The organism is Nocardia sp. NBC_01499 (genome assembly GCF_045040275.1).
Taxonomy (GTDB): Bacteria; Actinomycetota; Actinomycetes; order Mycobacteriales; family Mycobacteriaceae; genus Nocardia.
The window spans coordinates 8,329,803-8,445,145 of sequence record NZ_CP109426.1 but is presented as its reverse complement, the minus strand read 5'-3'; the positions used below and the strand labels follow the sequence as shown (position 1 = coordinate 8,445,145).

Sequence of the window (115,343 nt, the reverse complement as noted above, 5' to 3'; positions counted from 1 at the left end):
GACCGACGCACACCAGCGGACCGTTTCCGGTCGCCGGCATGGGAGAAAGAGGTCAGGCGGGCGCGACCGGCGAGCTGAGAGCTCGTGCGGCCGCGGCAGCGATTCGTGAATTGACCTTCATGGCTGCACGGTAGCAACCAGGCCGTGCGGAGCACGACCGATTATCGGCCGGTGGAGTGATCCGGCATCCGCTTCACCGGACTGGTCTCGGCCGGGCACGGCCGACTTCAGGTTCCTGGCTTATCCGCGCTATGCCGCGACCCGCGCGGTCCGAAGCGGCCAGCGCGGGCCTGGTGACAGCGTTGACCGGCAGAGGCGAGCGATCATGCGTCGTAGGCGCGCTGCGCCTGCTCGATCTCGTCGCTGTGTGCCAGCGTCCACTCGTAGAGCTGCGTGAACGGCACACGAAATGACTGTCCCAGTGGCGTCAGCGAATACTCCACGCCGATCGGTGAGGTCTCCAACACTCGCCGCGCCACCATGCCGTTGCGTTCCAGACGCCGCAGCGTTTGCGTCAGCACTCGCTGTGTCACGCCCTCGAGTTGGCGCTTGATCTCGTTGAACCGGGTGGGTTGCTCGAGGACCGTCAGCGCCATCATCGACCACTTGTCCGCGACCTGATCGAGGATCGGCCGAGTCGGGCAGTCGACGTGAAAACGTGGCTCCGGAGGGCTGTCAGTCGTAGGCATGGTGGTGTCCTCGAGGATCCTTAGTGCGCGCAAAGTGCGTTCTTGACGGTAGTCGGCGAGTGCACGACGGTAAGTATTCATCGCAAACCTACATGCCTATCGACAACCAAAAGGAATGGATACGATGAATCTTCCCGGCTACACCACCCTCCGCGTCAGCATCAGCGCCGGCGTCGCACAGGTCGTACTCGACAACCCGCCGGTGAACGCGCTCAGCGCGACGATGATGGTCGAGCTGCATGATCTGCTGGGGTTGCTGCGGGAGGAGACCTCGGTGCGGGTCATCGTCTTCTCCAGCGCCAACGACGAGTTCTTCCTCGCCCACGTCGACATGCACATTTTCGAGCACATGGATCAGTTGCAGGAGGTCGCGGCGAAGTTCCCGGACGTCAACGTGCATCAGGGGATCGGGGAGTTGCTTCGCCACCAGCCTCAGGTGAGCATCGTCAAGCTCGCTGGCCTGGCCCGCGCGGGTGGTGCGGAGTTCGTGATCGCGGCGGATATGGCTTTCGCGGCGAAGGAGACATCCGGGATCGGTCAGACCGAGGCGCTGCTGGGAATCATCCCCGGTGGTGGCGGCACCCAGTACTTGGGTGAGCGCGTCGGGCGCAACCGCGCGCTCGAACTGGTCCTTTCCGGCGACCTGCTCGACGCCGATACAGCCGCCGCGTACGGCTGGATCAACCGCGCTGTCCCTGCCGCTGACCTCGACACCTTCGTCGACACTCTCGCCGCGAACATCGCGGCCGTTGGCCCTGAGATCATCGCGCAAGCAAAGCGCGTTCTCCCGCCGTCGGACCTGATTGCCGGACTACGCGAAGAGCATGACGCCTGGTCCGCCCTGGTCAGCGGTGAGTCATCGGCAAAACTCATGGCGAGCGCACTCGCGAACGGGATACAGACCCCGCAAGCAGAACGCGACGTAGAAAGCTTCCTGCGCAACGTCGCCGCCACTCTGTAGACCAAGCGCAACCAACCCAGTCGTAACCACAGCGCCGATCCCCCGACGCCCACCATTGGCTCAGAGCCGCGTTCCGACCGGTTCGGCCTGAACCCCTGGCCACACTCAACGCAAGATCTGTAGCCGGGAGCGCCCGCTGCTCCCAGTGTCTCCGAACCCCTTTCGGCGGCGGCATGTCATGTCGCGGGCCGGGACTCCCCCGCCGCGCCTGACCCGCCGGGGCCGGTCCTCCGGCTTGACTTGGAGTGCACTCCAAGTCCTAGTGTCGGAGGCGTTCGTCAGCCCTTCGAGGTACCGCCCGGTCCGCCGGGCATGAGGAGTATCCGCGCATGATCACTCGAACCACGCTCGGCTCGCCCGGTCTCACCGTCAGCGCGATGGGCCTGGGGTGCATGGGGATGAGCGAAAGCTACGGCGCCGCCGACTGGGACGGCGGCCTGGCCACCATCGGCCGGGCCCTTGAGCTGGGCATCACGTTCCTGGACACCGCCGACGCCTACGGCACCGGGCACAACGAGGTGCTGGTTGGCCGGGCCATCCACGGCCGCCGGGACCAGGTGCAGCTCGCCACCAAGTTCGGCATCGATCGCAGCGCCGGAGACCGGGCACGCCGCATCCGCGGTGCCCGGGACTACGTGCTGCGCGCCTGCGACGCCTCGCTGCTGCGGCTGGGTGTCGAGGTGATCGACCTGTACTACGCCCACCGCCCGCCCCAGGACGTGGAGATCGAGGAGACCGTCGGGGCGATGGCCGAGCTGGTCGAGGCGGGCAAGGTCCGTCATCTCGGCCTGTCCGAGGTCGACGGCGAGCTGCTGCGCCGGGCGCACGCGGTGCACCCGATCACCGCGGTGCAGAGCGAGTACTCGCTGTGGACCCGCGACGTCGAGGCGGTCACCCCGGTAATGGCCGAGCTGGGGGTCGGGTTGGTGCCGTACTCGCCGCTGGGGCGGGGGTTCCTGACCGGCACCCTGGACCGATCCACGCTGGGCGAGAAGGACTTCCGGAGCACCAACCCCCGCTTCGCCGGCGCGGCGGGCGAAGCCAACGAGAAGATCGCGCAGACCGTGCGCGAGGTGGCCGACCGGCTGGGTGCCACCCCGGCCCAGGTGGCGCTGGCCTGGGTGTACGCCCAGGCCGAGCGGCTCGGGGTGGCGGTGGCGACCATTCCGGGCACCCGCAACCCGGCCCGGCTGGAGCAGAACGCGGCCGCGCTGGAGCTCACCCTGGACGCCGAGGCGCTGGCCGTGCTGGACCCGCTGAGCCACCAGGTGATGGGCGAGCGTTACACCCCCGCGCACACCGCTGAGGTCGCTCGGGGTTAGCCGATGGGCTCGAGCGCACGACGTCCAGCTCGATGACGTCGCGCCCACCGGTGCGGATCGAGATCCCGGCACGATCGCCCGCCACCTCACCGGACACGAAGAGCTGGGGGAAGCCGAACGTCACGCCCTGCGCCGCGGCCGCGAAGTCCGCCGCGGCCAGGGCTATAGCCTGTAGGTCACCGCGCTGTCCGGCGCGAGGCATCGAAAGATCAATCTGTTCCGGTCTTACGGTTCGATACTCGGCGATTCACGTATCGAGACATCCTGTATGGCAAGGCATCTCGGGCACAGCGAATATCGCACGTTCAAATACTGCGCGTCAGCCACTCGAGCGCGAACAACAACACCGATGATCACGTGCCGAGGATCGGCGACTGCCTTATAGCCGCTGGGCGCGCGGTTAGCGTTTGAGATCGACTGCGGCACAGAACATCCGCGATTGCCGCATGGCGCGATGGTGGCGAGCGCCGTAACTGTCACTAAGGCGTTGCCGGACAGGAGTTTCCGGTGGACGGGGCATTGTTTCTCTCAGGGATCGGCAGCTTGGTTGTCATCGATCTCGGCGTTCGAAGTGCGATCAGTGATCGCGTCCGCGGAACGTGGCGCGGTAGGCACTGGGTGAGACGCCCAGTTCGGTGTGCAGGTGCAACCGCATCGAGGCAGTGGAGCCGAACCCGGCGGCAGTGGCGACTTCGTCGACGGGCAAGCTGCTTCGCTCGAGCAGGGTGCAGGCCCGTTCAACGCGCTGGCGGGTGAGCCATTGACCCGGTGAGATGCCGATCTCCTCGCGGAAGCGGCGGGTGAACGTGCGCGTGCTTGTCGATTCTTGGGCTGCCCGAGGTCGCCTTCCCTTGGATCCCGGACGACGCAGAACGCACGGAGGAGTAGTCCGTTGCGTCATTCATGCGGACAAGCATCCGGTAACCAGCCGCATACCGCGCATTGGCCACCCGTCCAAACTGGTTGGCTGACAGCACTTCCCAACGCGCGCGCATGCCGATTATGTGATGGTCCTGCGTCACGCGAAACGCCAGGCGCGTGTTGGGCGACTCGGCCGCTACCGCGCGGCTGGGGGTAGGAGCCGGCCGCTGAGGACGGGACGATTGTTGAGGTCATCCAGTGGCAGCCCGACACCGAGGTTCTCTGCCAGCCTGTAGAACATTCCGAGGACCCCCAAGGGGCCGTCTCCCAAGGGGTCGTATTCGTCTTCTTCGAGTCGGGCGCCGAGCGCCTGCATCTCGGTGTCGAAGCGGTGCGGGTCACTGCCGGTCCGGTTTGCTGAGGCGAGGCCGGTGGTGGTGTAGAGGCCAGTGATGAGGCGGCCGTCCTCGGCGTACCAGAACACCTCACCCGGTTTCTCGTTGGCGTGCAGCACCAACGCCGCGGTTCCGATCGAGGCGCGCAGCACCAGGCCGCGGTCTTCGACGCATTTCCAGCTACCGTGCTCCCACGCCCAAGCCCAGCTTCCGTAATGCCCTGCGCTGACCACATATCCACCGTCTGAGTCGAGAAGGTCGCCCAGCTCGTCGTGGAAGTCATCCGGCCCGCGCACCGCCACCGTGCTTTGGTCGACGCCCATCCGCTCCAATAGCTCCCGGGCGCTGATCTGACGAGCGAAGGTGAGGCAGAGCAGCGGCAGATTCCTGTCGTACATCCACCCAAGGCCACCGGTCATGGTGTTCACGACGCCCCCGATTCGTTGATCGCGATCAAGGTCGGGAAACACAGTCCATGATCATGAAACCAGGCGTCGTCATCAGCTGAAGCAATCACAACGGCTGACACTGCCATGAGCCACCGACACCCATGGCCGGGCAGACAAGCCGATTCCACATGCCGAGCTGTTGCGGGACTCGATGGAAGTCCAACGTCCGGAAATCAGCGTCAAACCTTGTGTATCGCACTCATCCATGCTGATTTCAGTCAGGACGAGTGAGCGATAATGCCGGTGGGCGCGCGTTGGTCATCCATCCAAATCGGTTGCTAGACAAGGGCTTTCCAACGCACGCACATGCCGACGAGCGAGTGATCCGGACCTATGGCAACTGGATGCTGATCGGTTGAACTGAGCTGCGGCGATAAGAGTGCGGAGGCAGCGTGGATAGGGTGGTGCCGGAACGAGAAGTGATCGAACCCGGATATGTAAGCGGCGAAAGGTGGCGGTCATGACGTGGGAGCTGCCGGAATCGGTGGAGGTCGACGGGGGCGCGGTGCGCTGGGCCAAGCTCGGAAACGGCGAGCGGGCGATAGTGCTGGTCCACGGCACGCCCTACTCCTCATTCCTGTGGCGGGAGATCGCTCCCGCCTTGGCCGAGCGGTACACCGTCTACGTGTTCGACCAGCTCGGCTACGGCTATTCCGAGCAGGCCGAGGGCCAGGACCTGACACTGGCCGCGCAGGCCCGCCGGTTCGCCGGGTTGCTGCGCTACTGGGAACTCGACACCGCCGAGTCGGCCCCGGCCGTGGTGGCCAACGATATCGGCGGTGCGGTGGTGTTGCGTGCGCTGCTGCTAGAGGGCGCCCGCTTCCGCGATCTGACCCTGTTCGACTGTGTCAGCGGCGGCCCTTGGGAGCGGGGGTTGTTCGCGCTGATGCGTAACCACCACGAGGTGTTCGAGCAGCTGCCCGGATACGCCCATGAGGCCCTGGTTTCCGCGCATCTGCGCAACGCGACCCACGCCGGGTTCCGGCCCGGGGTACTGGAGACCTTCCTGCAACCCTGGCTCGGTCCATCGGGGCAGGCCGCCTACTACCGCCAATACCGACAGCTGGCCCAAGCCGACACCGAACCGTTCGAGGCGCTGCTCTCGGGAATCGACATTCCGGTCCAGTTGCTGTGGGGTCGGCAAGACAAGATCCTGCCCCCGGAGTACGGCCACTGGCTGCACGAGCACCTCCCGCAGGCACCGCTGTATTGGATCGAGGATGCCGGACACCTGCTACAAGAAGACGCTCCCGCCCGTCTGCTCGCCCACCTTCTCCCCTGACCTGTGCACCCGCGGCCTGCCTCCACGTGCTGACCGTTCCCGTGCACGTTCTCGGTCACACCCTGGATACTGTTCCCCGAACATGCTCATGGCTGCTGTCCGGGCTCGCCTTTCCCGTCGTTGCTGGTCGGTGAGCATGCGTGTGTAAACAACGCTCGACAGGCGCCGTTTGAGCGCCCGCATCGCTTCCATCGAGGTCTTGCCCTCGGCTTTGCGCCGGTCGTAGTAGGTGCGCCCGGCGCTGGGATTGCGCAGTGAGTGATGGCCATGGTGTGTAAGACGCGGTTGATTTTCCGGTTTCCGGAGCGGGAGAGCCGATGTCGTTGCTGTTGACCGGAGGAAGCGTCTAGGGGTGCGGTGCCGTTCCAGGATGCGAACCGGTTGCGGTCTCGGAATCGGTGCAGGTCACCGACATCGGCGAGCAGGCGGGCCGCGCCGGCGGGTCCGATCCCGTTCAGATCGGTCAGAGTGGAACCACGCTCGGTGACGAGCTCACGCAGTTCTTTGTTCGCGGCCTTGATCTTGCGGTCGATGGTTTCCAGTTCGCCGATTAACTCCACGGTCAGACGGCGCCGGACGTTGCCCGCGGGATCGCGGGGTTTGACGGTGGCGACCAGCTTGCGTGCTTGGGTTGCCGAGAGGAACTTCTTGGCCCTACCAGGCAGCAATTCCAGCAGCAACCGGTGCAGCCGGTTGACGGTGTCGGTGCGGGCGCGCCCGAGTTCATCGCGGCGATCAGCCAGCATGCCCAACGCGATCAACTGCGAATCAGCGTGCACCTGGCGCAGATTCGGTGACCGAAGCGCAGCCAACGCCACCGAATGCGCATCGACGGGGTCGGTTTTGCGGCCGTTGCCGGTCGCGAAGACTCGAATCTGCGCCGAGAGTTTCGCCGGCACGTCGATAACGGTCTCGCCGTCGTGGACCAGGCGGTGCGCGATATGTCGGCCGATGCCGTTGCAGCCCTCGATCGCCCACACTCGGTCTGGGTATCGCTGTGCAGTGGTGAGCATTTCGCTGTATCCGGCGTTGTCGGTGCCGTATCAGCCCGTGGCCAACACCGTGCCGGTGGGGTCGATGATTTCGATCGTGGCTGAGCGTTTGTGCGGGTCCATTCCGATGATGTCCTTCACCAGTGGCGTCCTTCCCAATCCGCGGATGGTGTCCGTGCGGGAAGGCACCGCTACTTCGAGCTGTGGGCAAACCCCTACTTAGCCATTCCCGGCACGGTGACCGGTGAGACGCAAGCCATGTGAGAGCCACACCAATGACGCAGGTGGGCAGCCGATTTGGGAGCTTCTCACCGGGCACCTGGACTCGATCCTGGCCGGGATCAAGTCCTACCACCAGTGTTAAGTAGCCGAAGTGCGTGCGTTGTAGCGCGCCCCATCCATGGTCGGCCTGGTTCCGAATAGGCTTTTGGACCGGTCCTGGTCTTTCGGTGTGACCGGTCCACTTCGGTTTCGTCGCTATCACAGGAGGCTGGAATGGGTGATCGTATGGTGGGGATCGGCTTGGCGTTGGTGGTGACTGCGGCGGTGCTGAGCGCCGGGATGAGCTGGGCGATCACCAGCCCCACACGTGCACGACTCTGTTGGTAAAGCATGTCGCCGCGCGCCTGGTTCACTGTCCGCCGGGCTATCATCCCAACCCGCACAACCCCAAGCAGTGCATACCGCCGACCCCACCGGATCCAATCCTCGTCAAAGATTCCAACTACGAAGGGATGCAAAATTGACCTTTCCTAAAGCAATATGCAGCGCGACAATTGGCGCGTTCGCATTAATTGCACTCATGCCAGCGACCGCTCACGCTGCAGATAAACCATTCACAAAGATAGATAAAGTGACATTCTCATCGAAAGACACGATAAGTGTCGATGTTACATATATGCGCGCCCCTCCAGAGGAGGGTCAGGAGCGCACCGTAGACGCTGACGTCCGTCAACGTTCGAAGGAGGCAGGCGGAGTCACTGCAAAGTCCGCGACCTGCGACAACAAAGAGAAAAAGATCACGCTCACGGTAAAGAGCGCAAGTAATAGCTTCGAAAAAGGCGGCAAAGTCGAAGTTAACACCGGGATTTACACATCAGTGGACGGTGAACCCTTTACCAACCCCGACCGCGGCACCGCCTCTAAGGGCGAGTACAAAACTTAGCCAGACTTCTCGAAATGGTGCCGCGCGGTTTCGGGTGGCGGGTTCAAAGTGAATCGTCGACCGCATAGCAACGGACGACAGTCGGCCGCTGACCATCGAACCGTCCCCGAGCAAGACCTTGAGGTATTGGCCCTGACCGAGCGTGTCAGGTTCGCGTGCGGCCTCGTTTACACAGTCAGGCAAGGTCGACACACCTGTCAATGATCTGCTGATCGTGTACACAACTGGCTGCCGCGGTCGGCACAGCTGAGTGCCGACCGCGAGTCAAGGACATCCGCTCTATGCTGCGGAGCGCGCGTTGGTCGGTCGCCTAGATCCGTTGGTAGACAAGGGTTCCCAACGCACGCAAATAGCCGATGTGCGCACGTTCGATCGACCCTGATCAAGCGGTCGGCCGAACGCTCAGTGAACGTCCGGATCTGCCGATGTGCGAGCGTTCGGCCGACCGTGTCGATTACCTCGGAGGTAACGACATTCGCTGCGCAACCAGCTTGACCGGCTGCGCCAGGCGACGTTGAGCCCGGGGTCAGTGGGAATCGGCGGTGGCGACCACTCCGCGCACCGTCTGCAAGTAGTCGGCGATCGAGTCCCGGTTGCGGGTCAGGCAGTCGATGCGCTGGGTCAGGTTTTTGTGCTCGCGTTCCAGGACGGAGAGCATCTCAGGAGTCGGATCGTCGAAGTAGATGCTGCGGGGCTTATCCAGGCAGGGCAGGATCTGGCCGATGATCCGGGTCGGCAGCCCAGCGTCGAGTAGTCCCTTGATCTGCAGCACGCGGTCGACATGACCTTCCTCGTACTCACGGTAGCCATTGAAGGAACGCCCGGGCGTGATCAGCTGCTGTTCCTCGTAGTAGCGAAGCAGCCGCCGGGAGATGCCGGTGCGCGCTGCCAGCTCTCCGATTCTCATGCGATCGAGCCTACGACGCCGACTCTGGCCAGCCCGTTTGACCTTCACATTGATGTGAAGGTCGCAGACTCGCAACGCGGTTGAGACACAGCCGCTGTGCACCTGCGAATGAGGAGGACCTGCCATGGTTCCGTTCGATGTCCCGGCCTTCTACCAGGAATGGGCGACCCACAGCGGCGGCGTCTTCGACGCGGCAGCCGGGGTAGGATCCGACACCCTGGCCGACATCCGGCTCGCTTACCGAAAGTTCTTCCAGGACAACTTTCCAGCACCGGGCGGGGTGGACTTCGTCGCTGTCAACGCCGGCGGAGTGGCCGCCGAGTATGCGACCCCCACGGACGCGATCACCGGTCGCCACCTGATCTACCTGCACGGTGGCGCCTACCTCGTGGGAGATCCGCAGAGTTACCGCGGCCTGGTCGGCAATCTCGCTGTGCGCCTGCGTGCCCACGTTCTGGTCCCGGACTACCGGCTCGCGCCCGAAGCAGTCTTCCCCGCCGCCGTCGATGGCGTGGTCACGGCCTACCGCTGGCTACTGGAGCAGGGTACTGCGCCGCAGAACGTGGTATTCGCCGGCGACTCCGCTGGTGGCGCCATGGCGGTCAGTGCCCTGGTCGCGGCCCGTGACCAGGGGCTTGCCATGCCCGCCGCGTCGATCGCCATTTCCCCCTGGGCGAATCTCGAACACACCGGGGCCACGATGCGCACACTCGACGGCATAGACCCATCCGTCAACCGCGCGGGGCTGCGCCGCGCTGCGGACCTCGTCCTGGGCAGCGCACCACAGAACACCCCGCTGGCTTCACCGGTCTACGCCGACACACGCGGACTACCTCCGGTCCTGATCCAGATCGGTGGTCACGAGGTCATGCTCAGCGATGCCATCCGGTTGGCCACCAAACTGGCCGAAGACGCCGTACCGACCCGCCTCGACATCGCGCCCGAGATGGGGCACGTATGGCATCTGCTCGCCGGGCTTCTTCCCGCTGCGGACAAAGCGGTCGCCGACGCTGTCGCCTTCGCCGAACAACACCTTGCCCCGGCATGAGCCGGCAGAAACGCAGCTGCCGCGCGAGTGACTGCGACCCGCATGGACACGAACGTCCGGATCTGCCGCTTGGCGCGCGTTGGTCAGCCGTCCAAATCGGTTGGCTGACAGCACTGCCCAACGCGCGCACATGCCGAGGAGCGTGCGTGCATGGCGTCCGCCGTCGAGTGTGCAGCATGTCGGTACCGGCAGACAGAATGCAGGACATGGAAAACGGTGATGACAAGGACGCGGCCAAGCCCTCCCCGGCTGTGAACAGCTGGAAGGTAGGTCTGACCTGCGTCGTGATCGTCGTGACCGGCTACCTGATCGCGTGGCTGGTGCACGAGCCGGAACCGTCGGAGCCCACGGCTCGGGCCAAAAGCTCCTATGTCACTCCGCCGGTCGCGTTTCCGGTGCAGATCCCGGGTTGTGATGTCGTGGAACCTCCGCGGGAACGGCAAACGTTCGGGATGGCTTACTCCGTCACATACGAATACGATAATCCGTCCTATCCGTGGTTCTCCGGTCCCAAGGCGGGCGCGATGACGCAGGCGCTGCAGGATGGGCTGCCCGGTGATGTCGAGATCGCCTTCGCCCCGGTAACGCGCTCGCTGGTGTTCCAGCCGATCCTCGGCGATGCCACGCAGAACAAGGGATTCGGCGGTTGGACCAGGGCGAACGCCACGCTGCTTCGCGGTGACCGAGAGGGCGCGCTGTCGGTGACCGTGCACCAAGCCACCAAGCCGATTCCACCGTGCGTCGCCGGCGAACTCGACGAACGGCGCCACCTTCCCGATGGCACGATCGTCGATACCGATGACACCTGGTATGAGATCGAGGGGGTTCGCACCCTTACCCGCAACGCCACCGCTTATCGGCCCGACGGATCCGTCGCCCATGCGAACGCCACCGATCAAGCCGCTGAGGGCAGCGGCCGTCCCCGAGCCGTCCCCTTGGCCGTCGATGAACTCGTCGCGCTCGTGACCGATCCCGAACTACGCATCAGCGCGCCGGTTCCGCCCGCAACGTCGAGCCCGCCCGAGGTCTGCCTGCCCTTCTCGAAACCCGGCGCGGTGATCGATCAGGCCCAGGCTCGTCGATGGGATGCGGTGCTGGCGCAGATCCCGCTCGACGGTGTGCCCCTGAACCGGCCATTGGGGGCGCTGCGGCAGGGAGAGTGGGGCAGCGGCGTGTGCCAGACGGTTCGAGTAACCACGCCCGGCCGGCAATCGCGGTTGGCCATCGTGATCAGCACCGCGCAACCCCTGCCGCAGGAGCCCGATACTTCCGCTTACGGCAGCACGAGGCGGCGGCTGCCGGACGGGACTGTGGTCGAGACCCACGAAGAGCGAAGTGCGGCGCTGGCGTCCACCCCGCGAACTGACCGTACGGTCACCGTCACCCGCCCGTCCGGGACACAGATCAAAATCTCCTTCGCCGACGCACCCGCCGAGCTTCTGCCGTTAGCGCTGCTCGAGGAGATCGCCCTGAATCCGGGACTCGACGTGTCGTGATGAGAACGATCCGTGCTGACTTCAGTAAGCGCGAGTGACCGATCATGCCGCGAGCCGGGCGTGGGTCGGCCGTCCAAATTTGTTGGCCGACACAGCTTTCCAACGCGCGCGAATGTCGAGTCAGGGTATTTGCGGGCCATGTAGCAGGACCGAGAATCCTCGATCTCGCACGCAGCACGCGTATCCCACGCAAAGGTCCACGGCCGGAGGCTCGTCCGGGATCGACGTCGACTCGATGCCGGCGGCAGCGCGGTTGGACCATCCCGGCGTGCGATGTCGGCGGGCGTCGGCGATGCTGTGGGCGTGGAGTACGTGTCCAGAGTGCCGCGACCGCCGCTGGACGAGCTGATCGACGACCTTTACTACCTGGAGGGTGCGCCGCCGTACAACCGGCTGACGCTGCCGCCGATGCCGTCGGCGCTGCTCATCGTCAACCTCGGGGCGCCGTTCCGCATCCGCGCCGGCACCGACATCGAGACTGCCGAGTACGCCGACGGCTGCGTGGTTACCATGCCCACCCGCGCGTTGGAGTTCGGCTACCCACTCCGGACCCGGTCTGTCGGCGTGCACTTCAAGCCGTGGGGGCTGGCGCCGTTGCTGTCGATGCCCGCGGCCGAACTGTGTGACTGTCCGGTGACGGTAGAGCAGGTTTGGGGCAGGCCCGCCGTTGCTGAGCTGCGAGACCGGCTGGCCACGGCGGACGGACCGCGCGAGATGCTGACGCTGCTCGAGGATGAGCTCATGCGACGGTTGTGCGAGACTGCCGGCCTGGGGCTGGTCAGCCATACGAGCAGCGTCATCGCGGCGACCAGCGGGGCGGTGGCGATCGGCGACCTGAGCGTGGCAGCCGGTGTCAGCAGCACGCATCTGGCTCAGCGGTTCAAGGAGCTCATCGGCGTCACGCCGAAGCGGCTGGCCCGCACCTACCGCTTCGCCGCCACCGTGTTCTCGATCAACCCCGCCGGACCGGTCGACTGGGCCGACCTCGCCGGTGGCGCAGGCTATTTCGACCAGGCCCACTTCGGCCACGAGTTCCGGGCGTTCACCGGGCTCACGCCGACCCGGTATCTCGAAGTCCGGCGGCGGTTCCTGCGCGAACATCCCGGCCACGTGCTGGACAGCTGGCCGCTGCCGGCCGATTGATTTCTTACAAGAGCGCCAGCTCACGACACGCTAATTTGGGGGCACCCGAAAGCAAAGGAGAGCCCCGTGGGCAAGGTGGTCATGTACGCCTCGGTGTCGGTGGACGGCTTCGTCGCGGACGAGAACGACCAGCCCGGACCGCTGTTCGACTGGTTGTCCAGTGGTGACGTCCCGTTGGACGAGAGCGGCGAGGTGAAGGTGTCACAGACGTCCTACGACTACACCCGGCCGTACTGGGACCAGATCGGAGTCACGATCGTCGGCCGGCACGTCTTCGACATGACGGACGGCTGGGACGGGAAGCCTCCGGGCGGGATCGACCACGTGGTCGTCGTGACGCACCGACCGAAGCCCGAGGGCTGGGACTCCGAGGCGCCGTTTCACTTCGTCGACGGCGTCGAGGCAGCCGTGGCCAAGGCGCAGGAGCTTGCGGGTGACCGCATGGTCGAGGTCGCCGCTGGCGACGTCGGTGGCCAGGTGCTTGCCGCGGGCCTGATCGACGAGGTGCGCATGGACGTCGTACCCGTCGTGTTCGGGTCCGGCAAGCGCTACTTCGGGTCGGTCCACGCGCAGCACCTGTTGGCGGAACCTGACGTGGTGATTCAGGGCAACCGGGTGCTGCACCTGCGCTATCGCGTGCGCCGCTGACCGATCTGAGCGGTCGGCGAGAGCGCCGGAATATGAACTGGCCGTGGCTATCCGAGACCTGTCGCCACTCCCCCTCGCTGGCACCGCTTTCATGCGAACGCACGGCTAGGAGGTCGGCCTCGTCACCTGCGGCCGAGGCGAGCACCCGGACCTTGATGTCTTCACTCTCGGAGCGGGCCGCCCGGCACACCTCGATGCTGCTGCCGTCAGGCAGGTAGGTATCGATGAGATCGTGGGCCAGGTCCTCGGGCCGGTCTGCTACCAACGTCTCTGAACGTCTGGATCTGCCGATTACCCGACGTTCGCGCGGGGTGGTCGTATGGTCTGCGGAACCCGTGCCCAGATCCGGTTACCCGACGAGTCGATTCACCTTCGGCGCCTTCGTCGTCGTTGCGGAAGAACGAGATTCGGGGATTGATAGTCGCAGACGTCCAGAAATATCTCTCGGATGTCGGTTGCCCGCACTCAGCGAAACGAATTCTGGATGTTTCGATATCAGCCAGGCATGCGGTAGATGAAACGATTTCGGGTCAGATCAGGCCCGTATCACTCACACGGATTGCGTTTGTAACACCCGGCGCAATTCTCCGATGTGATCTGCATCACCAAACGGTCGATCTTGGCCGGAGAAGAAAAGAGCAAGACCATGAAAACCCTTTCGCGCACACTCAGGACCAGCGGCATATGCCTGGCGGCGATCTGCATACCGCTCGGCATGACAGCACCGGCGCACGCCGCCGAGCAGGTCTACGTCTGCGGCTACACCCTCGACGAGCACGTGGCGAACTTCTCCGGCGAAGAGAACACCGTTACGGGCACCATCACCTATACGTCGTGCGTATCAGTTACCCAACCGACCATCACGCATGGGACCGCCACCATCGAAGGGTCCGCGACCGGCTCGCCTGGTCTGGCAACGATCAACGAACACGACGAGGTGACATGGTTCGACGCCAGCAATCACGTGGTTGGCACCAGTGTCATCAACCGTGAGCGCACCTTCGCGGGATTGCCCGCGCTCATGGTCGAATCCGATCCGTCCGCGTCGCTCGTGTCCGGGCTGTTCTCGCCTAACCAAGTCTCCATCAATGCGGGAACTGCAACCCGCACATGCGCGTCCGGCGACGTCGCCCCGTGCACATATCACAATGAATCCGACGAGGCATGAGGCAGTAGTCCTGCAGTAAAACCATTCAGCCGCCTAGACATTCATCTGGGCGGCTGATTTGGCAGCTACACGCGACGAGCATTTCTCTGGTTGACCCACGCCCGTTTCCGAAAATGGCGTCGGCCCCCGGCGCCGGTTCAGTGTATGTGGTCTGCGGATAAGTTGTAGGCCCCCGCGACATTCGCTCATGACGAATACCGTGCACCCGATCGGGCACGAAACGAGGGCCATCCCTGCCCAGGATTACCTGTCTCTACGCGGCAGTCAGTCGCAGGATCGTCACCAGCTCAGGTTTTCCGTACGCCTTCCGCACCGCTGCGACAGCCTTCTCCTCCGCAACCGCCGCCTTATCGGCAATCGTCTTGTCCATGGGGTCGTCCTCAGCATCTACGGCAGCCGTCATTGCGGCAATGACGGCGTCCTGGACATAGTCGTCCCTGTCGATGTCCTCGGCGCCTTTGGCGGCAACGGCGGCCCACTCGGCGGCCTCCTCGGCGGTGGTGGCCTCCGCTGCTTCGGCAGCCGCATCACAACGCCGATACGGCATTCACAAGTGCGAGCAGCGGGCGTAGCCGATGCGGATGTCGCCGGTCGGGGTGTCGGCGGGGCTCGGTGCCGGGGAGCCGTCATTCTGCTTGGTATGAAAATTAGGTGGACAGGGATGTCCGGGGTGTTCGTGGGGCTGGTGGCCAGTGCGATGGTGATGTCCCCGTCGGCCGGGTACGCGCCCGCCCAATTCGACTACGACAAGTACAAGTCCGTGGTGCTGTCGCGAATCGACCGGTCAGACAGCGCCAAGGAGATCGTCGCGAGAGGCCTGGACCAGTGCAAGGATCAGTATCCCGACCTCGAAGGGCACGCCTTCTGGCACTGTGCGGGCGAGGTGATCAACAACAAATGCTTCTCCTCGGACGAGTGCTGGGACCGGAACGCGATCATGCAGGTGTACGGGGCGAACGAAGAGAAATGCAAGACAATGGTCACGGACAACACGGACAAACTCGAGATGATCGCCTGTGCCCTGGGCAGGCCCCAAGCTACAACGCCGTGACCATTTGATGACCGCTTTGGGCGCCCCTAGTCAAGCACCGGGTGGGGTTGTCGCGGGCCCGGCATTGATCAGCGACCCCAACGTCGACGTGCCGCCGGATCACTGTCGGCCTGAAACCGGCGAAGCCCTCTCGTCGGAGACCCGCGCGTACGGGGTAGCGCCGAGGAGTTGGTGGGCGTTGCGGGTGGTTTGTTGACGCCAGGTGGGGTCGGTTTCGGTCCAGGTGGTGTCGAGTGTGGTGAGGGCGTGGAGGACTTGGGGGTGGCGGGTCCAGACGTAGTCGCTGCCGTAGAGCAGGTGCTCGGGTGTGGTGATGGTGGACAGGGCGGTGATCTGGGATTGGGTGGGGGTGCCTGCTAGGTCGTAGTAGAAGCGGTGCAGCAGTTCGGAAACCGAAGGGCCGTCAGTGTCCTCACTCAGGGTGCGGAACAGTTCCAGTCGATCGGCCAGCAGGGGCAGCACGCCGCCGGCGTGGGGGACGATCAGGCGCAGGCGGGGGTAGCGGTGCGCGGCGCCGCTGAGGATGAAGTCGATGACGGTGCGGGCGGTGTCGAACAGGAACTCGACCATGGGACGTGGACGGCCGAGGGCGAGGGCCTCGTGTCCGGCGCAGCTGGTGGGGTGCACAAACACGACGGCGCCGCGGCGGTCGAGTTCGGCGAGGACCGGGGCAAGCTGGGGGTCACCGAGGTAGTGCCCGGCGGTGTTGGTCATCCAGATCACTCCGTCGGCGCCGTGGGTGAAGGCGTGGCCGATCTCGTCGAGTGCGCCGTCGATGTCGGGTAGTGGCAGGGAGGCGAAGTAGCCGAACCGGTCCGGGTGGTTTCGTTTGATCTGGGCGGCGGCCTGATTCACCTCGCGTGCCAGTCGCCGGGCGGCGGCGGGGTCGCCGAAGTACACCCCGGGTGAGGAGATCGACAGGAATGCGCGGTCGATTCCGGCGTCGGTCATCAGGGCGAGGTGATCCTCGATGGTCCAGTGCGGCCAGTAGCTTTCCGGCATGCCGTCGGCTTCCCGGTGTCCGGCCGCGGTGGCGGCGCGGATGTAGTCCTCGGTGGTGAAATGCGCGTGCACGTCGATCAATCCGTCGGTCATGCCCGGGCCTCCGTCGGGGTGAGCTCGAGGGTCGCGCCACGACCGTCGACAACCTCGGCGTCCGGTGGGCGGGGACCGCCCACGGCGGTGATGACACCGTCGGCGACCTGCACATCCACCGTCCCGAGAAGCTTCTCGCCGTCGAACACTCGCGCGTCGGAGATGACGAACTTGGTCATGGGAACTCCCGTCCTGACTCGCTATCTACCAACTAGTATATACAAGTTGGTACCCATGGGGGCCTGGATTCATGGACGCGGAGATGATCGAGATAGCGGCGCTCGGCCCAACCGCACTCTCATGGCGCTGGGCGCGCGTCGGTCAACGGTCCACAATCGTTGGCAGAAGGCGCTTCTCAATGCGCGCCCGAGTAGCCGAATCGAGCGTGTTCGGCTGGCCCGTCACCCTGGGGGTCTCGAAACGTCCGTTCGGCGGTGGCCAACTTTACGGCGGGATCGTTGACGCGCGCACATGGCTTCCCATTAGGCACTGACCGACTCGCGTTGACCTGGCACCCGGGCGGATTTCAGGGTGTTTCAACGACGATGTCTGTCCGAAACCGTTGCCGGGAGCGGAGGATTGCTGCTCGATCCGGATAAAGCGAGTGCCTGAAGTCTTCTACTGTTCCTGCGAAATCGGTTGCGCAGGAGGCGAATATGGACAGTAATGACGGTTCGCGGTCGGTGGTGATCGTGGGTGCGGGCGTTGCCGGGCTGACCGCCGCCACCGCGTTGGCACGCTCGGGTTGGCGGGTGGAGGTCGCCGAGGCCGATCCGGACCGGTCGACCGCGGGATGGGGCTTGTGTCTGACCGGTCCGTCGCTGCGGGCGCTCGAGAAACTGGACTTGGTCGACGCGTGTCTGTCCAAAGGCTATGGGATGAGCGCGATTACCCATGTCGACGTCGAGGGCATGCCTGCTGACCGGGTGGAGCTGCCGCGGCTGATCGGCGGGCAACGACCGGCGATGGTCGGCATCGCCCGTGCTGAACTGCACCGCATTCTGTATGCGGAGGCCGAACGGTGCGGGGCGGTGATACATCACGGCATGACCGTGACGGCGGTGCAGCAGGCGGCTGACCGGGTCGAGGTGCGGATGTCGGACGGCACGGACCGCCGGGTCGCGCTACTGGTTGGTGCGGACGGGATTCGCTCGTCGGTGCGCGACCTGCTCGGTCTCCGGACCTCGATCGACTACCTCGGCCAGATGGTGTGGCGGGCACTGGTACCGCGCCCGGTGTGGGCCACCGGTATTCACCAGTTCGCCGGGCAGGTCGATACCGCTGGGCTCGTGCCCATCTCGGACAGCCTGGCGTATGTGTTCCTGACCGAGAACGGGGTGCCGCCGAGCGTCCTGCCCGATACCGAACTCGCCCAGCGACTGACCGAGCTGCTTGCGATCTTTCCGGGGCGGGTCGCGCAGCTCCGACCTCTGGTGGCCGCGTCCGACTCGGTCGTGCGCCGCCCGGTCCAGACGGCCGTGCTGACCGGCGCGTGGCACCGCGGAAACGGTGTCGTCATCGGCGACGCCGCACATGCACCGGCCCCGCAAATGGCCAGCGGCGCAGCGCTTGCCATCGAGGACGGCTTGGTGCTTGCCAAGGAGGTGGCACGTCATGCGACGGTCGGCGCCGGGCTAGTGGCCTTTGTCGACCGGCGTGCGCCACGGTGCCGTGCGCTTGTCCAAACCTCGGTGACGATATCCGGCTTGGAGCAGCGGCAGCGCCACCACGAGGCATATCCACTGATCGAGGCCGGTCACCGGCAGCTCGCCGAATCCGCGTAAGCCAACCCGCATGAGGAGACATTGATGACCGCCGCAACAACCCGAACCCTGCCGGACGCGCAGCAGTGGCTGCGTGAACATCTCGCGCGGCGAAAGAACCCCTTCAACGCCATCGATCACGATGCCGCCGCGCGGCACATCGAAACGCTCCCCGGTATCGATCCCGAATCCTGGGCAGGGCACTGGCTGGCGGGGGCGACGGATTTCGCGGCGCGGGCGCGCACCGCCGAGGAGCACGGGGATCGCGAGCAGGCACTGGAGAACTGGTGGCAGGCATACCAATTCGCGTTCCTCGGCCGTTATCCGTCCCCGCTGCACCCGGCCAAACTGCACGCCTACGACCGGGCCGTGGAGTACTTCGGGCGGGTGTCCGCGCTCGAGCACACCCCGGTCCAGCACGTCGAGGCGCCCTTCGACGGACGCGCCGGTGAGGGCGACGTGGTGCGGTTCTTCGTGGCCCGCCCGCCCAGCGCGGCGGTGCGCCCGCCGGTGATCCTGATGTGGGGCGGGATCGATGTGTGGAAGGAGGAAACCTATGCGCGCGGCCGGATGCTGCGCGAGCGCGGGTTCGCGACCCTGCACATCGACAAACCCGGCGTGGGGCAGTCGCCGGTGCACGCGAGCCGCGACGCCGAGCGGCAGTGGGACCCCGTCTTCGCGTGGCTGCGCGAGCAGGACGACCTGGACTCTGAACGGGTAGCGGCACTCGGTTTTTCGTTCGGCGGCTACTGGGCGACGAAGCTCGCTCACACGCACCGCGAGCACCTGGTAGCCGCGGTCAACTGGGGTGGCGGCATTCACCTGACGTTTCAGCCCGAATGGCAGGAGCGCAGCCGCGACGCCTCGTCCTACCTGATGGATCTCATGCCGGCCAGGGCGCGCATATTCGGCGGCGCCACTTTTGCCGACTACGTCGCCCGGTGCCCGGAGCTGTCGTTGCTCGATCAGGGCGTCCTCGACCGCCCGTCGTGCCCGCTGCTGCTGGTCAATGGCAAGGACGATCTCCAAAATGCTTCGGCGGACCTGTATTTGGCGCTCGAGCACGGAGCGCCTAAGACGGCCCGGATGTTTCCCGGCGGTCATATGGGCGAGGGCCCGGTATTTCGCACGGTCGTCGACTGGCTGACCGAGCGACTCGACTGACCACCACACCGCGAGGAGTGCACGATGAACAACCTGATCACCCATCTACGGCACGTCGATATCGCCATGCCGAACTTTGCCGAGCAGCGGCAGTTCTACACCGAGACATGGGGTTTGACGGAAATCGCCAACGACTCCGGCGTCGCGTTCCTGGCGGCCGAAGGCTCCCCGGAACAGTATGTGGTGCGGCTACGCGAGGATATCGGCAAACGCACCGACCTCCTTGCCTTCGGCGCCGCCACCGCCGCCGACGTCGACGTCCTGGCCGCTCGGCTGATCACCCTTGGCGTTCGGCTGGTGCATGAACCGAAGCCGCTGGACACGCCCGGAGGCGGCTATGCGGTCCGATTCTTCGACAACGAGGGTCGGGTGGTGGAGGTCTCCGCCGAGGTGACCCCGCGGCGGCACCGCAAAATCGAGGCTCGCGAGCCGGTCCCCGTTCGGCTTTCGCACGTCTTGATGAACTCGCCAACGCCCGAGGCCACGGTGGCCTGGTACATCCAGCATCTCGGCTTCCGCCTCTCGGACACCATGTGCCTGGGCGCCGACCGCGAAATCATGTGGTTCTTGCGGTGCAATACCTTTCACCACAGCTTCGGCATCGTGCGTGGACCGCACGCGGCGTTCCATCACGCCTCTTTCGAAATGCGCGGCATCGACGAGTACATGCGCGGAACCGGCCGGATGCGGCGGCTTGGTATCGAGCGCCTGTGGGGCCCTGGCCGACACCGCGCCGGTGACAACTCCTTCAGCTACTACCTCGACCGGGCAGGCAACACCGTGGAGTACACCACGGAGCTGGAGATGCTGGACGAGGACGCCTGGCACCCGCACATTTACGATCTGCGTGACCCCGTCAATGCGGACCAGTGGGGCACGGCGAACGAGATGGACGAGTTCATTGCGGCCAAGTCCCACAACGATATCGACCGCGGGCTGTTCGTCGCACCGCCGCTGTGATCGCGACCGCGTGGCAGGTGTTGGCATACTGATCATCGGAGTTGGCCGCACCAGAGACAGCGCGGCGGCCGTCCCGAGGAGGTGAAGGCCATGACCGCGCCGCTGCGCGATTTCCTCATCACCAAGTCGCGGAACCCGGTCGATCTGCTCAATGCGGCCACCCGGCTGTTCGGCGGCTCGATCATCACCTCGCCCCTGGCCGACCTGCCCGAGGGTGAGCACGAGTTGCGCGGTGTCAGCGCGCCCGATTTCGCGGCCGGTTACTTCGCCTCGCCGCTCGACGTGCGCGTCGACACGGCGGTCGGGCGCCGGTCCTACTTCGTCAATCTCGGTGTCTCCGGCGCGATCTCGGCGTCGCGCGGGAGCCTGCGTACGGTCCTCGACTCGTCCACGGCGGGAGTGGTCAATCCCGGCGACACCCAGGAGCTGCGGCCGCTGGGATTCGCGACGCGGTTTCTGGGCCTGCGGATCGACGCCGCACTGGTCGACCAGGAATTCACCGCGCTGACCGGACACCCGCCGCTGTCGACGGTGCGGTTCGACTTCGCTCTCGATCTGGGCGAGCCCAAGGGCCGGGCGGTGCGGTTGCTCGTGCGTTCCCTGCTGGAGCAGTTGGACTCGGGTGATCCGCTGTTCCAGCGCGTGGAACTGCAACGCAGCCAGCTACGGAGCATCGTCACCGCACTGCTGCTGGCCCAACCGCATTCGCACACCGGCGAATTGCTGGACGGTCCGCAGCCCGGATACCCCCGTTCGGTGCGTTCGGCGCTGGCATTCATCGAAGCGAACCTCACCGAGCAGCTCAGCCTCCGCGCGATCGCCGCGGCCGCCGACTGCAGCCCGCGGACCCTGACCGCCGCCTTTCGTGACCGGACCGGCGTGACACCCATGTCTTACATCCGCAACCTTCGGCTCGAACGGATCCGCGCGGACATCCTCGGGTCTACCGACCAGGTCGGTACGATCGCCTACCGGTGGGGTGTCGCTCATCTCGGCCGGTTCTCCGCCGACTACCGTGACCGCTTCGGCGAACTGCCCTCCGATACCGCGGCCCGTCGGTAAGCAATCCGGCTATGCCTCAGTGAGATCATGCGCAGCGTGCCCAGTTCACCAGCCGCCGCGCTCCGGGCAGTGTCCCAGGCCCGGCCCAGCGCGGGCGGCGCGGACTCCGCCAAAGCCGCACCGGCCGTGGTCAATACGACGCTACGCGTGCTGCGGACCAGCAGGGCCGCACCTAGTTCCGCCTCCAATCGGCGCATCCGGGCGCTGAGTGCGGGCTGTGCGATACCACCTCCCGCTGTGGCTGGCCACCGACTCCCCCGCGCTCCTCGAAACGACCTCCATCCCGATGCTGCGCACCCAGCGAGGTCGGGCCTGCATCGCTATCGGCTCCTGGAGCGTCCGGCCGAGCGGGGTCAGGCGGATTGGCATTCTCCGCCAGTCGGCGAATAGACCGCGCGACAGGGTATGACGCAGCCCACACTCGCTCCTCGCGCTCTGCGATACCAACCCTCGTAGTATCGACCATTAGTTCAGTAACTAAGGGACGCTCGCCGACCCGAACAAACTATTTGAAGCGTTGACGCCGGAGGAGGAGATGGGGCAGGCGGTCAAGGGGACCGCACCGTACGCGAACTGGTTGCCGCTATAAGCCGCATTGTTTATACGGCAACGATAGGCCCTCTCCTTGGCTGATGAGCACCAGCCGCCAGGGGGTGGGCATTGCGTCTATTTCGTAGTGTGAGAAGATCTTCTGTGTGACTTGGGGAGTGTCGTTGTCTAAGGTTCGTATCATTGGCGCTGTAGGCGTCGTCGTTCTGATTCTCCTGGCAGGCTCGCTTTACTTCGGCTTGCGCAATAAGCCTGATGAATCTCCGGCGAATCAGAAAGCGATCTCGGTGGCGGTCGACGTGACCAACCTGCCGCAACGCGTGATTCAGGTGAAACAGACGATCCCCGTTCAGCAGGGCGAGGTAGATTTACTTTTTCCGCAGTGGCTGCCCGGCAGCCATTCTCCGTCCGGTCCGATCGACAAGATCGCGGGCATCACCTTCACCAGCGCCGGGAACAAGCTGGAGTGGAAGCGTGACCCGCTGAACGTGTATGCGTTCAAGGTAACTGTGCCCGACGGCGTGGAATCAATTGACGCGAGCTTCCAGTACCTCACCCCCACCGATTCCACTCAGGGGCGCGTTGTGATGACGCCGAATATGCTGAATTTGCAGTGGAATGCCGTGCTCCTCTATCCAGCCGGTGCTCCCGTCAGTGAGATTCCGTTCAACGCGAGCGTTACCTATCCGCCAGGATTCGAGGCCGGAACCGCGCTGGAGGTCGCTGGCAAGGACGGCGACACCGTGAATTACAAACAAGTTCCGTTGGACATCCTCATCGACTCGCCCGTGTACGCGGGGCGCTATCACAGGGAGTTCGACCTGGCTCCCGGCGCGAAAACCCCGGTGCGGCTGCAAGCATTCGCAGACGCACCGGAGCAGCTCGAAGCCAAGCCCGAGCACATTGAGCTGCACAAGGCTCTGGTGCGACAGGCTGTGGAACTGTACGGCGCACAGCACTATGACCACTACGACTTCCTGCTGTCGTTGTCGGATCAGCTCAGCTCCAACGGATTAGAACACCAACGGTCCAGCGAGGACGGCCAACCCACGGACTATTTCACCGGGTGGAACCCCACGGTTGGCAGCGACGATCTGCTCGGGCACGAGTACACCCATTCCTGGAATGGCAAGTTTCGACGCCCGGCAGACCTGTGGACACCCAACTACAACGTCCCGATGCAAGGCAGCTTGCTGTGGGTCTACGAGGGACAGACGCAGTATTGGGGCAACGTGCTCACCGGCCGGTCCGGCCTGCGACCTGCGGACGTCTCCCGTGATGCGTTGGCTTCGGTAGTCGCCGCATACACCGAAAACCGGCCCGGACTCACCTGGCGCGGTCTGCAGGACACCACCAACGATCCCATCATCGCTCAGCGGCGCACGAAGCCGTATCGGTCGTGGCAGCTCAGCGAGGATTACTACCAGGGCGGGCAACTGGTATGGCTTGGGGTGGACGCGCGTATCCGCGAACTGTCGGAGAACACAAAGTCACTCGATGATTTCGCTCGCGCGTTCTTCGGTGTCGACGACAGTAAGTGGACGTCACAGAACACCTACGACTTCGACGACGTCGTCTCGACGCTGAATGGCGTGGTCGCCGACGATTGGGCGAAGTACCTGCGCGATCGCCTCGACGGAAAGGAACCGTTCGCCGCAAGTGTCGAGAAGACGGGGTGGAAGTTGGTCTACGACAACAACCCGGGTGCCCTCCTCACGGCTCAGCGGAAAGAGGCTGACGGCGCCGTCAACTACACCTACTCGATCGGTCTCAACGTGTCCGGTGCGGGCAAGGTCACCGACGTGCGATGGGACGGACCCGCATTCAAGGCAAAAGTCGGCTCCGGGATGACGGTGGTTTCGGTCAACGACGCCCCCTATTCCCAAGCCACGATGGAAGCCGCAATCGAGGCGGCCAAGACAGACCCCGCACCGATCCGATTGCAGGTGAAAGACTTCGATCAGACACGGACCGTTGAACTGAACTATCACGACGGCCTCCGTTACCCGCATCTGCAACGCATCGACGGCACCACGGACTACCTCACCCAGATCCTGGCCGCGCGGAACTAGCGCCGCACGGTCCAGCGCGGACAAGGCATCGTTTCTGTCAGTCCATCAGGGCTGCAAGGGTTTTCCTATCCAGGACGACTGACGAGGTGTGGTCCCACACGATCCGCCAGCCCGTGGCCGCGCGCCGCCAGGTCAGTGAACTTGTCGCCCGCAAGCCGGTCTCGGTGCCGTCGGCGGCTACCAGCCGCGCGACGAAGACCAACCGCGAGGCGGCGAGATCGCCGGACACCAGCACGTGCGGACCATCGGCGAGCCGATGGTCCGCAGCCACCAGTCGGTTGAAGACCGGCTCCCACAGCGACCGGTATTCCTCGGCACTGCGCGCCACGCGGTGCTCGGGGTCGGCGTCGTCGTAGAGCAGGACATCCTCAGCGTCCCAGTCGTAGAACTCGCCCTGGACCGCACGCAGGTCGAACGGAGGATCGCCCTGCTTGCGGTCCCAGCCCCACAGCCACCGCGTATGGGCCGCCGCCACGGTTTCCACGGCGGTCATCACGCAGACTCGCGCATGGACCCGCGGCCGGACTTCTGCATCATTCGCTGTTCTGTGCGTCTCATCCCTCGATGATCGGCAGCGAACAGCCGGACTACCAGGCCGCGTGCCTCCTGGTACTGGAGCACCTACCCACGGTTCGACTCGAAGAGCAGGCTCCCGGTCACCACGAGCGGTCATCGCAATCGTTGGGCAGCAGTCGATTTCAGCAACATCCGCAGCTGCCGCGACCCGCGCGTTGTCGGTCCGTCCACTCGGCTCTCGGAAAGATCAACGGGCCGAGATCACTTGGTCCGCTCGACACACCATAAGCAGCCGATGTGCGGATGCCCGGCGACGAATGTCGATTCCACCGCCGAGGACGCCTGGACACCGATCAAAACTCCCCGAGCGGTCCGGGACGAGGAGGGTCAATGCAAGGGGGCCCTCACAGTACCTGTGTCACCAGGGTCTCCCAGACGTCCGAAACGCCTGTCAACCTGGTTGAGCGCGAAAGCGCCGACAACACTCCAGCTGCGCCGAAGGCGCGACCGTGTCGGCGCATTCTTCGACGACAGAATGGACGGAGACCCATGGCGGACAACCAATTCACCACTCACACAGAACGTTTCGATCTGAGTGGGAAGTACGCCCTTGTCACTGGCGGCACCAGGGGCATTGGGATGATGATCGCGCGCGGCCTTCTCCAGGCGGGCGCCCGCGTCATTATCAGCTCACGCAAGGCAGACGCGTGCGCGGAGGCACAGCAACTACTGTCCGAATTCGGCGACGTTCAAGCAGTCCCCGCCGACCTGTCCAGACACGACGAGTGCCAGCGCCTCGCGGATCTTGTCATGGCTGACTCGGAACGCCTGGACATTCTCGTCAACAACGCGGGAGCGATGTGGCGCGAGCCGCTCGAGACGTTCCCCGACGAGGCCTGGGACGCGGTACTCGACCTCAACCTCAAGTCGCCGTTCTGGCTGGTGCAGGCGCTGCTCCCCGCACTTCGCAGGGCGGGCACCGCCGATGATCCCGCGCGGATCATCAACATCGGCAGTATCGCCGCCATCCACGTCGCCCAGTCGCCCAACTACTCGTACGCCAGCAGCAAAGCGGCACTCCATCAACTCACCAGAGTGCTCGCCAGAGAGCTTGGCCCACAGCACGTTACGGTGAACGCGGTAGCACCGGGAGTGTTCCCGTCGCAGATGATGGCGTCCACGCTCGATGCCATCGGCGACACGATCGCGGCGGCGGCCCCGCTGCGCCGACTCGGCCGCTACGACGACATGGCGGGTATCGCCGTGTTTCTCGCTAGCCGGGCTGGGTCCTACCTCACGGGCACCACCATCCCGGTAGACGGCGGCATCGCGACGACCGCATCGGGTACCCCTTAGACTGCGGAATCCTGACGCGGACAGAACGATCGAGACCTCACGTTCTAGCCATCGCATACTCCGAGAAATCTACGCCCGCAGCCAGTTCCGGTCGCGGGCGACGATTGTCGGCAGCGCCACGCACGCGAACTCGTCAGGAATCCTTATGCACGCTATGCCGCATGGCGCGCGTTGGTCGGGCTGTCCATTCAGTTGGCTGACAGCGCTTCTCAACGTCCGCTCTTGCCTGCGGGTGCTCGACCGACCCCCGATCAAGCCGAGCAGCGTTTGTGCTGACACGCGAAGAGCTGCGTGCGGCCTGCTTTGCCGGTCGGCTCGTCAGTTCAGGTAGCTGGTCAGCCCCTCGACTACACGCTGGGTGACACTGCAGGATGAACGACAGGTGGATCAGCCCGTCGAACAGGTCCGATGCCGGATCGGGTCCAGAGCATTCTTCAGCACCCACAATCGCATCGACATCGCGCCCGTCGACTTGGTAACCACCACACGTCGAAGCTCCTACTGGCCGACGTGGTCTCCGGGTGGCGGCGACACCATGCCGAGAGGCTCCGGACATCGCCCACGTCCGGAGCCTCTCCATCACGGCCGAGGCCTCGGTTGCGTTGGTCTCATTCATCTTGACAAATTCCACCGTGACAACAACTATTGACTTGATCTTCAGTCAAGTCATTTTACCTACGATAAATCTCGATAGGAAATCGATATGACCGCGGTGCCGTCGCGTATGCGCTTTCAAGTGGGTGGGCAGCGCTCTCGGATTGACGCACCGGAACTGGATGCGGGCGCGCTACTCGACGCCGCACGCCAACATGTCGAGCCGCTGTTGCGCGAGGCGGTAGACGGGCTCGCGGCCCCGCTGCGACGAATGGCCGGATATCACTTCGGGTGGTGGGATGTCGAGGGCCGTCCTACCGGCTCGACACTAGGGAAGGGGTTGCGTGCCGCGGCGACTTTCGCGTCGGCGCGAGCGTGCGGGGCCGATGCGGCGGTGGCGGCGCCAGCGGCGGCAGCGGTGGAGCTGCTGCATAATTTCACGCTGATTCATGACGATGTGATGGATGGCGACCATCTGCGTCGTGGCCGGGCGACGGTGTGGCGCGTGTGGGGTGTCAGTGACGCCGTGCTGCTGGGGGATGCGTTGCATGCTTTGTCGACTCGCGTCCTCATCGACAGTTCGGACCGTGTTGGGGTCCGAGCAGTTGCGCTGATGGCATCGACGGCCCTGGACCTTTGCGCAGGTCAACATTTCGACTGCGCCTGCGAGCATGGCGGTGGCGTCGATGTCGCCGACTACCTGCTGATGGCGTCCGGCAAGACCGGCGCGTTGCTCGGGGCCGCGTGTGCGCTTGGCGGGTTGTACGCCGGGGCCGACGACGCCACCGTGGCGGCGTTGGAAACTTATGGCAGGGAGACAGGCATCGCATTTCAAATCATCGACGACCTGCTTGGCATCTGGGGCGATGCGGCCACTACCGGAAAAACACCTGGCAGCGATCTAGCTCGGCGAAAACAAACTCTTCCGATTATTGCGGCGCTCGAATCGGACCATCCCGCGGCAGCCGAGCTGGCAGGTCTGTATTTCGATGACCGAGTGTTGAGCAAGGCCGACTTGGCTCGTGTTGCTGAGTTGGTCGAGCAAGCGGGCGGAATGACTGCGGCACGGCAACTGGCCGAGCTGCATCGACTCGCGGCCATGGCGGCACTGCCCAGTTTTATCAACTCGTCCGAGCTGCGAATCCTTGGTTCGTCGGCTATCGACCGCAACCGATGATTCGATAGGAGTCTGAGTCACGATGCGAGCAGTATTCAGCCAGCACCGAGAACCGCCGAACGGCGTTTTGGAAAATCAGGCGATTCCGACTGCTCCAGGAGCGCTGCCGCTGGTCGGGCATTCGTTGGCGCTGCTGCGGGACCCGTTGGCGTTCATCTCGGCACTTCCCGCATACGGCGATGTGACGACGATACGAATCGGGACGCTTCCGATGGTGATGGTGTGCGATCCGCTACTCACCCGGCAGGTTTTGCTGGAGGACAGCACCTACGACAAGGGCGGACCGGTCATGGACAAAGCCGCCGAGGTGATCGGTGACGGTTTGATCACCTGCCCGCACAGCAAGCATCGACGTCAGCGTCGGCTGTGCCAGGCGGCGTTTCATCCGGACCGGCTCCCCGAATTCGGCGCGGTGTTCGAGCGCGCGGCGAAAGAAATAGCGAGTTCCTGGCACGACGACCAAGTCGTCGACGTCGATCGAGAATTGATGGCAATGACAGCAGGCACGGCCGTGCTGACAATGTTCGCCAACACCCTGCCGGAGACGTCGGAACAGATTATTGCCGATTTGGTCACGGTGGTGGAGGGAGCGTTCCGGCGAATGATCACACCCCCGTTCCTCAACCACTTCGCCCTGCTGGGAAACCGGCGCTTCGACCAGGCGAACAAACGGTTACGGAGTGCGGTGGCCGACGCCGTCGGCAGACGTCGTGCGGACGACGCCGACCACAGCGACCTACTGGCTTTTCTGCAGGAGGCCGTCGATTCCACGGAACACCCGGACAGCAGCGATCGGCTGACCGATATCGAACTGGTCGACCAGATCACCACCTTCTTCGGCGCCGGGACGGAGACGACCGCGAGCACAGTGGCCTGGGCTCTGCACCTGCTTGCCCGTCACCCCGACATTCAGGACCGGCTTCATCAGGAAATCCACGACGTCCTGGCCGGTGAACCGATGACTTTCGAGCGTCTGACCGACATGGAAATGGCAAGTCATGTCATCAACGAGACGCTCCGGCTTTATCCGCCGGCCTGGCTGCTCACCCGCACCGTCACGAAGGACACTTCGCTGGGCGGCTTCCGGCTTCCGGCCGGGACCACGCTGGCCTACAGCCCCTACATCATTCACCGTAGACCGGATTTGTACGACGATCCCGATCGTTTCGACCCGCAGCGCTGGCGAAACACCAAGCCCGATCGAACGGCCTTCATTCCGTTCAGTGCCGGAGCCCGCAAGTGTATCGGCGACCGCGTCGCCATCACCCAAGCGACGATGGCATTGATCGCGATCGTCGGCCAGTGGCGCCTGGCGCCGCTTCCGGATCAATCTCTGAAGCCTGCTGTCAAAGCAACCTTGACCCCCCGCCATCTTCGCCTCCGTGTTACGGCGCGCCGATACCGGTAACCACCCGAATAGTTTGGAGAACCACAATGTCGGTGGACGCAGGACAAGCAGTCGACGGTTTGCGCATCCCCTTCCCCAGCGCCCGCAACCCGCGAACAGAGCTGGTCCGTAAGCCCCATCGGGACTGGATCGACACCATGGGGATCGCCCCTGCGGCGACCGCGGACATCGGTGCCGACCTTCCGCTCATTATCGGCCGTCTCTATCCACACGCCGGTGTAGACGAGCTGGCCCTGGTCACCGACTGGAATTGCTGGGGCTTTCTCTACGACGACGAATTCAACGGCCGTCTGGGCGAATTGCCCGGGGCGGTGGCCGCCTCAGTCGCGGGCATGATCGAAATCATCTGCGCGCCAGCGGCTTTCCAAGAAACTTCCGAGGTGCCGTTGGCTCGGGCGCTCGCCGACATGATGCGCCGGTTCCGGGACAGCGCGTCGGCGATCTGGTTCCATCGATTCAGCGAACACTTCGCCGCGGGCCTTACCGGTTTCGCCCATCACTCCGCCGCTCGCGCGAGGGGCGGATCAACCAGCATCGAGGACTACCTCGCCCATCGACGACTCGATATAGTGTCCGACCCGCTGCTGGATTTCATCGAACTGACCGACGACTGCGAACTGTCGCCGGTAGTGCACACCAGCCCGGCGATGCTTCGCCTGCGCCGGGCAGCATTGGACATCATCATCATGATCAACGACGTCTTCTCCTACGACAAGGAACTCCGCTGCGGCGACACGGAGAATGCGGTAGCCGTCCTGGAACGATCGACAGGGCTCACCCGCGAAGACGCGACGGCCCGCGCGATCGAGATCGCAAACCACAATATCCGCACCCTTGTCGAAGCCACAGACACCTTGCCGGCAGCATTGCGCAAGCTCGACGCCGACCTCGACCAGATCGACCGAGCCCTGCGATTCCTCACCGGAGTTCAGACCGTGGTGAAGGCTACATACGACATCCACCTCGAAAGCGCCCGATACGCCGAATAAAAGTACGAACTACGTCGTGCGGGTCATGGGGAATGCCGAGCACGGCGATGCAGGCATCGAGAATCGCGCGCGCATTTGTTCAGTAAGTATCACAACAATCGTTCGGTGAATTTCTATAGGAGGACTGCGATGCCGGAAGTTCGGTCCGGAGCACGCCAGTACCCGATGGCGCGAGGGCGCTGCCCGTTCGACCCGCCACCCGAGCTCGGCCGCAGGCAGCGGGAGGAGCCGGTGGCCAAGGTGCGGATCTGGGACGACAGCGAGCCGTGGCTGTTCACCCGATACGCGGATATCCGCGCGCTGCTGGCCGATCCGCGCGTCAGCGCCGATTCGGCCAGGGACGGGTATCCGGCGCAGACGGCGGGGATCAAGGCCCATCCCGACCGGGCGAAATTGTTCATCACCATGGACAACCCGGAACATGCCGCGCAGCGCGGGCTGCTCACCGCAGACTTCACCGTGCGAAGGATCGAACAGTTGCGGCCGCGGATCCAGCAGATCGTCGACGATCTGATCGACGATCTGCTCGCGGGCCCGAAACCGGCCGACCTGGTGGAGGCGTTCGCACTTCCGGTGCCCTCGCTGGTGATCTGTGAACTGCTCGGCGTGCCGTACGCAGACCGGGCCTTCTTCCAACGGGTGAGCAAGGTTCTGACCGCGAGCCATACGCCCCCGGCCGAAGCACGCGCAGCGGTGGAGACACTGCTCGACTACCTCGGCGGGCTGGTGCGGGACAAGCTCGCCGACCCGGGCGAGGACGTGCTGAGCCGGCTCGCGACAGAACAGGTCGCCACCGGCGCGGTGACGGACGCGGAGGCGGCGTCTATGGGGCTGCTGCTGCTGGTAGCCGGGCACGAGACGACGACCAACATGATCGCTCTGGGCACCGCCGCACTGCTGGAGCATCCGGATCAGCTCGCCGCCGTCCGCGACGGTGACGACGCACTGGTGGCGAACGCGGTCGAGGAGCTGCTGCGCTACCTCACGATCTCGCACAGCGGACGGCGGCGCGTGGCACTGGAGGATCTGGAGGTCGGCGGGCAGCGGATCTGCAAGGGCGACGGCCTGATCACCGCGGACAGCGTGGCCAACCGTGATCCGGCGCAGTTCCCCGAACCCGACCGGCTCGACGTGACCCGCGAGGCAGGCCACCACCTAGCGTTCGGCTACGGCATCCACCATTGTCTCGGCCATGCGCTCGCGCGGGCCGAACTGCAGGTGGTCTACCGCACGCTCTACCGGCGGATCCCGACGCTGCGGCTCGCTGTTGCGCTGGACGAGGTCGAATTCAAGCACGACATGGTCGTCTACGGGGTCCACGAACTCCCGGTGACGTGGTGAACCCGGAATGATCAGTCAGCGAATCGACATGATGGACGATGCGGGAGTGGAACGGCGGGTTCTCTCTCCTGGCAGCACGGCACCATACGCGACAGAATCGCAGTTGACAGTAGAGGCGGCGCAGCTGCTCAACAACAGCTACTGCAAGCTGACCAGTGCATATCCCGGCCGATTCTCCTCCCTCGTTTCTTGCGAAGCCTTCGGCGCCGACCATCTCGTGCCGGGCAGCGACTTTCCGCACTACTGTTGGTCGATCCCGAATGTCCCCGCCGCGCAGTATGAGTCGTTGATCCATGGTCTGGCGTGCTCGCCGCTCATAGCTGAGCTCGTTTCTGATCGTCAGTGTGTAACGCCCCCAGTCCTTTTCGGGACCGGGGGCGTCTTTATGCGTTCACGGCCGGATGTCGCTGTCATCCGCGAAGGCGATTACGGGCAAGCACTCGTTGGCCGAGCCCACCCGGCTGAAGTCATCCCCGCCCAGTGGTTGACCAGCGCAGAACGGATTCGGGCGAAACGCGGAGGGACAGCGCGGGACTCCCCGGAGTGGCGGGTAGCTGACAGCCCGCCACTCGAAAGCTGAATATGGGCTGACTTTAGTCAACTAAAGTGCGCGGTACTGCCGATTTCCGTACGATGCAGTCAAGACTCGATCTTGGCCGCCGAATGCAGATTCCCGAGCTAACGGGAGGGTGATGGACTGCGCCGGGAACGGGGCTCAGCGGTCGCCGTGCCTACACTGCGGACATGGCTGAGGACGTAGGACCCGCCGACCCCGTCCGGCTGCGGCACGACGTCCAGGTGCTCGCCGCCGGGCCGCGCAGCCGCCGGCACGCGCCGGAGGCGATGATTCTGGCAGAGGAGTACGTGGCGAGCGAACTGGCCAGCGCCGGCTGGCAGGTGCAGCGCGAGCCGTTCGCCGCCCGCTGGGCGGTCGGCTGCACGGACCGGCACGGGAACCGGGCCCTGCCCCTGAAGGTCCGAGTCCACCCGCGGCTGACCGGCGCGAACCTGCGCGCGGAACTGCCGGACGCCGCCGCCGGGCCGACCGTGGTGATCGGCGCCCATCTGGACACCGTGTACGGCTCGCCGGGCGCCGACGACAACGCCTCGGGCGTTGCGGTCGTCCTGGAGGTGGCCCGGCTGCTCGCGGCCCGCCCCGAGCGGCCTGCGGTGACCCTGATGGTCTTCGACCATGAGGAGGTCGGCCTGGTCGGGGCCCGCGCGGCGGCCCGTACGCAGACCCGCTCGCGGCCCGTCGCGGGCATGGTCTGCCTGGAGTCCGTCGGTTACTTCGCGGACGCGCCGGGGACCCAGCGGCTGCCGAAGGGCGCGGGGCTGGCCTTCGGCCCGGCGGTCGCACAGGTACGGGAGGCTGGGCACCGCGGCGACTTCACGCTGGTGGTGCACCGGCGCTCCTCGCAGCGCGCTGCGGAACTCTGGCGCGCAGCGGCGGCGCGGGCCGACCCCGCGCTCCCGGCTGTACTGCTGCGCGACCCCCGCCCGGACGGACCGCTGGGCGCGGCCATCGGCCTCGCCGTCCCGGCCCTGGGCCACCTGGGCCGCAGCGACCACGCGGCCTACTGGAACCGGCGGATCCCGGCGCTGATGCTCACGGGCACGGCCAACTTCCGCAACGCGCACTACCACCGGGCGTCGGACGTGCCGGAAACGCTGGACTACGGTCGGCTGGCGACGGTGGCGACGGCCACGGCACACCTCGGGGCGGCGGGCGACGCGTTCCCGGGCTGAACACGGGGCCGGGTGTCAGTAGTCGAAGGTAGGGTCGGCCAGTAGCGCGACCGTGAAGAGGACGCCGACGCGGAAGTCGTTGGTGACCCCGTCCCCGTCTTCGTCTTTGAACCGTTCCAGCAGAACGTCCGCTCTTGCCGCGGAGAGCGCGATCCAAGCAGGCACTTGCCGACCTCGGACCGGTCGGCCACCAACGCCTCTAGAACGTCCGGATCTGCCGATTACAGCCCGAGTCGGTCAGTCGTGTTCGGCCCAGAACGAGGTGAGTACTCCTGCACTGCGGACCGGGTCCTGCACCATCCAGTAGTGGTTCAGACCGTCCAGCACGGCGACACGGGCACCTGCCCGGGCCGCCGATCGTCGACGCATCTCCACCGAGCCGACGAACCGATCCTCGGTGCCGAGAACGGCCAAACCGGGACGTTCGGCCGCGGCGGGGAGATTACGGCCCAGTTCAGCCATGGTCGGCTGGGCGGCGGAGCGGTAGAAGGCGAGGATCGCGCGGCCCATCTCCGGTCCCTGGGCGGCGGCGATCCGGGTGGCGACCGGTCTGGCGAGCCCTACCGCGACCATGCGCTCGACGCGGTCGCCGACCGTGCCGCCCATCCAGTCCGCGATCGACTTCTCCCCCACCTCGGGCATCTGCCATTCCCGGGCCAATCCGTGCCAGACGTACTCCGGATCGAACACGCCCAGAGAGTCACTGGCCCAGGTTCGTAGCAGGTCCGGTCTGGTCATGGCGACACCGACGACCGTGCTGCCGCCGACATCGTGGCCGACCAGGTCGACCGGTTCACCCAGCGCCACCAACTCGCCGACCAGCCAGTCGCGATAGCCCGCCACCGTGCAGTCGAAACCTGCCGGGACAGGCGCCCCGAATCCGGGCGGAGACACCCGCAGCACATCGGTGCGCTCCAGTTCGGCGAGCAATGGGTCCCAGATCGCTGCGCTTTCGGGATTGCCGTTCACGAATACCGCAGTCACACAGGTCCTTACCGCAGGCCGAACATGATCACCACCAGGGTAGCCGCCGACCGCGCCATGCCGTCAACGCATCCGATAATGCCGCCGAGCGCGCGTTGGTCAGACGTCCAGATCTGTTGATAGACATGACTTCCCAACGCGCGCATCTGCCGAATTGAGTGTGTTCGAATGGGTCGGTCAGGGACTGACGGACCTGTGTCGGTTTACCGCCAGTGGTGATCTCCGAGGGCAACCGTTTCCGATCCTCCGTCTGCGAAGACGATCTGGCCGGTGACGAACCGATTGTTCTCGCTGGCCAGCCAGCAGATGAGTTCGGCCACCCATTCCGGCCGGCCTGGGAACCCGCCGAATGGTTGCGGTGCAGCGGTTTCGACGGCCTTGCGAGCGCTGGCGTCGGCGAAGATCCAGGCGGCCGCGGGAGTGTCGACGACACCCGAAGCAACGACGTTGAGCGCGATGCCCGATCCAGCCCACTCAGCGGTCGGGGCGGTCCGGCGTATCCAGCGATTCAAGGCACGCTTGGCGGTACCGTAACCCGCAGTCGCGCCCCCGGCCGACGGGTTGGCGCCCAGATAGGCAACCGCGGCTGCTTCGTCGCCCTCGAGGCATGCTTGCATGAGGTGCTCGTCGGCTGGTGCCAGCGACGAGGTCGACGAGACCGCTACTGCCCGGGGCGCGGGACTCTGCGCCAGCAGCGGACGAAGGCCCTCCAATGTCGCCACCGCGCCGAAATAATTGGTTTCCAGCATTCCGGTCTTGCCACCACCGGCGATCGCCAGCACAGCATCGATCGCGCCGTATTCGCTGACCTGATCGACAAGAGATCGCCGCCCCGCGGGTGAGGACAGATCGGCGTGGACATCGGCATCGGCGAGATCGCAACCGATGACCTTGGCGCCGCTCTGGCGAAGCAGCGCAGCGGTCGCCGCGCCTATGCCAGACGCCGATCCGGTCACCACATAAGTCCGACCGGCCATACCTGCATGCGATGTCATCGCGTCTTCCCCGTTCACCTGACCGGCATGGCACTTGCGCGCCCGAGCCGACATACAAGACCACCCTATGCACACCCCGCTGTCGCGCGCATACGAGATCCTCTGCCCACCAAGACATCCTCTCCTGCCGCCGAGCGCGCGTTGGTCGGCCGTCCAGATCCGTTGGCCGCCACAGTTTCTGGAACGTCTGCCGAGTTGCGGATGTCGTACCGAGGTGGGCGGGTTGAGGATTTCTTCCGGCTTGCACGCCGATCGTGGAATCGACCTCGCCCCGACCAGCACGCACGGGCGGGGCACAGCCGCGACGCGCAGCAGTTCATGCAGGTCGTCGGTCACCTGCGTGCCGCTGCGCGGCAGGTCAACCAACTCGCTCCAGCCCAGCCCAGCCCAGGCCGAGCCGGTCGTAGATCACGCTGGTGGTGAACTCCGCGACGAGGTTGTGCACGGCCCAGTAGTACAGGCCAGACATCCCGCCACCGGCCAGGAACACCACGGGCGGCCGCCGGTGCCGGACCGGTGCAGCAGCATCGCCCCGCCCGAGAGCTCGTGATGCGTCCCTAGCGGGGCCCCGGCCGCACCCGCGATGTCGTACACCATGCCTGGCACTCCCGCTGTCGGCAACCCGGCCAGCGCACCATCACTGAAAGCCGTTCCGTAACTGAGCATCCCAGCTCAGGACTCTTGCCGCCACGTCGGATGATCTTGCGCCCCGACCGGGCCCGCAAGGATGCTGACTTCGGCGATATCCGCTCATAGCCGCAGGGCGGGCGGTCCGGGCAGGATAAGACGCGCTCGACGGTATCGTGCAGGGGTCGAGCCGAGCGATTTCGATATCAAGGGCCAGTTGCTCCGCTCGCCGCCAGAGTGCTGGCGGCTGTTGTGGTCCGCAGTCGATGATCTACTCGCCGAGCAACCCAGCCCGTGGGAAATCTGCACCCAGAACGCCGACGGTTCCCTTTGTATGCCCTACGCCCGCTACAGCGACGCCGTGGAGCGCGTCAAACAGGCGTTGTTCCAAGTGAATTCGCGTGTGAGATTCGACTGGCCGAACTGGGACGGCATCCAACGCTATCAAGGCGGCCGAGGGTTGGCCGATGCACCGGTCGCCGATGTCTGCCGAATGCTGACCGTGATCACGCACGCTGAGCGATTCCATGACGGAACAATCGGGCGCGCACTCGACGACGGCACCTTCCTGACAGCCCTGCTGCGCCTTCGCAAGTGGTACGACGACATAGCCGACATCCACGCCAAGCACATACACGCACCACCGGGCCAATCGTGGATCTCGCAACGGGTCAGTGACCTTCGCACGTTCCAGGCAGTGCGACGAGACTAATGCAGCGGCCCGCGAACGTCCTCAATTACCGCTGCGCGTGCGTTCCGCAGGCCCGGACTGATCGACCTGTCTGACAACGCATCTGGCTTCCCCGAACACGCTTGATGTTGAGAAGCGCGCGACCTTTCGGACGCGCGCTCATTCCGATGAGCGTGCATCTCCAGGGCGTTTTCCAACAAGGGTCCCAGTAGTTTCGGTGCAAAAACAACGGATATGGCTTGACCGGCAGCGATGGTGTGGTGCCGGGTTCGGGCTGGGGTAGGTGTGGTTGGTGCTCGGCTTGGCTGCCGAGTACCAACCACCCGGCACTGGCGCTGGCGAATCATCCTCTACCAGCACATCCCAAGCCTCGCTGGATTTTTGGCGAGTCCGGGACCACTATTCGTCGGCGCTGTGTTCCTGCACTTCACGCAGGAACCGGTGCCCGGTGTCCACCAGGTCCTGCACGAGGTCAGCCCCGAAACCAGGTTGATTCGCGCTACCTGAGGAACTCGACGCGATGTGATTCGAGATCAATGCTGCACAGGGCTGGACACACCGACACCGCTGCGGGTGTCGGCGCCGAACCTTCGGATGTCGGCGTCCAAGTCGAGAGGGTCGCCGACCAGCTGGTGGTCGTCGGCCGCGATCAGTGCCGCCGGTACCAGCCAACAGACCTCGAACTCGAGCCCGTCCGGATCCTTCGCGTACAACGATTTCGTCGTGCCGTGATCCATCTCGCTCACCAACGCGCCCGCACCGACCAGTTTGCCTCTGATCTGACGGAGCTCTGCCAGGGTTTCCGCTTCCCAGGCCAAGTGATAGAGCCCGACGGTGCGCTGTCCCGCTGCGGAGTCCTCGGCTTGACCGCCCCGTTGAATCAGTCCGAGATCGTGGTCGTTCATGGATCCTTCGGCTTGCAGGAACGCGGCATCGGGAAGTGTGAAAACAGGACGGAATCCGAGAACAGCGCGGTAGAACCCCGCGCTGCGCTCGACGTCGCGGACATAGAGAACGGCGTGGTTGAGACGTTGGATGGGCATGGTGTCTCCGTAAGGTGGAATGAGGTGTCAGAATGCGCAGGGCGCCAGGCGTGGTCGTGACATCTCGTGCAGGGGCGAGGGAGCCGACCGCCTTTGTGGACCGGTCGGGAGCGGATCAGGCAGCGGACCGGCCGGACAGGGCCGAGCCCAGCCGGCGGGCCTGATCGTGTGACTCGCGCATAGACGCCTCGTGCAGCGGCAGCAGCGGCGCCATCACCGGCACATGCGCAGCCATGGTGAGTTCGGGGGTGATGACGGTGAGGTCCAGACCCAGGATGGGCTCTCCCAGAATGTGTTCCAGTGTGGGGACCAGATGGTCCATGCCTTCCTTCGGGGTGCCCGGTCCATAGCCGCCGCCACGGGCAGAGACCACCACGGCGGGGCGACCGGTCGTCGACACGGGTCCGGTGAGGTTCATGGTGCGGCCGATGACCAGGATCTGGTCCAGCCACGCCTTGAACACCGACGGCACGGTGAGGTTGTAGAGCGGCACGGTGAACAGGTAAGCGCTGGCGCCGAGGAACTCCTCGATCAGCTCGTCCTGGATCGCCAGCGCCTCGGCCTCCTCGACAGTGCGGGCGGCCGGGTCGGTGACGCGAGCGGTGACGCCCGCCGCGCTCAGGTGCGGCACGGGGGTCACGGCCAGGTCGCGGTGAACGACCGGCCCCTGCCACTGGTCACGGAAGGACTGGGCGACTTGACGCGAGACCGAGCCCTCGCCGAGTGCGGAAGTATCGATGTGGAGCAGGTAAGACATGAGAGGTTTCGGGCCTTTCCAGAGTTGTTGGGGGGTAGTGCCATTGGGGACCGAATGTCTACCTCCGGCACACACCTCCAATACGAACATTTTGTTCGTAGCGCCATGATGGGCCAGTATCGGAGGCGATACAAAATGCACAGCGGTGTGCGTGACGGAGAGGAATGTGTGCCATGGACGTCAGCGACAGTTCGGGAGCGGCGGCCGCGGCAGGCCCGTGCGCGAACATCCCCGCCGAGCAGATGGCTTTCATCCGCAAGGTCCTCGACCGCGTCGGCGACAAGTGGAGCCTGCTCGTCATCGCCGCGCTCGACGCCGGACCCCTGCGCTACACCGACCTGCACCATCGAGCCTCCGGCATTTCCCAGCGCATGCTCACCCTCACCCTGCGCCAACTCCAGCAGGACGGCCTGATCACCCGCACCGCCTACGCCGAAGTCCCCCCGCGCGTGGAATACACCCTCACCCCACTCGGGCGCGGCCTCCACCAGATCGTCGCCTCCCTGATCGGCTGGGCCGCCGACCACCACGACGAGATCCGCGACCACCGCACCCGCGCCACCACCACACCCTGAACCGATACTGTCACCAGCGCCTCTAGAGCGTCCGCAACTGGCACCCCTACTTATCTCCGAACGATCCGTTCTGTGAGGTCGGTCGTTCAGGTCCGGTGCGGTGACCCCTTTGGCACCCCTTGGTCCTTGAGGCCTTCATAAAGGCCGCGGGCGCCGCGCCCGGACCTCTCTCTGACGGCGGATCCGGTTGGCGCGGTGTGTCTTCCGGCTCCAGCGTTGGTGAGCAGCTGAGATTGTTCGTGGTTCGAGCCCTCCCGCGCGACCAGACGCCCTGCTGAATCGAGAGCCTGTCGAGCTCTGATGCAGACCGGTGCCGTGCGGGTGCGCTGGGATCGCGAACAGCTCATCGGAGGCAAGCCCAACAGGCTCGTAAGTAGGGTGCTGCGCGTTCTCGCCAGGGTTTCGACCAGCGGTAACCATCTGATGGAGGACGGATTTGAACCGATATTGCGGAATCGACTGGGCCGAAGGCCATCACGACATCGCGGTCGTCGATCGCGACGGTGTGCTGGTGGCGAAGAAACGGATCGCCGACGACCCCACGGGTTTCGCCGAGCTGGTCGAACTACTGGCCGAGGCCGGTGACACCGCCCAGGATCCGATCCCGATTGCGATCGAGACTTCGCGCGGGCTGATGGTCGCCGCGCTGCGCGCAAGCGGGCGACCGGTCTTCGCGATCAACCCGATGGCGGTCGCGCGTTATCGCGAACGCCGTAGCCTGGCCCGCGCGAAATCCGATCACCTCGACGCGATGACCTTGGCCAACATTTTGCGTGTCGATGCCCATATTCACCGACAACTGCCTGCCGATAGCGAACTCGCCCAGGCGATCACGGTGTTGGCTCGGGCGCAGCAGGATGCGATCTGGCGGCGAACCAAGGCCAGCAACGAGCTGCGCTCTCTGTTGCGCGAGTATTACCCATCGTTCCTGACCACCTTCGCGGCGAGATCTGTCACCAACCTCGCCAAAGCTGAAGCGCGAGCTGTTCTTTCGATCGCGCCAACCCCGGCGCGAGCGATGAAACTGACCAAGACCCGCGTCGCAGCGGCATTGCGCCGGGCCGGACGTCAACGCGGCATCGACCAACTCGCCGCCGACATCGTCGACGGATTGCGCAAACCGCAACTGCGCCAACCAGAGTTGGTGGAAACTGCGATGGGCCGCCAAGCCGTGGCACTGCTGGCCATGCTCGATGCCGCCTGTGCCGGTGCTGCTGACCTGGAGCAGGCCGCCGCCGAGGAGTTCCGCAAACATCGCGACTACTCCATCATCACCAGTTTCCCTGGCTTGGCCGACCTCACCGGGGCTCGGATGCTCGCCGAGCTCGGCGACGACCGCACCCGCTTCACCAACGCCCGAGGGTTGAAGGCCTATGCCGGCTCGGCGCCGGTCACCCGAGCATCCGGCAAGACCATCTCCATCACCCACCGCCGGATCAAAAACGATCGCCTCGCGGCCGTCGGCTGGGTGTGGGGTACCACCCTGGTTGTCTTGTCCGGTCCGGCCTATGAGCACTACCGGCGTCGCCGCGACCACGGCGACCGGCACGCCCCCGCGGTCCGGCACCTGTTCAACAAAATGCTCGGACAGCTCTACCACTGCCTGCAAACCGGCCAAACCTACGACCCGACAAAAGCTTTCAACCAACTGAACCGCCCCGGCTTTTCGGCCGCTTCTTTCCTTGTGAAGGATGTGGGCCATGCCCAAGCGTTATCCGATCGAGCAGCGTGAGCGTGCGGTGAAGATGGTGCTGGACCGCCTCGACGGGTATCCGTCGGCGTATGCCGCCTGCCAGGCGCTCGCCCCGAAGCTCGGTGTCCACCCGGAGTCGTTGCGGGTCTGGGTGAAGCAGGCCCAGATTGACACCGGGAAGGCTCCCGGTGTGACGAGTGCGGAGCAGGCGCGGATCAAAGAACTCGAACGCGAAGTCCGAGATCTGAAGGAGGCCAACGAGATTCTGAAAGCTGCCTCGATTTTCTTCGCGCGGGAGATCGACCCGCGCCGCCGGTGATCTGTGCGTTCATCGATCAGATGCGGGGGCTGGGTTTCCGGGTCGATCCGATCTGTCGCGTGCTCACCGAGCAGGGCGTGCAGGTCGCCGGACGAACCTATCGGAACTGGAAAACCGCGCCGGCTTCGGCGCGGACAGTGACCGACGCGCGCCTGACCGACGCATTGCTGGCCACCATCGGCACGCCCGAGGGAATGTATGGGCGCCGCAAGATGACCCCGTATCTGCGCCGCCAGGGCCTCCAGGTAGGGATCGGCACCGTCGACCGACTCATGCGTGACGAAGGTCTGTCGGGCGTGGTCCGCGGCGGCAAACACCGCACCACGATCGGCGGGAAAGGCGCCGGTCATCGCCGCGCCCCGGACCTTCTCGACCGCGACTTCACCGCAACCGAGCCAAATCGCAAGTGGGTCACCGACTTTACTTACGTGCCCACCTGGTCGGGGTTCGTGTATGTGGCGTTCGTGATCGACTGCTTCTCCCGTTCCATCGTGGGCTGGCAGGCCGCCACGATCAAGGACACTGCCATGGTCACCACCGCACTGAGAATGGCGCTGTGGCGGCGCGATCACGATGGTCACGCCGTTGAGGATGGATTGATCCATCACAGCGACGCGGGATCGCAATACACCTCGATAAGATTCGCAGAAACCCTTGCCGCAGAACAGATTGCGGCCTCGATCGGCAGTATCGGCGATGCCTACGACAACGCCCTGGCGGAGTCGACGATCGGGCTGTTCAAGACCGAAGCCCTCGCCCGTGACAGCCCGTTTCTCACCGGGCCACTGCGGGCGCTCGACGATGTCGAGTACGCGACGATGGAATGGGTCGACTGGTACAACAACCAGCGGCTGCACAGCCTGCTCGGCCATATCCCACCCGTCGAGTACGAAGCCGCCTATTACGCTCAACAACAGCCATCCCAGCCGGTGATGACTCAACCATGAAGCCGGCCGGAAAGTGGGGACGGTTCAAACCTCCCACCACGCCAACGACATCCGCCGCAGCTTGACAGTTAGCGGAATCGGAGGTCTCTCGTGTCAAGGTGTGGTTTGCAGGTCGGGTTATTCTTGTTGGTGGTGAGTCCAGGTTGTGGCTTGTCCGAAGTGCCGGTGTGCGGGGTTGAGCCGGTCGCGCTGGAGTCAAGAGTCGTCCCCGATTGCCCTCCCGGGCCCGCCCATTCGCGTTGTCGTTGATCGGTGAGCATGCGTGTGTAGATGGTGTTGGAGAGTCTGCGTTTGAGCGCGCGTAGTGCTTCCATCGACGTCTTTCCGCTGGTTCTGCGGGTGTCGTAGTAGACCCGGCCGGCGGTGGGGTGGCGTAGTTGGACGACGGCCATGATGTGCAAGACCCGGTTGATTTTGCGGTTGCCGGCGCGCGAGAGCCGGTGGCGTTGTTGTTCTCCGGAGGAGACGTCCAGGGGTGCGGTGCCGTTCCAGGAGGCGAACCGGTCCCGGTTGGCGAAGCGGTGGATGTCGCCGGTGTCGGCCAAAAGCCTTGCCGCGCTGGAAGGTCCGATGCCATTCAAATCCATCAGCGTCGAGCCGCGGTCGAGGACGAGCTGGCGTAGTTCTTTGTCGGCGGCTCTGATCCTGCGGTCGATGGTTTCGAGGTCCTCGATCAATTCCGTCGCCAATCGCTGCTGGACCGTGGTGACCGGGTCGGTCGCGGTGATCGTGGCGAGCAGTTCGCGGGCTTGGCGGGCGGAGAGGAACTTCTTGGCGCCACCGGGAATCAGTTCCAGCAGTACCCGGTGCAGGCGGTTGAGGGTGTCGGTGCGAGCGTGACCGAGCCCGTCGCGTCGATCGGCGAGCATGCCGAGCGCGATCAGTTCCGGATCAGCGGCAACGCGACGCAGATTCGGTGCGTGCAAGGCTGCGAGGGCAACTGAGTGCGCGTCGACCGGATCGGTTTTGCGGCCGTTGCCGGTGGCGAAGACCCGCACTTGCGCGGAGAGTTTCGTGGGAACGTCCAAGACGGTTTCTCCGTCATGGATCAGGCGATGTGCGAGGTGACGGCCCACACCGTTGCAGCCCTCGACCGCCCAGATCCGGTCGGTGAATCGTTGTGTGGCGGTGCGCATTTCCGCATAGCCGTCGGTGTCGGTGCCGTATCTGCCGGTGGCTAGGATCCGTCCGGTTTTGTCGATGATTTCGATGGTGGCCGAGCGTTTGTGTGGATCCATTCCGATGATGACGGTCATCGCCGTGGCCTCCCGTGGTCTGCGATCGTGTTGGTGTCCGTGCCGGGAGGGCATTGCTAGTTCGAGCGTGGGGCAGATCCCTTTCGAGCCACTCCGGCACGGCACCCGGTGGGAGGCAAACCAATTAGAGAGCCACACCAATCACGACGGTGGGCAGCCGCTGAGAGAGCACCCCACCGGGCACCTGAACCAAATCCTGGCCGGGATCTGATCCTGACACCAGTCTCTAACTAGCCGCTGGGCGCGCGTTGGGCGGCCGTCCAAATTCGTTGGCTGACAGCACTTCCCTAAGCGCGCCGATGAGCGTGCGTGCCACCATCTAGTGGCTCAGGCGATGACTCAAATCGGATTTCCGTCGGGATCGGCCAGCACAATGGAGCCCGCGTCGTCGGGATACTCCCAATCGCCAGTGAGATCCCGCTCTGAACCCAATGCAGACTACCGACGCGACAGTTTGTCCAGGTCGCGTTTGCAGAACCCGTGGTGAGCCCATTCCTCGTTGAGCAGGGTACCGAGGCATTGCCGCACTGCCCGCCCCTTGGCGTACGGGGGCCATCTGTCGTCGTCGGGCACCGGCGCGGTCTGCGCGAGCTGATCAGGGGTGACCTCGGCCAGCCACGTCTCGATCCCCGAAGCCTGCCGGTTGCGCACGGCGAGCACCTCGTCGAGGCTCGGTTGGGTGGACGGGTCGAGCCCGTTCTCCTGGTCCATGACGAACGGTGCACCCAGTCCCATGGCCGTGAACGGCTCGGTGAGCCCGAGCACGCAGCGCCGGAACCAGGAGTCGTGCACGAAGACAAGGTGACGCAGGGTTTCGACCATCGACCACTCGCCGTCGACGCCGTGATGCTCGCTGTTCTCGGGCATGGACCGGACGCGCTCGCTGGTCGTCGCCCAGTCGTCCCGCAGTTGCCGCCAGGCCTGTCGCAGGTCGGCCGGCTCATCGGAGCGGATCAGTAACCGCACCGGGTGACGGCGGTCGAGCTCCGCCTCGACGTACGACATTACCTCGACCCCGTTGACCACGAGATTGGTGACCAAACCGTCGATCTCAGCGTCCTGCATGACCACGCCGACCAGCCGGGCTCTACTCAGGTCGCACTCGCGGAACTCTGCGCCGGTGAGGTCCTCGTCGTCGAAGCGTCGCATGCAGACAGACTAGGCGGCATCGCACACGCAACGCGCGACTCTGCCGCCTATCGCGCGTTGTCATTCGTCCAAACTGGTTGGCTGACAGCACTTCTCAACGTACGCAAATGCCGAATGTGGTGCATGCCGCAGCCGGCGCTGTCCGCATCGGTCACCGCACCATCCCGGGCTGCCGTTCATCCATACAATTGGCCGGATGGGCGAGCTCTTCTCCGAAGATTCACGGGTGGATGAGCACCTAGCCGCCCGCTGATACCACGTCAACACGCGGTAATAGCCGCGGAGCGCGTGTTCGAAGTCGGTGCCCGACGTTGTCACCAAACGATGGATTCTCCACAGCTGGGATGCGTGGAGCCCGCACTACGTCGTATCCGCCCGTTTCCGCCGATATCCACGGACATGGGTCGGGAGCCGTTTCGCGGCCGGGCGGGTGCGTCGCCCAGCTGGAGTGCGTACAAGAGATCGCGGCGTGGTCGACCCTTCTCGTCGCTGCCCCCGCTTTGTCACCTCGCTCGGGCTGACAACGAAATCGACTGCGGCGGTTCGTGTTTCCTCTGGACTGGGGACAAACCCCCCAATCATGAGGTCTATTGGCCCGCACTCGATGATGGGACGATTCCAGCTATCCGAGGCCAACTCCTCGGGCCGGGGCTGGATTTCGGGGTCGCCGCCAGTCCGACGGTGAGGAATGGGAGTACTTGATGAACACACGTATCGGTCGGCCGGGCATCGGTGTCGCTGGGTTCGTTGCAGCCGCTGCTGTTGCCACGGTGTTTCTGGCACCGCAGGCCGGTGCCTGTGACTTCAGTGGTGCCGTAACCCTGACGGTATGCGGCGGGGTGCCAACAACGAGTTCCGACGCCTACTATGTGAACTCGGCGTATACGTTCACGGTCAACTTCCCGGATCCTCCACATCACCGGTTCGAAAAGCCCGTCAATCTGCTCGCTACATATGATCCAGACCATGACATCGATCCGCTTCTTCATCCAGACCTCGCCACCATTGTCGGCTCCGTAACAACGCCTCCGGGAACCACTTCAGCCAGTATCCAGTTCACCCCCACCAAGCCGGGCCACTATGACTTTCTTGTGCAAGACGGCGACGGCGTCAAATACGGGCCGGTATGGTTCACTGCCGCTCCCCCCACCTAAACCCTCCGCCGACCCCTGCTGGTACCGACAGTGCGAAGTCGGTACCGGGCTTGTGGGTTAAGTAGTCGCCACCAAACCCGGTTAGCCACCCCGGATGCTGGCCCGCGCCCTGGATGCCGGGCTGCCATATGGGTGGTTTCGGCCTAGCTCACGACCCGGCAGACGCGGTCGGACTCCAATCCGCCAATCGATTCCGGTTGTCCAGTCCCGAGCATGCCCGGATCGGCGACCGGAAAGATAGAGCCACCGCTACGGAACTGGACTGCGCAGCAGCGGATTACCCGCACAGCTGAGGCGTTCAACGACCCCTCGTCTCAGTCCTGGCGATCGCCTCCAAACACACGCTATTGCCGCGTGGCGCGCGTTGGTCAGTCGTCCAAAATGGTTGGCTGACAGCACTTTCCCGACGCGCAAATGCCGATGCGCGAGCGTTCGACCGACCCTCAATATGCGGTCGGCCGAACACTCGTAGGACATCACTTCGACGATCTACAAGTAACCAACGAACTGGGTACCTACGCCGAGCTGGTCGACAGCGACGGTGGGACCGCGCTGGAGGAAACTGCGATCCCACCGGCTCAAAGGATCGTGGGCCCTATCCCGGGATCAGCGGTGCCGCAGCAGAACCGCCCTTCTTCTTCCAGACCCGGATGGACTTCGTCTTCCCGGTCTTCAGGCAGTCCTTGAACTGGCCGTAGGCGGCTGAATTTGCGGCGCATGCGTCTGTTTTGGAGTCGGCGTTGGCGGGACCAGCGAGTCCGACACTGAGCAAGGCTGCGGCGAACGCGCCGATAACGATGGGGAGGGCTATGACCCTGCGCATCTGCAATCTCCGATCTCTGATGAGCGGCTGTCGGCCCCTGATCAGACGGGGTGAGTGGAGCATTGGATAAGACCCCAGTTATTCGATGCGGTGGTGGTGATGGACTTGCCTGAGCCAGGTCGCACCGGCAGACAATTGGGCCATGGGGAGAGGCCGACTATGTCGACCCAACGGACTGATCGGCAACCGACACCGATGCGCTGCTGAAGCGCCGGGAAATGCTACATCCGTCCAAGCTGAGTTCAGTTAGGGCGAGTAAGCGATTATGCTGCGGAGCACACGTTGGTCGGTTGCCCAGATCTGTTGGTAGACACGGGTTCCCAACGCACGCGAATGCCGATGCGCGCGCGTCTGCTCCGGAGGAAGATCGAACCGGTTGCGGCGGCGCTCGACAGTCGTGTCACATCACGCTCTACTCGTTCGTACGGAAGTCAGCTCATCGGGCCGATTGAGGAGGCGGGAGATTCTCGATGATGTCGTTAGAGGGCGGCTGCAGTGATACCTGATAAGAGCCGATCCGAAGGCTGTCCGGGAACGAATAGGTCATCGGAGGCGAGTCAGGTTGGCTGGTTTGCCCCGACGATCAGGAGGACAGATTGCCTTTCACTTCTGGGCGACTCACAGCGTTCGTGACCGTTTTTGGGTTGGCTGCCGGGTCGTGGCTATTGACAGCACCGGATGCCAATGCGGCAGACCAGACGACTTACAACTGCGATAGCGCCACACTCAATGACGGCACGATCACAGGCACGGCGTGTTACCCGACAGGTGGACACGCAAACAGCAAGGGAGAAGCAACGAACACCGTCGTTTTGTACCGCAGGCGCGGAAAGTCCTCCAGGTCCGTGCTTTGCGCCAAAACTGTCGTCACGGATAGGAAACTGACCGGCACTTCTTGCAAACGCAACTAGTCTGCCGGGGCGAGTTGTCCTGGCATGGAGTCGACGACGTTGTCGGCTCGCGGTCCGGCCTTGTTGCTGGATGCTCGAGGTGGGGCCGAAAATCAGCGTAAGTCGTTTTGCATCGCACCCATCCATCCTGACTTCAGTCGGAACGAGTGAGCGATAATGCTGCATGACTCAGAGCTGGCGTTCGCGTGTCACGTTCGGGACAGTCGCTGTATCAGCTGGTTTACTGCTAGCCGTGATTCCGGGTGGAGCCTCGGTCGCGGAGCCATCCCATACGGTGGCATGCGCCAGCGGCACAACCGTCAGCGTATGAAGTGGTACCACGATTCCAAGACCGGGACGTGCAAGCGGTTCGTGTACGGCGGATGCCAAGGAAACGGCAACAGGTTCGACAGTGAATCTGAATGCAAGCAGCACTGCAAATCGGAAACTAGCGGTTCGCCATCGTCAAACAAGCCGTCGGAGTGACGGCCTGGCTAGGGTCGAGCCGGGCCGACCGAACGCTCGCGTAACATCCGGCATCGCCTGTGGTGCGGGCGTTCGGTCGGCTCCTCGTGTCCATTCCAGATCGCTCGAATCCGCTCTTGTCGGTGCCCGCGCTCACGGAAACCCGACTTTCGCGGCGGCGCAGTTCACGGCGTTGTTCAGATATGAGTAGATGATCGGCGCGCCGTCCACGAGGATCATGCGCCCTGTCGTGCGGCCGTCTAGAAAGTCGGTCACGAGGGGTAGTCGGGCTCGGTGGTGACGACGAGGCTCTCAGCGGCAACACTGCGGGCCGCCAACACTGTCCGATGCGGCAAAGACGTTGGTGCGGTAGCTCATCCAGCACCGCGGGGACCGTCGAGCGAGTTGCTGTATCCGTGCCCGCAATTCTGTGGGCGCGCCCCGGTTCGGTGTACCGTCCCGACGCGTGACGCGATGTGTCTGGGTTTGTGACGTTGCCGTTGGGATGTGCGATCCACGACTCCGGACGGAGACCCGAATACGGCGGCACTCAGATCGAATGCGTTTCCCCGTCAATTCTTAGGAGACACCATGCGACACCGCAATACGCTCGTTCGGATGCCGATCATCGGAGCGTGCGTCGCCGCAGCACTGCTTTCGTCCGGCACAACCGCGAGCGCGGCCGGACCCTACGGCGCTCAGCTGGCGAACACTCCCACCGCTTGCCGTGACTTTCCCATCCCTACCGAGATCAACGGCAACGCGCAGAGCCGCCCCGATCTCGGTCCGCTTGGCACAGTCGGCATTTGGTACGGCTTCCAGCACCGTGCCTTCATCTACACCCCCTGCACGGTGACCGTCACCGCACACTGGACCAACCTCGACACCGGAGACTCCGGCTCGGTGGACGTTCCGCTCAGTGGCGGTTGGGGTTTCGCCCTGCCCGCGAACAGCGGCGCCATCAGCCGGGCCTCTTTCTTCACCGGAGTCGGCCGCGTCAGCATCACCACGACGACGGATATGCCACACCAGGTGATGCCCGCCGCCGAGTTCTACGCCGGCTGATCCACCGCACTCTCGAACGTTCGCGGTTTCGGCGCAAGGGACGCGGTAGCGGCGCTCACGATGCCTGCTCGGCGACGTTCATCATGGCGATCCAGCTGTGGGGCGCGCCGTCGCCGATCATGACGTCGTAAATATCCTCGCCGCCCGCTTCAGCGGCAGCACGCGAGAACATGGCCTGCTCGTACTCGGCCAGCGCGGCCTCGATGTCGTCGGGGTGCGCGGCGATGGCCTGGCCGAGTTCGGCTCCGTCCTGCATGGCCGTGTTCGCGCCTTCGCCGTTCGGGGGCGCGAGGTGGGCGGCGTCGCCGATCAGGGTCACTCCAGGCATCCGAGCCCAGCGGTGCCCGACCGGCAGTGTGTAGAGGGGCCGGATGGCCGGTGTGGTGTCGCTGTCGGTGATCAGCGCTGTCAACTCGGGCGCCCACCCGTCGAACTCGGCGACGATCCGCGCCGACACAGCTGCGCCGTCGGTGTCGGCGAGCCAGTCCTGTGGCGCTGCGAGCTGTACGTAGGTGTGCAGAGTGCCGCCCCTTTCCCGATAAACAAGGAAGCCTTTGCCCGGCGCGAGCGCGAACATCGACCCGGCGCCGACCGCCTCGGCCGTGGCGCGATGACGGGTGTCCGCATCGAATAGGAAGTACTCGACCGACGTGACGCCCACGTACTGCGGGGTGGCGTCGGATAACACCGGTCGAACCCGCGACCACGCCCCGTCTGCCCCGACCAGCACGCCCGTGACGACGGCGGCGCCGTCGGTGAAGCGCAGCTCGTTGCGGCTCTCGCCGAGTGCCTGTACGCCGCTGACCTTGCGCCCCCAGTGCACGATGCCGTCCGGAAGCGAGTCCAACAGCATCTGGCGCAGCTCGCCGCGCGACACCTCGGGACGCTCCCCCGTGCCGTCGTCGGGTCGATCGAGCAAAACAGTCCCTGTCCGGTCCAGAACTCGATAGGACTCGCGGCCGGGCAGCACAAGACCGCGGAACTTCTCGATCAAGCCGGCCGCCTCGAGCGCTGGCTGGCCGTTCCAGGGGTGGATGTCGAGCAGCCCACCCTGGGTACGCGCACCCGCCGAGGCCTCCGCTTCGTAGACCGTGACCGGGATGCCATGCGTGTGCAGGACGCGGGCCAGGACGAGACCGCCGAGGCCGGCTCCGACAACGGTAATCGCGGTATTCATCGTGTTCCTCCGAGATGGTGGATTGCCACTCCAACAACGCTAGCAGAAGTTTGGAGCGGCGATCCATACGTGGCAGAATGGATCCCATGGCGACCAAGTCTCGACGAGCCCCCCGACGCAAGGAGGCGCTGACCAGGGACGTGATAGTCGAGGCCGCTACCGAAATACTCGATGCCGAGGGCGAGGACGCACTGACCCTGCGAGCGCTCACCGTGCAGCTGTCCACCGGATACGGGGCGATATATCACCACGTCGCGGACCGCAACGACCTGCTCGCCGCGGCCACCGACCACGTCATCACCCCCATCGTGACCGACCTCGTCGCCGACGCCGAGCCCCGAGAAGTGCTGCGTGCCATCGCGCTCGGCCTGTTCGATGCGATCGTCGCCCACCCCTGGGTCGGTGGCCAACTCACCCGAGAGCCTTGGCGACCGGCACTGTTGGACATCTACGAAAGCATCAGCGAGCAACTGCAGGCACTCGACGTGCCTCAACAAGGGTTATCCGACTCCGCCGGGGTGCTCGTGAACTACATTCTCGGCGTCGCCGGGCAGAACGCCGCGAATGCCCGCACGCTCGCCAACAACAAGATGGACCGATCAACTTTCCTCGCCACCGTCGCCGCGCAGTGGGCACAGCTCGACCCCGCTAGATACCCATCCGTGCACAAAGCCAGAACGCACCTGCGCGACCACGACGACCGCGAACAGTTCCTCAACGGCATCAATCTCATCCTCGCCGGCATCGAGACCGTGCACCGCACGGGCAAGAACAGCCCTGCCCGGTAGAAGCCAAGATCTCACCGCAAGCTGACCCACCTACGGCGCCCCACGACCACATCGGTAGAGGCGGTGGAGATCAGACCGAACACACGGCTATGCCGCTGTGCGCGCTGGGCGAAGTGGCTGCGCCGCGGTGGTCGGCACTGCGGAGGAGTCGCTGCGGCTCAGAACATCCGGTATCCCCGATAACCGTTGCGCCGCTTCATCGTTCGATTCGAGTTTGATCGATCCAGCGATCACGTGACCGGTGCGTTCCAATGGCCTGCGGCGATCTGCCCCAGCAATTCCCGTGCGACCTCACGGGCACCATTGCTGGCCTGCATGATCTCGATCGCGCTGCGATGAACACGTCCGCCCAGGCTGGATACCTGATATCGCGACCTGGCGCGCAGATAGTCGGCAACCGTGCTGACTCGCGAATCACGAAGGGACGGAATCAGATTTCCCCACCGCACCAGCTTCCTGCATCGTGCCTCCACGATGTCGGGATCGAGCACCTGCCCGGTCTGCGCGACCGAAGTATGCGGCTTGTCCGGCACCACGTGCTGACATGGATCGGTTCTCTATACCCGCCGCACTGATGACTGTCCTCATCGAGAAGTTGAGCGGGTGCACGTACAGCCGAATCCGATGTCTCCGAGCCGTTCCGCACTGAGCTTGCCGCAGCGGCGGCATCGGGTGTGATGCGGGTCGTCGGCAAAGGATGGTGCGGTGAGCGGACCGAGATAGTCGAATCCGTTGTCCTCGGCGAGGGCTTTAGCGTCTGTGTAGGGCACGGGCTCTAGCTCGGCCCAATGTCCCTGCACGGCTCTGGCGTCGGCCGCCCACTTGCGCCAGTAGCAGGCTCGACAGGTCAGCTCACCGTAGCTGCGCTTGTCCACGGTGTAGTTGAACCGGTAGTGCGCTTCGACTGTGCATGTGCGGCAACGAGTCAATTGCCAGCTGTCGGGATGGGTGAACGGCTCCATCGGGTCGAGGCCGCAGGCTCGTTGAATTACGGCGATGTGCTGCTCGCACCACGTTGGTTTGGTGCGGGTCTTGAACGCGGCCGTGTCGGCACAGCCTTTGGCCGAACAGATCTGATCGGTGGGGACCGGCTTGCGGTGCAATGGTTTTGGCGGTTTGGGCTTCGGCCGCTCCTCCAGGGAGACCGAGCGCAGTCGAGTTGGCACCGGTGTCGGAGTTTGGCGATTCGATTCGTTCTCACCGGCCAGCGCGATCTCGTCGAGCGGTTTGCCAACTAGACATCTGAGGAAATCGTCCTCGGTCATTACCTCGATGTCCTGGCCTTTATCCTGAAGCTCGAATGCTTTGCGAGCCTTGCCAGTAACGTTCGAACCTGGACGGAGCACGGCAGGGTTGATATCGCCCACTACGAGGACATTCGTCTTCTTCGTGACATCTTCGTCGGTCCGCGCGCCGACTCGGGCGCACTCTTGCCAGGCGACCTGCCGAGTCATGGACATCAGGGTGCCGGTGAAAACTATGACCCTGCCGTAGAGGTAGCCGTCGGGGTCTGCGTTCGGATCGAGTTCGGGCCGTACGAGCCGGGATCCGGTACCTCCGGAAATCGCGACGCTGCCTTTGTAGATACCACCAGCCATCGTGCCGATGCGCACGCCGACTGAGCCAGCTAGCTCATCGAGGTCGACAGCATTTTGTTTTCGGGCCAGTCCACGGACCACGTCCACCACGGCTCTGGCGTCCGCGAGTGGATCGTGATGGTCATCGATCGACCCGCCGAGTGATTCCAGGACATACGGAAGCCGATACGAAGGCAACGACAGGGCACGGCGCGACAGCACCATCGTGCACAGGAATCGCAGGCCTGGCCACTCGATTTGGTCAACCGCGCAGGCATATCGGACGACACCGGTATCGAAACCCGCATTGTGGGCAACAACAACGTCATCGCCGAGGTAGTCGACGATCCTCGGCAGGATCTCCGCCCAGCTCGGCGCATGCGAGACGGTTTCCTCGCTGATGCCGTGCAGCATGGTGTTGAACCCGTCGAAGTAGTTGACCGCCTCGGGGGGACGGATCAGCCACCGGCGTTCGTCCACCACGACCCCATTGCGGACGCGGACGAGGCCGACCGCACAAGGCGATCCGCGGTAGGAGTTCGCAGTCTCGAAATCGATAGCCGTGTAGTCGAACATCAGGCCACCGGGTCCGGTCGCACTAGACCCACGAACTCGTCCGGAAACGCCACGATGGTCGGGCCATTGAGTTCTTCCGGCATGATCCACGGAGTTTCGCCCGTCTTGGGCGCCACCGTCCGGCGGTGCCGTTGCTCGTCAGTGAACAGCCACGCCGCCCACGCTTGGGCGACGTAGTTGGCCAACGCCAGGGCGCGGTATTGCGGTTCGTCCTCTTGCGGCGGGGCAAGCGCAGGCACAGGCGGAAAGCCTGGGATTACAAGGTCTTTGCGGTTGCGTGTGTTGTAGTTCGCGATCGCTGTGCAGATCAGGTCTTGGTGAGTGGCGGTCTGCTGGATCAGGTCGTCGAACACGTCGAGATGGATGGCGTCCGCGACGCTGATGGGCGGCTCGGTCCCAGTAGTGAGCACGATCGATCGGCCTGCCGTAAGAGCGTGAACTTTTATGTCGTAGCGGGGATCCTCATGTGAGATGACTACCGCGTTGGTGTTGTTCACACTGGTGTTGCCGGTACGGCTGATCACCCAGACAGCGGTGGCGTCGGCGGCTGGTTGCCGATCGATGATTGCGAAGCCGAGCATTGTTCCCCCATAACGTTCGATTCGTGTGTGCGTGAGATCGGAGTGCGTGTGGGTAGTGTTACCGAGGACGGAACATCTCCCGAAATGCCCTGTGTGATAGCCGAATTCCCCATTGGGATGCGAACGGTTCCCAAAATTTCTATGGCGCTTTGCAATTGAGCTCTGAGCTGTCTCGGTACCCCGTGACTACTCGACCTGGCCAAGGCGCTGCACGACCGTTGGTCTGCGACGTAGCGATCTGAGCGCGATGTGTTCATTCGATGAGGCGGTCAGTCGGTCAGGTATGCCACCCAAAGGTAGTCACCGGCGCGGCTCATGGCGACGAGGGTTTGGCGGGCGAGCAGTTCGGCGTGGTCGCGGGCCCCCGGGTAGTACGGTTTCGCTGTCACGGAGCACGAATCCGGGCCCGCCGTCAAGGTCGTCGACGGTGTTGTTGGCCTCGATACGTTGAACGAAGCGCAGCACGGCCTCCCGATGCACCAGCTTCAGCTCCATAAGGGTGAAGTCCTGCACTTCGTCGACCACGATCAGTGCATAAGCCTCGGAATCGTCGAGTGGGCGATCGCGTAACTCTTCGATAGCTTTGCCGACGATGTCGTTGAAGTCGTTGATCTTACGGTCGTCCAGCCGCGCCTGGTACTGCTTGTAGAACAAGTTTCAGACGTCTGCTCGCTGGTTCGGGCCGAGGGCGACGCCGTCCCGGCCCGAGCGCTTTACCTCCTGGTATCTGTCCAGGGCTCGGTGGACGTTCCGCTCAGTGGCGGTTGGGGTTTCGCCCTGCCCGCGAACAGCGGCGCCATCAGCCGGGCCACCTTCTTCACCGGAGTCGGCCGCGTCAGCATCACCACGACGACGGATGCAGTGGCCGTGTTCGCGCCTTCGCCGTTCGGGGGCGCGAGGTGGGCGGCGTCGCCGATCAGGGTCACTCCAGGCATCCGAGCCCAGCCGTGCCCGACCGGCAGTGTCGTCGGGTCGCTCGAGCAGAACAGTCCCCGCTGCGGCGACGCGCGCGTTCGATCAGGCGCAACCGGCGGCCGACAGTTGATCTCGCGTTGGATTGCGGTCGGCCCCAATACCGTGATCACTGCTGAACAGATTGTCGAAGCCGTCGGTGAAGGGAGGCAGCGTCTGGGGGTCGGGGCGCGTAGGTTCGAGGGTGGCGGGCTGTGGCGATGGGAGCTGTGGTGATCAGCAGGAAGGGCGCGAGCACGATGGCCAACTCGGAAGACGACCGTGTCCCCGAACCGCAGGGGAAGGCGGCGGGGGTGCCGTACGACTGGCGACGTCCGACGTGGGCGCGACTGCGTGCCCGGTGGTGGAACCCGGCCGATCCGCGTCTGTTCACCCCGAAATCGTTCGGATGGGGTTACGACATGAATCTGTATCGGCTGTTTCACTGGGGTCCGCGGGGCGACCGTAAAGGTTGATGAGCGGCCCTGCGGATAGTCAGGTGCTGGTCGTCACCACAGGTGGGCACCCATCGTTTGCGATTGGCGGCGAATTCGCGGCAGGGCGGAGAAGGGGCTTGCCGTGGTCGCGGCTGACGGCGCGACGTGGTCTGCGCCATCCGTTTGGGCGGATCGCTACCGCATCGAATATCGTAGGCAGACGCGACGGCCACCCTTGAGGATGCAGGGGTTCAGCCGGGCGGGAGCTGATGAAGTAAGGGCGGACTGCGGCATGGTTTGCACTGAAACTGTTACGGCGGTGGCGCGATGAGCGTCGAGGCCGGTGCGTTGGACATACACCTGGACTGGGTCGACTCGGCGGCGATACTGACCATTGGCGGTGAGGTCGACGCGATGTCGGCGCCACAACTGCAATCGGGCATCGAAGATGTGCTGGTCGATAAGCCGATGCTGTTGGTGGTGGACCTGTCAGGAGTGAGCTTCTTCGGGTCTGCGGGGCTCAGCGTGCTGCTGCTCGCAGAGCGGGCTGTCGCGAAGGGTGGACTGCGGGTGGTGGCGTCGCCGCAGGTGCGACGGCCGATCGAGGTGACCGGGCTCGACGAGATACTCGATCTGTTCGAGACCCTGCAAGACGCGCTGGCACCGGGCGGAACTCCGCATATCGCCTGAATCCGGTTCTGGCACAATGCGTTACCGTGCAACACGCTTGACCGACCTACCCGTCGGCACGGCACACCGCGAGGGATGAGTGGTCGGATTGGTTGCCAGGGTCGATAGGTTCCAGCAGCGGCACCGTGGGTTGGGGTTTCCGCTGGCGGTGATTTATAAGTTCGTCGACGATCAAGGCGGATACCTTGCCGCCTTGATCACCTACTACGCGTTCGTGTCGTTGTTTCCACTGCTGCTGATTCTGACGACAGTGCTCAGCGTGATCCTCAAAGCCGATCCGCATCTTCAACAGCGCATCCTCGACTCGGCGTTAAGCCAGTTTCCGGTAATCGGCAACCAGATCAGCCGCCCGGAGCGGCTCAGCGGCGGCACCGCCGGTCTGATCGCGGGAATCAGCGTTGCGGCGTTCGGTGGTCTCGGTGTCTCGGTTGCCCTGCAGAACGCGATGAATGTTGCCTGGGCGGTACCGGTCAACCAACGTCCCAATCCGCTGATGGTCCGGATACGCGGGCTGATCGGGCTGCTCATCCTCGGTCCGCTGATCCTCGGATCGACTGTGCTGTCCCAGATCGGCGCCGCGTGGCGCATCGGCTTCGGGTTTGCCTGGTTGCTGCTGCTTGCCTCGGTCGTGGTCAACGCCGGGTTGTTCGCGATCGCGTTCAAATGGGCCACTGTGCGCCCGCTGCGCTGGCTGCAGATCGCTCCCGGCGCGGTGGTCGCCGCTGTCGCGTGGCAGTTGCTGCAGCGGTTCGGTTCGCTCTATGTCGGCCGGGTGGTGAGTCATTCCTCGGACACCAACGGTGTGTTTGCCGTGGTCCTCGGGCTCCTCGGCTTCCTCTACCTCGCCTCGTGCTCGGTCGTGCTGTGCGCGGAGATCAACGTCGTGTGGATCGACAAGCTCTATCCCCGTGCCCTGCTGTCACCGTTCACCGAGAACGTCACCCTCACCACCGGCGACCGGCGCACCTACACAGATCAGGCACAAGCCCAGCGCAACAAAGACTTCGAAGACATCACAGTCACCTTCGACCAGCCTCCCTAACTCGTCGCTCCGGTCCGTGCCGGCGCGCTGTTCCACAAGGGCAAGCTGCTCGGACGCCCCGCCGGAATCACCTCGCAGTCAACGGCCGGCGCGGCTGACGGCACCGGAACGTAGGTCGGCTGGACCTGCTGATTCACCGGGTTCGACAATTCCTCGTCGCGTCCGTGGGCCGCCAGGATTTTGGCTCGTTTACGGGGCTGGATGTTGGCCTTGGTGATATCGCCTTCGTAGTGCGCGAGCACCCGCGGATCCATCACGCGCCGCCACAGTGGCGGAATCGCCGCGCACAGGACCATGGTGATGTATCCGGCCGGAAGCCGTGGCGCCTCTTCGGAATTGCGCAGAGTCTGATAGCGACGTCCGGTATTGATGTGGTGATCGCTGTGCCGCTGCACATTGAAGATGAAGACGTTGGTGACCAGCCAGTCGCAGTCCCAGCTGTCCTTGGGCGAGAAGCGAGCCCATGAACCGTTGGGCTTCCGCTCGCGTAGCAGCCCGTAGTGTTCGATGTAGCCGATCGTCTTGAGTAACGCCATGCCGAGCACGGCCTGCAGTAACAGGTACGGCAAAATGGACCAGCCGAATACGGCGAGCAGTCCGCCGAAAAGCACCGCGGTAATCGACCAGGTCTGCAGGATCTGGTTGTGAATACTCCACCACCCCTGGCCTTTTCGGCGTAGCCGCGCCCCCTCCAGCTCGAGCGCGGCACGGAAGGCGCTGACCAGATAACGTGGCAGGAACTCCCAGAGCGATTCGCCGTACCGCGCGCTCGAATGATCGCCAGGTGTGGCTACCCATACGTGATGTCCGCGATTGTGTTCGACGGTGAAGTGGCCGTAACCCGACTGTGCCAGTGCGATTTTCGACAGCCACCGCTCCAGTTTCTCGACCCGATGCCCCAATTCGTGCGCAGCGTTGATACCGATAAAGGTCACGAAACCCACCGTCACCGCCAGACCCAGTTTGTCGAGCACACTCAACTCGTGACCGGACCACATGGCGCACGCGACGACCAGCCCGATCAGCTGAACCGGCAGGAACAGGAACGTGCACCACCGGTAGTACCGGTCGTTCGACAGCTCCTCGTACTCCTCATCGCGCAGATTGTTGCCGTCCTCCCCCACCACCCAATCCAGCACCGGGATAACGATGAACACGATGATCGGACCGCTCCACCAGAAGACCGGCGAGCCCGTGCGCAGCACCAGCTGGGAGGGCAGCAGCGCGGCCGCCGGTGCGATGAAACCTAAAACCCACAGGTGACGCTTGAGATCGGGTGATCCCGGGCGATTGCCCAGTATTCGCATATCTGCCCTTGGATGCGACTCGAAGCTACATTCGGATGCGCGAAGCATAGGACGAGACTGCACGTGCTGCCGTCCAGGACCTTTCAGTTAAGCGCTGGCTTAAATCAATCGTGGGGAAGACAGTGCCCGGTATTCACCGTGGCTTACATCGACGATTAGCAGCGCACTGCGGATCCACAAGCTTCGAAGCCTCTTTGTGTGACGCCTTGGGGGTTTGCTGGGTATTGCTGCATCCTGGGCGGACTCCTGCTGAGATGACCACATGAGGGAACCGAAGCGCTGGCTGGCCGGCGCAGCCATCGTTGTCATGCTCTTCACGCTCGTATGGCTCGCCTACCAGGGTCCGCTGTGGCTCACCGACGATGCGAAGAACGCTGAGACTTTCCGCAATCAACTCATTCAGCTGGTAGGGATCGGGGTGACCGCCGCCGTCGCTGTATACGGCATCAAGAAGCACTACTTGGACAAGGACAAGCAGTACACCGACAGCTTCAGCGCCGCCATCGGTCATCTGGGCTCCGCCGATCCGATCGTCCGCGCTGGCGGTGCGCGCGAGCTCGAACGCATCATGCATTTCACTCCTATCGACCGTATTCGCGTCCTGGAGACCTGCGCCGACTTCCTGCGCCAGCATGCGTCCCAGCCCACCCCGGATGAACAGCCAGCGGCTGACGTTGCCGCGGTCTTGTCTGTCATCCAGCGACGCAAATACTCCCCGGACGAGCCCTCGATGAACCTCGCTCGAGTCCGACTCCCCCGCGCGAACCTACGCGAGACCAACCTCACCGGCGCGCGCCTGACCTGGGCCGAGCTCACCGATGCCGACCTGCGCGGCGCGACGCTCGTGGACGCCGACCTCAGTAACGCCGACCTGAACGGAGCCGATCTGACCGGCGCCGACCTCACCCGGGCCCGCCTCAACAGCGCCCGCCTCAACGGGGCAATCCTCGTCAACACCGTCCTGGCCGGAACCGACCTGACCAACGCCGCACTGGCCGGAACCGACCTCACCGGCTGCACCGGAGTGACCACTCGACAGCTCGAAAGCGCTAGAACCGAACCGGATACGCGACTGCCGTAACGCCCGCATCCGGATAGTTGTCGGGACGGGATCGCTACGATCAGTGATTGTGTCATCCGTCGAGCAGTACCTGTCAGACAGCAGTCGCTGGGCGACCTACCCGAATCGGCGGAGCGTACTTGCGGTGGTGCACAACACCACAGCCGCGTCCAGGCTGTTCGACACGGTCGGGCTGGTGGCATCGGATCCACGGGTCCGTATCGTGTTCACCCGAACCGGATCGTCTGTTTTCGATACGGACACAAGCGAATTCATTGCCTCGCGTGGCGCGCTCGAAATACCCTGGCGCGCAGCGGTATCCCAGCGGTTTGATCTGGCGGTATCGGCTAGCTACGGCGGAAAGCTGCATAAGGTTCAGGCGCCACTGCTCGTTGTGCCCCACGGAATGGGATACAATAAATACCTGAACAAAGAACAAAGAACAAAGAACAAAGAACAAAGAACAAAGAACAAAGAACAAAGAACAAAGAACATTCGGTTTTCGGTTTATCATCCGACTGGCTGCTGCACGACGGGCGCGTCATCCCCTCGGTGATCGTCCTATCCCACGCCGAACAACGCGACCGATTGCGTCGCACCTGCCCACAGGCCGTACCGAACACGCTGCTAGCGGGCGATATTTGCTACGACCGGCTCCTCGCGAGCCGACCCCTCCGGCCGACCTACCGGCGCGCGTTCGGCCTAACCGCCGGGCAGCAACTCATCGTGATCTCCTCCACCTGGGGTCGGGATTCACTCATCGCCGCCGACCCTGAACTGCCGTGCCGCGTGGCCTCAGCGCTACCCGCCGACGAATTCCGAGTGCTGCTTACACTGCACCCCAACACTCGTGCGCATCATTCCCGCTGGCAGGTAGCGGAGTATCTCTCGAGCGCACGACGTGCGGGCGTCCATGTTTCCCATGACGTCGATTTTTGGCGTACCGGCGTGGTCGCCGCTGATCTTCTGATCGGTGATCACGGCTCGGTGCCGTTCTATTCCGCCGCGCTGGGTAATCCGCTCTTGCTGGCGTCCGCGCCGACCCACGCCGTTGATCCCGATTCGCCGAGCGCCCAGTTATTGTCTGCCGCACCGCATCTGGACCTGTCCGCCGATATCCTCGACCAGGTACGTCGCGCGATCGCCGACCATCATCCCGACCGCTACGCCGCCATCGGGGCCCTCGCGACCTCGACACCCGGCAACGGCGCCGAGTTGCTACGGGCCGCGATGTACAGCGCGATGAAGCTCCCCGAGCCGGACCACGCCGCGGATATCGCCGTGCTGCCATTGCCGACGGACCCGCTCATCGGCGCCGACGCACACGTAGTGCATGTCGACGCACATGCCGATCGGGCCGCCACCATCACCAGGTTCCCAGCCGAACGCATGAGAACCGGCGAATCCGCCGGGCCGAACACCCATCTGGCGGTCGGTGTGCAGGAGCCACAGCGCCGGTGGTTGGAGTTGGCCGACCTCATCATCGGATCCCCCGGCCCCGATACCGAGTCATGGATCACCGACACCCTTGCTCAACTGCCCGGTTGCGCGCTGGCCGCGGCACCGACCAGCCGCGGCGACTGGCTGCTCGGCAACCAAGACCAGCAGCTTCGGGTCGAGTCCGCAGAACTTCCCAGTCGGCTGTTCGCGTCACTGGCCTACCATCTCGTCTCCCGCGACCACACGATCGATGACCTGATCGGCGACTGGACCATCCAGTGTGCGGGACACAGTTATCAGGTTGCGGTTACGAAGATTCCGCCCGCGCGATGAGCGCTGTCACCGCGGCTATCTGCTCGGCGAAGCGCAGTTCGGTATATATCCGCAGGCTCGCGCGGTAGCACTGGATCGCATTCGCCGAGTCGCCCGCACCGGCGTACCGATCACCAAGCGCGACAAGAATTTCCGCCTCATCGAACCCGCGGTGCCTGGATCGCATGATCTCCAGCGCACGCGACAACGGCTCTTCCGCCTCGGCGATCCTGCCTTGCTCGACCAACTTTCGGCCGCGCCACGCCAGCACTTTCCCGTGGTTCTCCGTCTCATCGCCGGGCAACGCCGCGAACCCGTCATCGGCGGCATCCAGCAGCGCGAGGGCACGTTCCGGTGGTTCTACCTTCGCCAAATGGAATGCGGCGAGCGCGTTTCGGCGCGGATCGCCGATCGCCGTAGCGAGGTCGTAGTTCTGGCGCAGCGCCGTCCTGGCCTGCTCGACCAGCCCCTGTGCCAACAGCACAAGGCCGAGCCCCTCCAGTGCGGAAGCCTCTAGCTGGGCGCGGATATCTGTCACCTCGACCGAGTGCGCGGCCCGCAGTCCTTCGTCGAACGCCGATGCCGCGTCGGCGAGATCCCGCAACCAATAGCCGTGGAAGCCCAGTTGCGTATGCAAGAAGCTCTCCGCAGCACGGTGCCCGGACCGGCGCGCCGCAATGATGCCGAACTCATGCATGGTGCGCATGGCGTCGAGGTATTTGTCCTTGTCATGGAACGGCCACAGCGACACGCACCACCGCATGACCAGTTCGTCACGACCGTCGTCGAATGCCCGCGCGAGAGCGGCACCGATGTTGGCGATTTCGCGACGCAGCCATGTCCGCGCACCGTCGGCATCGTTGAACTCGCCGATACCGGGCCCCGGAAACACCGCGTCCGGAAACAATATGCCGCGCCACGGACGCCCCGGCGCAAGCAGCACGTCGGCGTAGGAAATCCCGCGGTCGTAATAGTCGAGCATCCGGTTCTCCTCCCGCACGCGTTCGACCTCGTCACGTTGATCGGTGGCGCGAGCATGTACGCGGACCATCGAGCGAACCCAGTATCCCCCTTCCCTTTCCGAGACCAGGTAGAGGTCGGCGAGTTCCATCATCGCCCAGGCGATCTCGTCGTCCGGCAATTCCAGCACCGCGGCGAGCGTGGCTACCTGGATCCAGCCGCTGTAGGCACGCAGTCCGAGTGCGCGATAGCAACGCACAGCCGTGTCCGACAATGTCCGATACGCCGTATCGAACACCTGCGCCAGCGACAGCGCGGTCGAGCGTCGGCGCTCATTGCCCAAAGTGTTTGCCAGGACGGCGATTCCGCGTCCAGGATGTTGGGCGAGCAAGGAACCGACCACGCAGATCGCGAACGGCAAGTTATCGCACAGTGCGACAACACGATCCGCGGCCGCCGACTCCGCGGCCACCCGTTCCGCACCGACGATGCGGGCGAGCAGTTCGCGGGCGTCGGCGTCGCTGAGCTGATCGAGCTCGAAAACCTTTGCGCCACCGACACTCAAGTCGGTGGCCGGACTGCGTTCGGTGACCACGGTCAGCGACGCGCCGTCGGCGGGACGCAGCCGTCGCACCTGCGCGGCCGTCATGGCACCGTCGAGCACCACGAGCAAACGCCGACCCGCGGTCCGCGTCAGGTACCGCCCATATCTGGCATCGAGCCGATCCGGAATGTCTTCTGGCCGATCGCCCAGTGCAAGCAGGAAACCGGCCAGCACCTCGGACTCCGTGCCTACCTGGTCCGATCCATCGGACAACGTGCAGAACAGTTGGCCGTCCACGTAATGGTCGCGCAGCCGGTGCGCCAGCTCGTTCGCCGTCGCGGTCTTCCCGATACCGGGTAATCCGGTGAATACCACGGTCACGTTGCCACGACTGCTCGAGGCCAACCGTTCCACCGCGCTCAACGCCGCCTCGCGATCGACATGATTGCTGTTGCGCGGCGGGATCTGCATCGGCCGAAGTGTTGACGTCACGCTCGTACCTCCCCTTTATCCGGCCGCACCGCATCGTGCGATCCGGCGGCGCGGGACCGTAGTGTGCGCTGACTGAATCCTAAGCGGCCCAAGCAGATTGCTGCTCCCGTGCCGGGCGCGACCCCACCTGTCGCACTCTCGCATGATCTCGTCAAGACCGCCACGATCAATGAATACACCGCCGATGCTCGGATCTGATGTACGCCACGGTTACAAGGTAACCGAGTATTGCCGCACTCCTTCTACTCGGTTTCCGGGCCTACGGCGAGATCGACTGGGCACCTGATTCTCGGCGTCGCGGGAACGACTCACCACTGCTGAAGCCACGGACCTCGGCATGTCGAACCACAGCGACCTCCCAGCTGAACCGGAGGTGCTCACCAGCCTTTCAGTCGAAGGTGGGAATGGCCGTGACGGTCGCGGCCGGTTCAGGGTCCGACGAACCGAACAGAGCGGGGCTGCCAAGATGTCGAAGACCAACCCATTACACAAGGGCCGCAAGAACATTCACGCGTGGTACGGATTGGCCCTGCTGTCGGTGGCCGCGATCGGCTCGGTCACCGCCGGCGCGGGCATCGGCCACGCATCCGGAAACACTGCGACGGACTGTCTTTGGGCGGGCAGTCCGCATCCACAAGGTGCCGCTATCTCAGCCGGCGGCTGGAACTTCAGCTGCGGCACGGGCGCCAACGGGCCGCGCTGGATTCTCGGGGCTGCCACGGGCGCACCGAGCACCGTTCCCAATCCCGGCGCTGCCACCTACCCGACCGGCCAGTTCAGCGACGGCGCGCTGCAGCCAGGCACCGACTACGAGGACTACTGCGTAGGGACAGAGATGGTCGGCGGCGGCGAGGAAATGTACGAGGCGACACTGGACGACACCGGCACCCTGTATTGGAAAGCGGCAGGCCCGATCTCCCAGTGGACCTTCGCCCCCGGCACCGGCCCAACCCCCACCTCGAGCGACGCAAGCCTGTGCTTGCCCGATCAATAGTCCGCGTCCACGGGACCACCGCTCGAGTTCCGCCGCAGACACATGGAAGGCGTTTGCCGACGCCACGGCGGTGAAGAACGCGGCGGCAGATATCAAAGCGATCATCGCGGACTTCCATGGCGCGCACACCAAAGCGCCCGACCTCGGCGACGTCGAAGCACACCTCAACACCTTGTCGAACGATCCTGACGGTAGGTCTGGCCACACTCGGCCCGGCGGAGGCGGAGGCCGCTGCGGGCATTGTTTCGATGCTGTCCGATCCGGAGGAGATGGTTCGCTCCGAGGCTGCCGAGGCCTTCTCAGGTCATTTCGACGCCGACCTTGGGTCACGCACCGCACAGATGCCCCCTGATCCACGGACTGGTTCAGGGGGTGGAGCGGGCGTATTCGGTGGGGGTTAGGCCGTAGGTTTTTTTGAAGGCTCGGATGAAGTGGCTTCGGTCGGAGAATTGCCAGTAGGCGGCTAGTTCGGAGATGCTCAGGGGGGTGTTGGGGGCGGTCAGGGCGCGTTTGGCTTCTTCTAGTCGGCGGTGGCGGATGTAGGTGGCGACGGATTCTCCTGCGGCGGCGAAGGCGCGTTGCAGGGTGCGGATGGAGACGTTGAGGTCGCGTGCCAGCACGGCTGGGGAGAGTTCGGGGTCGGCGAGTTTGCGGTCGGCGAGATCCTTTGCGGCCTGGGTGAGTGCGGGAGTCAGGCTGGGTTCGATGTCATCGAATTGGCCCACTGCCACCGCCTTGACCAGTTCGAGCAGGGCGCTGGCGGCGAAGGCACTTGATGGGCCGAGGTCTTCCCTCGTCGCGCGGACCACCTTCATGTGGGCGAGCAGCAGCCGGATCTCGGCCGAATCCGCGGGTCCGGTGAGGGTCCGATTGCGGAGCAGCGGAACGAGGGCAGGCGACGGGGTGGTGGCGAGTACCTTGGCCGTCGTGTGTGGCGCCATGTCCAAACGCTCCGGCTTCCCGACGCGCTCGAGCAGGAACTGCCCGGCCGACACGGTGCGCGCACCGGTACCGGACGGGCCACCGAGTACGTAGGCGCCGCGCGACACCACGTACAGCTGGATCTCCTTCTCGACCTCATCCGACGGACACACCGTCTGGATGCCCGACGCACCGTGGATGTCGACCATCATCACGTCATGCATCCGGACCGCGTGTGCCCTGACCCGGAAGTCGCGGGCCGTGTCGGAGCTGTAGGTGGGCAGCCCGGTGCCGAAGCGTGCCTCCCACTCATTCCGGTACGCGTCGAAGCCATGCGCCTCGGCGCCAGGGAGCGTGGAGTCCATGGCGAACTCCGCCGCGCTCCCGGTCGCCGGCCGACTGCGGTTGGCTGCTGTCACGATAGGTATTACGTATCGTGACAGCGCCTCACGTCAAGGAGTTAGCAGGTTACGTGCGATTTGTTCGCGATCAGGATGTGCCATCCATGTTGTCCATCTTGGTCGCGGCCTCGTTCATGCCCTTGCTGAACTTGCCCGCCGACTCGATCATGTTGTCGCCGCCGGTCAGCAGGTTCTTCGAGGACTTCTCGTACCCCGAGTCGCCCTTGGCGAACTTGTCGCCGTAGTCGTCGCTACCCCACGGCTTGCCCTGCGCGTTCAGGTTGTTCTTCAACGTACCGATGATCTCGCTGGTCCGGTGGCCGACCGCGTCCATCTTGCTCGCGGCCTGCCGTAATCGCGTGGTGTCCACGCGGACCTTGCCATCTCCGGGCATGTCACTCTCCTACCTTGTCGATCCGAATTCAGTACCGGTCCTCGGGACGTCCCCATTCCCAATGTGTTTCGAGGCGATCCATCAGGTGCTCGGTCTCTCGTTGGAGCCGTTCGGCCAGCTGCCGCCGGCTGGTGCCGACGGCGACCGGCTTGTCGCCCGACGACCACATGTACCGCCCGTCTTCGTTCACATCGCGCCACATCAGCGTTGTCTCCTGAATCCCCCTCGGGCCGAACTTCGATCGGCCCTGCACCACGGAGATCCTTCCGGCGCAATCGGCAGGTCGCTGAAAGAACTGCTGCGACTGGTAGACCGGCCGGTCCTCGAGGTCGTCCTGGACGTAGCTGGCACCCCAGCTCGGCTCATCGCGCTCGGCAGGGTCTAGCACGATCGGAATGTCCGGCAGCCGACCGGCTTCCACGTTCGGCAGCGCACGCACCACCTCGACGACCAGTTCCCTCGGATGGCATTCGGTAATGGTGACCATCGGTGAGTCGAAGGTGAGTTTCCCCGACGGCTGCCGCAGGACGTAGCCGAGCGCACCCGCCCGCGCGGCGTGCAGCCAAAGGTGCTTTTCGATGTTGGCAATGTCCTTGTCGTCCCAAGTGTGTACCAGCACATACAGTTCGGGCGTACGCAGCACCTCGACCACACCGTCGAACGAGCCGTCCAGCCGGCGCTGCAGTTGTTCCCACGTGCTGTGCTTACGACGCTCCAGTTCGTCGGACGGCATCGACTCTTCGGTCTCGAACCAGAACGGCCGCGGTAGCGAACCTCGGTGATAGTGGTCGCAGAGGACCATGAATTCGAGCGCGGTGAATTCCCATTGCTGGGTCACGGCTCGATCACCGGCCTCGATCGCGCGATGTCCGGCCCGAGGGCCTCATCCAGATTGGTCGCCGAATCGAGGAATTTGCCCCGCTTGTACTCCCCGCCCGCCTGCTGCCCGCCGGGGCCGGGGCCGGGGCCCATCGGCATGCCGGAAGAGCCCGCCGCGGACGAGGTCTGCGTCTGGTGTCCATCGAGGGCAGACTGAATCGCCGCCCGCGGGAACAACTTCGACGACTCGGTCGCGAGCGAGTGGGCATTGAGCGGCGGGTGCATTTCGCCACCGGGGCCAGGGCCGCCAGGACCGGGGCCGGGGCCGGGGCCACCGGGGAGCCCGGCGCCGCTGTGCAGGGCCGCCGCGAAATCGTTCGGGATCGGACTGTCTACGTTCATGGGCTGCAGTTCGCCCATGCCAGGGATGCCGAGCATGCCGTTGGTCGCCAGGCCGGCGAGCGCGTCGGTGCCGGTCTTGATCACATCGCCGATCGTCTTCGTGAACCCGGTCAATCCGTCGGTCAACGTCTTGAGCAGGTCCGCACCGCCCGGGGTCTGCGGCAACACCCGACTGAGATCCCGCAACGTCTCCGGACTCAGATTCCGCAACGTCTCCGGGTCCAGGTTCTTCAGCGTCTCCGGACTCAACTGCTTCGTCCCGTCGGGGGTGAGGCCGTTGAGAATGTCGGCACCGTACTTCTTCAGCTGCTCCGGAGTCATCTGCGACACGAGGTCCGCACCCAGCTTCTGCAACCCCTCCGGGGTCATCTGCTTCAACAAGTCCGGATTCAGACCGCCGAGCAGATCCGCCCCGACCTTCTGCAGCGCCTCCGGGCTCAGATTCTGGAAGGGATTCTTGCCATCCGCCAGTTGTTTCAGCAGCTCATCCGGCGTTTTCGGGATCGGCTGGTTCGGTGGGATCGGTAGGTTTCTAATCGGCCGGTTCGGTATTTGCGACTTGTTGTTGCCGTACGGGTTGTCCGCGCCGGTGCCGCCGGGGCCCCCGGTGCTGCCACTGCCGCTATTGCCGCCATTGCCACTGCCGTCGCTACCGCTGCCGGGCCCACCACTGCCTTGGCCACTATTGCCTGGGCCGCTACCGCCGACGTCGGCTTTGCGTTTGTTGACGCCGTCCTGGAAACCGCCCTGGTACTCGGGGCTGTTCTTGTCGATACCACCGGGACCGCTGCCTGCGCCGCCGGGACCGCTGCCGCTGCCTTGCGGACCGGGGCCACCACTGCCCTGGCTACCACCGCTACCTTGGCCGGGCCCACCGCTACCTTGGCCGGGCCCACCGCTACCTTGGCCGGGCCCACCACTGCCTTGGCCGGGCCCACCACTGCCTTGGCCGGGCCCACCACTACCTTGGCCGGGCCCACCACTACCTTGGTTGCCGCCGCCGCCTTGGTTATTGTTATTCTCTTCACTCTGACGCTTGTCGTAGCCGTCCTGGAATCCAGCCTTATAATCAGGGCTGTTCTTATCAATTTTATTGTTGTCGTTATCGCCGCTATCGTTCTTGTCGTTCTTGTCGTTCTTGTCGTTCTTATCGTTCTTGTCGTTCTTGTTGTTCTTGTCGTTCTTGTTGTTCTTATCGTTCCCCGGCGGCGGCGGTGGTGCCGGATTCGGTTTACCTGCTATAGGTATTGTAGGCATCGAATCTAGAGCACCCTTAATACCGGCCACATAATATTTCTTATAGGAATCACGAAAACTAGTGACCCAACTGGCATAGCCTTCGGTACCGGGATGTAGGGGCCAGAACCAATCGTCACGCGGCATACTGGCGTATGTGGCCGACAGCCACTGCGCACAATAGGTCAGATCATTGCCGAGTTCGGCCAAACTATTCGTGAAAGGGACCGTGTTTTCGGTGAAGCGATTGATCGCGTTCATAGCCTGGTCGGCGCCGTTACCTTCCCACATTTCTTTGGTGACGGCTTTCAGCGCTTCGTTCAGATCGGTGAAATCTGCGGAGAGCTTCTTGGATAATGTGATATATAGATCACCTGTGGTATACGCCTTCTGATCATGACCCCACAGTTCATCGCCGAAACTCTTGAAACGCGCCCAGTTCCAGCCGTCAGCAGTATCGGGCACGATAGCTGGGGGATTTGCGGCGACAGTAGGTTTCGGCGGGTCGAAGTTGTCCTTGGCGGAGAATGTTGGCGGCGTCGGAATATCTATTTTCGTAGCAGGGGGATCCTGTAGGCTACCGATATCACTGAACAAATGGGAGTTCCGGTCTTCGGCCCCCATATAGTTATACGCCGCGCTCCCGAAGGTATCCCCCATATCCTCCATGGTCCATCTCAGTGTGTCCAGGTCATCGAAAACTTCTTTGGCCTTAGTGTTGAACAGTTTCGGAAGCTCAATTCCGGCCTTCTCAGTCGAGAATTGCTCCAATTTATCCATTTTGCTTTCGGTGATGAAGGTCTGATATCCCTTCAGTTTCTGGATCATGTCGTGACACTTGGCCACACATTTGGAGATGACGACCGGATCGAATTTCACAGTAAACTTCAACGTGTTTTTGTCCGCTCCGCTGCGGAGGTCTTTCCAGTCGTTGCGAATGTTGTCAGCCATCGGTGGTACTCCTCGTAGTCTTTGTGGTAGCGCGCGTCTCGATGACCGGTTCGGTTACGGAGGTGGAAACGTCCAAAGCGAACGGGGCATCGGTGGAGTTGTCGGGTCCAGCGCGTTGCTCGGGCTCGTCGAACGGCGAGGGCAACAAAAACGGCTTCGGCGGCTTTCGCTGCTTGTCGTCTTTCTTCCGAGACCGGCGCGATTGTTTCTTCGACGATCCAGGAGGACCCCCGGCCGGCGAGGCTCCTGGCGGCGGGGCCGCGGGCGGCGGCGCCCCGGCGGGTGAAGGCTGTCCGGACGAAGGGTGCCCGGACGAGGGGTGCCCGTCCTGCATCGGAGACATGGGCGGCCGCCCCGGCACGGCCGAGTTCGTTCCGTCCCCGCTCGACGCCGAGTCCCCTTGCTGCTCCGGTATTCTCGTATGCCCGTCGGACCCGTGCGTGCCCGTTTGGTCGCCGGAACCCGGTGCACCCGGATGTTCTCCGGCACGAGCGTGACCCGACTGGTTCGCGGAATCCGATGCACCCGAGTGGTTCTCAGAACCTGAAGCACCCGAGTGATTCTCGGAACCCGGGGCACCCGAGTTGTCGCTCACGCCGGGATGGTCGCCCTGCCCTGGCACGCCCGATTGGTCGCCGGAACCCGGTGTACCCGAGTGATTCTCGGAGCCGGGGGCACTCGAGTCGGCGCCGACGCCGGGATGGTCGCCCTGCCCGGACACGCCGGATCGGTCGCCAGAACCATCCGACTGCTTCTCGGAGCCCGGTGCATTCGAGTCGCCACCTGGCTGTTTCTCTTGCCCGGATGCGTCCGCATTGCTTGCTCCGTCAGTGTTTTTCGGGTCGCCCAGCAGTCGACCGGCCGCGTCGCGCGACGAACCGGAGCCGTCCGACTCATTGCCTTGGCCGGTCGTTCCCGGTCGTTCCGACGCACCCGGCCTATCCAGTGCGGCCGAATCGTGTGTTTGGCCCGAGCGGGCCCCGGTGCCCGGCCGATTCGGAACGTCGCGTTGTTCCGTCGCACCCTGCTGATCCGTGGCGCCACGCTGGCCAGCACCTCCGGGTTGCGAGCCGTCGGCCTGGTGGAGCATCCCGCGCAACGCCGACATGTCCGGCTGCTCCGAAACCCCTCCCAGCCCTTGCGATCCCGAGCCGCCACTCGTGCCGCCCGCAGGCGACTGCGTGCTGCTACCTGAACCCAAGCGCAAGAAGTCCGGCGACGGCTCGCCTTGGCCGTTCAGCCCCTGGCCCGTCTCGCCCCTATTCGAGGGGTCGAACGCGCCCTCCCCACCCGGCGGCGGCATCATCGCGTCCGCGCCGTGCAGATTCTGGAGCATCCTCGACAGCATCGCCGGATCCAGTCGCGGAGGTGGTGGTGGCTGCCGGTTCTCAGGCGGCGGCGTGCGGTCGTTGCCCGACGAGCCGCGATCACCACCGGAGTCGTGGCCGCCACCCGAATCATGACCGCCGCCGGGGCCTCGATTGGCACCGGAACCGCCTCCGTCACCGGAATCTCCGGAGTTACCAGAACCCCCGGAATTGCCGGAACCACCAGAGTTACCAGAACCACCAGAGTTACCAGAACCACCGGAGTAGCCGGAACCACCAGAGTTACCAGAACCACCAGAGTTACCAGAACCCCCGGAATTGCCGTTGTTCTGGTAGTTGTTCTCCCACTGATCTTGGTCCGGCGGACCCCAGTACTTGCGATGCGGCGGACCCCAATAATCCTTATCCGGGTCATCGTCATCGTCATCGTCGTCCGGCGGATCCAACTGGAACAAATCCGGCGGTACCTTGTCGTTCTCGGCCCCGTCCGGAATCCAGTCCTCGGTGCGCGGCGCGGCCGGCGCGTGGTAATCACCGGGCATCGACTCGTCGTTCTTCAGCTGCCGCGGCCGAGTCAAAGCCATATAGTCGCCGCCTTCGACATGCGGGCTCTTCGGGTCGGTCGGTTCCGCCTCGGTCCCCTCGTGGTCGGAGATGTGCACCTTGTTCTTGTCGTCGACCGTCCAGCTGGTGGCGTCCGGCCTGCTGCCCCAAGCGGTCTGGTCCTCCGAGGTGACCCGCACGGCCCCATCGCCCCGGATCTCGTGCATTTCCTTGCCGTTGTCGTTGACGAAAGCCGTTCCATCCCTGCGGGTCCCACGGACCACACCCTTACCGTCGGTGAATGTCGCTCCGTTCGGCCCGATCTCGGAGAACGATTTGTCGGTGTGCTCGACCCGGAAGCCATTGGGCGTCCGCTCCAGCTTCACACCGTTGACCAACTCGATCGGCTCCTTCATCGCCCGCGTCTCGGTCTCCCCGTTCGCCTTGGTGATGTGCACAGACCCGCGCGGACCCCGCTCATAGCTGGTGTCGTCGACGTCGAAAACCTTGATGCCCTTTGGCGATGACTCCAGGGTGATCCCGTCGGGCCGATCCATGTGCAGGACGCCGGGCTTGTGCGGACCATCCTGGCTGATGCCGCCGAGCCGATCACGCACCCCGAAGTTCAGGGTGTCCTTCAGGTCGAAGTGGATCACCGTATGGTCGGGATGCTCGGTCCGGCCGCCGCCCTGCACGTCCGTGGCATCGAACACCACATGCTTGGTGTTGTCCGGGAGCTCGACGGTGACGACGTTGTTGTGCTCGACCGTTTGCCGGGTCCCGTCGGGGCCGGTGATCACCGTTGGCTTGCCCGGCCCCGACTCGACCACGGTGCCGTCCGCCTTGAACACGGTCTTGTCACCGGTCGGCGAGACGAATTCCGCTGTCCCATTGGATTTTATGGTGGTGGTCCAGCCCTCCGGGCCCTTCGTCTGTACCGCGCCGCCTTCCAGCACGGTGTGCGAGACATGATCGGGCCGGGTGAACGACTTGAGACCGCCGCCCTCGGTTCCCTCGGTGCGGGCCGCTGGGCCGATGCCGTCCACGCCGACGAACACGAGCGAATGATCTTCGTCGACCTTCAGGACCTGCGGGTCGCCGGAACGGCCGATCCGCATGTTTCCGTGGGTATCGATCTCATGCCAGGTGCCGTCCGGGGAGTGGATGACGAAGTTGCCGTCTCCGTCACGCTCCCACCCCGCCTTGTTGTTCGGCACGATGTGCACGACGTTGTCGGGCTCGGTGACTACCGTCGACTCGCCCGGCCGGCTGTGGACGGCGGTGGCGTCGCGCTTGACGATTGTTATCGAGTTGTCCGGGCCCGTGGTTCGGACCGAGCCGTCGCCGAGCACCGTGTGCTTGGTGCTGTCGTCGCGGCCGAAGCTGAATTCCTCGGTCCGACCCGATTCGGTCGATGCTTTGGTCCGCGGACCGATGGGCGCCACCGGGGGATGGCCATTACTGGGCACGAATTCGACCGAGTGGTCCGGCCGAATCATCACGAACGAGTCATCACCGTGGCGCCCGATAAAGATGTTTTGGTGCTTGTCCACCCAGTGCTCGGTGCCGTCCGGCGAGGTGATCAGCACATCGCCGTCTTTGGTGCGCGTCCAGTTGGGATGTTCCCCATCGCCCTGGAAGGTCCGGCCGCCGCGATCATCCGACCCGGCGTCATCGTGCCCGCGCGGGTTCGAATGCTGGTCCTGCGGAACCGATGCCCGCGGCGAAGGGTGATCTCCGTCGGGCCGATGCGGCGTGCTCCCGCCGACGTTCGACTCCGGCGGACGCTGCCTCGACGGTGCCGCACCGCCCGGATCGGACCCGGGCAGCGGTGCGCGTCGTGACGGCGTCGTCTCGTCGCCGTGGCTTGGATTCGGTACCGAGGGCCGTACCTGCTTCGTGTTGTTCGGATTCGTTTCCGACACCGGCGAATGCTGTTGCTGCCCATCGGGATTCAATCCCATGGGTCGCCGTGGCTGCTGACCGGGACCGGTCGTGCTCGTCTCGGACGCGATAGGCGAACGCTGGGATCCACCCGACTCCGCCGCCGCCGAACGCGACGACTGACCAGAACCGGTCGAACCCGCATCCGACGCCGAACGCGTCGGATGGGAACCGGTCGAACCCGCATCCGATACCCCGGCCGAACGCGGCGGCTGAGAACCAGTAACACCTGGCTCCGGCGAACGCTGTGGTTGAGGACCGGTCACACCGGCCTCCGACGAACGCGGCGCCTGCGAACCAGTCGAACCCGCATCCGACGAACGCGGTGCCTGCGAACCAGTCACGCCCGGCTCCGGCGAACGCTGTGGCTGAGAACCAGTCACACCGGCCTCGGACGAACGCGGCGCCTGCGAACCAGTCGGACCCGGCTCCGACGAACGAGGCGCCTGCGAACCAGTGGAGCCCGGCTCCGATACCCCAGCCGGACGCGACGATTGTCCCGCAGCAACATTCGTGTCAGGCGTGGTCGAACGCGTCGGCGTCTGGACACCATCGCCGTGCGTCTGCGACGTCGACGGGCGTTGGAACTCCGTCGAACCATCACGACCGGGACCCGTGTGCGTAGCTGCCGAGCCGCCACCTTGACTGCCCGCGGTCCGGTCGGCCCCTCCGCCGTTCACCGACGAATTGCGGCTGTCTCCTGGCAGATTCGTCGATGACGTCGTTCGCGACTGCGTCGTCCCATTCGAATTGGCCGGATTTCCGTCGCGCCCAGCCGAATTCGAGGTCGTCAGGCCGTCACGCCGACCACCATCGACGGACGGCGACCGACTCGGCGCCGGACTCGACGCGCGCGAATCACCGTTCAAACCAACGGATTTCGGCCCATTGACCGATGCCGGCGTGCTAGACCGACCGGAATCGGACGGACCACCCGACCGGTTGCCGTTGTAGTTGCTCGGCCTAACCGAGGGTGGTTGCCTGTTCGTAGTCGAGTTGTTCGTGCTCGAGTTGTTCGTGCTCGAGTTGTTCGTGCCCGAGTACTCGTTGCCGCCCGGTTCGTTGCGCGAGACGCCAGCGGGAGACCGATTCAGCGGCTCGGCCGAGTTATGGTTCTCGGTCGATGAGGCGGGGACGGTGGCACGGCTGTCACCCCTGGATCCGTTCGATCCGACCGGCGGGTGCTCGGAGGTGGCGTGATCGCCGCCGACATCGTTCCGGGAACCCTTGAATCCGAGTTTGCCAGGGTCGAACGAGAACCCGGGCCGCTTCGGGATATCCGACGATCCGTCCTTCGGCATCTTCCAGTCGAGCTCGAAGCTCTTGTTGTCGAGCCGGTTGATACTGCGGTATCCCTTGACGCCGCCGACCATCCCACCGCGCGCCACGCCGCCGACCCAGCCTGCCGGGTTACCGATCGTCCCGGCCCAATCACCGGTGATCAGCCCGGCACCGACGCTGCCGGCGCCGTACTCGATCACGCCGGAGCCCATGCCGACGAACGCGCCGTTCGCGGCCCGAACCCACGGGTTTTTGAGCTTGTCCGCCAAGAACTTCGTAGAGAATTTATTGAACGCGTTGCCCCCGATCCGACCGAACGGCGCACCGAGGGCCGAGGAGCCTACCGCAGCCCCGAATTCTGTCCAGTCGAAATGCTTCCGATGTCCCTTGGCTTTCTGCCCCAACTGCACGGCCCCATCGAGCAGACCCGAAATAAACGCCGCCTCGGCGATCTTCAGCATCCAGTACTTGCCGAGATTGGCGAATCTACTCCCGAATACCGAGAACACCTTCGACAGAATTTGGTTCTGCAACTCCCTTTTCATGACTTGCACAACGGACTGGGTCGCCGCTTCCTCTGCCGCCTGAACAGCCGCAGCGGTCGGCGGAAATGCCCAGGCCCAGGCGATTTCGATGGCCAATGCGACCAGCGAGAGGATCGTCATCAGCTTCGCGGCCTCGATCTGCGTGCCGAAGTCGAAGGCGGCATCGGAGATCTGCTCCATGTACTTCGCCAGCGATTCCATCGATTGGTCGCCCTTGAGCAGCAGGTCGAACGTCTCGCCGATCTTTTCGCCGCCGGTGCCGTCGGGATAGGCGGCGACCGCAGTGCGTTTGGCGTCCTCGATGTCCTGGATCTGACTACGCAGCGCCGCGGCGGCGTCCTTGTAGGCGGCCGCGATCGCCCACATCTGGTCCTCGTCACCGTCCGGCCACGCACCGCCCGCGACCCACCCGAGCCAGCGCAGCTCCGGTGGCAGATATAAACTCATTCCGGCACGAGCTCAGTCGTCCAGGTCGCTGACCATCGACCGGCGCCCGAACCGCCCCGCGTCGCTGGAATCCACGCCCTCATCGTCATACCGTCGCTCCGGCGAGTTCGGCGGCGCGGTCGACACGGGCGGCGGCACCGGAATCATCGACCTGGCATCCATGACGCCCTCGATGAGATCCGATACGTGCGGCAACCGGGACTTGCGCTCCCGCAACGGCTCCATGAGCTGATGGCCCTGCTCGACCACTTTCAGGGCGGCTCCCTGCACGGCCTCGGTCATGGCCGCGGCGATCTCGCTGTAGGACAGATCGCTGATATCGTCGGCGAACTGGGTATCGATGAGAATGCCGTCGGCATTGACGGTCACGGTGATTCGCTTATCACACGCGGTGACGCTTGCGGTGAGCCTGGCGCGATCACGCTGCACCTTCGCAATACCCTGCATCTGTGCCGACATCTCTTCTATCATCATCGCGGCATCGGCCCGCAGCCATTCATTCACCACCAGAAGCCTCCGGATCGTAGGTCGAGCGCGTTTCGCAAGACGACGGAATTTCGTGCTATCGCTTCATGTTCAAGACCTGCTGGCGCTCGTTGTCCTCATACAGCTGCGCCGAGTCCCTGAGGTTCTTCGCGTTCTGCGCGAAGACGTCGACAAACGCGGCCAGGGAGGCGAAGGTACCGTCGCGGCCCTTCTTGTATCCCTTGTCCCCTTCGGCGAACTTCTTACCGCTTTTGTCGTCGCCCCACGCCTCACCTTTGCTGCTGGTGTTCGACTTCAGCGTCTCGAGCAGTTTCTTCGCCTGATCGGCGAGATCATCGAAATTGGCTGCGGCGCGGCGGAATCCGTCCGGTTCGATCTTGACGGTCTTGCTCATCGTGCTCCTCGGGTTGTGGTGTCGTCAGCGCGGCGGGTCAGATCACGAGATCGGCGCCGGCTCTCGTCTGGCGCTGTTGGAAGCGTTGTTCGAACCCGGTGGAGTAGGCCGACGGTGGCATCGAGGAGGACGACTGTTCGATCACGCCGTCGTCGGCGATGTAGAAGATGGCGCGGCCGATGGCGATCTCGCCGGGTTCGGTCGGCACGAACACCATCCAGCCGACCTCGAGGCGCTCGGCGACGAGCTGGTCGAGTGGATAGCCGGTGGTGTCGACGCCGAGGTCGAGGATGTACTTGCGCACCAGCGTGATCGCCTGGTCCTCTGGCAGTTCCTCGGGGACCGTGGCCGTGAGTCCGGCCAGCGACAGCTGGTACATGGCGCCGTCGATATTGTCGCCGAGGTCATCGAACAAGGCGGTCAACGTATCCCGGGTGACCACACCGGCCTCGGCGGCATCGACCAGCGTGTCCGCGGCCTGCCGCTGTTGCTCGGTCGGCTCGTCGCCGGATACGCCGCAGACGATGTCGGCCACCGTCTCCGGCGTCCACACGCCGGGAATGGCGGCGCTGATCAGCTCGGGGCCCGGCGACTCCCCGTGGTGCCAGGCGCCGTGCTCCCACCAGTAGCAGAACGACAGCATGCCTTGGGCCGCACGGGGATTGAGCACCTGATTGGCCACCCAGTCGGGGGCGCCGGCATACAGGTCGGGCAGGTCGCCCTCGTTGTTGTAGGCGTCATCGAGTTCGGGGGCGTTCCACAGGCCACCGGAGAGCACCGCGCGGCCACCGGGCAGCACGAACAGCGTGCAGCCGCTGCGCGCCGCGCCTTCGAAGATGGCGAGTGCGGGCCGAATTCGGGGGCCGAGCCCGGAGCCGACGGCGACGAAGGCCGCCGCGATCGTGGCCCAGCGGGCCCACAGCACGGGCAGCGGGGGGAAATCGTCGCGCCCGAGGATCGCGGTGATATTCGCCGCGCGATCGGCGCGGGCCTGCGCGGCGGCCGCCGCGGGCGAGCGCCACTGCCGCTCGTCATGGAAGATGTAGGCGGCCAGCCACACCGGGATCCGTTCGCGCGGAAACGCTTCCAGGTCGGCCCGATAGGCCTCGGCGGCAAGCAGCTGTTCGTCGGGGAAGGGTTCGTCGGCGTAGTCGTAGTCGACCTCGACCTCGCCGGTGGCCTCCAGCTCGATCACCATGCGCCACCAGGGTCCGTCGCCGAGCTGCGCGGAGATCTCGCGATGCAGCACGACGAGTTCGCCGACCTCCGGCGACGGCTCGGCCCGCGAGACCTGTTCGTCGTTGTCGTAATACAGCACGAAGGCCACGCCGCCGGCGACAGTCAGCGAGAAGACCGCCTCCAGCCATTGCCAGCCGTCCGGGCCCGCCACGCCGAGTTCGCGGGCGATGCTGTGGGCCAGCTCGGCCGCCTGCTCCTCGACCGACTGCTCAGCAGCGGCCTGCGGTTCGACTGTGCCGACCCCCTCTTCGGGTGGGGCGGAATCGGTGGGCGCGGAGGGCGTCTCCTGCGCGTCCAGTATCTGCTCATCGGCGCCCTGGGGCTGCGCGGTTGGCGCGCCCAACCTGAAGCTGACGTCGACAGTGTCGCCGTCCCCTGCCGGGTTTTGCTGCTGGGGGTCAGTCATATGATGAATTCTTTCTCGTCGGTGCGACGGCGTCGGCCTACCGAATTCAGGTATACCGCCGACCGGCAATACTCCGCATTTGTTCCGATAGTGCTTCCATCATCATCGAGACATCGACTCGCAGCCTCTCATTCGCACCAAGCAACCTCCGCAGCGTAGCTCGAGCCCGTACCGCAACGCCGCGTCGAACACTTACCACTGTTGGGATTCAACACTATGTAGCTCAGCGTCGGGTAAGAGACACGTAACGGCACGTAGCCAGCGCGTAAGAATGGCCTTATAAATGCGTCACGGCGAGATTTCCCAGAATACGTCGTGATACGTTCGCGCAGTAGTCAATGCGGAACCACGCATCGCTGGTTCACATTTCTTCGTGCGGCAAGGAGAACTCGACGTGAGCAACGACCGGATCCAGGGAGACGCCGTCGATCTGCTCGAGACGGTCAATCGGCACATCCGCTCGATCGCCGAGGTGCAGCGTCAGCGTGTCGAACTCACCGCCACCGCGACCGCGGGCAAAGGCCGGGTGCGCATCACCGTCAACGCCGACGGTGTCGTGATCGAGACCGAGTTCGGTGACGACATCGACGAATTGGACTACGACGAGATCGCCGACGCCGTCACCGAGGCCACCCAGGAGGCGGCCGCCGAGGTGGCGCGCAGGGCCGAGGAGTTGATCGCGCCGATCCGGGAGACCCGGTCTCGGCTGCCCAGCTTGTCGTCGCTGGTCGAGGGCTTGCCCGACATGCGCATGAAAACGCCTGAGCTGCAACGGGCCTCGTTCGATTCGCCCGCCGAGCGTCAGGACCTCGGGACCGGTGATTCGCAGACCCGGCCATGGTCGGTCGCCGACCACGATTGATCGGCGGCGGGTTGTCGTTCATCGCTGAGTCGGACACGCTTCGGCCGGGAACTCCCGGCCGAAGCGCGGGAAGGTGTCCGACGTGTGCCTCCTGATCACCCTGCGGCGCCGTGCATTCGGCTGCGCCGTCGGGTCGGGCTGCCAACGGCGCAGTACCGCGTTGTCGCCGGAGAACTGCGCCGAGCGCGGCGTATTCAGTGCCGGAAGCTCTGATCGATGAGCCTCGACATGCCTTCGGAGCTGAGATGGCTCAGCTACCTGGCGGGTTCCGCGTGGCCGGAAGGCGACGAGGACAAGATGTTCGCGCTCGGCGAGGACTACCAGACGGCGGCGAATACGCTGAACGGCCTCCTCGATCTAGTGCACACCGCTTGCAATACCGCGTCCGATAATTATTCGGGCGACGGCGCTGACAAGATGAAAAAGCAGTTCGAACAATTCTTTACCGGCGATCAGTCGGTCCCGAAGCTCGTCGAATCATTGAAACAGCTCGGTAAATCGGCGCACGATATGGGCGCCGAGATCGAGCACACCAAATGGCAAGTCATCATCACGCTTGCGATTCTGGCCGCCGAGATCGCCTACGCGCTGACCACGTGGTTCGGTGCGGTGGTGATTCCGGCCTTGCAAGCCGAGACCGCGGGCGTCATGGCCGGAATCGGCCGTGCCATGGCCATGCGGCTGCAATTCCTGGTCGAGCACGCCAACGCGATCGCGGCGATGCCGCTGTGGAAGCTAGCGGCCATCAGCGGCGTGACGCAGGGCGTGCTCGGCCTCGTTACCGAGGTCGCGGTAGAGGACATCCAAAAGAAGAAGGGGCATATCGATGGCTTCGACCTGAAGCGGATATTCATCGCGGGAGCCGTCGGCGGGGTGTCCGGCGCGGTGGCCGCGCCGCTCGGCAGCGTCATCGGCAAGGGCTTGGGCAACTGGGTCGGCAAATACAGTACGACCTGGTGGGGGTCCGCGGGCATCGCGGTCGGCGCCGGTACCACCGCGGGCCTCGTCGGTAATCTGGCGGGTTTTGTCACCGGCGGCGCGCTGACCGGGGAGTGGGAATTCGATCCGGCCATGCTCGCCGGTGTTGGCTTCGGCGGCATCATTGGCGGTGTGCACGGCGCGATCGGCCACGCCCGAGCCAAAGCGATGGACACCGAGTCCTTCAAGTCCGCGGCCAGCTCCTCGACCGATCTGAAGATTGCCGACGGCAGTGCCATCCACCCGGCGCCAGCAGGGAAGGACGGTGCGGGTGGTCGCGGAATGGTTGGTGGCCATTCCGTGGATAACGCCGGTACGGAGAAAGAGACAAGGACGGTGTCGCGTGCGGTCGGCACGGATCGGTCAACGGGTCCGGGATCCGCACGCACGGAGAACAATTCGCGCTCCGGCCCGCAGTCGGGGCTCGACAAAGTCACCGCGCCGACTCGATCGTCGTCCGTACGCACCGGCAGTATCGCGGCGGCGAGCGTGCTGCGGCCCCGCGCGGGTTCGGTCGGCTCGATCGGCAATGACGGGTCGGTGTCGCATGTTTCGGCGGCGTCGACACCGAATGGGAATAGCGGGCATCGGTCGGCCAGTGCGCCACCACCGGTCACCCGAGGGTTCGGTGCCAAGCCGGAACCGGCCTCCGGTTCGACATTCCGGGCATCGTCGCCGGAACCGCAGGGTTCACGTAACGGTGGGGTGACGAGGAATGGGGGTTCGGTTGGGGCCGAGACCCATTCGTCGAGTGCGTCCGGATCACGGCACTCGGGCGAGTTCACCGCGGCCGAATCGCACGCCCGGCCGTCCGGCGAGCTCGACGCGCGCAGCCCGGCTGCCCATGCCTCCGGTGAGGTCGACTCGCGCAGCCCGGCCACGCACGCTTCCGGCGAGTTCGACGCGCGCAGCCACGTTTCCGACGGATCCGAGTCGCACGGCTCGATCAGGCACGAGCCTGCGCCCGATCAGGTCGAGTCGCGACCATCGTCGAGGGCCTCGTCGGTCGATGGCACGATGGACTCGCAGAGCCGGGGCCGGACCGCGGACGGGGTATCGAGCAACGGCAGCCGGGTCGGCTCCGAAACCCCCACTCGGACAAACACTCCGGAACCCGAGGCGATACGTCGATCAGCGTCGCCCACCCCCTCGGCGGCCTCGGATGGCGGATCGCACACCCGTATCACCGCGGCGCACAACGAGTCCGGCCCGGCCGTGCAGCGGCCAGCGGTCGCCAGGGCGGATCAGCCATCGGGTTCCTCGTCTCGCGCCGCGTCACCGGAACGCGCCGTCGGTCCCGCGGGCGGTCCGCGGCCCGAAGGCCCCGCCGGGCACAGCGGGCCCGGCTCGGACGGGCCGGCTCGAACAAACTCCCGCAACTCGGGCGACGACGCCCGCACACACCCGGAAACCGGTGCGCCGGAACGCAAACACAGTACCGACGAGCCCGAAGACCGCTCGATTAGACGGCCGCGGACGCACCTGCCCGAAACAAAAGACGGCCCGGCTCTTTCCGAGCAGCCCCCTCTACGAGCAGCCGATTTGCCGACGGACTCCCTCGGAGTGACCTACGAGCGGCTGCGCGCCACGGAGGCATACGACGATCTCGGCCTGCCCATTCGCCAGGCGGCCGAGGAGCCGGTGAACCCGCATGAGGTGAAGCTACGAGATCAGTTGCGGACCGAGGTCGCGGCCGGCGACCAGAATGTCATCGGTACCAGGGAACGACTGAACGCCGCGGCGAAAGAACTCGACGACAGCAGTCGAGCACTCGAATCTGTTCGGGCAGAAAAGGATCGGGAGTCGGGAGCGGCGGACGCCGCCGCGCACGCCGAATCGCGGCACGAGGCGGCGCGCGCGGCGCACGATGCCGCGAAGGCCGAGCACGATGCGGCGGTAGAGCATGCGGTGCAGGAGCGCTATGCGGAATTGAAGGCCGATTCGGAGATCGAGGTTCTCAGGGCCAACCAAGATCGACTGTTCATGCTAGAGGGCACCGACGCGCAAACGGACATTTCTGTTAAGAATCTGCGTAAGGAAATCGCCGATCTGAAGAACCTCAGAAAACTGCACGAAATGGAGAAAGCGCAGCTCGAGGTTAGTCTGAATCATACTCTCGACGAAAACATCAGAGCCTCAAAGGATAAGGTCGCCAAGGCGCGAGAAACGTTCGAGAACAGCAAGAAAGAGTATGAGGAGGCCCGGTCGGGCAACGAGCCGCGGGCGGAATACCTCAAGCAGCTCAATCGTGAAGTCAAGCAGAGTCGGAAGAATCTACGGGATGAAATGATCGAGCACGAGGCGCTGCTGACCGCCGCCAAAGATCGCACCGAGGAGCTGGCCGCGGCGCGGAACGACCGTGCCGAGCTGGCCTCGGATCGACGCCGCAGGTGGGTGTTCAACAGGAGAGTCGAGCAGCGATCCGAGGTCTGGGAGCGGACACTGAGCCGCCGTGAGTCCGATGAGACGGCCCAGTCGCGGGTGGCGGAGTTGGGCAAGGAACTGGCGGCGAAGGAAGCGGCGCACCCCGAGGCGGTCGCGAAGTTCAAGCGCGAGATGCACGAGGTGCTCGAGAAACGCTTTGCGGGGTTGGGGACCGCGAAGGTTCCGGATCTGAACGCGTACGAGAAGGGGCTCGCGGGCCAGCGGGAGGCGATGAGCGCGGCGTCGAAGAAGGCCATGGAAATGGGGGACGCGGTGGTGAAGGCGGCGTTCGTGTACCGGGACGAGGTGTTGCGCCATACCGAAGAGACGGACGCGGTGATCGGGCGGGGCGCGAGCGACGCCGAGTTGGATCGGATGGTGCGCCACGGTTCTCGCGCGGAGCAGGTGGCGGCGATGGCGGAGTGGATGACGCGCCATGATCCGAATCCGGATCCGGCGAAGCGCCGCACGCCACGGCGGACGCAGATGCTGGCGTATGTGCTGACCGAGTTCGGGCCCGCGGATATGAAGGGTGGGGAGGGCAAAACGCTGGTGATGGTCATGTCCGGGTATCGCGATGCCATGAAGCATGGCGCGGAGACGATTCTGACCAGCAGCGAACCGCTGGTGCTCGACATGATGAAGGAGATACAGGGCTACCTGGGGACACACGAAGAACATCGTGCGGGGTTGAAGGATATGGGCGTGGATATGGTGCAGCTGCGGGAGAACGAGCCGTTCCCGCAGTGGGCCTGGGATGCCAAGGCCTCGGGCCGCAACCTGCTGGTGGTGGGGACCAAGGAAGCGGTGCTGTTCATCGGTCTGCACGAAGCGAACTCGATGATCGAGGAGATCGGGCGGGCGGGTGCGCCGAAGGAGGTAGTGGCGGAGGTGAAGGAGTGGCTGCGTACGGAGCCGCATATTGATGCGGTAGCGGATCGGTTGAACGCGATGGCCGAGGAGCAGAAGATCGCGCGGCGGTTCAAGCCGCTCCCGGAGGCGAAGGTCAATCTCGACGAGATCGATACCGCGTTCGACGGGGAGGTGCGGGCCAAGTTGTCGCCGGGTGCTGACGGGGACGCGTCACCGGCCACTGTGACGCAGCTGAAGGATCTGTATGAGAAGTTCCGTCTCGCGATGCTGGATCTGCCTGAGAACCCACTGACCGACAAAGATTTCGGCAGGCCCGAGAACACCAGCGGTCTGTGGCATGCGCGGATGACCGAGGACGCGATCAACAAGCTGACAGCGGTGACCGGGGACCGGGGTTCGGTGCTCGCCAACGCGGAGCATTACACAAAATTCGCGAACGTGAAGTGGGGGCTGCAACGCGACACCCACTTCAATACCTCCCGCAAATACGACAAGGTGATGCAGATGAACGCGTCAACCACCGACCGGTTGATGTGGGAAAAAAATAAATCAACCGAAGTGCGGTTGGAGGGATTGGGACAACATCTCGACATCGTCCAGGGTGTGACGGTGCGGGGTAGTCGTCCGGAGGATTCGCTGACGATGACGTTGAAGCAGTGGATCGGCAGCCGTTACCTGCAGGATCCGACGGGTGTCTCGGGCACGGCGAAAGAAGTGGAAGGCGCCATGCACGAGAGTTGGGGTGGCTCTCATGACAAGCGCGGTGATTATTTCGGGGTGCCCGAAGTCGAGCGGTTCTACGAATCGAATTTGTTCCAGCACAAGCGGTCACACTTCAAGAGTCGCGAGGCGAAGCTGGCCGGCATCGCGACCGATGCCATCGATGCCGCGAAGATCTCGTTCACCGTGGAGGACGGCACGATTGTCGGTATCAAGAAAGAAGGCCAGCCCCAGTGGAACATCCACCTCGACAACGGGGAGATCAGCGGCAAGAACGAGCGACTGATAGAGCGGGCGGTCGACAAGCCGGGCGGTGGGCGGATGGTCGAGGAGACCAGGATCGAGCTGAATGGTTGGCAAGACAAGGAATTGTCCGAGCGCGGGATCGTCGATTGGGTCGACGCGATCGTCGAACGACGCATGCAGCACTACGCGACCGAACACGGGCTGGCGATCAAGGAAGGGGTCAAGCTCGAATATTCAGCGATCGATGCCCGCTGGTATGAGGGGAAAGAAGGTGGGGATAAGGCCGAGCACGCGGCAAATGAACTGATCGCGAAGTTCGGCGAGCCGGGCAGCTTGATGTTCATCAACAAGTCCGGCGCGCGAGGGACGGACCCGAAGCCGACGGATAAGTCGATTGCACTCGGCGGCGTAATCACCAGAGTCAGTGGCGGCCCGGCGTTTTCGCCGCGCGTGTTGTTGCAGGCGATCTGGCGGTCGGCCCGCGGCGGGTCCGGCGAAGATCGGAAGACCGGCGGCACACCCGGCTCGTGGAAGGTGTACACCTCGAACGAGGACTTCCGGACCATGATCGCGGACGCACAGGCCACCCGCGAGATCACGCAGTACATGAAAGCGAAGGACGAACAGGAGCAGGCTGCCAACGAGTACAAAGCCGAGCCCTCGGCGGCGGGCAAACAAGAAGCCCTCAACAAGGCCAACGAGCGAGTCGCCGAAGCCGTCCGAGTGCTGGAGGAGGAGACAACGCCGAGGCTGCAACAGCACGCGGAAGAACAACTGCTCGCCCCACACCTCGGGCCCAAAGACACGGCAACCGCACTGCGACGTGCGATCGAAGACCAGCTGCAGTTGTCCGAGCATCCCGGGGCCTACCGAGCCAATGCGCCTCCGGTGTCTGTTCCTGCCCCGGGCCGGCTGCCCGCTACTCCCCTGGCCCCGCCGGGGATGGACTTCACCGCGCCGCCGCCCGCGGTACAGGTGCCGGAACAGCAGACCGTCACACCGGAGCCGGACGGTGCCGACGACTCCGTCGATACTCCGGGCGACGCCGGTCTTCACCGCGACACCAATACCGATGACAACGCCAATACTCACGACGCTGATACGCACGGCGACACAAGTACTCACGACAACAGTGATACGACGCGGCAGGTGCCGCCCGCCGAGGTAACGCCGCCCCCGACCCGCGAGACAGCTGGCACTCGGCATGACGACAGCTCGCCGCGGACCGCCCGGCGCCCGAATGCGTCGACGTTCGACGGTTCGGCAGATTCTTTGTCGCGCAATGGATCCGATACGTCTGGACGATCCGGAGTGGCCGGGCGATCGGCGTTCGAGCCGCCGGTTGGTGAGACTTACTTCGGTCCGGATCTGGACCGGATCTTCGACGCCGCCGACTCCTATTCGGCCGAGCACCCGAATGTCCTGAATCCGACGGCCCGGGATTCCGGTGTCCAGCACGACGGCTTCCAGAACGTGGCCGCGACGTTGGACGGTACCGCCGATCTCGGCGTGGTCGCGCACTCCGACGACGAGGTACGCCTCGGCCTCGGCCCCGAACACGACAACGCCCCGGCGGACAACCGCATTCGGGTCCTCCACGACGCCGACGCGTTCGTCAGCGATCTCCGTCTGGAAATAGAGCACGCGCAGCTGACGGGCGGCGGATTCCCCACCTATCTGCTCAGCACCAGTGTCGAGGCGGTCGATGAGCTCGGACGACTCCAGCTCATTGTCACCGGCCCCAATGAGTTCACACCTCAATACCGCAGCTTCGGCGACCTGAACGTCCTCTACCACGGGCCCGCCCTGCACGGCCCCGACGTGCTCGCCTTCGTCGACGACCACATGCACCATCAGGACCGCACTTTCACCACCATCACTGTTCGCCGTCCCCCGGCAGATCCCGCCGAGTCGACCTCCCTCGCCGACCTCACCTACCAACTCGACCACAACACCCTGCTCACCGACACGCGAATCCACCTGAGCGACAACACCACGGCCACGCTCCGCGCCAACGGCAAACTCGATCACCACACGCCCGCGAAGTCGGAAACTCTGAACCCGAACGAATTCCTCACTCGCCTCAGCAAGCTCGACACCCCCGACGTCACCGTCCACACACCTACCCCCACCCATTGGAGCGACGGCCACCGCGACCCGATCGACGCCCTCGCCAACTCTCTCGGCCGCGACCCTCAGGAATTCCGCAACGGCATCGCCGACCACCTCGACGCCCACCAGGGCCAGTACATCCATGGCATCACCACCGACGACATCGACGCCGCACTAGCCGGGGAATACGCGTGGCAAAACCAATTCGCCAGCGACCCAATCGCTTACAACGACACCACCGCTGTCAACGCCGAAGGCGCCCGCCGGACGAAATTCCGTAACGACATCACCATCGAACGCACCGCCGCACTCAACAACGAAACCAACGCGCTGCGCGAGGGCCGCACCACCGGTTACCGCTCCGCCACACACCGCGTCCCCTTCCGCCTCGCCGCCGCCGCCGACTACATCAGAACCAACCTCGCCTTCGCTCTCCCCGACGGCACCAGCCACACCCTGATCACCGACCACACCCCCGGCGCCCTCGTGCACCAGCTGCGCCAACACCCCGACGACGACACCTACCAACACGCGACAACATCCACCGGCGACACCCACACCTCAGCAATCCCCGGCGCCCCACTCACACTCCTACAAAAAGATGTCCTCCACCGCGTCATCAAAGGGCACCAGAATCAGCAAATCGTCAAACAGCTCGAAATCACCTACAAAAAACTCGAAATGCTGCTCACCACGGCGGCATATGACCTCAACCTCACCAACAGCATCCATCCAACCCCTTTCCTCATACGAGCCGAAATCGCCGACACAGCCCATCAGCGAAACCAACTCGACCAGCACACCATCAACAATATCCCCAGGCTCAAAGCACTTGTCCGACGCCCGTTCTCACGGCCGTCGACCCTAGAATCCGAAATAATCCAATACAACGCCGCCGGTTTTCACACAGCTCCGCATATTGTCGATCATCGCACACCTAATATTACGAATGACGCCGTATACAGCGCATTCGAAAGAATACGAGGTAAATTCGGGATCGATGCCCTCAGTGGCGATGTATCCGAATACGTTGCGGCCATCTCGGCCATCGCTCACGACTGGAACGATCTCGAGCCGAGGGAGATCAAAAAACTTGAACAAGCCGCGCTCAAGCTACCGTGGAGCGTAGAAAGCAGAATTATTCAGTGCCTCAACTTCGGCATAATTACCCCTGCGGAAATGTACGCCAAGCTCAAGGACCTCGGCGCTATCCAAAATAGGAAAGGAGGAGTCTACCCTCAGCATTCAGTAGATACCACTAGGTCGAGAGTACTCAAAAAAATCGAAGGCGGCGGTCCCGGTGGCAACCCGTCCACCGGAAAGACAAAGCAGGAACAGCTGGCCGAGCGGGTTCCGATCGTGCTGGGCAAAGCTCACCGCAAGGCCAGGCAGGGCGACCTCGACAAAGGCCTGTTCGCAGCACTCATCACACCACTCGATCAATCGGCCCCGACCGCAGCCGACGGCAGCAGCGCTCATCAGCGCCCCGATGCCGCGGCAACCGCAGGCCCGAGGCCGACCATCGGTTACTCGGGGCCCGGCAACCAGTGCTTCCGCCTGGCTCTCAACGGTATCCACCACCGCATCGGCGGTAACGTCATCCAGCCGCTTACCGAAGCAACCCCGATCGAAGGGATCCCCCTCCGCGAAACCTGGAAATATACCGGCACACAACCAAGTCCCTACGCCAGCTACGCCGCTATCGGAAACTTTCTACTCCGGCACGGTCCCGGTAACACGGCATTGGTTGCCCAGAACTTCCGCAGCCCCGTCGGCAGATACCGTATCGGTGGACATGCCATCGACGTACGTGTCACAGAAAACAACGAACTCACCGTCAAGGACCCCAACGACGAAGAAGAAAAGATATTCCCGCCGGAAAACCGATACGAACTCGACCCCGACAACCCTTTCTATGTCTTCACCTACACCGGTACCGGCCAACTCCTCCTGCCATCCCATACCGAACCAGCCGCCTCCCCCGACATCAAAAAAACATTCGGCCTCGGCCCCCAACACGACAACACACCGACAGACCCAGAGCTCGTCGGCCCGGTGCGTCCCACTCCGGCGGTCGGACGCGAAACCGACGCCACAGGTCCCGCCGCACCGCCCCCGGCTGTGCCCGCCGCTCTTTCCGCAGTTGGCCCAGCGGTCGGTCGGCGGCAGCCGCCGACCGAGCCGACGCCGGCGCAGGAGACGGCTCGGCCTGATGTTGTGCCCGCTGCTCTTTCGGCGGTGGGTCCGACGACCGACATCGCGCGGCCCACCGCTCGTCCGGCGGTAGGGCAGACACCCCACGTCGAGCGGCCCACTGATCGTCCGGCGGTAGCCCCGACGACCGGCGCCACGCGGCCCGTCGGCGTACCCGAGGATGCGGTGGCGACGCCGTATCGGGATGCCGAGGGCCGGATCAGTGCGGTGTGGCGGCGACTCGACGTTGGGGTGGCTCAGGGCACCACCATATGGTTCAGTCACGAGAATCGGCTGATGCGAGCGGTATTGGGTCCGATTGTCCCAACTGACGGCTGGCGTCGGATCGATCTCATCGACGATGCGGCGCATCGGACACCGGGTGCGACGTACCGGCAAACGATCGACGCGCCGCGGTTGCGCCAACTGGTCAGAGAATCAGGGACCGGCTATGTGCAACCCCCCGTCACCTCGGCGGCAGGCCACACCGAGAGGCAACAGCCTAGAACCGAGCGGCAGGCCGCGCCGCGACCGGCGGCAACCGATCCCGCTCCGGCAGTGCAGATCCAGCAACCAGCGCGTGGACAACGACAGGTTCCTGCACAGCGCAGGCCGTCGGAGTGGGTGCCGGTAGCCGCTCAGCGGGAGCCGCTGTTCACCGCACTGGCAAAGGTTTTCAACCTCCCCGACGCGATGGCGGTGCGCACCGTGCTCGCCGATCAGCTGCACCGGTATCGCCACGATTACCGGAAAACGCCGCTACTCGCCTCGGCCCAGTTGGCGGCCGACCGGGCCAACGAAGATGCCCGTCGACGGCAATTCGACACTTGGCTCGCCGACCAGCCGGAATCGGCCGCCCAGGAGTGGGGGGCCGCGGAACAGATCCAGCGGGCTAATTTCGAGAACCGGTTTGCGCAACAATACGCCGACAGGCTACGACAGGCTGTCCTGGATCTGCGGAATCCCTCGATCGATTTCGGTCGGCGTACCGCTCCCAGCGATGATCTGACAATTCATCAATTGCTGACCTTGGCAAGCCATAAGTATGGAGCGAATCTCGTTGTGGAATATGCGGTCGGGCCGCCGACTCGTTCACCGGAACAGCCGAGGCGGCCGACCATGTACCTGCGGTGGTCCGCTGACGAGACATACGAGATAGGGGTGAATGAGGACGGTTCACTGTTCTCCTATTTGCCGCCGCTCGAACCGTCTGGTACGCATCCCGATGCGATACCGATGGATAATATTCCGGAGCGGCTCACTCGGATACTTTTATCTCAGCAGATTCCACGGCTGGGCGGTGCGGCGTTGCGCGCACACTACCTCGGGGAGAGACGGCCGATCCGGGCACGGAATGTAGCCCTGCCGAGCATAAGCACGAAATGGGGCCTTTCGCGTAAGAAGATCAAGGTGGTCGACCGCAGAAAGGACAAGATCAAACCAAAGAATGTCGACGTACCGAACCACTACATGACCCCGGAAGAACTCGAACAGCACCGGATATTCGTCGGCCCTGACGGCCGACTGTATCGAGCACGCGACGGCCATCCGTTCCATGCACCGAGGGGCGTGAAGTTCGTGGCGGACGAATTCGGCAACTGGTACGCGGGCGGAACGCATTTGGTGCGATTCCATTCGGCATTCCTTGCCGGGCATACGGTCACCGCCGCCGGTTACCTCATAGTCGAAAACGGAGTACTGACCGTGATGACCGACCACAGCGGGCATTACGAACCCCGACCGGAGATCAACGACTACTTCCTCGACTGGCAACGCCGCCGAGGTCTCATCGTCAGCCCCCGCTTCGAGCGAAGGGGATATGCCTCCACCGCCACCAGCGGTATCGACGGTGCCGTGCGAGAGCGGATCGACGAACTCGACCGGCAGAGGGCCGAGGTCGGACGCCAGACGCTGGCGTTGACCGCCTGGGTCTCGGTGCTCCAGAGCCGGGCGAGCCGCGGCCCGCATTCTGCGGCGGTCCAGGACAGGCTCAACACCGAACTCCAGAATGTGAGTCGCCGGTCCGCCGATCTTTCCGCGTGGCTGCGACAGTTGGACCGTAAGCAAGTCCGTCCTTCGCTGCAGCTGGATCTGTGGGCGCAGCCGAAGCCGGACCCGAGGAACGAGAACGACCGGATCGTGCCGCCGAGCATCCCGGCCGGGCTCGGTAAGACCGGCCCGGCGACCGGCGTGCGTCAACAGACCCAGCAGGCGGCGGCGTGGTGGAACACGCTCGGCCAGGAGTGGTGGAACGCGCTGGACTTCGCTGTCCTGTCGCCGGGCTACCAGAACCACCTGGTCACCGATTACCCGGGCCTGCGTAATTCCGACGGTATCCCGGCCCAGGTCAGGGACACACTCAATCGGAGTTATGTCCACTCCGAGGTGTCCAGACTGAATGGTGAGCTGGAACTTTCAGCGCTCGAGCAGCGGCGCCGAAGTAATCTGAACGCCCTATTGACCGACCTGCACGAGGCGGAACTCGAAGCGATTCTGGTCGCCGCCGAGCAATCCATCACCGTCCCTCCGGTTCATCTGCTGAAGGCCGATCCCGACGCGTTCGACGGACATGGCGCGGCGGTGATCGGCTTCGGAGATATCGATGCCGCCGCGGCGGTGTCCTGGCACGTTCCAGGACTCGATACCTCGATCACCTCGATGAACAGCGATCTGGCCCGCAGCATGGAGCAGTACGCCGCGGCCATCCGCCGCGACCCCGATCATGCCGCCGCGGCGATCGTCTGGGCCGACTATCGCAACCCGCCGCAACCCGGCGGGCGCTCGCGCGAAGACGGCGCACCGCACGACGCGAGCGTCCAGCGACTCCGCAACGCGCTGTCCGCATTCGGGGAGGCCCGCCGATACTTCGACCGAACCGGCCCCACGGCGGTGCCGAACCCTCACCTCGACGTCACCGGTGACGGATACGGCAACCGCATCGCCCGCGACGCCACCGCCGCACCGATCACGGACGGCAGCTCGCCACGGCCCACCAGCACCCAGCCCCTCAACCCCGCCGGCCAACCCATCGCCACCGGCACCACCCCTGACACCACTACCGAATCCACCGAATCGCTGCGCGGTGGCGCCGATCCGGCGCAGGCGTCCTCGTCACGGGCTGGCGCGGCGTGGCCCGCGGCTCCGCCTGGACCAACCGACACCGAGCCACGTTTCGGCCTCGGCCCCGACGAGGACACTGCGGCGGGCGACCACATTCAGGTCTTCCGCGACGCGGACGAACTCCTCAGAGATCTCGACCTGGAAATAGACCTCGCCAAGAGCACGGGCGACCCATTCCTCAACTACCCGCCTGGCACCCGTATCTACCTGCACGACACCAAGGGAACGCTTCGTCTCACCGTTACTAGCCACAACAAGGTTACCTACCAGTACCTCGGTAAGAACGACCCCGACGTCCCCACCAACCAGCCCGGGCTCCACGGCACCCGCATCCTCGGCTTCCTCCGCGATCACATCGCTACCAACAACATCGAGACGATCAGCGTTCACCGCCCGCCGGCGGACCCCGCCTCGGCTGCCTTCCACACCACCCGCGCCGATCTCGCCGACCGGTTGCATCGCAACACCCTGTTTGCCGATACTCGAATTCAACTGTCCGACAACACCATCGCCACTGTCCGCGGCGACGGCAAACTCGAACTCCACATCCCCACCGAATCACCGCGCACCGTCAACGCGACCCAATTCCTCCACCGCCTCAACGCTCGCCACCTCCAGTACGTCACGGTGCACGAACCCGGCCCCGCCGACTGGAGCCCCGACGAGCGGCACCCCTTCATCACCGCCCTCGCCCTCGCACTCGGCAAGGACCCCGCCGAACTGCGCGACGGGATCGCCGACTACCTCGACACCTACCGCGACCGCTACATCGAGCAGATCACCACCCCCGAGATCGACGCCGAAATAGCCGACGAACACGCGCGCAACGACGGCACCGCTACCGGCGCCCGCTCGACCGCCTTCGACAACCACATCACCGCCAAACGCACCGAGGTATTCGACGACGCGATCGCCGGACTTCGCCGGGGATATACCACCGACATCCGCTCGACCAAATACCACGGCCATTTCATCGCCCACGCCGCCGCCGACTACACCAACACCAACCTCGTCATCACCGAACCCGGCACCACCCGGCACACCCTCATCACCGAGCCCACCCCGGGCGCCGCCGTTTATTACCTCCAACAAAACGCCGACGAGCACACCTACCGATACGGCGTCACGCCCACGGGCGACACCCACACCACAACAATCCCGGGCACCGAACTCACACCCGAACAGAAAACCGTCCTCCACCACATCATCAAAGGCCACAAGAACCAACAGATCGTCAAACACCTCGAAGCTCTCGGCTACACCTACGAAAAACTCGAAACACTCCTCGTCACAGCGGCCTACGATCTCAATCTCCCCCTTGAAACCACCCCGTTCATCCAACGCACCGAAATCGCCAACGCGGCCCTTCGGCAGAACCAACTCGACCGCAACACCAGCCAGAACCTTCCCGACCTGCCAGGCCTCGAACCACTGACGACGAGGCCGTCGCGCCTGCAATTCGCGATAATCCAGCACCACGCCGCTGGCCGCCACAAAGACCTGGATATTGCCGCCCACCGCACATCGAACCACAAAGATACCGGCACCTCGGCGGGTAGCATAAAACAATCGCGGCGCGAAATATACAGAATATTCAAAATTGATGCCACCGGTGCCAACCGCACTAATCAGGACAAGTATATCGCAGCGATTTTGGCCATCGCCGACGACTGGGGCATGCTCCACCAGATCACTATCGACATACTCAAAAATGGTGCACCCAAGGGGCCACGGTCCACAGAAAACAAGGTTCTCCAGTGCATGGTTGCAGGCAAAACCGACTCTGAGGACATCTACTCCCAGCTCAAGAATATCCTCAATGCTAAGAACATACGCACCCGTAAGTCGCACCTACTCCAGCGTATCGAGAAACTCCGCGCGGACTACAATCCCGCTTTCGACGGAAGCCACTCGAGCAGCGAAGAGATTGCCGAGCGAGCTGCGCAGGCGATAGCCGATGCCCATAAAATGACCAGGCAGGGTAAGCTCGACAAGGACACCTTCCTCGCTCTCATAACACCGCTACTCGAAGCACCGGCAGCGACCGACGGCAGCGCCGCACACCAGAGAGTTGCCGGTTCAACGCCTACCGGCTCCGTCATTGGCCATGACTGCATCTTCGCTACCTTTACCGATATCAAGGCGGATAATGGTAGCCGTCACATCACAGTGGTGCGGCCTACCGGGCTTCCGGGGGTCTCGCGCCTAGGGGTCGGAATCATCGCCGGGGCACCGCTACATGATTACAACACCCACACCGAGATCGCCGAAAATCTTCTTCGCCACAGCCGTCGCCATGGGCCCGGCGCTATCGCGTTCCTCGGCCACACCTACACCAGTCCTCATTTGGACAGGACTACAGGTATCGGTGCACATGGCCTCCGCCTCACTGTCAATACCGACTACACCATCACGGTCAAAGACCTCGTCACCGGGCAAGAGTATCCATTCCCGCCAGTTCCCCGCCGCGAGCTCGACACCATCAGTGCCATTTGTTATGCCGCCGACGGTGAGATCATCCCGCCCCCAGGCCACACCATCCAGACCTTCGACAACCCTGACAAACTCCTCGACGACCTCACTCGGGAATCGGGCAACGCATTCCCCACTTACCGGCCGCGCGCGCGCATCCAGGTCGCCGGTAGCAACGGGATACTCCTGATAACCGTCACCGGCCCCAACAAGTTCGCCCTCCGATCCCGCGACTACCACGACCTCGACAACACCCAGAACGACGGGCCGACCATCAGCGGCCCCGACATGATTGCTTTCCTCGATCACTACATCCACAACAAAGACCGCACTATCACCACATCAACCGTCCACCGTCCACCGGCCGATTCCGCGGCACCTATTGCCTCGGAACAACCCGCCCCCGCAGCGACCGGCAGCACGCACACCGCACCGGCCACCCTCGACACTGAACGACGTTTCGGGCTCGGCCCTCTTATAGATGTGGGTCCGCCACAGTCGTCCGCATACGACGCTGACCGAGCGGAGGCATCCACGTCACAGGCAGGAGGAGCCTGGCCCGCAGCACCGCCTGTACCAGGCACCGGCGGCGTCCAGGTGTTCGACACACCCGAACGGCTGCTGGACGACCTGATGCTCGCACGCACCCTGGACCCCAACCACACCGACGGCTACCCCATCGGCACCGAGATCTACCTCAACAGCCTGCACGAAACCATCCAACTCACCGTCACCACCGACCACGGCTTACTTCCCCACCGCCACAACCACCGCACCACCAACCCGACGACTCCCACCCCCGGAGATGTCATCTACGGCACCGCAGCCCTAGCAATCGTCACGACCTACATCCACGCGCGCACCCTCACCGCCGTCATCCGCTACCCCACACCCGAAACCCCCGACACCTCCGGACCCATCACCCACACCACCGTCTCGAAACTCACCGACACGACCATCGAAAAATTCACCAACCAACCCCACCACCCCACCCTGTCCATCGGCACCCGAATCGAACTACCCAACAACACCACCGCCACCATCCGCTCCACCATCCGCGGAATCGGCGTCCAACTCAACACGCCGGACGAAATAAAAACTCTCACTCCCATTCAATTCCTCGACTACCTCAAAACACTCCCCACCCCCGAAATCACTATCCACGCACCCACCCCCACCAGTTGGAGCACCGGGCACGACTCACCCCTCACCGCTCTCGCCCACACACTCGGCATAAACGACCCCGACGAGCTGCAGCGACTACACCACCGCATCGCCGACCACCTCGCGCGAAACCGCAACAACTACGTCCAACTCATCACCAACGACGAGATCGACGCCGCACTCACCCAAGAAAACCACGCCCAATTCCAATTCCTCACCAACCCCACCCTCCAGACCCCAGCAGGAATCCAGGCCGAAAAGACCCGCGCCGCCGCATCCCGCGACCGCATCACCGCATTACGCAACACCGCAATTAACACCGCAATCACCGCGATCCGCAACGGCCACACCACCGGCAACCGCTCCACCACCCACCCCAGCCTGCCCTTCGCACTCCACCCCGCCACCGACACCACCACAACCAACCTCGAATTCACCCACCCAGGCGTCACCCGACAAACCCTCACCCCCAACCCCACCCCCGGACAACCAATCCACCACCTCCAATACAACCGCACCTACCAACACGGCCTACATATCGACAGCCTTCCCTACACCACAACCATCTACGGCCCTAAAATCACTCCTCTGCAAAAAGCGATCCTCGAACACCGCGCAGCAGGCTGGGAAACAAACGAAGAAGTCGTCACCCATCTCAAAAATGTCACCGAATTCGCTGACATTACAATGCAAAAAATAAATTCTGCGATAAACGCCAACGGCGGGATGTACAGCAGGCTCCGAGTTTCCGACCGTGATTCAGCTATGGACGAAGCACTCCGGTGGCATCTACTCAACGAAACCCACAACACCACCGGCATCACCGTCGCCGACCTCATTCACCGAATCCACAACAACACCCTGCCCGCCAACACCCGAATCCGTCTCCGGGGCGAGATCGCCACCATCCGCGCCGACGGCACAATCGAACATCGCACCACAGAAGTAGAAACCGTTCACGTACCCGAATTCCTCGACCACCTCAACAAAGACTTCGACTCCCATGACGAAATCACCCTCCACACACCCACCCCAGCTCACTGGAACACCGAAGACCACTCACCCGTCACCGCTCTCGCCCACACACTCGGCATAACCGACGCCAACGAGCTGCAGCAACTACGCCACCGCATCGCCGAACACCTCCGAGCAAACCGCGACAACTACCTCGACCTCATCACCAACAACGACATCGAAACCGCACAAGCCAGCGGAGACCACGACCGCATCACCAGCGCCCGCGACCGGGCACTCGACGACGAAATCGCCGCAATCCTCAACGGCCACACCACCAACAACCGCTCCACCACCCACCCAGGCTTGCCCTTCGCCTTCCACCCCGCCACCGACACCACCACAACAAACATCGACATCCACCACGGCACCACCCGAACCACACTCACCCCCAACCCCAAACCCGGACAACCAATCCGCCACCTCCAACAACACCCCCACAACCACACCTACCAACACGCCACCTTCTCCACCGGCAACCCCTACAGCACAAGAATCCCCGGCCCCGAACTCACCCCCCGCCAGACAGCGATCTACGAACAAAAGGCCGCAGGCTGGAGAAAATACCCCCACATCGCCGCCCAGCTCCAGTCAAAATTTCCTGGAATTGGACCGATTATAGTACATGACGCGATGATCAACAGCACCGACGCAAACAACAAATTCGGTGTCGAATCCGATTTTATGATGGACGAAATTGTCCGTTGGCAGCTACTCGACAAAACCGTCGTCGCCAAAGCCCGCCGGGAGTTTCAGCGGTTCATCGATGAGAGCATCCACGCGCACCCGCTGCCCGAACTACCCGACGCCCCAATACGGCTGAATGCTAAATATCGGATGATACTCGAGAACCTCGAGGCAGGCCGCACCAGTAACGACTACATCGCCAGCTACCTCCGCGACCACGAAATACCCGCGACGTCACTCACCGTAAGGCAAGACAAAGACCGTCTGATCAGAGTCATATTGAGAATCAAGGCCATTCCTGGTCAGTATGGGGGGATCTCAGCCAGAAGGGGGGTGCGGCAAGCCGAAAGGATGATCGACGCGGGTTTACTCCTCGACGAGAAAGGCGCCAAGCTAAGGCTCGGACAGACACCCACCGACGGCAGCAGCGCACACCCCCACACCAGCCACCAGGCACCGGCCGGACCAAGCACCACCCGCCAGACACCGGAGCCGACCGCCGAGACGTCCGCACAACCGTCCCCGGTAGCGATCCACGACAGCAGCCTGCACCACAGTCCCGCCACCCCCGCGGCCGCACGGGAGTCCGACATCGTCGAACGCCCCGACGAGACCCGCGACACCTCCGGACCCATCACCCACACCACCGTCACCAACCTCACTCACACAGTCATCGAGAAATTCACCAACCAACCCCACTACCTCACCCTGTCCATCGGCACCCGAATCGAACTACCCAACAACACCACCGCCACCATCCGCCTCACCACCCGCGGAACCAGCATAATCCAACTCAACACCCCGACCGGAACAAATACCCTCACTCCCATTCAATCCCTCGACTACCTCAAAACACTCCCCACCCTCGAAATCACTATCCACGCACCCACCCCCACTCACTGGAGCCCCGAGCACGACTCACCCCTCACCGCACTCGCCCACACACTCGGCATAAGAACCGCCGACAAGCGACAGCGCCTACACCACCGCATCGCCGACCACCTCGCGCGAAACCACAAAAACTACCTCCAACTCATCACCAACGACGAGATCGACGCCGCACTCACCCAAGAAAACCACGCCCAATTCCAATTCCTCACCAACCCCACCCTCCAGACCCCAGCAGAAACCCAGGCCGAAAACACCCGCGCCGCCGCAATCCGCGACCACATCACCGCACTCCGCAACACCGCAATTAACACCGAAATCACCGCACTCCACGAAGGCCACACCACCGGCAACCGCTCCACCACACACCCCAGCCTGCCCTTCGCACTCCACCCCGCCACCGACACCACCAAAACCAACCTCGAATTCACCCACCCAGGCGTCACCCGACAAACCCTCACCCCCAACCCCACCCCCGGACAACCAATCCACCACCTCCAATACAACCGCACCTACCAACACGGCCTACATAACAACGGCCTTCCCTACACCACAACCATCTTCGGCCCCCATATCACTCCTCTGCAAAAAGCGATCCTTGAATACCGCGCAGCAGGCTGGGAAGCATACGAAGAAATCGCCACTCACCTCAAACAAGGCACCGAATTTCGTGACATTACAAAAAAACAACTAAATTATGCGACGAGCGCCAAAAATGGTGGGATGTACAGCAAGCTCCGAGTTTCCGACCGTGATTCAGCTATGGACGAAGCACTCCGGTGGCATCTACTCAACGAAACCCACAACACCACCCGCATCACCGTCGCCGACCTCATTCACCGAATCCACAACAACACCCTCCCCGCCAACACCCGAATCCGTCTCCGGGGCGAGATCGCCACCATCCGCGCCGACGGCACAATCGAACATCGCACCACAGAAGTAGAAACCGTTCACGTACCCGAATTCCTCGACCACCTCAACAAAGACTTCGACCCCCATGACGAAATCACCCTCCACACACCCACCCCAGCTCACTGGAACACCGAAGACCACTCACCCGTCACCGCTCTCGCCCACACACTCGGCATAACCGACGCCAACGAGCTGCAGCAACTACGCCACCGCATCGCCGAACACCTCCGAGCAAACCGCGACAACTACCTCGACCTCATCACCAACAACGACATCGAAACCGCACTGGTCAGCGGAGACCACGACCGCATCACCAATACCCGCGACCGGGCACTCGACGACGAAATCGCCGCAATCCTCAACGGCCGCACCACCACCAACCGCTCCACCACCCACCCAGGCTTGCCCTTCGCCTTCCACCCCGCCACCGACACCACCGCAACAAACATCGACATCCACCACGGCACCACCCGAACCACCCTCACGCCCAACCCCAAACCCGGACAACCAATCCGCCACCTCCAACAACACCCCCACCACCACACCTACCAACACGCCACCTTCTCCACCGGCAACCCCTACAGCACAAGAATCCCCGGCCCCGAACTCACCCCCCGCCAGACAGCGATCTTCGAACAAAAGGCCGCAGGCTGGGAGAGAAACGAAGACATTGCCGCCCAGCTCCGGTCAGAATTCCCTGAATTTGGAGCGCAAGCAGTAGCAAGCGCGATGACTGACTATGTCGGCTACGGCGCTTACAGCAGGCTCGGAGTCGACCCCGATTTCGCTATGTCCGAAGTCAGCCGATGGCAGCTACTCGACAAAACCGTCGTCGCCAAAGCTCGCCGGGAGTTTCTGCGGTTCGTCGATGAGAGCATCGAGGCGCACCCGCTGCCCGAGCTACCTGACGCCCCTATCCGGCTGAATGCTAGATATCGGATGATACTCGAGAACCTCGCGGCAGGCCGCACCAGTAACGGCTATATTGCCAGCTACCTCCGCGACCGCGAAATACCCGCGACGTCGCTCACCGTAAGGCGGGACAAATACCGTCTGATCAGAGTCATATTGAGAATCAAGGCCATTCCTGATCAGTATGGGGGGGTCACAGTCGGAAGGGGGGTGCGGCAAGCCGAAAGGATGATCGACGCGGGTTTGCTCCTCGACGAGAACGGCAACCGAATCACCAGGTCCAAACTCCAGCAGCCACCCACCGACGGCAGCAGCGCACACCCCGACACCAGCCACCAGGCACCGGCCGAGCCGAGCACCACCCACCACACACCGGAGCCGACCGCCGAGCCGGCCGCACGACCGTCCCCGGTAGCGACCCACGACAGCAGCCAGCACCACAGTCCCGTCAGTCCCGCGGCCGCACAGGGTTCCGATCTCGGCGAATACTCCCGCGAAAGCGAAACAGACGACGCCGACATCCTCCTGCTCCAACAACCCACCGAAATCTCCACAGCCAGCCCGAACTCAATTGACTCGAGCCCAATCGAACAGCCGACCAGCACCGTGGCCACTACCGGCTCGCCGTCGGTCACCCTGACCCGCGAACAGAAAAACGTCCTCAACCACGTCATAAAAAAATACGACAACACACAAATTGTCAAACGCCTCAACATCACCTACCAGGCACTCGAAACAATACTGCTCACATCAGCCCACGACCTCAACCTCCCCTACAACCCCGACCCCTTCTCGCAACGCACCGAAATCGCCGACAAGGCCAAGCTGGACAATAAGCTCGACCAAGACGACATCGACGCTATCCCGGACCCACCATCGGCCGATTATTCCAAGCTCGAACTGAGCGATAAATCGTTCGCGGTACTCCATTATGTTGCCGCTGGCTACACCAATCCCAAAGACATCGCCCGCCACCGGAAATTGAACAACCGAGGCGCCCCCGATTCAGAGGGTAGCGTATATCACGCTCTGTCCGCTATATGCGATGAACTCGGAATAAATAAGAAGCTCGATATGAACGAGCGTATCGCGGCCATGCTCGCCATCGCCCACGACAGAGACCTGCTCGATCAGGGCACCATCGACGGCGCAGGAAAGCCCCCGCGGGCGCCACGGGAAACGCCGAACATGATACTCCAGCGCCTTACCTCGGGCATCTTCCAACCCAGCGATATCCTCGCGAGCATCAAGGCCATGAGTCCTAAGTCTACGGTGGAATCAGCAGAAAGAGAGAAGAACAGGCTGATAGCACGATTCGGCGCAAGCAACGGACCCCTTTCCGGTAGGGAAATAAGAGCGGTCGCCGAAGCAAACAGGCAAGCCCGACAAGGTAAGCTCGACCGGGACAGGGTCACCGCACTCATCGTAGGGACACCCGGCGGAAATAGGTGTGCGCCGCGTACTTTGCGGAGATTGCGTGCGCGTCACCCTAATGCGGGTGTCGGCTTTTTGATAGATCCGATAATAGGTCTCCGCGGAGTGTCGGAGCAAGATTTCAGGAGGGCGATTCCTGGACTGTTCCAACGGTTCCGAGATCACGACAAAATCGAGGAAGAGCTCATTCTTCTCGGGGCGGGTTCGACGGCGTTGGTCGTGGACGAACTGCAGGTCTACGGTACTGACGTCGACGGTATCGGCATAGGTGCGCACACGTATCTGCTGACGAATGACGGCGGCGTTGTGTGGATCGATGAAGAGTTTGTCGGGCCCGATGGCGAGTGGGTTCATCATCGTTACGAATACCAGCCAGGGCTATTGCCCGATTTGCACAACGTTCCCGCCGTTCTCTTCTCGCCGGAAGGTGCCGCAGTCACTCCGCCGCCAGGACAGGAGTTGTCGGGCCTCTTGGTGCGTAGCGGCGGAAATATCGGGCTGACCCCACCCGCTACCGGGTCCGCGGCGGCGCACATCCCCGCCAACCCCGACCGCATAAAGGTACTCAACAACTCCAACGAGCTACTGGGCGAGCTCATCCACGCCGCGGAGACCGGCATCGGCGGCTACGAACCCCGCACCACCATCTACCTCAACCGCCACCCGACGACCCTGCGACTGACCGTCACCGACGACGGCGGCCTACTTCCGCACTACAGCTCCGTCACCAATCCGGACGACCACCCAGACGAACCCGTCCACGGCCATGAAGCCGTTGACCTCATCCGCCGCTACACCGCTGGCGGCGTCACCGCCGCTGTCGTCCGCCTCCCCACCCCCGATACCTCCGGACCAACCACACACACCACCATCACCGACCTCGCCACCCACACCACCATCGACACATTCACCAACCGGCACCACCACCCGACACTGCCGAACGACACCCGAATCGACCTCCCCGACAACACCACCGCCCGCGTCCTCACCAACGGCACGATCGAACTCCGCTCCGCCACGGAACGACGAGTCCTGCACGCCGCCGAGTTCTTCGACCATCTCGAAGACCTCGATACCCGAGGCAACCCAGGCTTCTTCATCCATGCACCCACCCCCACCGACTGGAGCAACGACCACCACGACCCGATCACCGCCCTCGCCCACGTACTCGGCATCGACGACCACCAGCAGCTACGCGACGACCTCGCCGACGACCTCGAAGCCGACCCCGACAAATACGCCCACCTCATCACCAACGACTACATCGATACCGCACAAGCCCACGAAAACCAGCAACGCCACCAATTCGTCGACGGCCAAGACCGCTACCCCGCGATCCGCGTCGAAGAATTCGATCAATACATCACCGGCCTACGTCGCGAAGCACTCAGGCACGAAATCACCGCACTCCGCAACGGCCGCACCGCGCACAACCGCTCCACCACACACCCCGGTGTCCGCTTCGCACTCGATGCCGCCACCAGGTACAAGAAGACCAACATCATCGCCATCCATCCTGGTGCCACCCGATATGCCCTCATCGCAGACCCCACCCCCGGTCAACAAATCCACTACCTCCAACAACGCCCCGATAACACATACCAACACGGCACCCACCTCCCCGGCGTCCCCTACGTCACCACAATTTTCGGCCCCCTACTCACAACCATGCAAATGGCGATCCTCGAACTACGCGCCGCAGGCTGGGAAACAAACGCGGAAATCGCGACCCAACTCAACAAGACCGGATTCATTGGAGTTGAATCTGGGACGGTAAAGACAGCGCTGAGCAGCAGAAACGGCGGCATATACCGCAAACTCGGAGTTTCAGACCGTGAGTCCGCCATGGACGAAGCGTTCCGGTGGCATCTGTTCGACAAGACCCACGACGCCACGCACACCACCATTGCCGACCTCACCCATCGACTCCAGCACAACACCATGCCCGCCAACACTCGAATCCATCTCCCCCGCAACGCAATCGCCACCATCCGTGCCAACGGCACATTCGAAGTCCAGAACCCCAACGGACAACGAACCCTGCACGCCCCCGAATTCTTCGATCGCCTCGAACGCCTCAACACCCGAGGCGCCTCTGGTGTCACCGTCGAGACACCCGCACCTAGCCGCTGGAGCAGCGACCACCAGGACCCGATCACCGCCCTCGCCCACACGCTCGGCATCGACGACCCCCAGCGGCTACGCGACGACCTCGCCGACGACCTCGAAGCAGACCCTGACAAATACCTCCACCTCGTCACCAATGAAGATCGCGAAACGTTCACCCGCGAAATCACCGCACTGCGCAGCGGCCACACCACCCTCCATAGCTCCGCCACGCACCCCGACGTCCGCTTCGCACTCCATGCCGCCATCGAGTACAAGAAGACCAACATCATCGCCGTCCAACCCGACGCCACTCGACAGACCCTCATCACCGCGCCCGCACCCGGCCAACAAATCCACTACCTCCAACAACGCCCCGACAACACCTACCGACACGGCACCCACCGCAACAACGCTGCCTACACAGCAAGAATCCCCGGCCCCGAACTCACCCCCCTTCAGAAAGCGATCCTCGAACAACTCGCCGCAGGCTGGGAAACCGAAGAGGAAGTCGCCGCCCAACTCCAAACTCAATTTCCCAGAAAGAAACCGAGTGAGATCCTCACCGCGATGACCGGCGGCATCCGCGGCGGCGGTGCGTACGACAAACTCGGCGTTTCCGACCTCGCGTCCGCCAAGGACGAAGCCCTCCGGTGGCATCTACTCGACGAAGCCGCCATCGCCGCTGCTCGCGAGCAGCGGCGGCGGATCGACGAGCCCGACATCGACGAGCTATCCGACCACTTCGAACCCGACCTCGGGTCACCCATGAACCTCAGCCCCGAATCCGACAACAGCAGCGATACTCCGCCTGCTGTCCTATTCGATGCCCTTTCACAGGTGGGTGAGACGGATCGAGTCGACCTGTTCGATTGGCGACTGTTCCGGGAGAAATTCGCCAAGGTCGAGTTCCCGGTGGGGACGAAGTTGCAGTTCACCTCCGGTGCTGGGGCGAGATTTGTTGCGCGGCTGGAGGAGTCGGCGGAGCGTGGCCGGTTTGCGCGGCTTGTTCGCGACGGTGAGGTGCAGTTGGCGACCGAGGAGGCGCTGCTGGCAGGTCTGCCGTCGTTGGGGGCCGGGGGTGTGGTGCGGATGGTGCAACCAGCCGTGGTCGCCGGGGTTGCTCGGGTGTGGGAAACGGGTCGGTTCGCACATGTGTTGAGCGATGGCGGATTTGGTGTGGGGACGCGAGTGTCGTGGCGTGAATTGTCGGCAGACGGTGAGCGCAAGGTGCAGGCGGTGCTGCGCGCCGGGGGGCAGTTCGATGTCGATCAGGGTGACGCGAGGTCGTCGACGTTACCGGCGGCGGATTTGCCGAAGCGTTTGCGGGGTGTAGGGGCAGTCGAAGTGGCGGCTGTCGGGCGGGTTCTGCCTGATATCGACCCGCCTTCCGAGACGCATCGGGAGATCCTCGAACTGGTTGCGCAGGGCAAAACCAATGCGGAGATCGTTGCCACCCTGCACCTGGACGTTCCTAGGGAAGATATGCTCCTGGAGGATATTTTCGACAGCTTGGGGGTCGCGCGGGACCGGAGGGTCGCGGTGCGGGCGGGTCGGGAGCATGGATGGTTGCGACCGGATCCGCTGCCCGGTGACGTGGATTTTGTGTATTTCGGTCGGAAACCGGGGTCCGGTAAGCCGGTGTCGTTCAATGCCGGTGCGATGGATCTGCTTCTCCGGACTGCGCGGCTCAAACCCAATTGGGAGCGCAAGCAATATCAGGACCTAGCCCTTGAGTTCAATGCGGCCGGGGATACGCGCGCCACTCGAGGTTCAGTATCCCAGCGCTTTCAGGTGCTGTTCGATGATTTGGGATTGACAAATGGCGATCAGCTCACTGCGATGCGAACGGCCCGTCAGTGGTGGCTATTGCCTCGTGAGCCGGAACCTGGCGACCTGGATTATGAGCATGTCGGGTGGGATCCGACAGCTGATCGGCGGGTGGTGTTCGAGGCCAGTCAAGTCCAGCTGCTTTCCCGGATCGTGCAACGTAAGCCGAATATGGAGCGCAAGAAGCATGACGATGTAGCTGGCGAGCTCGGCATTACCGTTGCGGCGGTAAAGAATCGATGCGTCGTGTTGTACGACGATTTGAAATTGGCGGGTGATGACCGTAGCTACCTGGGTTTGGCGCGGGCGGCTCGCGCCTGGCTGGTGCTCGACAGGGAGCCGGTGCCGGGTGATCTGGATTTCGAGTATCACGGTTTTGATCCGGAGTCGGGCGCTCGTGTTTCCTTTACGGATGAAGAAATGAGCGTGCTCAACAGGCTCGCGGGAGAAGAATTCAATGATCCGAAATCGATAGGTGCGACGCTCGGAATTACTGCCCCCACTGTTAAAAAACGTGTGGCGAAATTGCTCACCGGGTTGAATTTGGCGAACAGTCAGAATGTTCGGGGGCTGGTGGACAGAATGTTCGCCAGGTTGAAGTCGGGGGATAGTCGGGACGTTCGGGAATTGGTGCGGGTTGCGCGTGCGTGGCGGTTGCTGGCGCCGGTGGCGGGGAGCGATGTTTCGATGGACGGCAGCTCGCCACGGCCCACCAGCACCCAGCCCCTCAGAGGTGGCGCCACCCGGCACACCACCAGACTCTCCGTCCGCCCACACATCAACAACATCTACGCACCCGGCGGCGGACTCTGGCAATCACAACCAGGCGACGGCAACTGCATGTTCCACGCCATCGCCCGCATCCTCGACATGAACGACCCCGACGCACACCTCGACCTACGCGCCCGCGCCGTCGAAACCGCCTACCTCAACCGCACCAACATCCTCAACGACTTCATGCCCGCCAACCCACCCAAGCACTTCATGCCCGGATACTCACCCGCCAAACGCAACGAGACCTACGCCGAACTCCGCAACGCCGCCTTCAGCGACCAACTCGAAAACCTCCTCCTCGACACCCAATACACCGACCCCGCAGCAGAATTCCTCCTCCCCGCCCTCGCACACACCCTCAAACTCAACCTCACCATCCACCACCCCGACGGCACCACCCACGACCTCCACCACAGCACCCCCAACACCCCCACCCACCCACTATTCCGCGACAACATCGGCGGCGGCCACTACCACATCGCCATCCACCCCAACGGCCAACCCCTCACCACCCACACCACCAAACAACACACCACCCCCTCAACCAACCCACTCCGCGGCGGCGCCGAACCACAACCCACCCTCGACCTCGACACGGCACCCCTGGATACCGACGACTTGATGGTCGATCTGCCACCGCGTTGGGATCCGGCAGACGGGCGCATCCAGAACTTCCATGACGTCATGGAGTTTTTCTCCGATTTCATGTCGGAGTTGAGCATTATCCAGATCATGGGCGTCGAGTACTCCGGCTACCAGCCCGGCACCATCATCCACCTCGGCGACGACCAAGAAATACTCTGGCTTACCGTCGACGAGAACGGCGGCCTTCGCCCGCAGCGTCGCTCCAACACCAATCCGGAAATCCAGCACGGCGAGCCCGTCGCCGGTGACGACGCCCTTGAACTCGTTCGCGGCCACATCAATACTCCCGGCCGCAATATCACCACGATTTTCGTCGAACGTCCTATCGCTGTCACGCCCGCCGCCGCGGTGCCGGGATGGTCATCATCCATCGGTTTGACGACAGAGATGCTGGAGACCCTCGCCTACATCGACGCCGACTACAGCCAGCCGCGAATGGCGCGAGCTATGGGCATATTATCTCCGAAAAAGAGGATCTTTGCTGCGCGTGAAAAAATGAAAGCCGCAGGTCGTGGCGCAGCAGAGAAGCTGAACTCCGACCGCGAATACATCAGGATAAGAAACAATGTGCCGCATCAGTCCGAATACCTGTCGCCAGCCGAGGAGCGTATTCTCCCATATGCCGCTAAAGGCTACCAGCCTGAACATATCAACGAAATACTTGGCGAGGGCGTAGCTTGGTCATCGCATCACATCATGGAGCTGGGTACAGTATTCGAGATTCACATAGATTTCGATAATTGGACAGAGACCGCCATGGCCTTGCAGCAGAGCGCCTTGGACAATGGCGTGCTGACCCTCACCGATTTGGCGAAGATAGCGGAACCACCTTTCTTGACGCCCACTGAGCGAAACGTCTTCGAGTGCTATGCCGCCGACTACACGATCGAGGAAATTCAGCGGGCATGCCAGCTCTCCCGTAGCGCTGTCTACAAGATTGTGCGCGATGTATCCGCCCGTGTGGATATGGAAGGCAGATTGGACAAGAAACAGATCCCCCAGCTACTTGCGTTGGTCGCGGTTGCTTTGCGGGACAACCAGAACGAGCCGTTGCAGGTGCCGCGGCGCGGTAGGGATGGGACTTCGGCGCCGGACGCGCGGGACGGCACCGCTCCCGCCGCACTGCGAGAACCGGCGGCTGACCCGCGCTCCGGGGCGACTTACCCCGACGGCCAACCCGTCGCCACCCGATCCACCGAACCGCTGCGCGGTGCCACCGAACCCCACGGTAATGAATGTATTCCGATGACCCTTGCCGCGATCAAACATGGTAATGGCAGACATCGCGGTAATAACAGTCGCCACATCACAGTCCCGCCATACGCTGGCCTTCCGGGGATGCTGCGCCTCGGTGTCGACTACTGTGCGGGTGCACCGTTCCATGATTATGGTACCGACGCCGACATCGCCAACAGCATCATTGCCGAGAAAATCCGTAGCGCTGGGCCAGGCGCTATAGCACTTATCGGTCACACCTACACCACCCCTAACATCGACAGGGAAACCGGTATCGGCGCACATGGCCTGTTCGCCATTGTCAACAACAACCCCGAGCTGACCATCACCTCGGTAGATATGGTAACCGGGGAGGAATACCCGTTCCCGCCCGTTGCCCGGCGTGAACTCGCCACCATCAGCGCCGTCTGCTATACGCCTGACGGTGAAATCATTCCGCCGCCGGGCCACACTGTCCAGGCCTTCGACAATCCCCGCGAACTTCTCGGCGACCTCGCCAAAGAAGTGGCTATCGCCGAGGAGACCGGCCGCGGCCTTCCTTCCTACCTGCTCGGCACCCGCATCTTTATCACCGATGCCCACCGCCTACTCGAACTCGCCGTCACCGGCCCCAACGAGTTCACACTCCGAAACCGCTACTACCACGACCTCGACACCCCCCACGACTTTTCGGGCGTCCCAGGCACCGCCATCCCTGCCTTCCTCCGCACATACATCGACAACACCGACCGTGCTTTCACCGTGGCAACGGTCCACCGCCCGAACCAAGCCACACCCGGCGCCCCCGAAACCCGAACACGCTTCGCCCTCGGCCCCGACGACAACAACAGCCACGAGCCTGATTCGCCAAGACGTAAGTCCGATTCGGCGGAAGCGCCCTATTTCGGGGAGTATTTGGCCGAAGTGATGGGTGGTACCGGTTTCGGTGGTTCCGGGCGTACGACCTCGGCGTTCGAGCCAGCGCTTGGTGAAACCACCTTCGGTCTGGATAGCCTTTTCGGATCCACGGACGGTGCGGATAACCTTCCCGGGCCCCCGGACGGTCTGAGTCCGGCGCTCCGGGATATCGGTACCCGGCGCGAAGGTCTCCAGCACCTGATCCACATGCGGCCGGTCCCCTACGACCAGGTGCGGATGCTGCGGGAGCACGTCATCAGAATGGTCGAGGGGGACCGCGGCCCTGACCCGGAATTCGAGGCGGCCGTCATGCCGGCGCTGGAGACAGCTGTCAAGAAATTCTCACAGCTGATGAGCGAGTCGGGAGCGCCGTTGAAGGCGCCCTATCAGAACAACCCTTATCCGGCGTTCTTACGACTTTCACTGCACGTCCTGCGCCGGTCCGACGGTCAGATGGCGCCGGTCAGTGACGGTCCTCCGGTGGGTAATCAGAGGTATGATTCCGGTTTCTCCGACCACGGCAATAGCAACAGCGCTGCCAACCTGCGCTCCGGCGCGTATTCCTACGCTTATGATTGGCCGGTCCGTCTCGGTCCGTTCCGGCGGGTGGCGCTGACCGGGCAGCTGGCCGCCGATTACCACGAGTTGTCCACCAGCATGACCGTCAAGACAACGCTGCAGGTAACTACGAAGCTGCGCAGTCTTGGGCCGTCCGAGCTCTACGACCTGGTCGGGGTGTGGCAGATCCAACTCGGTCACGGTCGGCACGACGTGTTCCGGGTGCGAATGGATGGCTGGGAGACGGTCCACGACGCCGCGTTGCTGCAGGCTTATATCCCGATGTACATGACCATGAGTGGCGAGCTGCCTGCGATCGATCTGGATGATGCCACCACGCAGCCCCCGCCGATCGAACGCCTGCAGCACGAGTTCCCGCTGTACGGCGTCCTCGGCATTCTGGACATCGACCGGCTCCGCGCTAATACGTGCGCCGCGTTCGTGTCCTATTTCAGCGATCTGGACGACGCTTCCCTCGGAGTTCTGTTGCAGTTCTTCGATGAGGAACAATTCCGCGACGAGTTCTCGAAGGCGTGGGGTGATTCGGCCCCCGCATCGAACCGGAACACCGAGGACCCGGACGCGGGCTTCGGGTGGTCGTCACCGATCTTGCGTACAAAATCCGGTGAACCGATGTATCTGCAGGTCGCTATCGAGATGGACAGTGGTGCGGAGATCACCGGCCCGACCGCGAAGCAGAGCCGACTCGAATCCTATGTGGTACGGCAGGTGGGCTTGCACGGTAGTTCGACGATCACCGAGATGCTCGGTGCCTCCGTGGCGTGGACGTTGGACAGCGGCCACGCATCCTCTGGTGGCGGAATCACTCTCCGGGGCGGGGCATCCCGCGAGTCAACGCATAGGCTGCGCTACAGCAACGAGGCCCAGAAGCAGCATTCACTGCGTCTTGCGGGAAATAACTTCCTGAACGTGACAACTAACATGACTGCTCGCGTCAGGCTGGTTCGTCCGTCCGGTCCCCCGGTCGAGCCTGCCAGCGGAACCGCGTTGCACGACGGGAGCCGCCATTCGGTCCGCATGCTGGTGCCGTCGCTGGCAGACCTCGGTGACGCTCCCACCAAGACTTTGTACCCGCCACCGAATGTCGCGCTTCTGCGGCAATACGGAATGAACACGACACCGCTGGGTGTCGACGGCGCCGCGGGGTTGATCCGGCAGGCCCGGCAGCGCCTGGCCGATCGTGGCTTCATCCCGTCCGGACACAACACCCCAAGCCTGCTGGATTGGCTCACCCACAATGCCACCGCCGAACAGCTTCTCGAGAATCGTCGCAAGTTCGACGAAATGTTCGGCCCGACAGGCCTGAGAGCAGCACAGCCTGGGTCGATCGAAGGCGGTGTCATCGAATGGTTCACGTTGAAGACCTCGACCGGGGTCCGGCGCTTCGGGATCGAGTTCGTCACCGAACGCCACTATCCCTCGGATAACCTGTACGACGGCATCGACCACGTCTCGACCTACAAGGAGTCCCAGACGTATAACGTCAGCGGTTCCGCGATGTCGGGCAGCGAGGAATTCTCGGCGTCGTCGCCGTGGCAGAATTTTCAAGGCGGGTTCAACTTCTCGATAAAGACTCCGATAGTCGGCGTCACCGGCGTCTACGACCATTCCCGCAAGAACAAGCGGACCAGGGGATCCGGCTCGACTTTCGGCGAGCAGAAGTTCACCCTCAGCTCGGCTGGTCTCGAAGTCGTCAGACTGTCCGTTATCCACAAGGTGCGGTTCATCGAACGAGGCCGCCCCGACGAGACGATCACCGCGAACGGCAGCGTCCGCGTGGCCATCCCCACCGACGACATGCTGTCCGAACGGCCTGCCGCCGCGCCGCACCCGCCCGCCACCATCCGCGAGCTCACCGCAGAGGACACTCGGCGTCTCGCGCTGCCGTCCGTCGGCCGCACCCTCGAAGTCGGGGTGCTGAGAATTCCCGACGGCGCCGTTGTGCAGCATTTCATCGCCAGCAAGGAACTCAGGAAGGCCGCCGCCGACGCCGTCAGCGATCTGCGCAATTACTACCTGAACTATTTGCGGACAACCTCCGCTGCCGCCATCAGCGATCTCCGCGGCCGGTTCCAGCAGACCGACGAGTCCGCCCAGACAGTGCCGGGTGCCTACCCTGCCGACGAGCAACTGCCGCCGGAACCGTTGGGGGGAGCCGAGGTCCAGGTTCCCAGCTCTATGCCGGAGGACGTCGCGGAGCAGCCTCGGCCGCAGGAACACGAGCAGCAGCCGGAGCGAGCGGACACCAACACGCAGCAGGAGCAGCACAGTGTGGCCCGCGACACCCGGACCGATCCTTCGATGCCTGGCGCGTTTCCGGCCGATCACCTCGAGATCGAAGCGGAGCCTGCTCCGGCGGTGAACTGGCCTGCGGTTGGGCAGGATCTGCTCGGCAAGGCGGAGTGGGTCGTGGATCAGGCCACCGGTGTCGGACGGTGGGTCTGGCGACACGCCTTCGGCGAACCCGCAACGGATCCCTGGTCGAAGGTCGCCGAAGCCATCCACGCCGCCTTCTCACCGGAGCAGATGATGGCCAACGCACTGCCGATCTCGCAAGACAGCCTCGTCGGCGAGGGCCTCTTTTCTAACGGTATCTGGGGAGGAACCAATTACAAGTGGAGGCTGAGGGCTTACCTGACCGATCCCGAATATCTGGGGCGGAGTAGGAAAAACCTGGAGCACTGGGCCAGGCGCGATACCAAATTCCAACGCTCCGCAACCCGCCAACGTGGCGACCGCGGGGGCATCACCCTCACCAGCCCCCCCGGCGAATCCGCCGACGGCAGATTCGTGCCGGGCGGCAGCTATCAGTACGGCCGGACCGACGAAGACCACATCACAGCCGCTGACGGCACTTACTCCAGCCGGGTCCGCAACTCCAACGACGAACGTGTGCACCGGTGGCGTGCCGACATAACGTTTGTCCTCGAGTTCGAGTCAGGTACGCGCAATCCCCTCGTCAATATGCTTCCTGGCGGGCCGCGCACCATTACTCGCGCCATCCCCGTACCCGATGGGGTGGAGTTCTTCCTCGACGACTACGACTTGCAGGACATTCCCGAACTGGCCGCGATTGTCCACGAGAACAGCGACTACCGGATCCCCGCTGCGCCGGAGCCCGACCGAACCCTGCCCCTCAGCTTCCTGGAGACCGGCGGTCATCTCGGTTACGGCGCCGTCGTCAAGGCCACCATCAGGCCCGATGCGGACACCGCCGGAGGCAGCCGCGATGTCCTCGAAGAGCTCGTGATGCAGCTCGTGCAGGAACAAGCCAAGCACGCGGGCCAGATCAATTCGAGCAATTACCTCCCATTCCTCGAGTCCGTGATGAACACCCTCGGCACCACCTTCGGCCTGCGCACCCTCGTCTACGATGGGCCCGACAGCCGCATCACCCTCGGCTTCACCGACCGCGATTGGCCGCATTCGGTCATCCCATCCTTGATAACAATTACGCTCACCGCGCGCCCCGATCCCGATGTCGACCTCGGCACCCTGCTCGGCAGAGAGGTCACCAACCACTCCGCGCTGGACACCATGCTCGGCGTCACCGGCGCCGACGGCAGCGCCCTGCCCATCACGGGTGCCACCGGATTCGGTAAGAAGCGGATCACGAGCCACCAGTTGACCTTCAATCCCGCCCTGAACAACGAGGTGAAGACCGCATTCAGCTTCACCGGCGAGCAACAAGCCATCCAGAGCCACGAGCAGACCTCCGAAACCGGTGCCGCGTCGTGGACGCAGAGTGGCGGGTCCATTACCCAATTCCCGGTCCCGTACCGGGTACAGGTCGAGGTCAGCCGGCGCCTGCTGACCTCGGACCTGAAGAAGATCCTGCTGTCCATGGGCGCCGATATCGCGGCATTCTTCGAGCGCGGGAACGGGATGTTCCAGCTGAACGAAGCCGATCTCCCGCCGCCGGCCAATACTGTCCGCGGCTCGGTGGGGCTCGACACTCTGCTCTGGTTCCACACCTCCGAAACGGGAAACGGTGCCGTCGCGCCCCACATCCCACCCGCCATCTACAGTTCCGATCCCACCGTGCCCCGGCAGGCCGCCCCGGCGGGCACCGTCGCCGTCGAGATGGAGGTCCCGGCAGATCTGCGTGCCCTGGTCACCACCGCGCCCTGGGTGCCTACCAACGAGATCGCGCTCAATTACTTCTCGGGCGCACCGCAAATCGCCGACGCGCTCCGGCAAGTCGACCCGTCGCTGCGCCGCACGGATCCCACGCGGAGCATCGGCCAGCAAACCTATTCCGCAGCGGGCGTATTCAACCTGTTGAAGCAGTTGGCCGTCTCGAATCAGCTCACCCAACTCGGGCCCTCGGCCGCCGAGGCTTTCATCGGTACCTCGGGCCCGAGCGATCAAGTGCCGCGTCCCAAGGAGCACGCCGAGGGCGAGTCGGTCACCGGCACCTTCGTGAAGTTCACTATTTACGCGCCGCGCATCGACTCGACCAGCCGAGATATCGCCGTCCACCATAAGAGGACCAGGAAGACGGGTGAAAAGAGCACGGCCGGACACGGATTCGGCTTCCGCCCGACTATCGGCCTCACCAACGCCTTCACGGCGGACTCCACCACCCACGGCAACCCGTCCAAAGTGCCGTTGGGCGGCTACCACCACATCGTGGAGCAGGTCAGCGGCACGGCCAGGCAGGACGACGATCTTCTCCGCCTTGGTACGACCTCCGTCACGGCCACCGGCGAAGGAGCGCCGAGCCATGACTTCGTCGGCATCGGAGTCGCCCAAGTCGTCGGCGAGAACGGCACGCACTGGGTTTCCGGCATTGTCCGCGGGCGCACCACCGACACACTGGCGGCGTACGACATCGCTCCGGGCAGGCAGATCGCCGGGCGGCAGCCCACGTCCCGAGTGGGTCGGATGGGATCGGTTGTGGAACCGCCGCGTGCGATGACTTCGGTCGGCACGGACGGTTCGAGTGCGAGACCTGCTTCGACAGTGCGGATTCGTACCTCGCCGCCCGTGGAAAACGCCGCGGTCCCGCTGCGGGGGTCCGACGCACTCGACAATCAGTCCGACGCCGAAGCGCAACAGCAACATTCGGAGTCTCACCACACACCGGCCGTACCCCACATCGATCCGACAGGCACTACGGATTCGCCGGACCTCGGTACGGATCCAGCCGCAACCGAAACTGTCGTCCCCGCCCCGGAACTCGAGCACGAGCTGGACCAGCCCGACGAGGCCGACTCCCGTTCCGAGGCCGATCATGATGTCGCGCTGGACAATTCGGCGGAACCGGGCGGCGTCGACCGGGTGGACGAGCCCGGCGATCCCGCGCGGGTAGACGAGCCAGACAACCTCACGCAGGTATCCCCCATTGGCACCGATCTGTTCACCGACATCGCCTGGTCCGCACCGCTGCCCGAACAGGAATCTGTCGACAACGAGCGGCTGTCCGACCTGTTCGACCCGCTCGTTCGCCGACGGGTTGTCCGCACGACCGCCGCACTTCCGGACGACCTCCCGCCCCCATCCCGCTTCGACGGGTCGGTCGCCAGCACCGATTCGGACCACTCCGCACGATCGGGCGAACCATCCCTGCACGAACCCGAGCAGACCGGGGCCGATCGCGCCTCGCCAACCGAATCGGGGACTCCCCGCCGTCTGGCGAACATCATCCGATCCGCGATGCATATCGATGACGACGAGTTGGCTCACGACACCGACGACGAAGCGGTTCGCGACTACGAAGACGAGTCGACCCGGGACGAGCAGACCGCTCCGATCGACCCGGAGATCCGTCTCATCGGGGAGCAGATCCGGTCCGTCGTGGAGTTCGACGACGAGTCGGTGTACAGCACCGACGACGAGTCGGTGTACAGCATCCACGAGGCGGAACCATCTCGGCAGACCGAGCAAACCCAGGACCTCGCGCAGGACGACTCCGAGGCGTCAAGAGACGAGCGCACTTCAGGGACCGGCGAGCAGAACCAACTTCGCCGTGGGCTCGTGCGTCCGGAGATTCCGCCGCGCATCAGTTCGCTGCGGCATGCGCGGGAGGCCGAAACCTCCAGGCAGGCGCCGCTTCCCCGGACCGCCATCGATATTCCGGCCCGGCGCAGTTCCGTACTGCCGCAGCAGCGGGACGACCCCTTCAGGGATAACCGGTTCCCCCTCAGGAGCATCCACAATTCGGCAGACGGCTCCCTGCTGCACTCCGGGCTGCCGGATATGTACGAGCTGCTGGGATCAGACTGGGACACACGGCAATTCCGGCCGACAAGACTGCCAACTATCCCCGAAGCCGAGGAGGAATCCCGCAGTGTTTCCCCGACCGGGGTCACGCCGGATTCCGGGACGCGCGAGCAGCACGGCGAAACATCGCAGGCGGGTGCTCATTTGGGCCCGCTCGAGATGACGCGCCCATCCGGTATGACCACGGAACCCGGGCAGTTCGAGGACGTCCCCGACCACGTCTACGACACACCCGGCACCGAACCTGCGACCCGCGACGACCACATCAGCGATACCCCGCACGTCGACAGCAGCCGCCAAAACACCGACAGCACAACAACTCCCACGACGGAACACCGGAACTCACGCACCTCGAGCACCGACGGCAGCACGCCCGCCCGCACCAAGCACGAGCAACCTTCACGCAGATCACGCGCGCTGCAACGATGGCGAGGCTTCGTCCCCGGTATCCGCGGCGATGGCGACCTGGGGGGCGCGACGACATCGCAGCACGTCTCGGCGATCGAGCGCACCGCACACCGCCCCGCCCGAGCCGCCTTGCACTGGATCCTGCGCCGAACAACCAGC

General features: G+C 63.9%; 71 protein-coding genes and 2 pseudogenes (1 of these 73 only partly in view). 38 read left to right on the top strand and 35 right to left on the bottom strand.

Annotation, left to right across the window (positions count from 1 at the left end; genetic code table 11):
* Positions 1-323: 323 nt before the first annotated feature.
* On the bottom strand, positions 324-689 hold the full coding sequence (locus OG203_RS38410) for a winged helix-turn-helix transcriptional regulator (protein ID WP_405162105.1): 366 nt from the start codon (positions 687-689) through the stop codon (positions 324-326).
* A gap of 124 nt (positions 690-813) precedes the next feature.
* Here OG203_RS38410 and OG203_RS38405 point away from each other — a divergent pair, with 124 nt between their 5' ends.
* Positions 814-1,650, top strand: a complete 837-nt coding sequence (locus OG203_RS38405) for an enoyl-CoA hydratase/isomerase family protein (RefSeq protein WP_405162104.1) — start codon at positions 814-816, stop codon at positions 1,648-1,650.
* A 329-nt stretch (positions 1,651-1,979) separates the two neighbouring features.
* On the top strand, positions 1,980-2,972 hold the full coding sequence (locus OG203_RS38400) for an aldo/keto reductase (protein ID WP_405162103.1): 993 nt from the start codon (positions 1,980-1,982) through the stop codon (positions 2,970-2,972).
* A gap of 577 nt (positions 2,973-3,549) precedes the next feature.
* Here the strand turns inward: OG203_RS38400 and OG203_RS38395 are convergent.
* Positions 3,550-3,873, bottom strand: coding sequence for a helix-turn-helix domain-containing protein (locus OG203_RS38395; protein ID WP_405162102.1), 324 nt, complete (start codon positions 3,871-3,873; stop codon positions 3,550-3,552).
* Positions 3,874-4,029: 156 nt separating this feature from the next.
* The gene (locus OG203_RS38390; RefSeq protein WP_405162101.1) at positions 4,030-4,626 is read right to left on the bottom strand and encodes a DUF6461 domain-containing protein; all 597 of its coding nucleotides are present in this window, start codon (positions 4,624-4,626) and stop codon (positions 4,030-4,032) included.
* Between the two features lie 511 nt (positions 4,627-5,137).
* Between OG203_RS38390 and OG203_RS38385 the strand changes: the two genes are divergently transcribed.
* Positions 5,138-5,959 (top strand): alpha/beta fold hydrolase, encoded by an 822-nt coding sequence (locus OG203_RS38385; RefSeq protein WP_405162100.1) that lies wholly within the window; start codon positions 5,138-5,140, stop codon positions 5,957-5,959.
* Positions 5,960-6,045: 86 nt separating this feature from the next.
* Here the strand turns inward: OG203_RS38385 and OG203_RS38380 are convergent.
* Positions 6,046-6,984: pseudogene (locus tag OG203_RS38380) on the bottom strand (transposase); the annotation flags it as partial.
* A gap of 709 nt (positions 6,985-7,693) precedes the next feature.
* On the opposite strand from OG203_RS38380, the gene OG203_RS38375 reads away from it, so the two are divergent.
* A complete protein-coding gene (locus OG203_RS38375; RefSeq protein WP_405162099.1) occupies positions 7,694-8,116 on the top strand; it encodes a hypothetical protein in 423 nt (140 codons plus the stop codon).
* 526 nt (positions 8,117-8,642) lie between these two features.
* Here OG203_RS38375 and OG203_RS38370 read toward each other — a convergent pair.
* Positions 8,643-9,023, bottom strand: coding sequence for a MerR family transcriptional regulator (locus tag OG203_RS38370; protein WP_405162098.1), 381 nt, complete (start codon positions 9,021-9,023; stop codon positions 8,643-8,645).
* Between the two features lie 124 nt (positions 9,024-9,147).
* Here OG203_RS38370 and OG203_RS38365 point away from each other — a divergent pair, with 124 nt between their 5' ends.
* The 5 genes from OG203_RS38365 (at position 9,148) to OG203_RS38345 (ending at position 14,526) form a co-directional block, all read left to right on the top strand.
* Entirely contained in the window at positions 9,148-10,071 is a 924-nt protein-coding gene (locus OG203_RS38365; protein ID WP_405162097.1) for an alpha/beta hydrolase, read from the top strand.
* A gap of 206 nt (positions 10,072-10,277) precedes the next feature.
* The gene (locus OG203_RS38360; protein WP_405162096.1) at positions 10,278-11,567 is read left to right on the top strand and encodes a hypothetical protein; all 1,290 of its coding nucleotides are present in this window, start codon (positions 10,278-10,280) and stop codon (positions 11,565-11,567) included.
* A gap of 303 nt (positions 11,568-11,870) precedes the next feature.
* Complete coding sequence (locus OG203_RS38355; protein ID WP_405162095.1) at positions 11,871-12,710, top strand: helix-turn-helix domain-containing protein; 840 nt, start codon at positions 11,871-11,873, stop codon at positions 12,708-12,710.
* Between the two features lie 66 nt (positions 12,711-12,776).
* Entirely contained in the window at positions 12,777-13,358 is a 582-nt protein-coding gene (locus tag OG203_RS38350) for a dihydrofolate reductase family protein (RefSeq protein WP_405162094.1), read from the top strand.
* Between the two features lie 592 nt (positions 13,359-13,950).
* Positions 13,951-14,526, top strand: a complete 576-nt coding sequence (locus OG203_RS38345) for a hypothetical protein (protein WP_405162093.1) — start codon at positions 13,951-13,953, stop codon at positions 14,524-14,526.
* A 253-nt stretch (positions 14,527-14,779) separates the two neighbouring features.
* Here the strand turns inward: OG203_RS38345 and OG203_RS38340 are convergent, their stop codons facing one another.
* Positions 14,780-15,073 carry a hypothetical protein gene (locus tag OG203_RS38340; protein ID WP_405162092.1) on the bottom strand — a complete coding sequence of 98 codons (294 nt, stop codon included), beginning with the start codon at positions 15,071-15,073 and terminating at the stop codon, positions 14,780-14,782.
* Between the two features lie 114 nt (positions 15,074-15,187).
* Here OG203_RS38340 and OG203_RS38335 point away from each other — a divergent pair, with 114 nt between their 5' ends.
* Entirely contained in the window at positions 15,188-15,577 is a 390-nt protein-coding gene (locus OG203_RS38335; protein ID WP_405162091.1) for a hypothetical protein, read from the top strand.
* A gap of 99 nt (positions 15,578-15,676) precedes the next feature.
* Here OG203_RS38335 and OG203_RS38330 read toward each other — a convergent pair whose 3' ends face one another.
* A complete protein-coding gene (locus OG203_RS38330; protein WP_405162090.1) occupies positions 15,677-16,672 on the bottom strand; it encodes an amidohydrolase family protein in 996 nt (331 codons plus the stop codon).
* The gene (locus OG203_RS38325) at positions 16,669-16,851 is read right to left on the bottom strand and encodes a hypothetical protein (protein WP_405162089.1); all 183 of its coding nucleotides are present in this window, start codon (positions 16,849-16,851) and stop codon (positions 16,669-16,671) included. The genes OG203_RS38330 and OG203_RS38325 overlap by 4 nt, the downstream gene beginning before the upstream one ends.
* A gap of 477 nt (positions 16,852-17,328) precedes the next feature.
* Between OG203_RS38325 and OG203_RS38320 the strand changes: the two genes are divergently transcribed.
* The 4 genes from OG203_RS38320 to OG203_RS38305 all read left to right on the top strand — a co-directional run bounded on the left by OG203_RS38320 (position 17,329) and on the right by OG203_RS38305 (position 21,621).
* Positions 17,329-18,456 (top strand): FAD-dependent oxidoreductase, encoded by a 1,128-nt coding sequence (locus tag OG203_RS38320; RefSeq protein WP_405162088.1) that lies wholly within the window; start codon positions 17,329-17,331, stop codon positions 18,454-18,456.
* Positions 18,457-18,480: 24 nt separating this feature from the next.
* Positions 18,481-19,599 carry an alpha/beta hydrolase family protein gene (locus OG203_RS38315; RefSeq protein WP_405162087.1) on the top strand — a complete coding sequence of 373 codons (1,119 nt, stop codon included), beginning with the start codon at positions 18,481-18,483 and terminating at the stop codon, positions 19,597-19,599.
* 24 nt (positions 19,600-19,623) lie between these two features.
* Positions 19,624-20,559: a VOC family protein gene (locus tag OG203_RS38310; RefSeq protein WP_405162086.1), complete on the top strand. Its 936-nt coding sequence runs from the start codon at positions 19,624-19,626 to the stop codon at positions 20,557-20,559.
* A 90-nt stretch (positions 20,560-20,649) separates the two neighbouring features.
* Complete coding sequence (locus OG203_RS38305) at positions 20,650-21,621, top strand: AraC family transcriptional regulator (RefSeq protein WP_405162085.1); 972 nt, start codon at positions 20,650-20,652, stop codon at positions 21,619-21,621.
* Here OG203_RS38305 and OG203_RS38300 read toward each other — a convergent pair.
* Positions 21,570-21,845 carry a LysR family transcriptional regulator gene (locus tag OG203_RS38300; protein WP_405168133.1) on the bottom strand — a complete coding sequence of 92 codons (276 nt, stop codon included), beginning with the start codon at positions 21,843-21,845 and terminating at the stop codon, positions 21,570-21,572. The genes OG203_RS38305 and OG203_RS38300 overlap by 52 nt on opposite strands.
* A gap of 471 nt (positions 21,846-22,316) precedes the next feature.
* On the opposite strand from OG203_RS38300, the gene OG203_RS38295 reads away from it, so the two are divergent.
* A complete protein-coding gene (locus OG203_RS38295) occupies positions 22,317-24,242 on the top strand; it encodes a M61 family metallopeptidase (protein WP_405162084.1) in 1,926 nt (641 codons plus the stop codon).
* A gap of 37 nt (positions 24,243-24,279) precedes the next feature.
* On the opposite strand, the gene OG203_RS38290 is transcribed toward OG203_RS38295, so the two are convergent.
* Entirely contained in the window at positions 24,280-24,735 is a 456-nt protein-coding gene (locus tag OG203_RS38290; RefSeq protein ID WP_405162083.1) for a YybH family protein, read from the bottom strand.
* Positions 24,736-25,307: 572 nt separating this feature from the next.
* Between OG203_RS38290 and OG203_RS38285 the strand changes: the two genes are divergently transcribed.
* The 6 genes from OG203_RS38285 (at position 25,308) to OG203_RS38260 (ending at position 33,372) form a co-directional block, all read left to right on the top strand.
* Positions 25,308-26,114, top strand: coding sequence for an SDR family oxidoreductase (locus tag OG203_RS38285; protein ID WP_405162082.1), 807 nt, complete (start codon positions 25,308-25,310; stop codon positions 26,112-26,114).
* A 703-nt stretch (positions 26,115-26,817) separates the two neighbouring features.
* The gene (locus tag OG203_RS38280; RefSeq protein ID WP_405162081.1) at positions 26,818-27,885 is read left to right on the top strand and encodes a polyprenyl synthetase family protein; all 1,068 of its coding nucleotides are present in this window, start codon (positions 26,818-26,820) and stop codon (positions 27,883-27,885) included.
* A gap of 22 nt (positions 27,886-27,907) precedes the next feature.
* Entirely contained in the window at positions 27,908-29,293 is a 1,386-nt protein-coding gene (locus OG203_RS38275) for a cytochrome P450 (protein ID WP_405162080.1), read from the top strand.
* Between the two features lie 26 nt (positions 29,294-29,319).
* On the top strand, positions 29,320-30,282 hold the full coding sequence (locus OG203_RS38270; RefSeq protein ID WP_405162079.1) for a hypothetical protein: 963 nt from the start codon (positions 29,320-29,322) through the stop codon (positions 30,280-30,282).
* A gap of 129 nt (positions 30,283-30,411) precedes the next feature.
* Complete coding sequence (locus tag OG203_RS38265; protein WP_405162078.1) at positions 30,412-31,623, top strand: cytochrome P450; 1,212 nt, start codon at positions 30,412-30,414, stop codon at positions 31,621-31,623.
* A gap of 744 nt (positions 31,624-32,367) precedes the next feature.
* A complete protein-coding gene (locus OG203_RS38260; RefSeq protein WP_405162077.1) occupies positions 32,368-33,372 on the top strand; it encodes a M28 family peptidase in 1,005 nt (334 codons plus the stop codon).
* 15 nt (positions 33,373-33,387) lie between these two features.
* Here OG203_RS38260 and OG203_RS38255 read toward each other — a convergent pair whose 3' ends face one another.
* The 3 genes from OG203_RS38255 to OG203_RS38245 form a co-directional block, all read right to left on the bottom strand.
* The gene (locus OG203_RS38255) at positions 33,388-33,537 is read right to left on the bottom strand and encodes a hypothetical protein (protein WP_405162076.1); all 150 of its coding nucleotides are present in this window, start codon (positions 33,535-33,537) and stop codon (positions 33,388-33,390) included.
* Positions 33,538-33,609: 72 nt separating this feature from the next.
* Positions 33,610-34,356 carry an alpha/beta fold hydrolase gene (locus OG203_RS38250; protein ID WP_397143864.1) on the bottom strand — a complete coding sequence of 249 codons (747 nt, stop codon included), beginning with the start codon at positions 34,354-34,356 and terminating at the stop codon, positions 33,610-33,612.
* A gap of 203 nt (positions 34,357-34,559) precedes the next feature.
* Positions 34,560-35,687, bottom strand: coding sequence for an SDR family oxidoreductase (locus tag OG203_RS38245; RefSeq protein ID WP_405162075.1), 1,128 nt, complete (start codon positions 35,685-35,687; stop codon positions 34,560-34,562).
* Positions 35,688-36,195: 508 nt separating this feature from the next.
* Here OG203_RS38245 and OG203_RS38240 point away from each other — a divergent pair.
* The gene (locus OG203_RS38240; RefSeq protein ID WP_405162074.1) at positions 36,196-36,690 is read left to right on the top strand and encodes a DUF6508 domain-containing protein; all 495 of its coding nucleotides are present in this window, start codon (positions 36,196-36,198) and stop codon (positions 36,688-36,690) included.
* Positions 36,691-37,202: 512 nt separating this feature from the next.
* On the opposite strand, the gene OG203_RS38235 is transcribed toward OG203_RS38240, so the two are convergent.
* Both OG203_RS38235 and OG203_RS38230 read right to left on the bottom strand, forming a co-directional pair.
* The gene (locus OG203_RS38235) at positions 37,203-37,712 is read right to left on the bottom strand and encodes a VOC family protein (RefSeq protein ID WP_405162073.1); all 510 of its coding nucleotides are present in this window, start codon (positions 37,710-37,712) and stop codon (positions 37,203-37,205) included.
* A gap of 115 nt (positions 37,713-37,827) precedes the next feature.
* A complete protein-coding gene (locus OG203_RS38230; protein WP_405162072.1) occupies positions 37,828-38,469 on the bottom strand; it encodes an FMN-dependent NADH-azoreductase in 642 nt (213 codons plus the stop codon).
* A 242-nt stretch (positions 38,470-38,711) separates the two neighbouring features.
* On the opposite strand from OG203_RS38230, the gene OG203_RS38225 reads away from it, so the two are divergent.
* The 3 genes from OG203_RS38225 (at position 38,712) to OG203_RS38215 (ending at position 42,003) form a co-directional block, all read left to right on the top strand.
* Positions 38,712-39,044: a winged helix-turn-helix transcriptional regulator gene (locus tag OG203_RS38225; RefSeq protein ID WP_405168132.1), complete on the top strand. Its 333-nt coding sequence runs from the start codon at positions 38,712-38,714 to the stop codon at positions 39,042-39,044.
* A gap of 436 nt (positions 39,045-39,480) precedes the next feature.
* Positions 39,481-40,776, top strand: a complete 1,296-nt coding sequence (locus OG203_RS38220; protein ID WP_405162071.1) for an IS110 family transposase — start codon at positions 39,481-39,483, stop codon at positions 40,774-40,776.
* A protein-coding gene (locus tag OG203_RS38215; RefSeq protein WP_405162070.1) for an IS3 family transposase occupies positions 40,745-42,003 on the top strand; the annotation gives its coding sequence in 2 pieces (ribosomal slippage) (positions 40,745-41,018 and positions 41,018-42,003; 1,260 coding nt in all). Before OG203_RS38220 ends, OG203_RS38215 begins: the two co-directional genes overlap by 32 nt.
* 68 nt (positions 42,004-42,071) lie before the next feature.
* On the opposite strand, the gene OG203_RS38210 is transcribed toward OG203_RS38215, so the two are convergent.
* Complete coding sequence (locus OG203_RS38210; protein ID WP_405162069.1) at positions 42,072-43,259, bottom strand: IS110 family transposase; 1,188 nt, start codon at positions 43,257-43,259, stop codon at positions 42,072-42,074.
* A gap of 438 nt (positions 43,260-43,697) precedes the next feature.
* The gene (locus tag OG203_RS38205) at positions 43,698-44,408 is read right to left on the bottom strand and encodes a DinB family protein (protein ID WP_405162068.1); all 711 of its coding nucleotides are present in this window, start codon (positions 44,406-44,408) and stop codon (positions 43,698-43,700) included.
* 701 nt (positions 44,409-45,109) lie between these two features.
* On the opposite strand from OG203_RS38205, the gene OG203_RS38200 reads away from it, so the two are divergent.
* Entirely contained in the window at positions 45,110-45,562 is a 453-nt protein-coding gene (locus OG203_RS38200; protein ID WP_405162067.1) for a hypothetical protein, read from the top strand.
* A gap of 595 nt (positions 45,563-46,157) precedes the next feature.
* On the opposite strand, the gene OG203_RS38195 is transcribed toward OG203_RS38200, so the two are convergent.
* A complete protein-coding gene (locus OG203_RS38195; protein ID WP_405162066.1) occupies positions 46,158-46,385 on the bottom strand; it encodes a hypothetical protein in 228 nt (75 codons plus the stop codon).
* Positions 46,386-47,452: 1,067 nt separating this feature from the next.
* Between OG203_RS38195 and OG203_RS38190 the strand changes: the two genes are divergently transcribed.
* The gene (locus OG203_RS38190; protein ID WP_405162065.1) at positions 47,453-47,761 is read left to right on the top strand and encodes a BPTI/Kunitz domain-containing protein; all 309 of its coding nucleotides are present in this window, start codon (positions 47,453-47,455) and stop codon (positions 47,759-47,761) included.
* 132 nt (positions 47,762-47,893) lie between these two features.
* On the opposite strand, the gene OG203_RS38185 is transcribed toward OG203_RS38190, so the two are convergent.
* A complete protein-coding gene (locus OG203_RS38185) occupies positions 47,894-48,016 on the bottom strand; it encodes a hypothetical protein (protein ID WP_405162064.1) in 123 nt (40 codons plus the stop codon).
* Between the two features lie 342 nt (positions 48,017-48,358).
* Between OG203_RS38185 and OG203_RS38180 the strand changes: the two genes are divergently transcribed.
* A complete protein-coding gene (locus OG203_RS38180; protein WP_405162063.1) occupies positions 48,359-48,805 on the top strand; it encodes a hypothetical protein in 447 nt (148 codons plus the stop codon).
* A 55-nt stretch (positions 48,806-48,860) separates the two neighbouring features.
* On the opposite strand, the gene OG203_RS38175 is transcribed toward OG203_RS38180, so the two are convergent.
* On the bottom strand, positions 48,861-49,982 hold the full coding sequence (locus OG203_RS38175; protein ID WP_405162062.1) for an FAD-dependent oxidoreductase: 1,122 nt from the start codon (positions 49,980-49,982) through the stop codon (positions 48,861-48,863).
* Positions 49,983-50,068: 86 nt separating this feature from the next.
* Here OG203_RS38175 and OG203_RS38170 point away from each other — a divergent pair, with 86 nt between their 5' ends.
* Complete coding sequence (locus OG203_RS38170) at positions 50,069-50,770, top strand: TetR/AcrR family transcriptional regulator (protein WP_405162061.1); 702 nt, start codon at positions 50,069-50,071, stop codon at positions 50,768-50,770.
* A 230-nt stretch (positions 50,771-51,000) separates the two neighbouring features.
* Here OG203_RS38170 and OG203_RS38165 read toward each other — a convergent pair whose 3' ends face one another.
* The 5 genes from OG203_RS38165 to OG203_RS38145 all read right to left on the bottom strand — a co-directional run bounded on the left by OG203_RS38165 (position 51,001) and on the right by OG203_RS38145 (position 54,439).
* Positions 51,001-51,306, bottom strand: coding sequence for a DUF2397 family protein (locus tag OG203_RS38165; protein WP_405162060.1), 306 nt, complete (start codon positions 51,304-51,306; stop codon positions 51,001-51,003).
* A 48-nt stretch (positions 51,307-51,354) separates the two neighbouring features.
* Positions 51,355-52,923, bottom strand: a complete 1,569-nt coding sequence (locus OG203_RS38160; RefSeq protein ID WP_405162059.1) for an exonuclease domain-containing protein — start codon at positions 52,921-52,923, stop codon at positions 51,355-51,357.
* Entirely contained in the window at positions 52,923-53,504 is a 582-nt protein-coding gene (locus OG203_RS38155; protein ID WP_405162058.1) for a hypothetical protein, read from the bottom strand. The genes OG203_RS38160 and OG203_RS38155 overlap by 1 nt, the downstream gene beginning before the upstream one ends.
* A 300-nt stretch (positions 53,505-53,804) precedes the next feature.
* On the bottom strand, positions 53,805-54,158 hold the full coding sequence (locus OG203_RS38150) for a UvrD-helicase domain-containing protein (RefSeq protein WP_405162057.1): 354 nt from the start codon (positions 54,156-54,158) through the stop codon (positions 53,805-53,807).
* Positions 54,159-54,217: 59 nt separating this feature from the next.
* Complete coding sequence (locus OG203_RS38145) at positions 54,218-54,439, bottom strand: hypothetical protein (protein ID WP_405168207.1); 222 nt, start codon at positions 54,437-54,439, stop codon at positions 54,218-54,220.
* A 249-nt stretch (positions 54,440-54,688) separates the two neighbouring features.
* Between OG203_RS38145 and OG203_RS38140 the strand changes: the two genes are divergently transcribed.
* From OG203_RS38140 to OG203_RS38130, 3 genes are all read left to right on the top strand, one after another.
* Positions 54,689-54,931: a DUF5808 domain-containing protein gene (locus tag OG203_RS38140; protein WP_405162056.1), complete on the top strand. Its 243-nt coding sequence runs from the start codon at positions 54,689-54,691 to the stop codon at positions 54,929-54,931.
* A 288-nt stretch (positions 54,932-55,219) separates the two neighbouring features.
* Positions 55,220-55,582, top strand: a complete 363-nt coding sequence (locus tag OG203_RS38135) for an STAS domain-containing protein (RefSeq protein ID WP_405162055.1) — start codon at positions 55,220-55,222, stop codon at positions 55,580-55,582.
* 148 nt (positions 55,583-55,730) lie between these two features.
* Positions 55,731-56,624 carry a YihY/virulence factor BrkB family protein gene (locus tag OG203_RS38130; RefSeq protein WP_405162054.1) on the top strand — a complete coding sequence of 298 codons (894 nt, stop codon included), beginning with the start codon at positions 55,731-55,733 and terminating at the stop codon, positions 56,622-56,624.
* Positions 56,625-56,785: 161 nt separating this feature from the next.
* Here OG203_RS38130 and OG203_RS38125 read toward each other — a convergent pair.
* Positions 56,786-57,931 (bottom strand): annotated as a pseudogene (locus OG203_RS38125) (alkane 1-monooxygenase); the annotation flags it as partial.
* Between the two features lie 262 nt (positions 57,932-58,193).
* Here OG203_RS38125 and OG203_RS38120 point away from each other — a divergent pair.
* The 3 genes from OG203_RS38120 to OG203_RS38110 are packed head-to-tail and all read left to right on the top strand — an operon-like array spanning position 58,194 to position 60,764.
* Positions 58,194-59,012, top strand: a complete 819-nt coding sequence (locus OG203_RS38120) for a pentapeptide repeat-containing protein (protein WP_405162053.1) — start codon at positions 58,194-58,196, stop codon at positions 59,010-59,012.
* 49 nt (positions 59,013-59,061) lie between these two features.
* Positions 59,062-59,547: a hypothetical protein gene (locus OG203_RS38115; protein ID WP_405162052.1), complete on the top strand. Its 486-nt coding sequence runs from the start codon at positions 59,062-59,064 to the stop codon at positions 59,545-59,547.
* Positions 59,544-60,764 carry a hypothetical protein gene (locus tag OG203_RS38110; protein WP_405162051.1) on the top strand — a complete coding sequence of 407 codons (1,221 nt, stop codon included), beginning with the start codon at positions 59,544-59,546 and terminating at the stop codon, positions 60,762-60,764. Before OG203_RS38115 ends, OG203_RS38110 begins: the two co-directional genes overlap by 4 nt.
* On the opposite strand, the gene OG203_RS38105 is transcribed toward OG203_RS38110, so the two are convergent.
* A complete protein-coding gene (locus tag OG203_RS38105) occupies positions 60,739-62,739 on the bottom strand; it encodes a tetratricopeptide repeat protein (RefSeq protein WP_405162050.1) in 2,001 nt (666 codons plus the stop codon). The two genes, OG203_RS38110 and OG203_RS38105, sit on opposite strands and share 26 nt — an antisense overlap.
* Positions 62,740-63,205: 466 nt before the next feature.
* On the opposite strand from OG203_RS38105, the gene OG203_RS38100 reads away from it, so the two are divergent.
* Complete coding sequence (locus tag OG203_RS38100) at positions 63,206-63,733, top strand: hypothetical protein (protein ID WP_405162049.1); 528 nt, start codon at positions 63,206-63,208, stop codon at positions 63,731-63,733.
* A 365-nt stretch (positions 63,734-64,098) separates the two neighbouring features.
* On the opposite strand, the gene OG203_RS38095 is transcribed toward OG203_RS38100, so the two are convergent.
* From OG203_RS38095 to OG203_RS38060, 8 genes are all read right to left on the bottom strand, one after another.
* Entirely contained in the window at positions 64,099-65,019 is a 921-nt protein-coding gene (locus tag OG203_RS38095; RefSeq protein ID WP_405162048.1) for a helix-turn-helix domain-containing protein, read from the bottom strand.
* A gap of 124 nt (positions 65,020-65,143) precedes the next feature.
* Entirely contained in the window at positions 65,144-65,449 is a 306-nt protein-coding gene (locus tag OG203_RS38090) for a hypothetical protein (RefSeq protein ID WP_405162047.1), read from the bottom strand.
* Between the two features lie 28 nt (positions 65,450-65,477).
* Positions 65,478-66,287 (bottom strand): ESX secretion-associated protein EspG, encoded by an 810-nt coding sequence (locus tag OG203_RS38085; RefSeq protein WP_405162046.1) that lies wholly within the window; start codon positions 66,285-66,287, stop codon positions 65,478-65,480.
* Positions 66,284-68,857 carry a hypothetical protein gene (locus OG203_RS38080; protein ID WP_405162045.1) on the bottom strand — a complete coding sequence of 858 codons (2,574 nt, stop codon included), beginning with the start codon at positions 68,855-68,857 and terminating at the stop codon, positions 66,284-66,286. Before OG203_RS38080 ends, OG203_RS38085 begins: the two co-directional genes overlap by 4 nt.
* Entirely contained in the window at positions 68,850-74,945 is a 6,096-nt protein-coding gene (locus OG203_RS38075) for a hypothetical protein (protein ID WP_405162044.1), read from the bottom strand. The genes OG203_RS38080 and OG203_RS38075 overlap by 8 nt, the downstream gene beginning before the upstream one ends.
* 12 nt (positions 74,946-74,957) lie before the next feature.
* Positions 74,958-75,449: a YbaB/EbfC family nucleoid-associated protein gene (locus OG203_RS38070; protein ID WP_405162043.1), complete on the bottom strand. Its 492-nt coding sequence runs from the start codon at positions 75,447-75,449 to the stop codon at positions 74,958-74,960.
* A gap of 58 nt (positions 75,450-75,507) precedes the next feature.
* Entirely contained in the window at positions 75,508-75,825 is a 318-nt protein-coding gene (locus tag OG203_RS38065; RefSeq protein ID WP_405162042.1) for a WXG100 family type VII secretion target, read from the bottom strand.
* Between the two features lie 37 nt (positions 75,826-75,862).
* Entirely contained in the window at positions 75,863-77,470 is a 1,608-nt protein-coding gene (locus OG203_RS38060; protein WP_405162041.1) for a hypothetical protein, read from the bottom strand.
* A 394-nt stretch (positions 77,471-77,864) separates the two neighbouring features.
* Between OG203_RS38060 and OG203_RS38055 the strand changes: the two genes are divergently transcribed.
* Both OG203_RS38055 and OG203_RS38050 read left to right on the top strand, forming a co-directional pair.
* The gene (locus OG203_RS38055; protein WP_405162040.1) at positions 77,865-78,332 is read left to right on the top strand and encodes a YbaB/EbfC family nucleoid-associated protein; all 468 of its coding nucleotides are present in this window, start codon (positions 77,865-77,867) and stop codon (positions 78,330-78,332) included.
* Between the two features lie 228 nt (positions 78,333-78,560).
* A protein-coding gene (locus OG203_RS38050; RefSeq protein WP_405162039.1) for an alpha/beta hydrolase crosses the window boundary here: on the top strand, positions 78,561-115,343 show its 5' portion. Its footprint extends 17,061 nt past the window's final position; only the first 36,783 of its 53,844 coding nucleotides appear in the window; it begins with the start codon at positions 78,561-78,563; its stop codon lies beyond the right edge, outside the window.

What these genes read in the sequence shown, in the direction of transcription:
- OG203_RS38410 (WP_405162105.1), bottom strand. Translation starts at nt 689, where the DNA reads ATGCCTACGACTGACAGCCCTCCGGAGCCACGTTTTCACGTCGACTGC.
- OG203_RS38405 (WP_405162104.1), top strand. Translation starts at nt 814, where the DNA reads ATGAATCTTCCCGGCTACACCACCCTCCGCGTCAGCATCAGCGCCGGC.
- OG203_RS38400 (WP_405162103.1), top strand. Translation starts at nt 1,980, where the DNA reads ATGATCACTCGAACCACGCTCGGCTCGCCCGGTCTCACCGTCAGCGCG.
- OG203_RS38395 (WP_405162102.1), bottom strand. Translation starts at nt 3,873, where the DNA reads ATGACGCAACGGACTACTCCTCCGTGCGTTCTGCGTCGTCCGGGATCC.
- OG203_RS38390 (WP_405162101.1), bottom strand. Translation starts at nt 4,626, where the DNA reads ATGTACGACAGGAATCTGCCGCTGCTCTGCCTCACCTTCGCTCGTCAG.
- OG203_RS38385 (WP_405162100.1), top strand. Translation starts at nt 5,138, where the DNA reads ATGACGTGGGAGCTGCCGGAATCGGTGGAGGTCGACGGGGGCGCGGTG.
- OG203_RS38370 (WP_405162098.1), bottom strand. Translation starts at nt 9,023, where the DNA reads ATGAGAATCGGAGAGCTGGCAGCGCGCACCGGCATCTCCCGGCGGCTG.
- OG203_RS38365 (WP_405162097.1), top strand. Translation starts at nt 9,148, where the DNA reads ATGGTTCCGTTCGATGTCCCGGCCTTCTACCAGGAATGGGCGACCCAC.
- OG203_RS38360 (WP_405162096.1), top strand. Translation starts at nt 10,278, where the DNA reads ATGGAAAACGGTGATGACAAGGACGCGGCCAAGCCCTCCCCGGCTGTG.
- OG203_RS38340 (WP_405162092.1), bottom strand. Translation starts at nt 15,073, where the DNA reads ATGCCGTATCGGCGTTGTGATGCGGCTGCCGAAGCAGCGGAGGCCACC.
- OG203_RS38335 (WP_405162091.1), top strand. Translation starts at nt 15,188, where the DNA reads ATGTCCGGGGTGTTCGTGGGGCTGGTGGCCAGTGCGATGGTGATGTCC.
- OG203_RS38330 (WP_405162090.1), bottom strand. Translation starts at nt 16,672, where the DNA reads ATGACCGACGGATTGATCGACGTGCACGCGCATTTCACCACCGAGGAC.
- OG203_RS38325 (WP_405162089.1), bottom strand. Translation starts at nt 16,851, where the DNA reads ATGACCAAGTTCGTCATCTCCGACGCGCGAGTGTTCGACGGCGAGAAG.
- OG203_RS38320 (WP_405162088.1), top strand. Translation starts at nt 17,329, where the DNA reads ATGGACAGTAATGACGGTTCGCGGTCGGTGGTGATCGTGGGTGCGGGC.
- OG203_RS38315 (WP_405162087.1), top strand. Translation starts at nt 18,481, where the DNA reads ATGACCGCCGCAACAACCCGAACCCTGCCGGACGCGCAGCAGTGGCTG.
- OG203_RS38310 (WP_405162086.1), top strand. Translation starts at nt 19,624, where the DNA reads ATGAACAACCTGATCACCCATCTACGGCACGTCGATATCGCCATGCCG.
- OG203_RS38305 (WP_405162085.1), top strand. Translation starts at nt 20,650, where the DNA reads ATGACCGCGCCGCTGCGCGATTTCCTCATCACCAAGTCGCGGAACCCG.
- OG203_RS38290 (WP_405162083.1), bottom strand. Translation starts at nt 24,735, where the DNA reads ATGACCGCCGTGGAAACCGTGGCGGCGGCCCATACGCGGTGGCTGTGG.
- OG203_RS38285 (WP_405162082.1), top strand. Translation starts at nt 25,308, where the DNA reads ATGGCGGACAACCAATTCACCACTCACACAGAACGTTTCGATCTGAGT.
- OG203_RS38280 (WP_405162081.1), top strand. Translation starts at nt 26,818, where the DNA reads ATGACCGCGGTGCCGTCGCGTATGCGCTTTCAAGTGGGTGGGCAGCGC.
- OG203_RS38275 (WP_405162080.1), top strand. Translation starts at nt 27,908, where the DNA reads ATGCGAGCAGTATTCAGCCAGCACCGAGAACCGCCGAACGGCGTTTTG.
- OG203_RS38270 (WP_405162079.1), top strand. Translation starts at nt 29,320, where the DNA reads ATGTCGGTGGACGCAGGACAAGCAGTCGACGGTTTGCGCATCCCCTTC.
- OG203_RS38265 (WP_405162078.1), top strand. Translation starts at nt 30,412, where the DNA reads ATGCCGGAAGTTCGGTCCGGAGCACGCCAGTACCCGATGGCGCGAGGG.
- OG203_RS38260 (WP_405162077.1), top strand. Translation starts at nt 32,368, where the DNA reads ATGGCTGAGGACGTAGGACCCGCCGACCCCGTCCGGCTGCGGCACGAC.
- OG203_RS38235 (WP_405162073.1), bottom strand. Translation starts at nt 37,712, where the DNA reads ATGCCCATCCAACGTCTCAACCACGCCGTTCTCTATGTCCGCGACGTC.
- OG203_RS38230 (WP_405162072.1), bottom strand. Translation starts at nt 38,469, where the DNA reads ATGTCTTACCTGCTCCACATCGATACTTCCGCACTCGGCGAGGGCTCG.
- OG203_RS38225 (WP_405168132.1), top strand. Translation starts at nt 38,712, where the DNA reads ATGGCTTTCATCCGCAAGGTCCTCGACCGCGTCGGCGACAAGTGGAGC.
- OG203_RS38210 (WP_405162069.1), bottom strand. Translation starts at nt 43,259, where the DNA reads ATGACCGTCATCATCGGAATGGATCCACACAAACGCTCGGCCACCATC.
- OG203_RS38205 (WP_405162068.1), bottom strand. Translation starts at nt 44,408, where the DNA reads ATGCGACGCTTCGACGACGAGGACCTCACCGGCGCAGAGTTCCGCGAG.
- OG203_RS38200 (WP_405162067.1), top strand. Translation starts at nt 45,110, where the DNA reads ATGAACACACGTATCGGTCGGCCGGGCATCGGTGTCGCTGGGTTCGTT.
- OG203_RS38195 (WP_405162066.1), bottom strand. Translation starts at nt 46,385, where the DNA reads ATGCGCAGGGTCATAGCCCTCCCCATCGTTATCGGCGCGTTCGCCGCA.
- OG203_RS38190 (WP_405162065.1), top strand. Translation starts at nt 47,453, where the DNA reads ATGCTGCATGACTCAGAGCTGGCGTTCGCGTGTCACGTTCGGGACAGT.
- OG203_RS38180 (WP_405162063.1), top strand. Translation starts at nt 48,359, where the DNA reads ATGCCGATCATCGGAGCGTGCGTCGCCGCAGCACTGCTTTCGTCCGGC.
- OG203_RS38175 (WP_405162062.1), bottom strand. Translation starts at nt 49,982, where the DNA reads ATGAATACCGCGATTACCGTTGTCGGAGCCGGCCTCGGCGGTCTCGTC.
- OG203_RS38170 (WP_405162061.1), top strand. Translation starts at nt 50,069, where the DNA reads ATGGCGACCAAGTCTCGACGAGCCCCCCGACGCAAGGAGGCGCTGACC.
- OG203_RS38160 (WP_405162059.1), bottom strand. Translation starts at nt 52,923, where the DNA reads ATGTTCGACTACACGGCTATCGATTTCGAGACTGCGAACTCCTACCGC.
- OG203_RS38155 (WP_405162058.1), bottom strand. Translation starts at nt 53,504, where the DNA reads ATGCTCGGCTTCGCAATCATCGATCGGCAACCAGCCGCCGACGCCACC.
- OG203_RS38145 (WP_405168207.1), bottom strand. Translation starts at nt 54,439, where the DNA reads ATGCCTGGAGTGACCCTGATCGGCGACGCCGCCCACCTCGCGCCCCCG.
- OG203_RS38135 (WP_405162055.1), top strand. Translation starts at nt 55,220, where the DNA reads ATGAGCGTCGAGGCCGGTGCGTTGGACATACACCTGGACTGGGTCGAC.
- OG203_RS38120 (WP_405162053.1), top strand. Translation starts at nt 58,194, where the DNA reads ATGAGGGAACCGAAGCGCTGGCTGGCCGGCGCAGCCATCGTTGTCATG.
- OG203_RS38100 (WP_405162049.1), top strand. Translation starts at nt 63,206, where the DNA reads ATGTCGAAGACCAACCCATTACACAAGGGCCGCAAGAACATTCACGCG.
- OG203_RS38095 (WP_405162048.1), bottom strand. Translation starts at nt 65,019, where the DNA reads ATGGACTCCACGCTCCCTGGCGCCGAGGCGCATGGCTTCGACGCGTAC.
- OG203_RS38090 (WP_405162047.1), bottom strand. Translation starts at nt 65,449, where the DNA reads ATGCCCGGAGATGGCAAGGTCCGCGTGGACACCACGCGATTACGGCAG.
- OG203_RS38080 (WP_405162045.1), bottom strand. Translation starts at nt 68,857, where the DNA reads ATGGCTGACAACATTCGCAACGACTGGAAAGACCTCCGCAGCGGAGCG.
- OG203_RS38075 (WP_405162044.1), bottom strand. Translation starts at nt 74,945, where the DNA reads ATGAGTTTATATCTGCCACCGGAGCTGCGCTGGCTCGGGTGGGTCGCG.
- OG203_RS38065 (WP_405162042.1), bottom strand. Translation starts at nt 75,825, where the DNA reads ATGAGCAAGACCGTCAAGATCGAACCGGACGGATTCCGCCGCGCCGCA.
- OG203_RS38060 (WP_405162041.1), bottom strand. Translation starts at nt 77,470, where the DNA reads ATGACTGACCCCCAGCAGCAAAACCCGGCAGGGGACGGCGACACTGTC.